The organism is Marivirga sericea (genome assembly GCF_900177665.1).
In the GTDB taxonomy this organism is placed as follows: domain Bacteria; phylum Bacteroidota; class Bacteroidia; order Cytophagales; family Cyclobacteriaceae; genus Marivirga; species Marivirga sericea.
On sequence record NZ_FXAW01000010.1, the window covers coordinates 57,672 to 173,014 of the forward strand.

The following is a 115,343-nucleotide window of genomic DNA, read 5'->3' on the forward strand; positions in this document are numbered from 1 at the left end:
ATCTGGCTATGGCTCATTTTAATGGAGTTAGTACTGGTCAGGGCGGATTTCCTTTTCAGATAATCATATAGGCGCTTATCCATTTTATCTAGTAGGAGATGGCTAATGGTTTCCAACAATTCTGTGTATCTAAGATTATATTGAGTATAAAAGAGTTCATTAAAGTCCGGGTATTCTTGCAGCCATAGGGGTAATAGCTGTACGGGAATTAAGATGATTTTCGAATCGGTTTCTGTAGTGGCAAAGACTTTACTTGGGCTATTTTTTAATGCCGCATTGAACGTCATCACACAACTTTGGGCAGGTTCTATATAGTAGAGTAGTAACTCCTTCTCTTCAAATTTTGAATATACTTTGACTAAGCCATCCAAAACAATGGGTAAGACCTTTACATATTGCTGCGCTCTTAAAATTTCGGTTCCTTTGGGAAATTCTTGGACAGTTGATTCTTGCAGTATCTTTTCAACCAAATCAGGTTTTAAGAAAGACAATATCTTCTTTTCAGATTCCATTAGTTGTGGTGTTTAAGAGGTTTTGCACGCTACTGTAAAGATATAGCTTTTCTGAATAATGACTATTCATGAGATATCGCGCGCTAGTCGAACTGGCTCAAATGTCCTTTTGGACTAATAGTAGATACTACTTGCAGGCCTTATGGAACAGGTATTTTTATAGTTTTAACCAAAGAGCTAATAGGGATTACCTCCACATGTTTGCCATCCATTAGAAAAATTACTTCTTTCGTTTTCCCAATCATTTTACCTTTTTTTACTTCTCCATCTGAAAATTGAATAGTAATAGGATCAAGCCTTTTAAGTTGCTTTTTTGAAATTGCTCCATACCAATCCGCAGATAGGTATAAGTAGCAAATGAGCAGTGCAGCAATTGACAAATAGCGAAAGTTGGCGTATCCGGTTTTTCGGTCGTATCCAAAATTTATTCGCGAATACCACTTGGGGTACCTCGTTTTCCACGCCTCATCTAGCTTGAAAACCAAATAAGTAAGTAGCAAAGAAATTATGGTAAAAAGCAATACATGAAGATCAGAGAAAGGAGTGATCAGAAAGTCAAACACATCGGCATAATCAAAAATATTAATTCCGAACTCATCATACCTCTGATAATTAAAAAGCATTCCTACTCCTACCGCAAAAATATAGGCCAGCGTAATGATGGTTTGAAGCTCTTTGATCATTGCTTCATAAGCGTTTTTGATGATTCCATCGTTCATAACATTAAAAGCAGAATTAATTAGAAGATTGAGCTGGATTTTATTTTTCTATTTGAGACTTGATGACAATTTCTGCGGTCAGTTCTCCTTAAGGCTGAAGCTTTTTCAATTAAGCCTGCTAAAGGACTTTCCGAAACTGTTCCGTTATTGGTCTTTCTATTGGATAAGCACAAGCGGACTCTTGTGCTATGCTATTTCGGTTAGTTCCAGGAGGGTATTTTTTAAATTAATACTCATGTAGAAAAAATCCATTCTGAGCCAATTCTACAATCTTATGTACAATTAAATAGGTGGCATACATCGCCACTAGCCCAATAAAAAACTGGAGCCTTAAGAATGATTTATGGTTTATCTTATGCTCACTTACTAGCTCCCCTTCGGAATTGATTTGGATAGTGGGTTCTCCAGTCAATTTTTTCCAAGCATTTTTCACGATGTATTTCAGTTCATAGATTTGTCCAGCAATCTCGATTTTGTGGCTTGTGCCAATTATATTCCGCTTCTGACTTACGATATGTTCATCTAAAAGCACTGTTTCTTTGCCCCAAAAGGTCCTGTTAATTTCTAGTTGTTTTCCTCCAATATTTAATTCAAGTAGTCTCATCTTGTTTTTTAGTTTTTAAGTTAAAATTGATTGCCATAGCGAAAGCATTGGCTAAACTTCAAATTCTTGAAGGGTTTCTTCTAATTTATCGATGTGTATGCCGTATAACCCGTTAGCCCATTTTACTGTAATATAATAAATGCCGGCTGCCATGAGAAGGTAAATAAGGGTGCAGATCATAATGTTAATAGGACTCATATTTAGTGAAAATAACTTGAAGAATAATTCTTCACCGCCCAATTGAATCTCACCGAGACTAAAATGCAATTTTCCACTGCCAGAGAATAAAGCGGCAACAGAGAGTGGTAGGATAAGACTACCAGCAATAATAGCTGTTTTATATACTTCTAGTGTAAGCTTTAGATCGTGGATAAAGCCCATAACCGTATCTCTACTGCTTCCACTTATAGTACTTGTTTTATTTAGAAACCAAGTCATTTTAGCGATGTACAATAAAGTGATTAAAGCAGTGATAAATTGTAGTATAAAATATAAGCCCTTAGCCATTTGATTCATTTCTAGCATCAAGGGCACCGTAAAGAATGCAATGATGATGAGCAGTTGCGAAATGATCTCACTTCTCATACTCTTCCGAACCTTCTGGATAGGTAGTTTACTTTCTTCTAGTTGCTTTATATTTTTCGGTACTGAAAGGTCTCTCATTCCTTCCGCCTCCATTTTCTTTTTTATTTCGTCAAGATTCATATCCTTGTGTTTTTATAATGTTTTGTAATTTTTCTTTCGTTCTTTTAGTCTTCACTCTGATGTTACCCTCTGACATGCCCAAGTTCTGGGCGATCTCTTTACCGGAGAAACCATCAACAAGCTGTAAAATGATAGCTTTCTCAATTTTATTGAGTTTTTTGACAGCCTCATAGAAATGTACTAGTTGCTGGTCTTTATGGTCATCATATTGTTCTTCGGGAATCCCCTCACCACCCAAAAGGCTTTCCTGTCCGGGCTTTCTTTTCTCCTTTTTAAAGAAGACAATGGCGGTGTTGAGCGATACTCTATACATCCAAGAAGACAATTCGCTTGTTCCTTTAAAGCTGCCTATGGATTTCCATAATTGAAGGATAATCTCCTGAAATAGGTCTTGCTGATCTTCAAGATTGTCAAAGTACATCCTCGATACTTTATAGAGGATGCCTTTGTGTTTATTGATAGCCTCTAAGAATGCTTCTTCTGTGATTTGCATTAATTGCTACTAGTTTAATACTGGGCTGACAGTATATCCTTTTTCTCTCAATAAATGGATGAGGCCGAATTCATCCGTTAAATGAGCGGCACCTACAGCAAATAAATTACTGCCTTTTTCCATCATTTTGGGCATCTGTTCCACCCAATTTTGGTTTCGTTTTACTTGCATAAGTAAGGTGGCATTTTCATCCATATATTCCGGTTTGCTAAGATAGCTAACAGCCTCAGTAAGCTTTTCATTGTTATAGGCAGTAATTGCCTTGTTGAAATCTCTTTCGTAAGAATCGTGTAGCATTAATTGTTCATAAGATGATTCAAGAGGATAGGCTTCTTTTACGATGGCCATTTGTTCTTCTATGGTTTCAAAGGCGTGAATAGGAATAGTATTTGTTTTGGCTATTTGCATTAATTCAGCTTCAAAAAGTTTTATGTCTGTACAAGGTAACATTTTTGAAATCATTATCGAACTGAGCACCTGTAGGCCGTAAGCATCAAGATTTGCTAAGGGCGTTCCTACAATGCGTTGTACCAAAGTGTCTAGCTGTTCAAATTGACTTGGGCTTAGCTCCTCTGATATCTTTTTAGTAGCTGCCATAGAGGCTTGCATTTTTTGAATTTCAGCACTGTCAGATAAATTAATTTCAACAACCAAGGCATCAACTGCAGTCATCGCAATGTTTACTTTTTCTGGTATTTGAAAGTCGCTGGCACACATCATATGGAGAGTGCCCAGCAGGTAAGAGGGCTTTTCCAAGGTAGAATGTTCTACCTTCCATAGGGTGGAGTTTTCCAGCGCCATGTCTTGTTGCGCTTTTGGCGCTTGCAGTGTTGCAATAAAAAGTACAAGGGTAAAGATGTTTTTTATAGTTTTCATTTCTCTCTTTTTTTAGGATTCAAAGAGTAAGTATTCGATAGAGAGAAAATGTTACAGAAGTGTAAATAATATTTAAAATTTATCACATAACCAGTAAAGTAATTTTAGCACGAGACAAATGATCATTTCATCTGCATTCCTAATGATTGAGTAAATAAATCGTACTTGCAGAAGAAGCCGAGAAAGGTTTATCTGGACACTAATAATTTCTCATTCTTCGATTCACCTCATTTCTAAGTTCATCGTTTTCAATATCAATATCATAGCCATATTTATTTAACCACTCTTTTTTTGCTCGTTGATATTCCATCATAACCTCAGGTAAAGTTGATAAATATATACGTATTAAATTTCTTAATCTCGGTAAGGATGTTAAGCTTTCGGAATCAGTTATTACATATTCAATGAATGAATTATCAAGACGTTCTGTAATGGACTGTGCATAATAAACTCTTGTTAATGACTTCGCCCACTCGAATTCTACATTGTCAATTAAATTGGAGTTGAGATATGTCTGATAAGCTGCTGAACGTAACAGTGGTGTTTGTAAACCTTTCCAATTAGTTAAGTCACTACCCTCTAGTTCCATCCAATTGGAATCGCTTTGTTGTCTTAAGCTATCAATTTCCCTGAGCAAATCACTGTGATATTTAAAAATGGATTCAATTCTATGATGATTATAAGTCATCTCAGAGGCTATATATTGTATGGAAATATCTAATGTCTCTGAATCCTTTTTTGATTCTCGATATTCACTTAACCAAAATGCAAAAAAAACACTTAGAAAAATCAAGCAGCCTTGAATTAAATGATCGCTAATCCTTTGACTTATGTTTAATTTAATCTTTTTATTTTTTGTCATAAATCAAATTATTTTTTTCTAACATTGAATATTTAGAAAGTGGGTAACACCTAAGTATCAGTCTAAATACTTTGGTTTATAGTCGCTTGTTTATTGAATTCTAAATATAGTGGATTTATTCAATAGCTCTACTTTCGAGGGCTTGATTTGCAGAGCAAAAGAAGACGTTTTGCCACAAATCTAGTTTTGGAAAGAGGGTTCTGCAAACATCGGGTCTTGCAAATTGGGTTTGCTTTAAATGATCATTTCATCCGCATTCCTAATGCTTGAATAAATAAATCCCGCATATAAAAGAAGACCCGATATGGCTGTTGACCAGACTAGCTCCTCCATTATTCATTTTCTATCAATCCCGAAGACGGTGCCTTACAAGAGCTAAATGATCTTGCTTATAAAGACTGCCATTTTAAAAAGTTACCAATGTTAAAATCGGAATTCGGTTTTGAAAAGTATAAAGCGAGGCAATAATCGGTATTCGGAAGTGGTGCTTCCGATATCAGATACCGATAACCCTCTGAAACCAGCGGTATTTAACATGTTTCTACCGTCTAATTCAAAAGATAATTTATTCTCCAGCAATCGATACCTCACTTTTACATCAATGAAATAATAAGTTGATTGCGCTCCTACATTTCCAAAGTAATATCTTTCCGATTGCAATTGTATATCAAGCTTGTCAGTTAGCATTAAAAAAATATCTAAAAAACTCATATTATTACGGAAGGTATTCGCCTCATTAAGTTTGATTTCTGTCTGGGTCCAATCTGAACCTGCATTAAAATTGAATTTGCTGCTAAAGACTGAGCGATATTCAAAACCATAACTGTAATTGATAGAAGTTATCTCTCTCAGTTCGGAAAAATTGACTCTGTTTTGAAAATTTGATTCCGCATAACTTAATTTTGCTTTAACATTTGAGGCTAACTTTTCTACATAATAATCTGCTGTTAAGGAAGAGCTCAAAGTAGCTTGATCTTTTACTAAGATTTTTTCGCTTAATGAGAAAGTCGGAGATAGTAAAGTATTAGTAGAGAAGAAATCATGATTATTGGTATAAACTACCATAGCATTGGTGAAAAACTGATTGCTCCAGTTTCCAAACTGGTAATTTAAAAAATAGCCGCTTGCTGTCAGTTGGTTAAAGGCTCCAGTGCCGGCATTAAAATTCCGAAAACCTGTATAAACAAAGCCATCGTAAACATCTACTATGCTGGAATTGGTGGTGTTATTCGTAACTGAAGCTTTAAGCTTGTTTTTCTTATCAATTTTCCAATCTAAGGCCAAACTTGGGTTAAAATACATTGGCCTTTGCTCTTCTAATTCGCTTTCATCTGCAATACTATTCACTAGCCTATGAACACCCACTTCGCCAATTAATGAAAGCTTATTTAATTCGTATCGGTACTTACTATTAAAATAAGTGTCATGTACTTGATAAGTTAAAGAGTTCTGAAAGCCTGCGGGTCGTGTAGCAATTGAGTCTCCCCTTTTTATTGTAAAATCACTTGCCATTTTATCTGTCCTCATTTTAGTTCCAACCCTTAACTCTAAGAGATGATCTTTCTTGGATCTGTTGAGGAAATGAGTTTCAAGAGCAGCGAATTCCGAAAATTCGTCAATTCTTTGAGACACGCTATTGGCCGTATCAACAGTTGGAAATAGCGACCTGAATAGAAATCGATCAACATTATAAACTTGAGGTCCTCGCGTATTGATGTATCTACCCGTCACCAATAAGCTCGTTTTTTCACCTAGTTTATTTGAATAGGTTAATTTCTGATCAACGAAATGTTTCGAACTATTAAAATCTTCATTTGTAGGCAAACCATTAAAAATAAGATCGCCTGAATCATTCACTTCAGTGTAATCATATTTCAGGGCTAGGGCTATAGTCTGATTGTTATTAATGTCATAGATCACATCCATATTTCCGAAGGCGACTTGATTTTCTTTGTTTAATTGATAAATCTCTGTGTTAGAAAAAGAAGTATCGCTTAATTGTACTCTTTGGGTCCTTGTTCTGGAAAATTCTTCATTGTCCACATTAAAAAAGCCTATTGTTTTAATTTTTAGCTTGTCAATGGGGTTAAAAATGGCATTTAAGGAGGCAATTCTTGAGTCATTAAAATTAATTCTACTTCTTTTGAAGTTAGGAGCTTCGGCTGACAATTGAATTAAGGACGAAAAATCTTGCGCATCGCCTACACTTGCCTGCCCATTCTGAATTTTGGGTTTTAGCAAATTATTAATATTTCCAGTGGCATCATAACCGATTGAATTGAGATTGGTAAAGAAGAAATATTTATTCTTTTTTCCAAAATTCATTACATTGGCTTTTCCTTCATAACGTTTGTTCAACGTTACATCATAGCCAAGCTTAGCAGTACCAAACCAAACGGATTTTGCTTCCTCATTTAATATTAAATTGAGCGCTACCTTATCAGACTTCTCAATTCCTTTTAGCAGCTTATTATTGGAATAATTTTGTAATAACTCAACTTTTTCAATGGGGTGAGAAGGCATATTCTTAGTTAACATTTGATATCCTTTTTCAAAGAAATCATCTCCCTCCACCATCACTTTTTCAACCTCTTGATTCCCAACCGTTATCGTACCATTGCCATCGATTGTTAAACCAGGGATCTTTTTTAATAGGTCTTCCACCACCTCTTCGTTCCCTTCGGAAAAAGAAGCGGCATCAAAAACTATAGTATCCTTTTTCTCCAACACAGGTCGAGAGGCCTTCACCACCACTTCATTTAATTCCTGATAGTCGGGCAGTAAAAAGAATAAAAAATTAAAGGTCCTATCATTCTCTTCAGCCAGAATTGCTTCACTTTTCCTTAAATAACCCAGTGAAGACACCTGCAAATTCAATTTACCTATGGTTTCTACTGTCAGTTTAAAACTACCATCGTTGGCTGTATTGGTATAGGCTAGAATATGATCGGCCGAATCTTTAACAGCCACTGTCGCAAAGACTGATGAAGAATCAACCTTTGCTTTTACTTTCCCCTCAATTATAACTTGACCATTCGAATGAAAAGCAAGCAGTAAGATAGGGACTAGTAAGAGTATAAGTTTCAATTTGCAGTCTCCGTATCTTTTTCCCATTCAAATACCTTCTCATCCCTATATTTTCTACCATCATTTGGCTGTGGTTTTTTTTGAAAGTTGTTAGCCGCATTCCGAGGTAATCGCGCCTTAATTCTATTGTACATATGATCATAAAAATTATCTCGGAATTCCACGTACTCCGTTAATGTTTTTGATTCTGGTGCCGTAGGCTTTTCAATCGTTTCATCACAGTCAGCGCAGGGATATTCAATACCCAAAAATTCTACAGCAAACATATTTTCATCGTCTTGGGCTTCTAATATCATTCCCGGTAAACCGAACAATTTCCAAGGACCATACGGCAAAGGAATTTCCTCTGAAAACCATGCTTCATATGTTCTTCCCCTATAGGTTCCTACCGCTTTTTGGCACTCATAACTTCCAATTTCTTTTCTTTCATTCAGTATTTCCCACTTTATTGGGATCCAAGTATCTTCATAAGTAAAAGCTTGAAATAAATCACCAATGGCTGAAGTTCTCACTGAAATATCTTTCTTCATATAGTCTCTGTAGACTATTGATCCCTGCTCATCCTTCAGGTTTGCCTTTACCGAAACTCCTGTTGCAGACGAACTAGCTGCATTTTCTGGTGCCCCATTTTTTGCTGATTCTTTATTGAAAACAAAGGCGGAAGTAGTAGCATTGAATATTAACACTGCTTCTTTTATAACCACTTTATCAGCGGGAATCTTATAATTAAATGATATTCTGCCAACCTTCTGATTTTCTTCCCCCTGTGAAAAGGCCGGATTTACTGCCAGCATAAATAATCCAAATATCAGGACTACTACTAAAAATCTATTTTTCATTTTATCTGAATTAAAATCATTTTATAATTATACTATATAAAAAGGGGGCACTAGATGCCCCCCTTTCTTAATTACTACCAGAACATAGCAAGAAGAATATCAAGGATATCTCCTGTTGTGGTACTGTCATCACAGCTCATCCAAAAACTACCAGAGCCAAATTCAGCAGTATCAAAAGAAACATCGAATCCGCAAACTTCTTCCGCACCTATTGGCTGAGAAAGTTCAACATTTTCAATTTTGACATCTGTTGCATTTTTAGTTGCATCATTTGATTCGCTCTCTGCGAATCCGAAGGTACCGGCTAGCATAAGTGCTAGCATCACAATTAACTTTTTCATTTGTACTTGTTTTAAAGTTTAATAAAAATTATCTCCAACCGGATAATTATTAATGATGAAAAAGGAATTCAGAATCACTTTGAGGCCTCTGGAAAGGAATTCAAGTCATTTTTCACTTTGTACGGTTTTGTCGAAAACATCTTTAGCATGCGGGTGGACGTCTTCAAAAAGCATTACTTTTTATTAGTAATACCCAGTTGTTGAAACAAGATAATTAGTTGAATTTTAATAAACTAATTTTTTTTGATTTTTTATAAAGACCTTACATCAATATTTTGCAAAAAACGTCTTGTAAATACATAAAATCAAGACGGATTACGCTATATACTAATCTTTTATCCATGCTAAGATTGTAAAAAATTAAGAGGGTTTAACACTATTAGTTTCTCCATTAGAAATTCTAGCTGTATTTGATGAGCAACGGTTTGGCATGTTATGAGGCAAAACGCTCTAAATACTAGCGTTATTCTCTTTCTGCTATCAACACATCAATAGTATTCTTCAGTGCTTTGGATTCCCTCACTATCCCTTCATATGATTGCACCTTTTGATCAATTAGCGTTTCATAGATAATAAGTTTGTTTCTTAAAACGACTAATTCTGATCCATTAAGGACTTGCATACTTACAAAATCCAGATTATTCATATACCATGGGAGTAATTCATCTGAAAAAAAATCTACTTGTGATTTCCCTTTATCAATACTCTCCAATACAAATCCTTCATAAAAATTGGCCAACTCATTCTGTAGGGGTAAGTCATTCAGTAAACTTAATTTACCGGATGATTTCATGGAGCTGTAGGTTGCACTTGAGGGTTCATAATTCTGTACAGCAAAGATGGTAGATAATTGATCTTCATTTCCACTTAAGCTATCTTTCAGTAGGATGTTCAGAAGGTCTGAAACATTTATTTGATGTCTTTTATTTTCAGGGATTTGATAGGATTCATAGGATTCAATATCGCTTTGAAGATCGGTTCGCAAAGAATTCATTAGAACTAAACTCTCCTGTCTATTTTGATTTGCTTTGGTTCTTTCGTTCATATAAAAACCTAGGTACACACCTATTATGATTGCTACGAAGTTAACAGAGTGGTTGAGCCAGTCGAATTTTACTTTCCTTGTTTTTTTAATTTTTTTAGTCATGTTTTAAATTTAATAAATAGTTCTAATTATCGCTTTTGAATACAAAACATTTCATCCTTGCATTTAATCCTTAAAATCCGGACTGCGTTTTTCCATACTCGCTTTAAAAGCTTCACTCAAATCATCAGAAAGTAACATGGCAGCATTCCAAGTAGCCATATAATTAAGAGAATCCTCCACTGAATGATCTCGACTGTATTTCAGTACTTCTTTAGTGCCTCGAATTGATAAAGGAGATTTTGAAGCGATTGTGGTAGCCAGTTTTGTAACGCTCTCCATGAGTTCATCCCTAGAAGGATAAGATTGATTGACTAACCCAATTTCCTTTGCTTCTTTGCCGTGCACTTTTCTACCCGTATAGGCCATTTCGGAAACCATACCTGGAGAGATTAATTTTGGTAATCTTTGCAAGGTCCCCAAATCTGCTACCATCCCTAAATCAATTTCCTTTATCGTGAAATAGGCATCATCACTGCAATAGCGCATATCACAAGCCGCAATGATATCGACTCCTCCTCCTATGCATCCGCCATGCACCGCAGCCAAAACGGGTTTTTTACATTTTTCAATGGCATTCACGGCTTCTTGAAGAGTTAAGACAAGCCCTCTAATTTCCTCACTTCTTCTTCCGCCACATTCAATTTTTTGATATTGACTCACCGACATCAGCAGTTCTAAGTCTATCCCTGCACAAAAGTTTTTGCCTTCTCCAGCCAACATAATGGCTCTTACTTCTGCCGTTTCAGATAAAGAATTAAAGATTTCCTTCAACTCTGACCATGCTGGCTTATGAAGGGCGTTTGATTTTTCTGGACGGTTAAAGCTTACAGTTGCTATTTGATTATTAATTTCAACTTTAAAAAAATCGTATTTCATTTCCTATTGTTTTTATTCAACTATAATGTCATCTAACTCTAGCTCCTTTACAGTGCCTAAGGTTCTCAATCTATCAAGATCGAACTTTGACGCATCTCCATAAATTGTAACCGTTACAGGCTTATTTTTAATATTTTTCTCATAAAAAGAGACAATGTCGTCAAAATTCAGATTTGAGTATTGTTCGAAATTAATTTCATTAGGATCTTGCACATAACCCGTTTTTATAAATGATTCTGCGGTTCGTGATAGCTGCCGGAAGTCTGGTCTGCTGGAACCCGATGTCAATATTAAACCATCTTTTATAGAGGCAAGCCTGCTTTCATAAGTTGGCATATCATTAATAAGCCCCAAAACGACACTAACTGCATCAGTTGTTTTGTCGGATTGAGAACCAGTAAATAAAACTAATCTACCCTTTTTCTCGGGCTCGTAGATAGGATCTATATAATTCCCTCCTGTCGAATATGCCAATGATCTGAATTCACGTACTTCTTGAAATAACAGGCCTGACAGGCTATTGGTGTAGTAGGAATTGAACGCCTCCTTCTTAAAATCATCATCATAATTCAACGGTTCACCATTTACAATATAATAAACATAGCTTTGGATTGACTTTTTGTCGTTTACCACATAAAAGGTGGTTTCCTCTACCTCCTCCGCTTCCAAAAATGTGTATTGATCAATAGCGTTTTTTCTGAATAATGTAGATGCTGAGATCTTTTCTATTAACTCATTTTCTTCCTTTTGTCCTACGTAATGGATGGAACTCATTCCATTACTTATTAGTGTCTGCATTTTATTCCTGAGCACAGCAGGTTCTAGTTTTTTTAATTTTCCTGCTGGCATTCGGCATTTATAACTGGACTGTTCACCAAAAAGTCCATAGCTGTAAAGGATGTTACCGCCAGTTGCAGGATTATTGCTGTTGAGATTATTCTCCGTTTTTCGCTGATTATAAAGAAGTTTGATGGTTTTGTTGGTCGGATTGAAATCTGCTATTAAAGTTTCAATCAAGTCTACCGTCTCATCGAACTTATTGTCTAAACCCGTTATTGAAATATCGAATGAATTATAGTCTGCATTAAAAAAATAGGTGGCCCCTACATCCGCGAATTTTCTTTTCAAATCAGCGGCCGAAAAATTACTGGTGCCAGTGCTGTTAAGCGCTTCCGCCAAGAGGGCATAATCAGGATCTTTCGTAATTCCTCCAGCAATACTTAAGCGAAGGGTGAAAATATCATTAAATGTATTTTTAGTGTAATAAATATAATCATCGGTAATCCCAAAATCACGTTTTAGATCTATAAAATTTGGTTCTGCTTGGTTCTCTGGAAGTGCTTGGAATCTTTTAGCATAAGCTGAGGATTCCTCCGTGCGTTCAGAAATAGGCTTGTAAGCGGGCTTCTCTAGTTTCGCTTTTTTAGGAAATCCTGTTCTTGATTGTAAAGTGAAATAGTCATTCCCATAGTATTTTTCAGCTGCTTTTTGTACGTCTTCTCTCGAAATGTTTCTAATTTTTTCAGGAAATGATAAGTAGTCTTTATAATCAATATCGTAGATGAAACTTAGACCCAATGTGCGACCTCTTGTACTTAAGTTTTCCATTGAAAGCTCATAATTCCTGTAAATGCCGAACTTTACTGATTCAAAATACTCATCAGTAAAATTGCCATTTGCAATTTCCTGAAAACCGTCTCTGATCTTGCCCTCAAATTTCTTAAGGCTCCCCCCAAAAACTTTTGGCACAAAGAAAATGAAGGCTGATCCATCTTCTTCCAGAAAATCCTGCTCCCCTCCTGCAAATAGAAGCTCGTTGTTGAGATTCATTTTATCAATAAAGCCTGTTTGATTACTGTTAGACATCATTCCACCCACTATTTCCAAAGCAGGACGATCAGGGTGTCCTGCGGGCACCAATTTATATCCCAAAAAGCCCACTTTTATAGGTGTTATTCTGACCTTTTCAACTTCTCTTCCATCAAAGCTGCTTCTTGTATACTGAGGAAATTCAGGTTCTTTTCCTCTTTTTAATTTTCCGAATGATTCGGCAATCAAAGGCTTAACCTCTGCGGCATCGAAATTTCCCGTGAGCACTAATGCCATATTATTAGCTACATAATAATCTTGGAAATACTGATACATTTTGGTTAAAGATGGATTCTTTAAGTGCTCAATGCTTCCCAGCACTGTTTGCGTGCTATAGGGATGGTCCCCATAAATATATTCATTGAATTTGGTAAATACTCTTCGTTGCAAATCATCTCCCGCCCTATTTTTTTCTTCGTAAACTGCTTCGAGCTCACTTTGAAAAAGTCGAAAAACCGGATTCTGAAACCTATGGGAATAAATATCAAGCCATTTGGTCATCTGATTGGCTGGAAAAAAATTATAGTAATACGTATAGTCGTAATTCGTTCCGGCATTTACTCCACTGCCTCCAATTGATTTAACTAGGCGGTCAAATTCATTCGGTATTGCAAATTGCGAGGCTTTCAATTCTTGTGCATTAATCATCTTTTGAATCTGAAGCTTCGCCTCAGGACTTTTGGAGATTGCTAGTTCATCATACAAAATCTTTATGGAGTCAAGGTGTTTCTTTTCAGTTTCGTAGTTTTGAGTTCCTAGTTCGTCCGTTCCCTTGAACAGCATATGTTCAAGATAGTGGGCAATTCCTGTTGCCTCTGCCGGATCATCTTTACCTCCTGCATTTACCCAAACAGCGCCATATACATTACTAGCATTTTTGTCTTCATTTAAATAAACTTTCAGTCCATTGGGAAGCTCGTACTGTTCGACATTTATTATTGGGTCTTGAGCGCATAAAATACTTGAGGTCAAAAGTAGCAGTGGAAATAATAGATTTCTCATTTTAATTAGTTCGTTGATAGATAATGCTGTAATATAATAATAAATACTATGCATTTATCAAGAACAATTAAAGAAAATCAGGCCTGTAGAATGTGTAGCATCCAAAGTAAAAAAGATCTTCTGCGGGGGTTTTGTTAGAACCCCTTTGTAGGTCTTCAAACCGCTAGGTGTTTTCGTTCAAGAAAAAGATTATTCTGATCTGTTGGACTTAAGTTTTTTCAAAATGGCAGTTGCTAAATTCACTATCGGCAACATAAGTAGACCCACGATAAGCCCAATAATGAATTCGGTAATAAAGGATGGAACACTTGGCAGTAAATCATGCAAAAAGTGAATATTATGAGCAAAAATTCCACCGGAAACTAGAAGCAGCGCGATAGTGCCGATTACGGTTAAGCTTTTAATCACTTTAGGCAAAGCCTGTACTAAAAATTTCCCTACTTTATCTGAAAAACTATCCTCCTCCTCATTAATGTTGATCAATTTTACCCCAAACTCATCCATTCTTACAATTAGAGCAACTATTCCATAAACACCGACTGTAGCTAATAAGGCAATTATAGAAACGACCATAATTTGATTGAGCAAGCTTTCCTTTTCTACCGTGCCTAAAGCAATTATGATAATTTCCACTGATAAAATAAAATCGGTGACAATAGCGGATTTCACTTTTTCCTTTTCTTTGCTAAGTGCCTCTTCCTTGGTCAGTTTTTCAACTTTTTCTATTTTCTTTTTGGGCGTTCGATGGAAGAAATATGCATAGATTTTTTCCGCTCCTTCATAGGCTAGATATAATCCTCCTAGCAACAGAATGATGTGAATGGCCTCAGGGACAAATGCACTTAGTAAAAATGCCAGCGGTAAAATGATCAATTTATTTAAAAATGAACCTTTTGTGATGGCCCAAAGCACTGGAATTTCTCGTGAAGCCATAAAACCAGAAGCCTTTTCTGCATTTACTGCCAAATCATCACCGAGTATCCCAGCTGTTTTCTTACCTGCCACTTTACTCAGCGTGGCCACGTCATCCATCAACATTGAAATATCATCCAGTAAAGCAAAAAATCCGGAAGCCATAGTCTATAAAATTAAAGTTAAGCGCAAGATAATAGGTAGTCTAATTTGACTCCCTCTTGCAAAAGAAAAATTTAAGCTACTTAAAGATGGCAAGGTGGAGTTGATTATGCAAATAAGGTGAAAAGCTTCGGCCTAAAATTTATGGCAGATCGGCTCAGTACTGTAGGGCTTTTTGAGTGGAATCAATGAAAATCTCTTATTAAAAAAGCCTGCTCCCTACATTTATCTGTAAAGAGCAGACTTCCAATTTATTGTTGTAATTTCTTTAATAAAAGCTCAGCTGCCTTTTTCGAAGAAGCTGGATTTTGTCCTGTGATTAAATTACCATCTTCCACTACATGCACACTCCAGTTTTCCCCCTTCGTGAACGTACCTCCTTTTTCGGCTAACATATCTTCCAATAAGAATGGAACTACTTCCGTTAATTGAACTGCTTCTTCTTCTGAATTGGTGAAGCCGGTGACTTTCCTACCTTTTACTAAAGGCTCTCCATCTTTTCCTTTCACTTCTTTTAAAGCGGCTGGAGCATGGCAAACAAATGCCATTGGCTTGTTTTGCGCATTGAAAGTTTCAATCAACTCAATGGAAGTCTTATCTTCTGCTAAATCCCAAAGTGGGCCATGGCCACCCGGATAAAAAACCGCATCATAATCTGCTGCATTTACCTCTGATAATTTCATGGTGTTGGCAATTCGATTCTGAGCTGTTTTATCATTATTGAAACGCTTTGTTGCTTCCGTTTGGCTTGCTTCCGTCTGACTCCTTGGGTCAATCGGTGCTTTACCCCCTTCCGGAGTCGCTATGGTTATTTCTACATTCTCATCTTTCAAGCTATAGTAAGGAGCAGCAAATTCTTCTACCCAAAAGCCTGTTTTTTCTCCTGTGTCGCCTAATTCATCATGAGAAGTTAAGACAAAAAGGACTTTTAGCTTTGCTGCTTTCTCTGTCTTTTCTTCGGTATTTTCGGTTTGCTTGCTATTGTTAGAATTGCATGCTGCTAATCCCATAACCGTCACTGCTAGTATTAATAATTTGATATTCTTCATGTCTAATTTTACTTAAGTCTGTAATTATAATTTAACAATCATTTTTCCCTTATTCTTTCCTTCGAAAAGATCTAAAAAGGCTTGTGGTATTTGGTCAAATCCTTCTTTGATCGTTTCAGTATAGTGTAGTTTTTCTTGTTTCAGCCATGCTGATAGTTGCTGAATGGCTTCTTTGTTTTTATTAGCATAATCTGTGACGATAAACCCTTGCATCAGAGAACTTTTCTTCACTAAAAAAGGCTGCACGCTGATACTCTTGGGCGCTTCGGTATTATTATAAACCGAGATAGCTCCACAGTTAATCGTTCTTGAAAATTTATTGATGTTAAAGAGTACTGCATCTGAAATCTCTCCTCCCACATTGTCAAAATAGATATCAACGCCATTAGGACATGCCTTTGCAATGGCTTCAGTCATATTTTTGGTAGTTTTATAATTGATGCCCTCATCAAAACCGAATTCAGATTTTAGCATCTCTAGCTTTTCATCCGTTCCGGCAATACCCACAACATGTAATCCTAGAATTTTACCGATTTGGCCTACTACGCTTCCTACTGCCCCAGCTGCTCCTGAAACCACTAAAGTTTCCTCTGCTTTTGGTTTCCCTATCTCCATCATTCCATGATAGGCAGTGAGTCCCGTCATACCTAGAATGCCCAAGTAAGCTGATAATGCCGCTTGATTAGGATCTACCTTCATCAGACCGGCTCCTTTTACTACTTGCTTTTCTTTCCAGTCCAATTCCCCTACTACAAAATCTCCTGTTGAAAATGCATCATTCTTAGATTCTAGAACTTCTGCCACTATACCCGATTTATTCGGTTTATTAAGCTCGAATGGTGGCACATAAGAAGGAGCATCGCTCATTCTTCCTCTTAAATAAGGATCGACCGACACATATTTTGTCCCTAGCAAAAGCTCTCCTTGTCCTAATTCCGGGACTTCCGAGGTACTAAAGTCAAAGTCTGCTAACTTCGGCTGACCTGATGGTCTACTCTGTAAATTGATTGTTTTCGTGCTATTCATGAATTATTTCTACTATTTACTACTGTTATATATCTTTTCGTGTGCATGAATGATAGGTGCAAGAGCTTTCAAAGCGGTTACATCTGCACCTTTGTTAAATTATCTAGCTTGCTATCGGGCAACTCGCATTTAAGCCTGGCGCACTGCCTTTGCCACAGCTTCCTCACCGGCTACTATTTCAAAAACTTGATTCTCCATGATACCGTCTTCCAAGACTTCCACCAACGTTTTGGCAACATCTGCTCTTGTAATTTCTCCAAAGCTTTCTAACTTTTGCTTAAGCTTAATTTTGCCTGTTCCTTCTTCATCCGTTAATGCACCTGGCCGCACTATGCTATAAGTCAATCCACTGTCTTTCAGATATTCATCGGCATTCTGTTTTGCCTTCAGGTACTCTTCCATCTCTTCACTTATAGAAGGGTTATCTGCACCCATAGTACTTAGCATCACAAATTTCTTTACTCCAGCATCATTTGCTACCTTGGTCAATTTTTTGGCTCCTTCCTGATCAACTCCTATGACATTCTTGCCTTTTGATCCAGCCGCAAAAATCACCTTATGTACATTTTTTACAACATGGCTTATCTCCTCTTCCAAATCACCAAGCACTGCTGTGACCTGCTCCTGTTCAAATTGCTCCTTTTGAGCCTGCTTTCTCACCATAGCTATAGGTGTGTAGCTTTCAGACGCTTTTAGTAAATCCACAACAATTCGTCCAGTAGTGCCATTGGCACCTGCTATCAATACATTTTGTTTTTCTTTAGTCATATTATTATTAGTTATGAAAATTAAGATTTAATCCAACTGCTGATTTAAGCAGCTGCTTTGATAGTACCGTTTTGAAATATGAAGCGTAGGTGCTATTGAGCTTTTTGTAAAATTTTATTAACTACGCTTTTTAGTTCCTGCAAATCCTCAATTCGAGCATCTAAAGCTTTTACCAACTGTTCGGGTGTAGAGCGCGCTTTCTCCTCCAAAGATTTCCCTAAATCCGTCAAAGAAATTAAAACCACTCGCTCATCTTCAGTACTGCGAACTCTATTAATCAGCTTTTTTTGTTCCATCCTTTTTAAGAGCGGTGTTAGTGTTCCATTATCCAAATGAAGTTTTTGTCCTAATTGATTTACGGACTGTTGCTCCCATTCCCATAAGACTAACAATACCAAGTATTGCGGGTAAGTTATACCTAACTTATTGAGAAGTGGTCGGTACAAACTGGTAATCTCTCTTGAAAGCGCATATACGGGAAAACAGATTTGTGTTTCTAACTTTAATGGGTCGTCCATTCTTAACTTCTTGCTTAATTCTAATTTATATTTTGCACAATATACTTTTACACGATGTATTTGAGTATAAGGTTGTAAAAGATTCACGTTTTCCGGAAGATCAAGGTCAGCAAAGCCTAAGATGTTATCTTTCACTAAAAACTATATTGCTTTTTAATTTCTTCTGCTTTAACTTGGGAAGTTAATTACGGCAAGACATGGCAGACTTAGAACTGCCACTCATTACCTACAAATTCTTATCACTATGTTCCAATCTATCCGAAATACACACTTAGCATTTACAAGTGGCCTGCTATTCTTCACCATTGTGCTATTTAGCTGTAGTTCTGACGAAAATAATCTTGACCCAGATATTGATAGTTCAATTGAAGTGAATCTAGACATTAACGCTATCATGAAAATGATTAATGACGAGAGAGCAAATGGAACTGATTGCGGATCTAAAGAAAACAGTCCTGTAGAAAAACTTCTTTGGAGTGATGATTTAGCCGAGGCCGCCTTAGCTCATAGTAATGATATGCAAATCAACGATTATTTTAGCCATACATCTGAAGATGGCCGTAAATTCCAGGACAGAGTGCGCGAGACAAACTTTAGTGGTACCGCAATTGGTGAAAATATTGCTATCGGATATTCTACGGAATCAGCAGTAATTCAAGGATGGATGGAAAGTGATGGCCACTGTAACAATATTATGAAAAGTAATGCTAACGTAATTGGAGTAGCTCGTTCTGATGAGGGAGCCTACTGGACCATGATACTTGGTAGTGAATAGATGAATTGATAAAGCATCAGGAGTTAGACCTAACAGACCATTCGATTATTTTATAGCCCCCATCATAAGCTCTTGGGTGAATTCATTTGACTTTGGTAAGGAAGATGTCAATATTAACAATTGAACTTAAAAAATGAGCGCAAGCTTTTGCTGCGCTCAATTCCAGCAACTGATAATAAATATTAGCCTACCAAACCGCTACTCTATCTTGTTCTGTCAAGTACATGCTGTCACTTGGGGTTATATCAAAAGCAGCATAAAAAGCAGGGATATTCATTAATGGTCCATTTACTCGCCACATCGGAGGTGAATGCGAATTAGTTTTAATCCATAAACGAAGATATTCCTCTTTCATTTTTACTCTCCAAATTCTAGCTAATGACATGAAAAAGCGCTGATCTGGAGTAAAACCATCAATTTTGGTCGTGTCTTGTCCCTGCTTGGTCATTTTAAAGGCATCATATGCTACTGCCAACCCGCTTAAATCTGCAGTATTTTCACCTACTGTCATGGCGCCATTAATATGCAAAGTGTCCAAAACTGTAAAGCTACTGTAAAGGTCTACTACTGCTTGAGTCCTTGCATTAAACTCCTCATAATCGGCTTTGGTCCACCAATTATTTACATTACCGTCTTTATCAAATTGTGCTCCTTGATCATCAAAGGAGTGTGTCAATTCATGGCCGATCACCATACCGATTCCACCATAATTTAAAGCATCATCGGCTTCATAATCGAAATACGGGGGCTGTAAAATTCCTGCAGGAAACACAATTTCATTGGCAGAAGGATTATAATAGGCTGTTACTGTTGAAGGTGTGGTATACCATTCCTTTCTATTGACTGGCTGCCCCAATTTTGCAACATTATATTCATATTCAGCTTTTGTGGCAGAAAGTATATTGGCAAAATAATCAGTAGGCACTATGTTTAGATTGCTATAATCTCTCCATTCATCAGGATAACCAATTTTCTTGGTGATGGCGAATAATTTTTCCTTCGCTTTCACTTTTGTACTATCGGTCATCCATTCCAGCTCATCTATGCGATTGGCGTAAGCCTTTTGTGCATTTTCTACTAGTTCAAACATGCGTTTTTTAGCCGACTCAGGAAAATACTTCTTCACATACAGTTGCCCTAAAGCTTCACCCAACATATTGTCTACCTCACTCGCCATTTTTTCACCTCTTGTTCTTTGAATTGCTTGTCCAGAGATCACTTTGGTGTAGGCAAACTGTGCATCTACAAAATCATCGCTCAGATGTTCTGCATAATTTCGCAGACTTGTCGCTTTCAAATATAGTTTCCACTCTTCAACAGGAATACTGACCAACAGCTCATTTAACTTTTCGTAATAGGCGGGTTGCCCTACATCAACTGAATCCGTTTTAGCTCCCATCTTTTTCAGCAATTCATTCCACCCAATATTGGGTTGCATTTCATCTAAATCTAATACAGAGAATTTATTGTAATTAGCTTTCACATCCCGTAACTCTACTCTTGTTTTATGTGATGCTGCAATTTCTTTCTCAATTTCGTAAACTGTATTTGCTTTTTTTGTTGCCTGATCCGATGGAGTACCGCTTAATTCAAAAAGAGTAGCCAGATACTTTTTATAAGCCTTTTGAATCCCGGCAGTTGAGCTATTGTCTTCGAAGTAATAATCTCGGTTGGGCAAGCCTAGTCCAGTTTGGTAGGCATGAGCAATATTGATTTTACTATTTTTGTCATCAGGTCCAACATAAAAACCAATAATAGAATTGTTTTGCTGCTTTGCTTGCCCTGCTACATAATTCATTAAAGAGGGAACATCGGTCACAGCTTCAACTTCTGTAAGAATAGGTTGAAGGGGTTGATAGCCTTTTTTATTGATAGCAGCTGTATTCATTCCAGCTGCATAAAAGGCCCCAACTTTTTGTTCGATACTCCCTTTAGCATTGTCAAACTTTGATACGCTATCCAATAGATGTTGAAGGCGCAGTCGTTGAGGATAATTCATAAAACGGTAAGCACCCACTCCGGCTTGTGTTTCGGGAATGGAAACAGAATCGTACCAAATCCCATTAACATATTGGAAAAAATTATCACCAGGATTTCTAGTGGAATCTATTCCTTCTATAGTAATAATTTTTGTGGCGGTTTCCTGTTTTTGATCCGCACAGCCCAGTAGTACTAGGGCAGCAGTGATTAATGTTAAAAATGATTTCATAGTGAAGAGTATCGTTTCAATTGAGCTTTAAAAGCTATCAAGATACGGATTTTTCATGACATGATTAACTATTATTGATGGAAACGGCAATCACAAATGCTTAGTAATAATCAAAGTTTTATTACCACCTTGCCTGTATGCTTAGCTTCTCCAAAATATTGAATCAATCGGGGGATTTCTTCCAAACCATAGGGCCCGTCAATGGAAGGTTTGATTATCCCATCAGCATATAATTTATTAATGACATCCAACCCTTGATTGGGTTTTAGGGCCAAGAGCTGAAACTTCTTTTGAGTTAACAAAGAAACTAAACCACTGCTTAAACCAAAGAGTATTAAATTACCAGCTGTACCGCCAACCGTAATGTATTTCCCTTTTGGCTTCAAGGCTTTTGCATAGGACCAAGTTGCCTGAGAAGTTTTGGCGTCTAGAATCAAATCATAGCGTTCGTCTCTTTTCGTGAAATTCTCTTTTTTATAATCAATGACCTCGTCATAACCTATGGTCTTCATATTTTGCAACTTTTCGCCAGTATCAACACCCATTACTTCTGCATCATACATTTTCGCTATTTGCAAGGCAAATGTACCTACTCCTCCACCAGCACCATTTATTAGAATTTTCTGGCCTTTCTGAATTTTTCCCTTCTCTACTAATCCTTGATAAGCTAGCAATGCGGCATGAGGTATGGCCGTTGCTTCTTCAAAAGGCATCACATCTGGTTTTAGCACCAATGCTTTTTCATTGATTGCAACGTACTCAGCAAAGCTGCCGAAACCATATTCAGAAATATCTCCATAAACTTTATCACCTTTTTTAAATTGTGTAACAGCCTCTCCAATATCATCAATTACACCCGATAATTCCATTCCAGCAATAGCGTGCTTAGGTTTCCATATGCCGTATAGTAATCGATATAAAAAAGGTTTACCTCTCACCATACTCCAGTCATAATCATTGATAGCTGTTGCATGAATTTTCACTAAGACTTCATCCTTGGTTGGAATTGGGGTGGGTACCTCTTTGATTTCCAAATTTTCTGGTGAAGTATAATGTGGAGAATAAATAGCTTTCATAGAATATGGAAATTATTGGTTTTGAAACGAAACAAAAAACACTAATGAAGATAGCCATTTAATTTCATGATTGTAAAAGTCATGCATTTTCAAAGCAAATTAGGCGCCCATTCATGATAAAAATATCATTGGCTGTCGTATTTAAATTATGTTCCAATGAGTTCAAAAAATTTTTCAATTGCCTCAAAATATTGCCGCGGCTGATCTAACCACCCATAATGGCCACAATTTGGTAAAAGAACTATTTTTGCATGAGGAAGTACTTCCTTTGCTGCCTCGGCAGTGGATAGATTGATGATGTCATCTTTTCCTTGTATAATTAATACTGGTACTTTTATATTTTTTAATCCTTCCGAGCAGTCAAAATTAATTCTGTATAGATCTTGAAAAACAAGTCTATTTAAGGATAAATTTCCTTGTGTTAGGCGTTCCGCTACTACTGGAACATGAGCTTGGTTATAAAGATAGGCTGGCGCTAAATATTTCCCTCTTTGGTACAGCGCATGGTAGCTTGTATCTCCGGCCGCAATTTGATTACTCCAATAATTTAAAGAGTCCCGCTGTTTTGAACTGAGCTTTCCTGTAATATTGATGGAAGAAAATGCATCCATATTGATCCCTCCTGAAGAAGATAAGATCATTCCTTTAACCCTCTGCGAATGATTGGCCGCATAGTAAGAGGCCAACATACCACCAAAAGAGTGACCCATGACAATCCAGCGATCAAATTTAAAATGTTCCCGGATGAACTCAATGTCTTCTATCATAGCATCCATTGTAATGGTGTTAGTGTTTACATCGGGAATGGTAGATTCTCCTGTTGCTCGTTGGTCATAAATAATGGCTAGATGGTTGTTGCTTAGTTTGTCGGCTAAAGTTCGGAAGCCTTCACTACTCATTCCTGGTCCACCATTGATGATCAGAAGTGGATCTCCTGCTCCAAAAGTAGTGAGATGAATGGTGTTTTCTCCTTGCGATAGGTAGTATTCCTTTTGAGCAGAAAGTGTTGAGCTAAGAAAACAAGCTATAATAGAAATTACTATTGATTTCATAAAGTAACCTTTTACCCTATGAAGATAAGCAAAATTTTCTTCGGTCGACAGATTAGAATATATGAACGGTAATAGCCTTTCAGACTCTTTGACTTCTATATGCTCTCTTTTGATACAGAAATCCGTTAACTTGCGCGAATTATCAATGCTAATAATCAGTTTATGCCTGACGGAAGAAATAGAAATGAAATAAAGATCGGCTCAGAGGTAGAAGTAGTCCAAAAACAAGACCAAAGAACTGGAGATTTAACCAACGGATTTGTTAAGAAGATTTTAACCAAATCATCCTTTCATCCACATGGAATAAAAGTGATGCTAGAAACTGGAGAAGTCGGCAGAGTAAAAGAGATTTTGCAGGAGGATTAGGCAGAAAAAATGCTCGTTTATTTCTATTTAATTAATAGAATGGGCACACGAAAAATGTTTGCGCCCTCCAAATTAAAAATATAGGTGCTCTTACCTTCTTAGATTAAGGTAACCTGTCATTCCTGCCCTTCCACTTTTAAACTGGATTTCGTAATAGTAAATACCCGAAGGCAACGGATTTCCATTATTATTTAATCCTTTAAAGACATTGACCTGATTATCATAGTTTGAAACACTAAAAACTTTACTCCCCCAACGATTATAAATGATCACTTGATTTTCTTGAGTGTCCTCTATTAAATTGATAAACTCCAAAAAGAAAATGTCATTCTTACCATCGCCATTGGGCGAGACGGCATTATATACTTTCACCTCGCCTAGTACCTCAATTTCTATTTGTTGCTCAGCGCAACTGCCCGCAAAGTCGCAAACTGATATTGTGATGATATCTGTACCTGAAAAAGTATTTCCAGTATAGTCTACATTCAGAATAGATGCATTTTGAATAGTAGCTACAGCACCACTAATCGGTTGTTCAACAATAAGAAGAGTACTTAAATCGAGATTGCCGTCAACATCTGAAATTAAGTCTGCTAAATTAAAAGAAATTTGACTTCCTATTGAGGTGACCTGCACCGATTCTGAAATTACTGGAGGGCTATTATCACCACAAATATCTACTTCGACACTCACTGTATCAGCTGAATTGCTGACACATCCTTCAGCATTTTCAATGGAAACAGTATAGGACCCCGGCTCGCTAACTGTGATAGATTGGGATGTTTCCCCAGTTGACCAGTAATAGGAAGCAGCCTGAGTTGCTGTAAGGATTACAGACTCCCCTTGGCAAATTCTAAAATCTCCCTCTGCCAAATTAGAACTAATAACAGGTTTAACAGGAGTTTCTATCACACTCACTTCCACAGCATCCGAAATTTCACTATTGCAATTCGATGCGTTTGCACTTCTAACTGTGAAAGTTCCTGCCTCAGAAACTGTAATTGATTGTGTTGTCTCCCCTGTTGACCATAGATAGGAATCATTCTCAGAAGCCGTAAGCGTTAATGACTCTCCTTCACAAAGGATAAAATCTTCACTGTTGGATGTGATGGTAGGCTTAGTTGGGCTTGAACTCACAATCACTGTTACGGATTCAGATGAATCGCTTACACAAGTTGAACTATTGGTTACCACCACAGAAAATGTCCCTTGCTCGCTGACTGTTATCGACTGTGTGGTGGCTGCATTAGACCAATTGTAAGAATCTGCCTCAGTGGCTGTAAGGGTTATGGATTCTCCTTGGCATATGGTAAAGTTTCCATTGATTTGATCAGATGTTATCACAGGAATGGGCGGTGAGGGAATGACCGTCACCTCTATTGCCGATGATACTTCGCTAGTACACCCAGCATCCGTAGTGACTTCTAAAGTATAAGTACCAGATGCTGTAACGCTAATACTTGGAGTAGTCGACCCATCAGACCATAAGTAAGAATTAAAACCATTTGGACCTTGAATTAATACACTTTCTCCTTCGCAAAATTCCAGTGCACTATTAACCGCAATAACTGGTGATGGCTCTTTAATCACTTCAGCTATTACTTCTATGCGCTCACTTTCACAGCCATCTGGCGAAACTGCACTCACGAAATAGCTCGTAGTTTCAGTAAGCTCAGGCAATGTAAAAACTGCCGTTGTTTGAGCTGGGTCTGGAATTCCACTTGTTGGAACAGTATACCAATTATATGTATAATCTCCTGATGCATCCGTAACTTGTAACTCATCGCCCTCTAAATCACAGCTGACTACACCTTGAACTGTAGGGTTATTAGGTCCTTCTTGAACCCTAACTATTACATTTTCTTCAAAAATACAGCCTAGTCCATTGTCGATAGTATAAGTAAGAATGTGCTGACCGACTCCTGCTATAGAAGCATCAAAAAGATTACTACTTATACCAGGGCCACTAAAAGCACCTCCTATTGGTTCAGTATCTATAGTTAAGTCTAACTCCTCATTTTCACATAAAAACTTATCAAAAGTGAAAGCAAATTCGGGCCTCTGGGTAATTTCAAGTGTTGTAACATCAGAAAAAAGCTGACACCCACCAGATGCTCCAGAGATTCTAACTTCATAATCACCGGTTTCCGTTGCTGTATAAGTATCTCCTGTTGCTAATGGAATCGGACTGCCATCCTTAAACCATTGAAGAAGGTAACCCGGCTGTGAAGTTTGAAGTTCGATAGGTGTTTCACAAGTTGATAACTGTCCACCTGTAACAGTGACTATGGGCTGCACTGAAGTAGCAATTTGTATGTCTCCCCCATTATCGTTACTAATGTTGGCTGGTGATGTTGAGCGGACTCGCAAACGATAACCCGTTCCTTCTGGAAGACTTGCAGGAAGGGTTGAGGTAATAAAGCCTGAATTGTTTGTAGTACTTTGCGTCCCTAAAATAGTCGGGCTAGCAAAACTTCCAGTTATATCTGACAATTCTATAGATAGTTCATTACCTGTATTGAGCACTCCAGTGAAAAAGTATGGTACATTGACCACCTGACTTGGACAAAAAGTGAGAACATCAAAGCCTCCAATGGCTAGCCCAGTACTTGGCAAGGTTGTAAAAAAACCGCCAAGAGCCGTTTCATTATAAACTGGTTGAGCGCTGCCATTATATTCAAATACGGCAACGTAGTAGGTCGTGCCCGCGTCCAAATTTGTAATATCAACATCGGTTTGATTCCCTCTTCTGATGTGCTTATGTCCCTCTCCTAAATCAGTAGAAGTAGCTGAAAAATTAGTTGAATTAGAGCCATGGCTGTTAAGATTCTCAGGCACAAAAGATACTGGCAGATTAGGTCTTACAACTAGCATCCTACCTTCTCCATTGCCACTGGTCCAGCTAAGATTGACAGTACTGCTTCCAAGAGAATTCACAAGCAAAGATTGCGGAGATATAACAGGGGCTGATGCAGTACTAAATATGCGATTTGGATAATTATTGATTAAAAAACGCTCATTACCGTCCTCACCATCAAATTCAAAAACAGCCACGCCATATTCAGTATCCGGCTCAAGTCCGGTGATAAAGAATGACTGATTGCTACTAATACCGGTAACAAAGTTACCTTCCCCCAAATTAGCCCCCATTTCAAAGCTACCTGTTACGTATGTATTAAGGTCTTCAGGAGTAGTCGTTACTAACCCGCCTTTTTTTACCACTATTAGTCTTCTGCTTCCATTGCCGCGGGTTAATAGTAGTCTGAAGCGATCTCCGTTCACAAGATCAATTGATAAATTTGAGCTGGGCTCCGAAGGTCGGGGCTCCGTTGTAAAAGAGGCTCTGCCTACAAGTTCAGTCAAATAAACTTTACCACTGTTTCCATTATATTCATAAGAAGCAAAATGATAGGTAGTATTAGGCTTTAAATTATTCAAATTAAAATTATCACTAGACCCTGCATAAACAGCATAATTATCAATATTTAAACTAGTCCCTGATCCGAAATTAGAGGAAGTACTATAATTTGTAAGGTCTGTCGGCACCGCATTTACTGGTGCCGCTTCTTTTGCGAGGATTAATCTCGCACTACCGTCTCCACGTGTCCAAGTCAGCTCTAGGCTGTTTCCAGTCACATTATTTGCAAAAAATTCTGAGGTAGGCACCTCTGGTGCGCTAAGGGTGGAATTACTAGATGTTGCCACGATCGAAGCCTCCTGATAAAAAGAATTAGTTCCACTTCCATTCACTTCTACAATAGCAAAATGGTACTCTGTTTCAGGTTCTAGATTAGAAATAACAGCATTAGTGCCTGTAGTCGAAGCCACAACAAAATTTCCGGTTCCTAATTCAGAACCATCTCCAAAATTCGGGTCGTCAGTATATCCTATAAAGTCTACTGGGAATGCATCTACAGGAGCTCCTTTTTTAGCAATTATAAGACGTGATATTCCGTCTCCTCTGTCATATCTAATTCGCATTCGATTGCCGTCTACAAAGTCAAAAAGAACATTAGAAGCAGGCACTAGCGGTTTACTACCTACATTCACAATTCCTGTTAGTGGATCTACGTTTCTATAAACGGGCCTACTACTGCCATTATATTCAATTATCGCAATGTGATATTCCCCTGGTGGAATATTGGTGATATTAACAGAATTACCTGTATTGGTATATACTCTTTTTCCACTCCCTAAAGAAGGACTGGAAGGATAATTAGGACTACTAAAGTAACTAGTGAGGTCTACCGGCAGATCTGCCACGGGATTACCTTCTCTTAATAAAACGATTCGTCTTTCACCATTGCCATTATCCCAATTTATAGTTACAGAATTAGCTGTTATATCGGTAAAGTTAATGTTTGCTGCTTGAATAGTTGGTGATGAAAGGGTAGCATTGCTAGCAGTAAGTGCATCAGATGGAGACATATAAACTCGGTTTACTCCTGTTCCATTGTATTCTATTACAGCAAAATGATAAGTAGTTCCAATCTGCAATCCCAACACATTTTCAGAACTATTATTTCCTACTGAAGGATTATTATCTATAACAAAATTACCATTGCCTAAATCAGCTGATGCAGTCCCAAAGGTTGTGCTGGATTCGTAGCTAGTACCATCCACAGGAAACTCATCTACTGGAGCGCCCTCTTTTGCAATGATAATCCGTCCAAAACCGTTTCCTGCAGAAAAATTAAATCTAAACCGATCGCCTTCTAGGAAGCTGAACGAAAACGTATCAGGTGCAAGTGTGGGTTTACCTGCTGTTGTAAATGAGCCTGTTAAAGGATCGGCTTGCTTATAGACAGGCCCATTGCTCCCATTAAACTCAAAAACTGCAAAATGGTAGGTAGTTGAAGGCTCTAATCTATTAAGTGTAAAACTTGATCCGGTTCCTCTATACACGCTCTTTGAATCCCCTAAACTTGGTGCAGAACTAAACGAATTACTGGAAGAATAACTAACCAAATTCACTGGTACATCAGTTACAGGTGCCCCATCTCTGACTAAAACCAACCTTTGATCACCACTTCCAGCAGTAAATGAAACCTCAGCCTGATGCCCTAGAATATTTGAAAATGTTAAATTTGAAGTGGAAATCGTTGGCGGCTCAATGGTACTAAATTGACCAGTGAGTACCTCTGTTGAATTAGTCAGGTAAAAGGTATTAGTTGCAGATCCATTAAATTCAAAGACGGCAATATGGTAGGTAGTGGCTGGAGTCAAACCAGTTAATGTAACGGAACTACTAGTCGACTTGCCAACTACGAAAGTATTATCGCCTAAAGCATCCCCATCACCAAAGGTTGCATCTGCATTATACTCTACACCATCCGCTGGTATCCAACTAACCGGTTCATCCTGCCGGGCCACAATCAGTCTTCTTGAACCATCCCCTACAGCAAAATTTACTCGACCCCGATTTCCCTCTATGAAATTAAAAGAGAGATTAGTACTTCCAACTGAAGGCGCTCCAGAAGTTGTAAAAGAACCCACGACAACATCAACGTAATTGTAAACCGGTCCAGCATTTCCGTTTGCCTCTAATATCCTATAAAAATACTCTGTGTTAGGTTCGAGGTTTGTGACATTTGTGGCAACTCCAGTTCCAAAATACACTGCCTCGCCAGAACCAATAGAAGTTCCGCTTCCAAAATTGGAGCTAGCGAAATAATTAGAATACAATATAGGCTCTGGTGCCTCTGATCCAGCTTGTAGAATTACTAACGTTCTACTTCCATTACCTCTCGCCCACCCTAAGGATGCTGTATTACCAGTAGTGGTACTTGTGAAATTGCTTGGGCCGAGTGAAGGTTCCGACAGAGTAGACGCTGAACCATTTAGAACATCGGAAACGTTATATTCGGTGCCAAAATCAACTCCATTAAATTCATAAAATCTAAAATAATAAGTAGTGCTTTTCTCTAAATCCGTCAAATTAAATGAGGACGAGGATCCTCTATAGACTACAAAGTTACCAGACCCTATTTGATCACCTGTTCCTAAAGCAAAACCTGCGTTATAATCAGTGCCGTCTGATGGTACACCTGAACCATTAAAAGTAGCACTTTCACTGGCTATCACTAAAATGGAAGATCCATCACCTCGGCTCCAATTAAGCCTAATCCGATTACCTTCTATATTGCTAACCGAAAAATTCGAAGCTCCAGTAGTAGGTGCTTGTGCAATAATGCTCTCCGGGACAATTAATAAGACTACTATAACAAGAAGACAAATATTATATAATGCTTTCATTATCTCAATTTTAAAAACTACCCAGACTATTTACATGGTAGCTAAATACTGACAGCCTAATCCCTAGACTAATTTCATGTGTTAGAAAATTTGTTCCTACCGATTCATTAGTAGGTAGTTCAAAAACATATCCTAAATTAACCTTGTTGGCTAAGACCGTACTAAGCAGAATTCCGTATGTGTTGAAATTTCGCGTAAAAATTCCAACTGAATGTTTTCGATCTATTCGACCGCTAAGTGAGAAGTCTAAAGAAGCAGGGGCTCCTAATACTCCTCTAAATAGAATCGATGGTTTGAATTGTATTTTTTCAGTACTAAAAAACACATATGCTGCAGATAAATAGAAATGCTGGTTGTATAAATCAAATTGCTGATTTGCATTTTCAAAAGTAGAAGGGACTAGTCTTGGAACGGAAAATCCGATAAAGTATGAATCATTCATCAGAATAGCTCCAACGCCCACGTTGACTCGAGTTCCCCGTTCACCTGCTAAAAAGGCATTATCATCTGAATCATAAATGCTAAGTTCTGAAAAGTCTGTCCTATAACTTTGAGTGCCAAATTGCATTCCGTAACTAAAAGTGCTCCTGCCAAAATCTATTTTATAGGCTGCTGTTACATTTATTTCGGTTGTACTTAGATTTCCTATTACATCATTCGAAATTAACACACCACCCCCAATTTTATTTTTAAATAAAGAACTATGAGCACTAACATTTACGGTGTTAGGCTGTCCTTCTATTCCATTCCATTGAGAGCGATAATTAATATTGGCATTCAAGGCGTTATTTATTCCAGTATAAGCAGGATTGATAACTAAGGGGTTTACTAAATACTGTGCATAGAGTGGGTCTTGCTGTGCAAAACCAATACTATTGAATACTAGTAAAATTAGACTTAATACTATTGCTTGACTTGTCCGCATATCAATTGCTTTCAGCTTCAATTTCTTGTTAATTCTTATGCTTATAAAAAAAAACTACACGCTAAACTAATAAAATATTATTAAAATATTTCAACTTTTCCTTTAAATTATATAGTAATAGGCGGCATTATCCTCTATTACAGGTAGAAGTATCTATAAACATTACATTTACTGAGTAGAGAGCTTTTAGATTATTGGAGTAGTCAAATGCAGTTTTTCTAAATGATCAATATTTTTTATGATGAAATTTGCGAGTTTGATCTTCAAAGCCTTGCGTTTTAGGAAGAAGAGTGCGTTCCGTATCTTATGGCAACCTATTATAATAGGTATATGCAAACTTTCTTTTTTGGCTGAATTGGCAATTTTTTTCTCTTATCAGATTTTCCTCTATTAAAATTAGACTCTCAACTCATTTAACTTATTGTTTTCGAGCCATTAAGAATTGATACCTGATTGTTTAGTAGGTTCTTTTGATAGAAAATTGTAACTCTTTAAAAACATATCTTCTTTTATCGCACGAACAATTTAAAGAATTTACTGTTCTTTGTAGTGGAATTCAATTCGTAGTAATCATACCTAAAGAGTCCCCTTTTTATTCAATTATTAATTAAATCACACCCATTCAAAAATGGCTATTATTATTTTTATTCTAGTATTGTGGTATGGAGGACTTTTCTTTCAGACTTTCTTTCTTCATCGTTACGCAGCGCATCAAACTTTCAGTATGTCTAAGTATATGGAGAAGCTCACCTACATCTTAACATGGATCTTTCAAGGCAGTAGTTATTTGAGCGCTTATGGCTACGGCATTATGCATAGAATTCATCATGCCTATACTGATACTGAAAAAGACCCGCATTCACCTAAGTATGATAAAACCCTTTTTGCCATGATGTGGAAAACCAAAAAGATCTATCAAGATATAAATAAAGGAAAGATTAAAGTGGAGGAAAAATTTACTACTAATGTTCCTCAATGGAAAAGCTTTGATCTTTTTGCAAGCTCCATCTTTTCCAGAGTCTTATGGGGTGCAGTTTATGTAGCTTTCTTCTACTTCTTTGCCACAGCATTATGGCAATGGCTATTGCTGCCCTTAGTATTTTTAATGGCTCCAATTCATGGTGCTATTATTAATTGGTTCGCTCATATTTATGGCTATATAAATTTCAAAATGAAGGATACTTCCAAGAACTTTCTCCCTTTTGATTTTTTGATGATGGGAGAAGCCTACCATAACAACCATCACAAAAGAAGTGGTAACCCCAATTTCGGTGGCGTAAGATGGCATGAGATTGACCCAACCTATCTCATTATGAAAGTCCTGAATAAATTTGGAATCATTCAATTGAAGAAAATAAATAGTTAATCTCTTTAGATAATGTACGCTTTCACCCTGCTCTGTTTCATTTAGATTTACCCCTATCCAAATTGTTAAAATAAAAATTAGAAAACTGGCGATTGCATTTAGGGATTTGTTAAGACGATTATGAATAGGCCCTCATTTCGCCTGCATAGCAGAAAAATTATGCTGGAGACAGTTGCAAGGAACAGATTTAGGATGGTTTTGGAGACGTTTCAGAACATCTTAAAGTTTAAATAACGCTATTTTAATGCAAAACTGATCCCAAATCCTAGGATCAGTCCTCCTGGCGATATCAACTGCAATACTTGCTCAGAGATTGGTGACAATTGAGAGCCATCCTTGATAGCCCAAGGCTGTTCTCTAAAAGCGAATGAGTAGCCAAGATTAATAGTGAAGGTATTGTATTCTCCAAACCACCAGTTGTAGCCCATTTTCAAATTTACAGTACTTAAGCTTTCAAATCGCATAGTTACTTCTTGAGCTGACCCTGAGCTTGTTTGAAATTCTACTTCGATATCCTCGATCCCTGACGAACGTACTAGGTTAATTCCCCAAGTAAAACCATGTCGATAAGATTGATCGTACCGAAGACCGAATGAAGTTCTAATCCCCCAAGCACTTATTCCAACTCCTGCTTGGGCAAAGAGTGTTTTATCAATAATATAATTTCCAGAAATACCTGCTATTCCTGTATAAGTATTAATCCCTGTCCCAAGCCCAAGATAAAACCTTGGCCGATCTTCGGGGTCATAATAATTTCCATCCTGAGCGCTTAAGTCCAAAGACATGCTAATCAGTATAAGAAAAAGTAAGGCTCTTTTCATCGAAATTTTGTGCTGAGTTTGTTAATAATCTGACCACTATAGCACCGAATTACAAAAATATAGATTTTATATTAATAACCTATTAGGCTACATATTCCTGTTTCATCTATAAAAGAAAGCACTATTCTTTCCTTTTGATTTAAACTGTGGAAAGGATGAACCCAAAAAGGAGTGTTCATAACATTGAAAGACCTTCTCCAAAAAATTAAAATGTGCACATAAAAAATAATACCTTGCGGCCTCGTTCCAAGATGGAAACCTAAATACAATCACATTTACATGAATATTTATCAACAAATAACCGCTGAAATTAAGGCAGCTGATCACATTGTCATTACCTCTCACAAGTCTCCTGATGGAGATTCAATCGGGAGCTCATTGGGTCTTTTGCGCTTTATCGAAAAACTAGGCTGCACTGCTAGGGTTTGTCAACCAGATCCGGCTCCAGCCTTTTTAGATTGGTTGGATACTTCTTCTTTTTTGGTGATGACGGAAAAACCAGAAGCTGTGACAGAAGCTTTCAAAACTGCAGATTTAATTTTTTGCCTGGACTACAATGCCACTAACCGTGTTGGATCTGCCATGCAAGAATTGCTGGAAGTGAGCGATTGTAAAAAGATCATGATTGATCACCATTTAGATCCTGAAGACTTTGCCACTTTGAGTGTGTCTAAAACTAGTGCTTCCTCTACCTCAGAGTTGATCGTAGAACTTATCGAGCAGTCAGAAAATGCAGCGCTACTTGACTCAGAAATTGGAACACCACTATATCTTGGAATATTGACCGATACGGGTAGTTTCCGATTTCCTTCCACTAGTCCACGCACTCATCAAGTTTTAGCCAGAATATTGACTGCAGGAGTAGAGCATCACTTGATTCATGAAGCATTAAGTGATAATAACACAGCAAGCAAGTTACGTTTGCAGGGCTACGCTATGTCTGAAAAGCTGGAGATTATGGATGATTACCAAGTGGCCATTATTTCCTTATCGAAAGAAGAATTGGCGAAGTATGATTACCAAAAAGGAGATACTGATAACCTGGCCAATCAAGCTTTATCGATTACAGGAATGAAAGCTGCTGTTGTCTTCACAGAACGAGACGGCATCATCAAAATGTCATTCCGTTCGAAAGGAGAAAACCCTGTAAATATATTAGCTTCCGAAAACTTTAATGGAGGTGGTCATGCTAATGCTGCAGGCGGCATGAGCGAATTATCAGTCAACGAAACTTTAGATAAGATTAAAAGCTTGGTACCGAAATATTTTTCGTGAAAAGGCAAGGCTTGATCAACAGCAAAACCTCGGCCATTGCAGATTGATCAAGCTTTCTCTCCATGGAAAATATGCGAAGTAATTTAAAGAAATTTTGCGCATTATTCTTCTGCCAATTCTTTTAACTTTTCGTTCATAGATTGAAACCCTTTTTTGGTATTCTCTAGATTTAAAAAGCCAACTAATATCCCTTTGAATTTTTCACTATGCTTAAAGGTTGTTGTATCATTTCTATTATCAATGAGCTCAAATTTGTGCTCTCCGTCAAACAGTCCTTGAAAAAGCAAATGCCCAATCCACTTTAATTCCTTATTTGCTTGAAAAGTTAGAATTGTCGGTTCAAAGGTCATCAGTTTTGATTCTGGCGGTTCAATTTTAACCGTGATTTTATTTCCTGCTTTCACTTCTCCGCTGACTGATTTAATGAAGGGGTTCCAGTTCGGATACTCAGAAAAATTTGTTAGAATCGACCAAATTTTTTCTGGTGTAGCCTTTATCAGTATTTCTGTTTTGATTTCTTTTGCCATTGTCTTTGTATTAAAAAAGTATTGTAAAATAATTTCCGTTTGGATTACCTTACAAAGGTCATACATAACAATTGCTTTACTCTTGACAAATATCAAGGAATCATAAAAGTTGTTTTTTCCTTACCCTACTAAATGTCTCTGGTGTCATTCCGAGCATTGATGCAATGTATTGCAAGGGCACTTGATTAAATAACTCTTTATTGTTCTCAAAAAAGTGTTCGTACCTCTCTTCTGCAGTCATAGATAAATGACTAAAAATTCTGTCTTCTAAAATGGCAAAACATTTCCCAATAAACAACTTTTCAAGTTCATGCCATTGCGGAACGAGGCTTCCGATTTTTTCATAATCCGTTCTGTTAATAGTATAAAGAACGGTATCAGTTAAAGCTTGAATTGTCCAGCGGGCAGGTTCATTGAATAACAAACTGGAAAGATCTGTTACAAAATATGATGGTGTTGAAATCCATTGGGTTACTTCCTTATCTTCTGTTGTTTTATAGATTCTCAAATAACCCGATTTAATAAAACTGAGCTTATTGCATTGGTTTCCAGTTTTCAAAAAATAGTCTCCCTTTTTAATGGTTTCTAATTGGAATAAAGAACTTACCGTTTTTAGATCTTCTTTTTGAAAGACTCCGAAATAAGATTTTATATTTTGTTCAAGCTCTGTCATTTTTTTTCTAATTAAGTATGATGAAGATCCATTTTTAAACAATGAAAAAAAAGCTCTGTAAAAGATAATGTTGAAAAACCCTCGATCTTGAGGCTAGGTGAAAAAGCAAGACTGATCACCTTGTCCCCAAGTAAAAAGTAAAGCACGGGAGCTTTTCCTCCCGTGGTTTTAAAGTGAATTGCTATTCCTTAATAATTCTTTTTATCGTTTTTTTACCATTGAGATTGATATTGCAAATGTAAATACCCTTTTTCCAATCGGTAATATCGATCCTCAATTTTTGTTCTTTTAAGCTAGCTTTATATACTTCTTTCCCTGAAAAATTGCTGATGCTTACGGAGGCTTCGTTCAGCATCTCTTCTTTTGAAAAGTCAATGGTCACGTAGTCTTTCGCAGGGTTAGGGAATATATCCACTACAAGATCCTCTGGCTCTGTTGGGTCACCTTCTCCATTACCATCAATAATACCATGAGCAAGTTCAACCTCATCATTTGGCAATCCTATAATTTCCCGCTTACAGCAAGCAACTTTGAAAAATATATCCACAGCATCCCATTGTGGACCTACTGCTAGTCTAAATTTATACACTTTATCAGGTCTCAACTGATAGCCTTGTGGCAGAAAATCAGTAATATCAATATCGTTTGGAGCTTGTCCGGAATTGACCCAATCTGAGTGTAATACATTAATATCTGTCCAGCTCATAAGATCAAATTCTGAGAGACCAACAAAATATCGATCTTCATTGCAACTGGCAGAGCCGTCTACCAACAAAGCATCAACCAGACAAATTTCTGCTACTTCTATTGGTCCATACATTGAATTTAACTCCAACATTTGGTTTGGGTATCTGAATTCTGCCGCAGCTGTAGAGCTACTTCCTATTTCACATTCAGAACAGTTGAAGACCTGATAATAAGGTTTTCGGATAGTGCTCATGTCGGTGCCTTGATTGCTTTTGTCCCCCGCAATAATAAATTGACAATTGTTAAAAGCAGGAGCCCAAGAACCATTAATGTTTCCATCCTCCTGATAATTACGAACCAAACTATTGTTGGCAGCATACAATCTTGCAAAGGCTCTTGAACTACTCGTCCAAGAAAGAAGTAATTTATCATTAGCATCAACATTCACTTTTGCTATTTTCTTTGGACTTAGTGTAGTAGTGCTATTTCCGGAGATCTTTTTGACCCCTGAAAGTCCATTTACATAGAAAACATCACCGTTTTTCCTCAAAGCTACCTGATGTGAATTGTTAATCGCTAAACTTATCCTTTTGAATCCGCCATAAAAGGAGTAGCTATTAGTGACAGTTGAATTAGCAGGTGAAGCAGCATTGTAAGCATACTTTTTTATATCTGCCAGATTGCTAGAAGATACACCTCTTGAATAGCCAATTAAAATATGACCGTCATTGTAATCCATAGAATGTGCTCTAAGCTTATAGCTGGGAAGATCAAGGTGTGTCACATGATCCACCGCAATTTCACCTTTGTAAGAAAGCCCAGCACTGTAGCTTTCGATCTTTAGTTTATCATTATTAAAGCGAGACACCAACACATCCATCTCGTCCGTTAAAGCTAAATCTATAGCCGGATCACTATCGAAGTGATCTACAATCTTCTGACCTGTCTGAATTCCAGAAGTATTATATCTATTTAGGACAAGTTTTGTATGAGCATCATAATCATTGAAACCCAGAACATAAATATTGTTATCTGAAGAAATCTTAACTATACTTGCACTGGATCCAAGATTAAAAACAGGGATATCCTGAACTAATGGTGAACCAAGGTTATCGAAAATAGTCATAAAAGTACCTGGAGAGCCAGAGCTCACAGACATAGGGGCATTCTCATTTCCGTAGGTTACCACTATATAGTGATCATTTAAATCACTATCCACATTCCAGTGTGATTGTGTATAGTTTGATGCAGGTGATGAAGGGGTAACCACCAATTGCGCTGTGCCCGTTGTGGCAAATAATAAAGCAATGAAAAGTAAAATGTAAGTTTTCATAATTGTTGAATTTATTGGGTGAAAAAATTATTTAGAGGAGGGAATCCCCTCCGGTTTTGATTGCAATCACCCTTATATCAACAGTTTTGAAATTTGTTACCCTTGTCGCTAATATTGCATTCTATATCCCTATGTTCTGAACATTAAACTGATTCCTTTTGATTCATAATTTAATTAAAGCATCTCTTCTTTCTGCTGAATCAAAAAAAAGCACGCATTTACATGCATGCTTATGTTTCGAATAAAAAGCCAGAGATAGATTCATGAGACCAAACTATCACCTGACCATTATGGAAACGGCTACTTTTTAATGATTTGAAAGATGAAGTTTTTTCATAAGCTTGATGTGGATCAATCGTGCCTGCCTCATTGACCATTGGAATTCTTATCATTAGAAGGATATCCATGAAGTCTGAATGCTCAAGAAATTGGCAGCCCTAGCCTCGCGACTAGGCCATTGCCTGACTACTATAGAAATGACTTTATTTCTTTATAAAATTGAAAGCGATTTTTACGGCTTTAGCCAAAAGAAAAATTATGAATCCGTAAATAGTGACGTAGGAAGATACCTTTAAACCTCCGGCCAATATGGCCTGCGAAACTTCGCCCATCATTTCTATTCCTTTAAAGGCCTCAAAAAGACCGATAACCTGACCAAATATGCCAAACACAAAAGCAAACAATGCCAGCTCCTGATTAATTTTTAGCCATCTCTCGGACTTATTTTTTAAAGCTAAAATGGAGGTTATTATAACTCCTATAAAAAGGACCGTTAAGCTTCCCATAAATTCGATTCCACCCTCAATAAGTATTTCAATAATATTCATAGTATTCATAGTATTCTATTTTTTGATGATGCACAATTATAAATGATGTACTTGAATTCATTTTTTATTATCGATGGTTTTCCACTGAATGAAGGTAAACAACATCTTTTATACTGTAACAGGTCATTCTTGCTTTCCACCTACTCAAAGTGGTATTTTATCGATTAAAGGTGTTTCTTGTCAAATCTTGTATAATTTTACAGCTCGTGATTCGCATAATCTATCATATCGCCTTTTGGCTGCTTTCTTTTTTGCTCTGTGCTTTTTTATTGAGCTATGATAATAATTGGACTGAAGCTTTGCTGCTATCTTTTGTTTATTTACCAGTTACCGTTTCAGTTGCTTATGTCATTTCTTACTTTCTCATTCCAAAATTTCTTTTAAGAGGAAAACAACTAAAATTTGTACTCTATACTTTATACCTGCTCGTAGGGGCAATATACACTACGCTTATCCTTAATACTTTCGTTTTTATTTCAGTGGCTGATTACCAATATAATTTGATGCCGCCTGCAACTCGGGATTTTGCTATTTTGAATGCCGTTTTGTTTTTAATTGTGCTGCTTTTTGTGGCGATAAGCAGTATTGAAAAGCTAGTAACCACAGAGAAGGAAAAGAACGAGGCCATTGAAAGTATGGCACAGGCGGAGCTCCGTTTCTTAAAAAGCCAATTGAACCCACATTTTTTATTCAACACCATGAATAATCTCTATGCCTTAAGCCTAAAAAAATCTGATAAAGCTCCAGAATTAATTCTGCGCTTAAGCGCCTTGCTGGAATATATTTTGGAACACAGCAAAAATGATCTAATCTCTCTTAAAGATGAAATTGACATATTGGAAGACTATATTTATGTAGAAAGCTTTCGCTTCGGAGATCGATTAACTATAAAAAAAGAAAATTCAATTGTTGAAAAGAGTGCTATCCAAATACCTCCATTGTTACTGATTACGCTGATGGAGAATTGCTTTAAGCATGGAGGGAAAAATAATACAGGGAAGATAAATATAGAATATTCATTTCACAAAATTGACGATATACTGCGCATCACATTTTGCAATAACTTTATTGAGCAAGGAGAAAATTCAAAAGCCATCGGGCTTCAAAATATCGAGAGTCAATTGTCATATATTTATAGAAATGACTATGAAATGAAAAAGACTATGGTAGATAATTGGTTTAAAATCGAAATAGAAATTCCTACAAAATGAAAGTTTGGAAATGTATTATAGCAGATGACGAACCTTTAGCTCGCGAACTGATCAGTGATTATGTTGCTAAGGTCCCATTTCTGGATTTGAAAGGTGCCTTCACTAATGCATGGGAAGTAAGAGATTATCTGCGAACGAACACTGTTGACTTGCTTTTCATCGATATCGAAATGCCGGGTCTTGATGGGCTCACTTTTATAAAAAGCTATCCTATTCAACCGAAAGTGATTTTCATCACAGCCCATAGAAAATATGCGGTAGAGGCTTTCGAAGTCAGAGCTTTAGATTATTTGCTGAAACCTATTTCATTCGAACGATTTTTGAAAGCAGTGAATGAACTAGATACTAAAAGCTCGGAAGCTAGTATTCCGTCCAAACATATTTTTATTTCTATTGACCGCCAACAGTTTAAAGTTGCCCTTGACAGCATTTTGTATATCGAATCTAAAGGAGATTATCTCAAATTCATTATGCAAGAAGGCAAGCCCCTTATCACTAAGATGACTTTAAAGTCTCTTGATTTACCTGATAACTTTACCCAAATACACCGATCCTTTATTGTAAACGAAGATAAAATTGAAGCTTTTCAAAAAGACAAAGTGAAGGTTGGGGAGGATTGGTTGACTATTTCAAGGTCATTTAGGAGGAATATTTCTTTTGGGGGTTAAATAATTGTAGAGAGGCGATACATCGCCTCTCCACCATCCATCATTTCCCCCTTTGGGGGTTAGGGGGCTAAAACAATCCCGTAATCTTACCCTCCTCATTCACGTCAATTTGCTCAGCTGCTGGATGAGCCGGTAAGCCTGGCATCCGCATGATATTACCTGTAATCGGAATAATGAAGCCTGCTCCAGCTGCAATCTCTATTTCACGAACGGCCAGAGAGAAATCTGCCGGTCTTCCCATAAGCTTCGGATTATCAGAAAGCGACTTTTCTGTCTTTGCCATACAAATTGGCATGGCATCTAATCCTAGATTGTAAATCCGCTTCAAGTCTGATTGTGCTTTAGCTGAATATTCTACTCTAGTGGCACCATATATTTCTTTTGCAATTTTGTTTATTTTCTCCTCTACTGGGCTTTTCCAATCGTATAGCGCTTTAAAAGCTGCCGTCTCAGCCTCTACAGAATCAACTACCGCTTGTGCTAATTCCAATGCTCCTTTACCGCCATTTGCCCAAACATCTGCTACGGCTGCCTTAATATTTTTAGATCGCGCAAAAGCTAATAATGCCTCTATTTCTTCTTCTGAATCAGTGCTGAATTTATTAATGGCAATAATGGGAGTGATTCCGAATTTCTCAACATTTTCAATATGCTTTTCCAGATTTGGAATTCCATTTTCAAGTGCCTTCACGTTGGGTTCCTTTAAGGTTGATAAATCTGCTCCACCATGATATTTTAAGGCTCGGATAGTTGTAGTCAACACTACAGCCTTAGGTTTTAGACCAGCACTTTGACATTTTATATCTAAGAATTTTTCGCCTCCTAAATCAAACCCAAAGCCCGCTTCAGTTACAGTGTAGTCCGATAAAGACATCGCCATTTTGGTGGCAATTACCGTATTGGTTCCTTGTGCTATATTCGCAAATGGTCCCCCATGAATAATCGCTGGGTTTCCTTCAATAGTTTGAACCAGATTGGGTTTGATGGCATCTTTAAGTAAGGCCGTCATCGCCCCTTCGGCTTTTAGGTCTCTTGCATAAATTGGCGTCTTATCAAAAGTGTAGCCAATAAAAATATTTCCAAGTCGCTTTTTCAAATCAATCAGATCAGAAGATAAGCAGAGAATCGCCATTATTTCTGAAGCAGCAGTAATGTCAAAACCTGTTTCCCTTGGAATGCCAGAAGTTGTTCCACCTAAACCTACTACAATATTCCTCAGAGCGCGATCATTCAAATCCATTACGCGTTTCCATGCGATAGTTCGAGGATCAATTCCTAATGAGTTGCTTTTACTTTGAAGATTGTTGTCTATGATTGCGGACAATAAATTATTGGCTTTTTCAATGGCTGAAAAATCTCCCGTAAAATGAAGATTAATATCCTCCATGGGCAAGACTTGTGCCCTTCCTCCACCAGTAGCGCCCCCTTTCATTCCAAATACTGGTCCAAGAGAAGGTTCACGTAGAACTACGGTTGTCTTTTTACCTATTTGATTTAATGCTTCTGAAAGCCCGATTGACATGGTGGTTTTGCCTTCTCCACCGGGAGTCGGAGAAATAGCCGAAACAAGGATCAAATTGCTTCTCTCCACTAACTTTTCATCAAGCGCTTCAAGTGGCAATTTGGCTTTATACTTACCATACATTTCAATCGATTCAGGATCAACCCCTAAGTTTTCAGCAATTTGCTGAATGGGTTGTAATTGGCATTTATTTGCTATTTCTAAGTCTGTCATCACCTTAATTTATGGACATGAATTTACGAATCAGTATCTATAGTTTTCATGACTGTTATCAATTATTTTGCTGATTTGAATCTTTTTCAAAGGTTTTGAGGATTTGTGTGAAGGCATTTTCACCAGCAGCCACCGCACCATCCATATAACCGGGGAAATTTGCAGCACTTTCGGAACCTGAGATAATTAATCGATTATCGTAGAGGGACTCTCTAAAAATTTGGTTCCCATTGTTTTGGTGAGGCTGCATAAAAATATTTTTAGGCCACTTTACAAATTCATCGTCTGACCAAATATATTCATGATAACCAATTGCTTGTTGCACTTCCTCTCCTAAGATGGTGGATAATTGTTTAAAAACTTCTTGTTCTCTTTTCTTTATATTTAGGTGCTTGAATTCTGGATTCAAAAATCCGCATAGGGCAAATTTATTTTCTTGCTGGTTAGTATGATCATAGCATTCAACGAAAGGGCCAAAATTGCTCATGATCGTTGCCGGTTGCTCATGATCTCTCCAGAAAGCTTTTTTGAATTCTAGTGCTGCTTTAATGGAATCCTCCATCCAAGTCTGTGTATTTTTTGCACTCTCTTCCATTTGTTTCGGCAAAGATGGAGAAAACCGTATTTGATGCGCCCAGATTTTCGGAGGTACTGATAATACCACCTGATCAGCTTTAAATACATTGTCGTTTTCCGTGCTGACAACTAATTTATTTTCAGATTCTTTTATATCCGTAACTTTGGTATTGAGCATAATATCCTGCGTCCCCAAGCTATTGCCTAATGCCTCGATAATGCTTTTACTCCCACCTGCAATTCTATAATTTGCTTCCTGCTGCGGCAGTTTATGTTTGCCGTGATGAGGTGATTTGGGATCATCAAAAAAGAAGAAGTTTCCAGTGTATTGAGGAAAAGCATTTAATTCTAATTCCGCTAACAATTTAATAAGGCTTTGGTGTTGTTTACCAAACCAGGTGGCCCCCATTTCTAGTGGTGTTTCCTTAGTGGTCATTTTTGTGAAAATGCGGCCTCCAATTCTGTCTTTGGCTTCCAGTATTTTGAAAGGTATTTTGGCTTCTTTTAATCTGTATCCAGTAAGTAAACCCGACAACCCTGCACCTATTATTACGATCATTTTGAGTACTGCTTATATTGAGCGTATATCAACTTTTCCTTATTTAAAATGTTTGCATTAGAAGCTCAACAGCAATTTGAAAAAGGGAATTTAAAACAGTTTATGTGCTTATTAAGAATCATTGGTGCGTTCTACTTTTTTATCCAATCGATGATTTTCAAACACTTCAAAGCCCGTTTTCAAAAAACCAATAAACCCAATTCCTAAAACGATAGACCCTATAGATAACTCTTGAAAGGCCTCATTAGGCATAAAAAAGTAAGCAGAGCACCCGAATGTTATTAGTAAAAGAACCATGAACAGCATTACATACAATACTATCTTACCCTTTTTTGGATCTTCCCATATTTTTTGTGAAAATTTGTTTTGTGTTTTTGTGGTGTCTTGCAAAGTAGAAAAGCTGATGCCCAAGCCCATGAAAATTAACATCTTGTTAAAATCTTCTAGCATTAGCATATAATGTTCTACCATATAATCAAAACCATGAAAATAAGGTTTTAGAGCAAAAAATAAGGCTGTCAGCATTAAGGGGTACTGTAAATAGCTCAAAATTTGGAAAGTTTTCCGTAGGTTCATCGAGGCGTAATTTTAAAACTTTAACTAGAAACCAAATATTGCTAAAATAATTTTTCAATTATCTCTTTACGAGCATTTTTTCTTTGCTCGGCCAAAATTGAAACGTAAGGCAGTTTGCATTGTAGTAGGCAGTTTGTTTTAGTCAGTGTATTAATGTTCCAGTATAGTTAGAAATCATTTTTATCTAAGATGCTTTGATACCAGCTGTATGAAATTTCTCCACTCTCGTAATATTCTTTTACCTCTACTATACTTCCCTTTTCACCATAATCTTTGGTTTCCATGAGCTTGCCTTCCGAATCGTAAAAATTCCAAATTCCAATCCTGATTCTCCAATCTTTGTAGGTGCCTTCAGCGGCCAATTTCCCATTATCATGGAATTTTTTTATTGGGCCCGTTACCTTATTTTGCTCATAGCTTCCAATTTCTTTGTAATTACCATTTTCGTAGTAATTTATCCATTGACCTTGACCAACGCCATCCACAAACTGCTGATAGGAATCATATTGGCCATTAGGGAATCTTGAGAATAGAATTCCTGTAAATGGTTCAGTTGCTCCTTTAGCATAGTAGCGATAGGTTCCATCAGAGCTGTTCGCTGTCACTTCACTCATAGAAAGCGATTCTCTGCTCTCTACATCCTTCATAGAAAGTAGCTTTTGTGCTCTTAAATTGAGAGAGAAAAATAGCAGGATTAACACAGATAAGGTCTTCATACTTTTTATTTTGAATAACTACTTTTATCTTGTAGTTGTTTGACTATCTGCATATTGCATCTACTTTTTTTTTCTATCGAATACAACTATTGACAAGGAATTTGGGTCTATTAAATATGAAACGCTACCTATACTTTATATTCATCCCCTTCTTGATTTGCTCATGTAATAAAGAAGAATTTGAGCCACCATTCAATAATCAAGAATTTTACCAGAATCATGAAGCGGCAAACTGGACAAGAGACACCGCAAAAGAACACTTACAAGGTAAATGGGAATTAGTTTATATTTACTGCTGCGGCTTTGGAGAAAGTAATAATTGGTCAGCCATAGATGATGGCTACTTTGAGCTCCAATTTGAAGGTGATAGTGTTAAAGTTTTTAGGAATAATGCTCTTGATCAAACCCAATATTGGAAGTTTGATGAAAGTTTTGAAACTAGCTTTGATTTAGAAACTGAAGACCCAATTTCGAATACATTTGGTACTATGTATTTTTCTGAAGATTATATGCTTTTTAACGGTTCCCCTTCAGACGGCTCAGATAACTACTTTCAAAAAGTAGAATAAGAAAACACAAAAAATTCCCTAACCATTTCTTTATAAATAAGTTGAGTATTGCTATGAGTAATACAAAAACCATCGCCATAACAGGAGCAACATCAGGAATTGGATTGTCCACTTCAGAAGAATTATTAAAAAAAGGACATCAGTTAATTTTCTTAGTCCGCAATACTAAAAAGGCCGAAGAAGTAATTGCCAATTGGGCCAACAAAGGAAATGTCATTATCATTAAATGCGATCTTGCTGACCTAAAATCTGTAAGAAAAGCGGGGGAAGAACTGTTGCAAAAAACAGATAAACTGGATGTTTTAATTAATAATGCGGGAGGAACATTCACTGAAAGATTAGAAAGTAAAGACGGCTTTGAATTGCATTTGGCGGTCAATCATTTAGGACATTTTTTACTTACCAAAATATTGATGTCCTTATTGGAAAAAAACAATACCAAAGTAATTAATGTAAGTTCAGAAGCGCACAGAGCAGGAAAACCAGATTGGTCTGATTTAAATTTAAGAAAAAAATATTCGACCATATCGGGATATGGCAATGCCAAACTTTATAATGTGCTCTTTACCAAATCATTAGCTGACAAAGGACTAACTTCTTATGCGCTGCACCCTGGAGTGATTGATTCTGGTTTTGGCGACCAATTGCCCGGCTTTTTCAAATTAATGTGGAAATTAGGAAAGCCTTTTATGAAAACTACTCGAGAAGGCGCCTCTACTTCCATTTATTTGGCCACTAATGAGCTGTCAACAGATAAAAACGGGGGCTATTTTAAAGATAAGAAAGTGAGTAAAGCATCCTCCCTTGCCAACAGTCAAGCTGCAAGAGATAGGCTGTGGGAAGAAAGCGAGGAAATGATTAAGAGTCTTTAATGATAAACTCTATATTTATCAATGTATTCCTTTAATTTGTATCTTTAAGTATAAAAATTGCAAACCTATGGAAGCTTACAGGTATTTAAAAAAGATTTCAGATAAGGGAACAATAACAATTTTTGACAAGCCATCATTATTTGGACAAGAAGTAGAATTAATTATTATCCCAAAAGAAAAGCAAGCTAAATCTAAAAAGAAAAATGCCGAACAATTTTTAGAAAAATGGTCTGGTTTTCTTTCAGTAGAAGATTCAGAGAAAGAAAAAGCTGCTTTTTTAGAGCAAAAATACAAATAATGAAAATAGTATTAGATACAAACATTATTTTAGATATTGCATTAAAAAGAACTCCTTTTTACGAAGATTCAGCTAAGTTAATTTCAAAAATCGGTGTAGGGAAACTGAATGGTTTTATAACAGCTACTACCATTACAGATATTTACTACATCGCAAAAAAATCTCAAGGACATGATACCACTATAAGTTTTATTACTAGTCTGCTTACCGTTATAAACGTTTTAGGTGTCGATTCAAAAATTATTTTAAAATCGTTAAAGTCGGAAATTAGAGATTTTGAATATGCTATTCAAGCTAATACTGCCTACATTAATCAAATAGATTATTTAATCACAAGAAATAAAAAAGACTTCATTAAATCTGATACCAAGGTTTTAAGTCCAACAGAATTTCTAGTTGAGCACGGATAAATCTGTCTACAATGTCAAATTACAATACTCCCACCCGAATACTTCCTATTATCGTTTTTTCTCAGTTTTGCTGTACTTCCTTATGGTTTGCAGGAAATGCTGTAATGCCAGATTTGCTTGAAAGTTTCGATTTGGCACCTACAGCTTTGGGCAGCTTGACCTCTGCGGTGCAATTTGGATTTATCCTCGGCACGCTAATTTTTGCTATTCTATCTATAGCCGATAGGTTTTCTCCTTCCAAAGTGTTTTTCTTTTGTGCACTCATTGGAGCTGTAGCGAATTTAGGTGCTGTTTGGGAAGGAAATACGTTATGGAGCTTATTAAGTTCTCGCTTTGCAACCGGCTTTTTCCTTGCAGGAATCTACCCAGTAGGCATGAAAATAGCGGCTGATTACTATGAGAAAGGATTAGGCAAATCTTTAGGGTTTTTGGTGGGAGCATTAGTGTTAGGAACCGCTTTTCCACATCTTTTGAAACAATTTACTCAAAACATACAATGGCAATTAGTTATTTATATCACTTCTGTCTTAGCTAGTTTGGGTGGAGTGCTGCTTTTGGTATTGGTGCCAGACGGCCCCTTTGGTAGCAGAAGCCAAAAGCCGGATTTTTCAGCTTTCTTTCAAGTTTTTAATAAAAAGGAATTTAGAGCCTCGGCTCTTGGCTACTTTGGCCATATGTGGGAGTTATATGCTTTTTGGGCATTCATCCCTGTAATCTTAATTGCTTATAAAGAGCTTCATTTCAATATTGATTTCAATATTCCACTTTTATCATTCAGCATAATCGGAATCGGTAGTTTGTCATGCATAGCAGGAGGCTACATTTCAGAAAAGTATGGAGCGAAAAAGACTGCCGGCACTTTTCTCTTGCTATCGGGTTTATGTTGTTTAATCTCCCCTATGATCATCCTCTACGCTCCAGCAGAGGTTTTTATTTTCTTCCTGCTTTTTTGGGGAATGGTAGTTATCGCTGATTCGCCTCTATTTTCTACTTTGGTGGCCAAAAATGCACCATCAGCAATAAAGGGAACCGCTTTAACAATCGTCAATTCCGTAGGCTTTGCCATTACCATTATCAGCATTCAGCTCTTGAATATCCTCTGGTTAGAGCTTAACCCAGTCTTTATCTACATCATTCTGGCGATTGGGCCATTTTTTGGACTATTAGGCTTATTTACAGTCAATCGCCTCTCTGTTTCGGGAAGGAATGAGATTGAGGCACGAAATTCAAAATTTTGAAGATTGTTTTCAATGAAAATTTTATAAGCACAAACAAAGTTTATTTGGAATCCTAAGAAATCAGGTGTATCCTTATACTCAGAAAAAAAAGACCAACCTTAAAAGATGGAAGAAAAGTCAAATAAAAATAGCACTCCAAATAGTACTGATAAAAAGCCTTCCAAAAAGCCCTATTACAAAAAAAGATACAATCCGAAACCAGCCAAAAAGAAGTTTTGGAACGCTGATAAGATAGTGAGTTTGTCTGCAATGGCAATTGCACTTTTTACCTTAATAGTTCTGCTATATCAAAGTCACTTATTAGACAAGCAATATGAGCTTACAGTTAAACAGCAGAAAGCTTCTGTACTTCCTTATATTCAATTATTTAATGGCGCTGGCGAGAGTTGGTATTCCATAAAAATCCAAAATAAAGGCCTTGGCCCTGCCTTTATTAAGAACTTATATATTAAAGAAGGAGATTCAACTTTTTTCCATTATAATCTGTACGATTTTTATCAACAACAAAATACTGACACAGTGTATAACTATAATTCTGCTTCTGTATTTGACGGGCTTGTATTAAGTCCAGGAGAAGAATGGGAGCTTTTTTCAGCAAGAGATGGCAGCTCTGGATTAGCTAAGATTTCTAACTTTTTTGATATGTACTTTGGGAGAGGCTCAAAGATACTTTTCATTGAATACGAATCTGTATTTGGAGATACATGGATCTCAACATCTGGGCTTGAAAACAAGACCAAGGAAGAATATGGAGACTTTGAAGTCTTCTATGATCTAGTTGAATGAATATATTGCAGCATAGCAATAGTGTTAGATAAATTGCTCTTTCACCAACTAATTTTCATTTAAGCAGTACAAGGATAGTAGCACTTAAATTTAAAAGATGGATATCAATTTAGCAGTATTAATAGATGGTGATAATATTCCTTCCGCCAACGTAAAAGAGATGATGGAGGAAATTGCTAAATATGGTAACCCTACCATCAAAAGAATTTACGGGGATTGGACTAAGCCCAATTTAAGTAAATGGAAAAATCTTCTCTTAGAAAATGCCATCACTCCAATTCAGCAGTACGGCTATACAACGGGTAAAAATGCTACCGATTCTGCCATGATCATTGATGCCATGGATATCTTATATTCTGAAAAGGTTGATGGCTTTTGTCTCGTATCAAGCGACAGTGATTTCACTAGACTTGCGACTAGACTTCGAGAGGCTGGTATGAAAGTATACGGGATAGGAGAAAAGAAAACGCCTAACCCATTCATCGTGGCTTGCGATAAATTTATTTATATCGAAATTCTAAATACACAGCCAGAGGAAAAGGAAAGTACTGCATCTAAAACAAAGCCGGATGTGGATAAGGTTACTCCAAAAGAAATTAAGCTTATATCGAGCACTATAGCTGATTTAGCAGATGATGATGGCTGGGCTTTCCTTGGTGATGTTGGAAACTTACTTCAGAAAAAACAACCCAATTTCGACTCGAGAAATTATGGTTTCCCAAAACTAACTCCACTCATTAAATCCATTAATAATTTTGAAATTGAAGAACGATTTGGCAACCGTAATAATTTGAAATTGGTCTATGTGAGAATGAAGAAGAAAAAATAATCCTATTTTATTTCTTCCATTCTAGTTCTATAAGTCTCTACAATAGATTTTACTTTTTCAAGCTCCATGTATAGAGAGTCTATTGATACTTTTAGGCCTTGAAGGTTTTGTGAATATGCTGTTGAATCACTTCTCAATTCTCTTAGTTTTTCCTCATAAGAGCTAATTCTTTCATTTGTTTTCTCCAAATTATTCTGATTTTTGCGCTCATCTTTTTTCAGGCTTTCAAATTCCTTACTTAGGTAAGTAGCGGCTTGCTCTGATTCATCAATTTTCTTCTGAGCCAGATCCGTTCTCATTTTGATATTAAAATTATAGATGAATTCTTCTAGTGCTTTTTGCAATTCAGGATATACATCCTTCGGAATACCTTGAGGGTCAATTCCTGCCCAAATAGCACTTTGCTCTTTATTACCCTTTATCTGACTAAATATTAAAATCTGATCGGAATGAATATCCGTTCTGAAATTGGTTTGATAGGATTTATGAGATTGTGTTTCCTCACTTTTGCCAAAACTTTTAGCATAGCTCTTCCAACTTTCATCTGCTTTTTCTTTTGAAAAAGGCAAATCAATTTCATATCCTGCCACATCTACACCCAAAAGGTAATGTTTTGTGGCTATCGTTTGAAATTGAGCTAGCGACAAATTGATATTAAAAATCAAAAAAGCGAATATTAAAATATATCGTAACATATAGAGTCAGTTCTTTAAGTCTGCAAATGCAAATATAAGTAATCTGGTGCTGTTAATTAATTCACATAATACTTCAATCAATGAAATTACAAAAATCAAGCCCATTTTTTGGGCTTATTTAAAAAAGCCAACATATTTGACTCGCTTGAGTTAAAACAGGTATAACAAATGACTATGCAAAAAGTATTAATAACAGGTGGTTCGGGTTTGGTAGGAACAGAGCTCTCGGCTCTTTTAAAAGAAAAAGGATATGAAGTAGCACATCTAACAAGAAGTAAAAAAGACAACTATCCGTATCAACAATTTGAATGGGATATCAAAAAGCAAGAAATGGATGAGGGCGCCATTCGCTTTGCCGATGTTATTATTCACCTCGCAGGTGCAGGTGTTGCGGATAAAAAATGGACGGACGACAGAAAAAAATTAATATTGGAAAGCAGAACACATTCTGCTGCTCTTTTATTTAACACCATCAACAAAATGCCCAAAGAGGCACCTCATCACTTTATAAGTGCAAGTGCAATCGGCTATTATGGCATGGATACAGGAGATAAATTAGTCGATGAAATGTCTGACGCAGGAAATGATTTTTTAGCCGAAGCCACTAAGAAATGGGAAGCATCAGCCGACCAGCTTGAATCATTAAAAATCCCTACCGCCAAAATTAGAATTGGAATTGTTTTAACCGATAAAGGTGGCGCGCTTCCGCAACTAGCTCAACCCATTAAATTATTCGCAGGAGCACCGCTAGGCTCCGGAAAACAGTGGATGAGCTGGATTCACATAAATGATTTAACTCGCTTATTTTTGCATGTGTTAGAAAATAATTTGACTGGAGTTTACAATGGAGTAGGAACTAATCCTGCAACGAATAAAGAAGTGACAAAAGCTGTGGCAAAAGCATTAAGTAAGCCCTTGATTTTGCCGAATGTGCCTGCTTTCGCCATGAAATTACTTTTGGGAGAAATGGCTCAAATGGTATTAGGCGGAAATAAAGTCAGCGCTAAAAAAACCTTAAATTCAGGATTTACATTTAAGTTTGAACAGTTAGATAATGCATTAGATGATATTTACAGCCAAAGACCTTAACTTCTAAAGGGTGTACCAAGCACTAAAATGCCATGATTTTTTAATTTGATTCAAAAGCAGGTATTATTGCTTTTTGCCTTTGATCATTAATGGAAATAAAGGGCTTTACTTACTGCTGAATTAAGGCTTTAATAAAGTTTTCTCTTAAGGGGTCAGAGGAGTGTCTACAGAAATACCCAAAAGCTAACTATCAAAACAGCCCACAAAATACCTAAAAAGTGCCACCCTTTAGTAATCAATTCATACTTCAAATGCCAAAATGGATTGGTTTCTGCAATCAAATATTTGACAGGGTCTTTAGATATATTTTGTGTTTGTAAGATTAAAAATCCTAAGTACGTATGTGCAGCCAGAAAGTGAAGAGCATGTAGCCCTGTCAATACATATAGAAACGAAGAGGAAACATCCGAAGAAAACAACACTTGTGAATCACTAAGGGCTTTCCAGCCTAAGATTTGACAAAGGGCAAATCCAAGACCCAAGAAAAAAGTAAATCGCAAAGCAGTCAGTAAGGATGGGATTTCTTCTGACTTAAATAGATTGTGAATGGGATGAATCATGAAACTAGAAGCACCTATAAGGATAGTACTTAAGACGAAAACAGCAGGCATTTCAATGTCTTTGTTGCCCTCATTTCCCAAACTCATAAAAAAGGAGAACAACAGAAAGAGAAAAATGAGGGTGCTTCCTAGTAAGCTTAAAATAAAAATCATTTTATACGGGTGCATTTTTTCCACCCTTTCAAAAAATGATAAATTCTCTTCTTTCGTTTTCTTATTCATATTCCAAAGCTCAAAAGCTCATTTTACGCTATTCTTAAACCATTTTTTACTGTTTCATCTACGCCAAGCAAACTAATTTGTGCTTCATCTACTGCTCCTAAAACCAAACATTCACTCATGAAGTTCGCAATCTGCTTAGGTGGAAAATTTATAACCGCTACTATTTTTCTACCTACTAAATCCTCCAAATTATAAAGCTCTGTTATCTGAGCTGAGCTCTTTTTAATTCCAAATTCGCCAAAATCAATCTCTAATTTGTATGCTGGTCTCTTTGCCTCAGGAAAATCTTTCGCCTTAACAATAGTGCCGACCCGCATTTCAATTTTGGAAAAATCCTCCAAACTAATTTGACTGCTTACTTTATTCATAACTGTTTATCATGCGTTTAGTTATAAGGATCTTTATTTTTGCTACAAGCTGTCACGTATCATGAAAATAAAGCTTGATGTAGTCGCTTTTTCATCATCCCTACAAAAGCCGATCTTGAAGGGTTTAACTTGACAAAGCATTCAAAATACTTAATTTTTTGACAGATTACTGAACCTTGCGCCATTCCCGCTAGTTTGTTTTACCTTTGCAGAGTGTTTACGGATCTAAACTGAAAAAGTAAGCACAAAATTTAAATAGCATTTACATTGAAAATAAAAGACTTTCTAAAATTATATAAAGATGATGCCATCCTACAAACGATGGTAGCTTCCCTCAAGCCCAATGAAGACCAGACAATTCATTTCAAAGGATTAGTCGGCAGTTTGGATGCTATAGTTGTTGCGATTACACATCTTTTAAATCACCAAAATCAGCTCATCATTTTGCATGATAAGGAGGAAGCCGCCTACTTCCAAAATGATCTGCAAAACCTTTTAGATTTTAAGGAGCCTTTGCTCTTCCCAACTTCGTACAAAAGGCCTTATCAATTTGATGATATTGAGAACGCCAATGTATTGATGAGAGCGGAAATCCTCAACCGAATCAATAATAAAACCTCCGCAGGGGAAATTATTATAACATATCCTGAAGCGCTTTCTGAAAAGGTAATCAATAAAAAGTCTTTAAAATCTAACACATTTACCGCTAAAGTGGGTGAAAGTCTGGATGTGGAATTCATAGCTGAATTACTGCAAACTTATGATTTTGAGCCTACTGATTTTGTTTATGAGCCAGGGCAGTACGCCATCCGTGGTGGAATAATCGATATTTTCTCTTACGCCAGCGACCAACCTTATAGAATAGAATTATTCGGTAATGAAATAGACAGCATCAGAACTTTTGATGTGGCATCCCAGCTGTCCATTGATACGGTTAAGCAAATCAACATCATTCCGAATGTGCAAACCAAATTGCTGGAGGAAAGCAGAGAGTCTCTACTGGATTATATCCCCAACAACACCAAAATCTGGTTTAAAGATTACAAACAAACCTTGGATGTGCTTCAGCAGTATTTTGATAAGGCTTCGCATTCATTTCAAGAAATTTTAGAAAGTACTCAGCAAACAAAAGTGGTTTTAGAGCCTGAAATGCTGTTCGAAACACCAGAAAGTTTTGAAAAAAGGTTAGAGAAATATTTGAAAATAGAATTTGGCAATCGCTTCTACCTCAAAGCCCATCAAGAATTCGAATATCAAGCAAAGCCACAACCTTCCTTCAATAAGAATTTTGATTTAATAGCTGAAAATCTATCCAGCAATCAGGAAGCAGGCCTGGTCAATATCATTTCTTCAGAATCCCTGACGCAAACTGAACGATTGAAAAACATATTTGAGGAGATAGACCCTTTCATCAAATTTCAGTCGCTGCCTCATACTCTAAGGGCAGGCTTTATGGATGAGCAATTAAAATTAGCCTGCTATACCGATCATCAGATTTTCGAGCGTTTCCACCGCTACAAAACCAAAGACAAACAAAGCAAATCAAAAGCCATTACGATCCGGGAGCTAAAAAACCTTCAGCCCGGAGATTTTGTCACTCATATTGATTATGGAGTGGGTCGTTTTGCGGGTATGGATAAGGTAGATAATAACGGTAAAAAACAAGAGGTAATCCGCTTGATCTATCGGGATAATGATTTGCTTTATGTCAGCATTCATGCCCTCCATAAAATTTCCAAATATAGCGGAAAGGAAGGGAGCACCCCTAACATCAGTAAATTAGGTTCTCCTGAATGGGAAAATAAAAAGAAGAAAGCCAAAAAGCAGGTAAAAGATATAGCTAAGGATTTAATTGAGCTTTACGCCAAAAGAAAATCAGCTCCTGGTTTCGCCTGTGATAGGGATAGCTTCCTACAAGCAGAATTAGAATCCTCTTTTATATATGAAGATACACCCGATCAAGCCAAATCCACAGCGGACGTAAAAGCAGATATGGAATTAGCACATCCTATGGATCGATTGGTTTGTGGTGATGTAGGATTCGGGAAAACAGAAGTTGCAATAAGAGCGGCCTTCAAAGCTGTGGATAATAATAAACAAGTAGCTATTTTGGTACCCACCACTATTTTAGCCATGCAACATTTCAGGACTTTTTCTGAGAGATTGGATAAAATGCCGGTTACAGTGGAATACATTAATCGATTCAAATCCACGAAACAGATTAAGGAAATCCTAAAGCGCACCGAAGAAGGAAAGGTGGACATTCTTATCGGAACGCACCGAATTGTAAACAAAGATGTCAAATTTAAGGATTTGGGCTTATTGGTGATTGATGAAGAGCAAAAATTCGGAGTATCCGTCAAGGACAAATTGAAGCAATTCCGGGTGAATGTAGATGTTTTGACCCTCACCGCCACACCAATCCCAAGAACGTTGCATTTTAGTTTGATGGGCGCAAGGGATTTAAGCGTGATTCAGACTCCTCCACCCAATAGACAGCCTGTAACCACTCAACTGCATACATTCGATGAGGAAGTTTTGCGTGATGCAATTGCATTTGAATTACAAAGAGGCGGTCAAGTGTTTTTTGTACATAACCGAATTGGAGATATTGAGCAAGTGGGCAATATCATTCTCAAATTAGTTCCTGATGCCAGAATTGGCGTTGCTCACGGACAAATGGATGGAGCCAAATTGGAGAAAGTGATGATGCGATTTATTGAGGGCGAGTTTGATGTGTTGGTTTCGACCAATATCATCGAATCCGGTTTGGATATTCCGAATGCGAATACCATCATCATCAATCATGCGCATATGTTTGGCATGTCAGATTTGCACCAAATGCGCGGTCGGGTTGGTCGTTCTAATAAAAAAGCTTTTTGTTATTTATTAACTCCACCTACCATCGGCTTAAGTTCCGACTCCCGTAAAAGGCTGACCACCTTGGAAGAATTTTCCGATTTGGGAGATGGCTTTAAAGTAGCTATGCGAGATTTGGATATTCGTGGAGCTGGTAATATGCTGGGTGCAGAGCAAAGTGGTTTTATCACTGATTTGGGTTTCGATATGTATCACAAAATTTTGGATGATGCAGTGGCAGAATTGAAAGAAAGCCATTTTGCCGATTTATTTAAAGATGAATTAGCCAAGAAAGCCAAAATCATTGCACAGGATTGCACTATCGAAACTGACTTGGAAATCCTGATTCCAGAGGATTATGTAGGTAATATCACAGAAAGATTAAGCCTGTATTCTCAATTGGATAACATCAAAAATGAAGAAGAATTAGGCATTTTTGAAAAATCCTTGCAAGACCGTTTTGGACCAGTTCCTGAGCCTGTTTACGATTTAATAGAAACTGTGAGGATACGCTGGAAAGCTGAAAGCCTTGGATTTGAGAAATTGTTGATTAAAAATGGTAACCTGAAAGCCTATTTTGTCTCCGCAGATAATGAAAAATACTTTAAATCGGACATTTTTGGCAGGATTTTAACTTTCGTACAAATGCATTCTAAAAAATGTAAGATGAAAGACTATAAAGGCAGACCAATACTTAAGATTGAAAATATAGAAAATATAGAACAAGCAAAAGCTATCATATTTGATATGGCTGGGCAAGAAGTGGAAACGGCTTAGTGAGTTTTTCAACAATTGCTATCTTTACATCGTAATTAAAGAGCAAAGACATTTTTCTTAAGAAAAAACCTACATCATGAACAAAAAAGTAATTTTAATGATATTGGACGGCTGGGGTTTAGCCACCAACAAAGACGTTTCAGCAATTGACAAAGCCAGCACCCCTTTTGTGGATAGCTTATATAGAGATTTCAAACATAGCAAACTGGATGCTTCCGGTTTGGCAGTGGGTCTGCCCGAAGGTCAAATGGGAAATTCTGAAGTAGGTCACATGAACATCGGTGCTGGCAGAATTGTCTATCAGGATTTAGTGAAAATCAATAAGGCCATTGAAGAAAAATCCATCAAAGAAAATCAGGTTTGGGCAGATGCTATGGCTTATGCCAAAAAGAATAATAAGAAAGTCCATTTCATTGGTTTAGTTTCTGATGGTGGGGTTCATTCTCACATAGGTCACTTGAAAGGCTTAATGACTTTAGCTCATGAAGAAGGCGTGAAAGATTTATTTGTACATGCTTTTTCTGATGGGCGAGATACTGACCCAAATGGTGGTAAAGCCTATCTGGAAGATGTAGAGAAGCATGCAAAAGAAACTGGGGCTAAAATAGCTTCTGTTACAGGTCGTTATTACGCAATGGATCGTGATAATAGATGGGAAAGAGTAAAATTAGCTTATGATGCGATGGTTCATGGCGAAGGAAAGCAAACAGAGTCCATTTCAGATGCTATTCAAGCTTCCTATGATGAAGACGTAACTGATGAATTCATCAAACCTATTATCCATACTGAAAACGGAAAGCCAATTGCAAAAATTGAAGAGGGTGATGTAGTCATCTCTTTTAATTTCAGAACTGATAGAGGTAGAGAGATAACCCAAGCTTTAACTCAAAAAGCATTCCATGAGCAAAACATGCATCCTTTAGATCTGCACTATATTACCATGACCAAATATGATGATACATTTAAAGGGGTGAAAGTGCTTTTTGAAAAAGATAATTTGACCAACACTTTAGGTGAGGTGCTGGAAAAAAATGGTAAAAAGCAGATTAGAATTGCCGAAACGGAAAAGTATCCTCACGTAACATTTTTCTTTTCGGGTGGTCGAGAAACTGAATTTGATGGTGAAAAACGCCTAATGTGCCCATCTCCTAAAGTTGCTACTTATGATCTACAACCAGAAATGAGTGCTGGAGATATTCGAGATAAAATCATTCCTGAATTGAAAAAAGGAGAAACGGATTTTGTCTGTTTAAATTTTGCCAACCCTGATATGGTTGGGCATACAGGCGTATTCGAAGCGGCCGTAAAAGCCTGCGAAACTGTGGACAGTTGTGCCAAATCAGTTATTGATGTAGCCCAAAAGAACGGCTATGCCACTATCGTTATTGCCGACCATGGAAACTCTGACTTCATGATCAATGAGGACGGAACTCCTAACACTGCGCATACTACTAATTTAGTGCCTTGTATTTTAGTAGATGCAGGATTTAATGGCGCTATTAAAGATGGTAAATTAGGTGACTTGGCTCCTACTATTTTGAAAATTATGGGTGTTAAGATTCCAGAAGAAATGACGGGTAATATCCTTATAAGTTAATAAGTTTAAAAAGGATTTGCTACAAACAAATTCCTTTCAATTGTCTTTTATAAAATATGAGAAAGCTCAACAGTATTCTTTTTGCAACTATAGTAATTTCTTTTTTGGCTTGCGAAACAGCCGTACGTGAAAAACCCATCAATGAGTATTATGATGTGGAAACTTTAATTGACAGACAATCCAAATTATTGACAGAGCTTCAGCCAAAAGTTGAGAAATCCATAGAAGTAGATGGTAAAAAGGAAAAGGACACCTTAGAATTTGATTCTCTAGGCTGGAAAAATGAATTGGAAGTTTTCAAACTGGCCGATATCAATAAGCCGACTTTATTTGATGCGTATAAGGCAACAGAAGAAAAAACCAGCAATGGAAAAATCTGGAGGTATACAACCGAAAAGCCATCACTGGGGGTTGAATTTTTGTATGTTTATTTTGATAATGACAGTACGGTAACCAAGCTAGAAGCTCGCTATCATGAAAACAATGCACTTTATGTTTCCGAAAGAAATTTCGAAATCAACTTCAAAAAATCGCAGGACTATAGTGTTTTAGACTCTTACAAAATTTATGGCCGCCAAAAAATGGCGATGAAAGATGAGGTCACTTTTTCTATTGAGAGTGAGGTGGTGGATTGAAAGACATCTGTGAAATGGCTTAATTGCGCTAGTAATAACTCTCATTATGAGAAGCAGTTAGCTTCTTTCCATCATAAGATTGCTTCCTTGCACTCGCAATGACGGTAATTACTAACATAACCAGCTAACAACCTACATACTATCGGGACACACCTTTATTGTTAGTTATCATGCTACCCTTTCAGCTCGTAGCGTCATTGCGAGGGAGGCACGACTGAAGCAATCTACTGTTAGCTAGCAAGAATGACAGACTGCAACGTTGCACCTGCATAGCCGGCTAATAATATCCATACTAATTAGCCTCATTGTCCACATTTTTGTCGATAAGCAGTACAGATATTAAACAACGTTCTGTTGCCTTCTTGCCATCATAAGATTGCTTCACTGCGCTCGTAATGACTGTAATTACCAAATGTACCACTTAACAAGCAAACCAACCGGCTCAATGCGTCATTGTGAGGAAGGTGGAACCGAAGCAATCTTCATCGCCTAAAGACCTGTGCTTCCAATGACGCTAACTGTGATGATCAAAACCCCACAGCCACCCGCTCCTTAATCACCCTCTTATTCCCTTCTGCTGTAAAAAGTTCAAAATAAATAATATAGTAACCAGTTCTAACTTTTCTGCCGCTAAAATCAACTCCATCCCAGCGGAAAAAGCCACTATTGCTTAGCGTTTCATTATTAGCCAAAGTAGTAATTACAGTGCCCTTCATATCAAATATTTTCACTGTGGCTATTGTGCCGACATCATCTAACCTGTAGTTTATCAGCGTAAAATTTCTACCCGGCTGATTATGTGCAAAGGTTTTCGGATTAGCTTCTATGTTTCCAAAGCTAATATTTTCATTGGTGAATTGAGAGTTTGCTTTTCCTGGGGTCGCATAACCCACTGCTGAAGCAGCGGAACTCCAGGAATCTGCTTCATTTATAGGCGCTTCAGGATGGATTCTTTCCAAAGATACGCCATCGACAGTGCGAAGAAATGGCAAGTGCATATCATCCGAGTACTCGAGATGCTCCTTCAATTCTTTATTAGCTGAAGTTATTCTCACTATTCCTTCTCCATTAGTCAATGTAGGCAAGTTGGCTTCTACTATGTTTTCCGCATTATGGGACGTGGGATAGTCTTTTATAGTACTTTCTTTATCAGTCGTTAAGGTTAGGTGTTGACCTGGTGCTATAATAACATTTTCATTCTCCAAGATCACACTTGAATCGCTGCTCCCTTCTACCGTCCATTCACGGAGATTAATAAATTTATCAGAAATATTAAGCAACTCTATAAAATCTGCTCCTCCTGATTTTTGGTCATAAAGCAACTCGTTCAATACCACATCGCCTTGCTCAGGAAGTTCTGCCAAAGCAAAGCTGACTTTATTACCTTCTGTAATAATGATATTTCCAACACAATCGGTGAGATTATTGGCAGTTAATCCATAACGAACTTTTGGCTTTAATTCATCTGCTAAAGAAAGTTTGACTGAACTCAAGTCCAACATTTCCACACTTTCAATTCTTATTTCTGGACTTATATTGAATTGATTCCTTCGGATTTGGGTAATGTCAATTACCTCATTAAAATAGGCAATTACTTCTGTTGCATTGAGAGCGAATGCTTTTTCCAATTCAGGACCAGTTTGGTCTATGTTTTTTTCCCTCACAGAATTTTCTGCTCCAGGTGTTCCTTGTGCATCAGCTCTTGAAGCACTCCAATTCGAAAACCCTAGGCACGGGTTTTGAACATCAATCATTTCCAATGACCAACCTCCTTCATCAAATTTGAAATCTTCTTTGTACCAATTATCTCTATAAAAAGCTTGATTGACAATGGTCTCATCAGTGATTAACTGTAAATCATCTCCTCTATTGTTGAGATTAGGCCATGGACTTAAACCAATCACTCGGGCATAAGTACCTAAATCTTCTACTCCTGCACTAGGGGCTAAAAGTAAATATTCCCCGGCTTCGATATAATTCAAGCCTAAACTGACAGTATCTCGCTCATCCATATATTTCATATCTGTTAGCGAAAACAATTTGTCTGAGGGATTATAAATTTCCACATATTGTCGGTAAGGCAGTTCTTGGTCTTCGTTGGGGTTTGCCATTACCTCCATAATAATAACATCATTGAAACCTGGCTTCGCAGGACTTCTCAGTATGATTTCTTGCTTGAAATTTAAAATTGGATTTCCTGATAAATCTGAAATACTATCCAGAGTTAAAGTATAGGGGAAACCTGCTATCCAGTCATTTTCCCAAATCAATATCACTTGATTTTCACTCCAAAGTCGTGCTTCTTGAAGAAGGATTTCAGGTGACAAATCATAGTTTTCAAGATTCTCAGCACTTAGTGTATCCAAATGTTTATCAAAAGTCAGAAGCAGAATAGAATCTGACATGAATAATAAAGAATCCAATTCCGGCGGAATGGTATCATATAATAAACTTGATTTTAGATTTTCTGCAATATTGCCATTGCAATCCTTTACAGTGTCAATGCTTATTTCATAGTTAATCCCGTTTAAAAGCTCATTAGCAAGATTTAAATTGACCGTTTTATCTAATCCTTCCTCAACTAAAACTTCTACGATTCCAATTTCAGGTGTGATAATATATTCCGCATTTAACAAAGAATTTAGATTCATCCTTTTGTCAAACTCGATTTCCAATTGCGTTTTGGAAGTTGCTTTAAAGAAGATGATTTCAGGTGGGTTTCCTGTAAGATCAAAATCCGCTATACTGTTTTCACTTCCCGGAGTTCCACCTGCGGTGGCTTCTGATGCTCGCCAATTATTTAGGTCAAAACATGCTAGCTTGGGATTAATGATTTCAATGGAAAAGCCTCCTTCTGCTTTTTCCTCATCCTGATACCAATTTAAGTCATAACCCAATCCATCAATTTGAATACCTTTGGCATTCTTGATTGTCACACTATCACTACCATTATTAAGTGCTCGCCAGGAAGAAGGAACAAGAACATTTCCAAATTCTGCATAACCCTGCTCTGCCGAGGAAGATGCCAAAATCAAATATTCTCCTGGTCGTAAAATGTAAGACGGTAATGTACCCGCAGAAGAAGTATTGTCGGAAAAAGCCCAATCTTCTAGATCTAGAAATTTATCAGACCTATTATAGATTTCAACGAATTCTTCATCTGGCAAACCCAAAACAGGAGTTGGGTCAGGAAAAAACTCACTGATAATCACATCTCCTATTTCAGCTTGCTCCACTTCAAAGTAGAAAAACTCAATGCTATCGCTTTCGGATAAGTTGCCTTCACTATCGCTAATGTTTTCAACCGCTAACATATAATCCAAGCCACTTTCAAAGCTATTGTCAAAGCTCAACCATACGCTATCTTCATTATGCTGAATTGTGTTTGGTTGAATATCTCCCGGTGTCAATAAATAATTATTAACATTACTAGCAGAAGCAGAGGACACCTCTTCAGTGAATACAATTTGCATTTCATTTGAATTCAAAATTTCGTATTCCAAAATCTCGGGTGGAATAGTATCAAATGCATAATCGCCCAAATAGACATTGTCAAAATAAAAGCTATTGCTTCGGCTTGATGTGAAATAACAAATGAAACCTATATATCCTGTTTCATTAAAACGAGGCTCATTAGCTGTTGCTATAGTAGTGAAATCTTCTCCTTTTTTAGGGTCAACCGCAATTTCCCAATTGGCAGTAGCGTCCCTTCTTACTCTAATCCGAACATCAAAAGCAGAGGCAAAATCGCCATCTCCTCCTCGCACAATTAATTCCGTATCATTCCCATTTCTATAGAAAAGACTGATGCCATCCTCACTTCCGTTTTCCCCAATCTCCAAATAATAGCCCTCTTGTACGCTTCCCGTATTTTCATAATCTCTCAAGTCCGATGAAGTACTCACCAAGTAAATCACTACCTTATTCGAATTAGAGGGACTAAAATCTAAGCTGACATCAAATCGCCATTCCTTTTCATCGAGACTTGTTGTTTCAGCTAAAGTAGAAATATAGGAAGGCACCAAAGTTTCATCTTCAAAATTCAGCTGTAATTGAAAAATTTCATTTATAATAAAATCATCATTATCTCCTGTCCATTCAGCATCAATGGTTAAATCCCCATCCGAAAAATCATCTTCAATTAATTGAGCCTTTAGGTTGAAAAAAGAAATGCATAATAAAATACTGAGGGGCAGTATGTTTTTTATCATCAGGTTTTGGCTTGGTTCTATCCCAAATATAGTATTTTTGCGTCTAAATCATAAAACGAAACAATTTTCTGAGCTAATTAGTAAATAGGTTTAAAAAGAAAGACGAAATCAACATTAGAAATTTAAATGTTAACAGAACCAAATTTAGATTTTTAATCAAAGGTTCCATCCCGATTCATACGGGACAAGTTCTGACCATTAAAATTAAAAAATATACACATGAAAATAGCTGTTGTAGGTGCCACTGGCTTAGTGGGTGGTGAAATGTTAAAGGTTTTGGATGAAAGAAACGTCCAATTTGATGAATTACTTTTAGTGGCTTCTGCCCGTTCTGCAGGTAAGAAGATGAGCTTTAAGGGTAATGAATATACCGTTATCACTTTAGAAGAAGCCGTGGAAGCCAAACCTGATTTAGCGTTATTTTCAGCAGGCGGAAGCACATCTTTGGAGTGGGCTCCAAAATTTGAAGAAATAGGAACTGTAGTCATTGATAACAGCTCGGCCTGGAGAATGAATGACAGGATAAAATTGATAGTGCCAGAAATCAATGGTCATGAATTGAAAATTGACCATAGAATTATCGCCAATCCAAATTGCTCTACCATACAAATGGTGATGGCCTTGGCACCATTGCATAAAAAATATAAAATGCAACGCATTGTGGTTTCTACCTATCAATCGGTTACTGGCACTGGCAAAGCCGCAGTAGATCAATTGATGGATGAAAGAGCTGGAAAAGAAGGAGATAAAGTTTATCCTCACCCTATTGATATGAATGCATTGCCACATATAGATGTATTTATGGAAAATGATTATACTAAAGAGGAAATGAAAATGGTGAACGAAACCAAGAAAATCTTTAGTGATAATTCCATTGGACTTTCAGCAACTTGTGTCCGTTTACCGGTAATGGGTGGACATTCCGAATCAGTGAATGTTACTTTTGAGAAAGATTTTGAAGTGGCAGAAGTAAAAGAAATCCTAGCAAATACCCCGGGAGTAGTATTACAAGATGATCCAAAAAACAATGTTTATCCATTACCATTAAATGCGCATGGAAAGGACGAGGTTTTTGTTGGCAGAATTAGAAGAGACGAATCTGCAGAAAACACATTGAATATGTGGATAGTAGCCGATAACCTGAGAAAAGGTGCAGCTACTAATGCCGTACAAATTGCAGAATATATGATAGAACATAGTTTAGTTCATCCTTATGGAATTGAACGTTAATAAAGAAGAAAATTGGAAATTCATTAAAGACCATGAGCAGGATGACCCTGCTCATTTGGTTTTAAAGCAAAAGCAATTTCCTGATTTACCATTAAAAGAGCTTGTCGCCCAGATTGCCTCTCGACAAAAAGCTAAGACCAAATTACCAGAATGGTTTTCTGAAAAAGTCTGGTTCCCACCCAAACTGTCATTAGAGCAATCCAGTTCTGAAGCAACTGCAAAATTCAAGGCCAGTCTAATTTCAGGAAATTGTTTTGCGGACTTAACAGGCGGATTCGGAATTGATTCCTATTATCTCTCTCAAAATTTCAAACAATCCCATTATATAGAACAACAAGCTGAGCTGTGTCAATTGGCAAGGCATAATTTTGGTGAATTAAAAGCAGCTATTGTAGTTCACCACACTGAATCAGAAGCATATTTAAATACTATTCGACAGCCTTTAGATTGGATTTATCTTGACCCTGCAAGAAGAGGAGACCGAAATCAAAAAGTTTTTTTATGGGAAGACTGTAATCCTAATTTAGTAGCACTTTTGCCGGAACTTTTCGAAAAAGCAAATAATGTTATGGTGAAAGCGGCTCCTATGCAGGATATAAGCAGAGCCATTGCAGAATTGGAATACAAAGTAAAAGAGGTTTTTATCATTGAATGGCAAAATGAGGTAAAGGAGCTACTTTATCTTTTAAGTAAGGAAGCAGTTGCAAACTCCGAGATTCATGCAGTTCAGCTATCTGAAAATGGAATGCCCATTTTTTCCTTCACTGGAAATAAATTGACAGAAGCCGAAAGCTTAATCAGTTTTGAAATGCCGCAACAATACTTATACGAGCCTTGTCCAGCTATGATGAAAGCCGGACTTTTCAAACAGCTTGCAGCCAAGTATGGAATATCGAAATTACACCCGAATACACAGCTTTTTACATCTGATATTCTGATTGCAGATTTTCCCGGCAGAGCCTTTAAAATTCTACATTCAATTCCGGTACAAAAAAAGGAATTGAAAAAAGTGCAAGCTGATTTGAAAGCCAATTTAAGCACACGGAATTTTCCAATGCCCATTGCTCAGCTCAAGAAAAAGCTTGGTTTAAAAGATGGAGGGGATAGGTATTTATTTGCTACCACTTTGAAGGATGGGGGGAAGGGGTTATTGGTTTGTGATAAGTTATGAATTATGAATAATAAAAAAGAGAATATCCTTCTTGTCAAATCCTTCTCCTTTGCCGTCAGGATTGTAAAGCTTTTTCAATATTTGGCTAAAAAAAAATAAGAGTATGTATTAAGTAAGCAAATATTAAGAAGTGGAACCGCTGTAGGAGAATTAATTCGTGAAGCTCAAAATGCTGAAAGTAAAAAAGACTTCATTCATAAATTATCAATAGTACAACAAGAATGTGATGAAACGGTTTATTGGCTTGAATTACTAAAAGAGACCGAATATATTAATGAAGAAGAATTTCAAAGCATTTTTGAAAATGCCAATGAACTTTTGAAAATAATTAAAAGCTCAATTTTAACCATAAAACAGAAAACTCTCCATCCATAATTCATCTCTCATCATTCATAACTGGCATGTTTAACTAAAAATAAACTTCAAAATTAAGAAAATTAGTATGGGGGCACCGTAGTACTTAAGCACCTTCAATCGGTTTGGTGCGTCATTCCACCACAATACCCACCAAGGCTTGATATAGCCGAATAAAAAGAGTGTCCCAAAGCAAATCAAAAAGAAGTCAATATAATGCAATTACTTATCTGGTTAAAAGTACGGATTATCGAAAAAGTCTAAAGTGACAAAACAAAATAAAGCATTTCCCGCATATTTACTTGAAACAAAACTTTTTATATGATCACAATTGCAGAAAACGAGCAATATTCTTTAAAAGTAGATATCACTAAAAACAGAGCTTTCTTAAAAATCTATGGTTTTTGGAGGAATAAAGAAGATATTCCAGGCTATTTAGAAGATTGGGACGAGGCATTAAAAAAATTAGATGGAGGGTTTACGCTGTTAACTGATGCTTCGGAAATGGTAATACACCCTGGAGATGTGCGAGACGTACATTCTAAGGCACAGGATAAAATTATTAAAGCCGGTGTAAAAAAAGTAGCGGAATTACACAAGGAAAGTATTTCAGAAATGCAATTAGATGGCGTGTCCAATGAAAGTGGCATGCCAAAGATGAACTTTAAAGACAAGGAAGAGGCACTGAAGTGGTTGGATGCTTAATCAGAATTTAACAAATGGTGCTCGGGGACATGCTCGAGCATTCTATTTCTCTGCCAAATCAAATCCAAATCGCTGATTAAAGCCTGCAACTCCCTGCAATCCTCCTGAATGAATTGCTAATATCTTTTGGTCAGATTTAATGTTACCCTTTTCCAATTCCATCATTAGACCGTACATCATTTTGCCTGTATAAATAGGGTCTAATGCTATTGATGTTTTCTTATAAAAATCTTGAATGAAGTCAATCAGTTCTGGTTGCCATTTTGCATAGCCACCAAAATGATATTGCGTTTTTATCTCCCAGTTTTCCTCTTTGCTACCCTCAAGCAATTTTTCAATTTCTTGCTCTGGCCATTCTCCTTTTAAAACTGAAAAGCCTAGAAGCTTTTGCTTAGCTGACTTACCTTTTATCAATCCGGCTATTGTACCACCTGTTCCAAAACATGTGGATATTAGTCCATAATCATCTGGTATATATTGATGGATTTCTTTCGTTCCGCTAATCGCCAATTCGTTTGTTCCTCCCTCTGGTATGATATAAGGATGATCAAATTTAGCTCCTAATTCCTTTAATCCTCTTTCCTCCTCTTTAGCCCGATATTCTTCTCTACTGATGAAGTGCAATAGCATGCCATTTTCTTTAGCTAATTCTAAAGTGGGGTTACTGACCTCCTCTCCCCTTATTATTCCGATAGATTCAAATCCGCAAGCTTTTGCTGAAATGGCTGTAGCTGCTATATGGTTTGAAAAGGCTCCACCAAAAGTCAGGATTTTTTTTAACCCCTTCTTTTCTGCTTCCATAAAATTGTACTTGAGTTTAAAAAACTTATTTCCTGATGCTCCAAGATGTATCTTGTCTAATCTTAGAATATCAAAAGCTAGTTCATGATAGAGAACGCTTTGAATGGGTACAAACTCGGGGGAAAAGAATTTCTTCACAGACATGAAGCTAATTTATGGGGATTTGGCTAAATTGTATGAAATTCAACAAGGTTTTGTTAAAAATTAATCACTACTATATGAAGAGGTATTATAGTTTCTTTATCCTTATAGCTATTCTTTTTTCATCTTGCATGAAGTCTGTCTCTATTAATACTTTACGCCCTGCTGACATCAGCATTCCAAACGATATACAATCAATCGTTTTAGTGGATAGAACTGCCTACGATAGAGATGCGATTGGTGTAATTGAAGGGATTATTACTGGAGAAGGAATAAATGAAGACCGCGATGGTGTAATGACCATGTTTTCAAGTTTACAGAATAGCCTGAGAATTTCGCCTCGTTTTGATGTGGTGTTGGCATCTGAAAAACTACGTGGTCAAAATATACTCGGCTCTTTTCCGGATGCTTTGGATTGGAGGCAAGTAGACCAACTTACAAGAAAATACGACACTGATGCTTTGTTGGCCATCGAAATATTTGACAGCAACTTCATTGTAACGAATGGGAAAAGAAAAAACACAAGAACGATAGAGGATAAAGATGGAAACAAAATTGAACAAGAATACACTGAGTTTTTTGCAGAAGGTGTCGGAAATACGCGAATTGGTATCCGGTTGTACGATGCTAAAAACAGGACGGTCATCGACCAGGATATTTACACTGAAAACAAAACCTGGGAAGCGGCTGCTACCAGCTTAAAGGAAGCTTTAGCTCAATTGGTCAACAAATCACAGGCTACTAAGTATTTGGCACAAGCTGTTGGAACTACTTATGCAAGCAAAATAGCTCCTATGCCTGTACGAATATCCAGAAGCTATTATGCCAAGCCTAAAAAGAATGCGTACTTGAGCAAGGGAGCTAGAGAAGCAAGCGTAAATCAATGGGAGTCTGCTATTTCCACTTGGAAAATGGGATTGCGAAATACTTCCGATACTAAAGCCAGCGGAAGACTGGCCTATAATATTGCGGTCGGTTATGAGATAATCGGAGACTTATTTTTAGCTCATGAATGGGCAGGAAAGTCATATGTAAATTATGGAAATAAAAAAGGAAGGGGCTATGCCAGTCAATTGAATAGTCGAATGATCACTGAGGAAATTTTAGATGAACAGTTGGGACTTCCTGATGCAGATTCTAAAGATGCTCAAACTGAAGAAAACAGAGAAAAGCCTACCATTAAAATCAAAATGAAAGATAACTAAACTATAATTAATAATTATTAATTGGTGAGGGCATCTGAATTTCACTAAGATCAATTAATAGTTTATTTAGGGAACCTAATACAATTATTCGGCTACCTGTTCATTATCAATTTTTAATTATACTTCGTTGGCGGACTGCTTCGAATATAGCTATGGCCCCTGAAACTGAAACATTTAATGAGGCAATTTTCCCGGTTGTAGGAATCTTAGCTAAAAAATCTGCAATTCTAATTAAGTCGTTGCTGATGCCATCTTCTTCGGAGCCTAAAATAATAGCCAATGGCTGTGACATAGGCACATCATAAATTAGATCTGTCCCTTTTTCTGTACAAGCAACTGCTTGTAACCCGCTTTTTTGCAAATATTCTACTGTGTTTTTTAAACTATTCTCTCTACAAACCGGAATGTAATGCAAAGCTCCTGCTGATGTTTTTACTGCATCGGAATTAATTTGTGCACTTCCCTTAAAAGGAATCACAATGGCGTCAACTCCAGCACATTCTGCAGAACGTGCAATCGCTCCAAAATTCCGTACGTCAGTCACTCTATCCAAAATCAAAATCAACGGATCTTTACCTTTTGCAAAAGCTTCATTTATCACATTATCCAGAGACGCATAACTTACAGCTGAGACCATTGCTATAACGCCTTGATGGTTTTTCATAGTTATCCGATTTAATTTCTCAATCGGAACTTTAGTGTAAGGCACTTTTTGTTCCTTGCACAACTCCATCAATTCACTTACCAATTCGTTGCGGACGTCTTTATCAATATAAATGTTATCCATTTCCTTACCCGCATGAATAGCTTCAATTACGGCTCGGGTGCCAAATATATAGTCTTTATCGTTTATTTTTGGTCTTTTATTAAATGCTGCCATAGTCTTCAGTAGTAAAACACAAAATTCTAAATCTAAAGTGGGAAAAACTAATATTATGCATCATATAAAAACATTTGGGTAAAAAAATAGCCCACATTGCGTTGTGAGCTATTTCTTTATATGCTTTACTAACCGTTACATTCTTTCGTACAGCACCCTTAATTGATCTTGATACTCTACCGCTTGTTCATTCATGCCGTACTGTCTCATGACCTGAACAATCTGGCTAAGAATTGCAAAACTAATTTGTCTTTCCCTACCCATATAAATTAATTCATTGTTTACTAAGTATTGAAATTGCTCTAAGTTTTGTTCCCATAACGTATTGATTACTTCATTCGCTTTTTCTTCGTTTCCTGTTGCCAAATAAACTTGAATATAGTCCAGCGCAGTCATGTCATAAGGAACAACTTCATTCGGCACTTTTTCTCTAATAAATTCAATTACTTCCAAGGCTCTCTTCTCATCACCTTCACTTACTAATGATTTTGCTAAAGCTGTGTAAACAGAACGATGATTCAAGAAGAAGTTTCTATAGTTTTCATTATAATAAACATCCGGATCAGCTGTATTTGTGAAATGGAAACTGTTTATCAAATTATCGTACATCACTTCTGTATTGACAAATTCTTCTTGGACATTATCCCTTTCAATTGGTAGTAATCGGTAGGTCAAGCCTTCTTGAATAACATACTTTCGCAAATCCATCTTTATTCCATTCAGTGATGTAGTATTGAAATAGATCGGGCGCTTCCAATTATTCTCATTCATGATATCTAGTATCATTAAATCCTTTTTTTCCAATCCATTCCCTTTCACTGTCCAAATCATTCTGTCAACCAGCATATTCTCTTTATCCTTAGGAATAATTCCCAAACTTTTAACATGACTGGTGTCTACCTTCAAGCTCAATTGCTTCGAAGGCAACATATTATAACTACCAACTGAAGTCGGAACTTCAAGGCTTTTATTATTACTTCTAATCAAACTCAAATAACGGTCAATTGGAATAGCTCCTGATATGCCGGTATTTGCCATATAAGGTAAATAGTCATTTTTACCGCCTTGCGCTACCTGCTCTTCACTTAAGGTTAAAGGCAATGGCTCAGAATCATAAGCGTTTTGACGCATTTGATTAATATACCAATCTGTATTGAAGTAACTCAAAACTATGACTCTAACATCCGTTCTAAATCCTTCAACCTCCTGCACAAACCATAGTGGGAACGTATCATTATCGCCTCCAGTAAATAAAATGGCATTTGGTTCGCAAGACGCTAAATAATTTCTAGCTGCGTCAACCGAGAAATAGCGGTCTGATCGGTCATGATCATCCCATCCTTCAGAAGCCATTATGCCCGGCACTATCAAACAAATTACTCCTGCAACAACACCCGCAACTTTTGGATTCTTTATTGCTTTTTCTAGCAAAGAAGCTACAGCCAACACACCAAACCCTATCCAAAATGCAAAGGCGTAGTAAGAACCTGCATAGATATAATCTCTTTCGCGCGGCTCAGTTGCAGGTGAATTCAGGTATAGAATTAAAGCAATACCCGTTAAGAAAAAGAATAAACCCACTACGCTGAAGCCTTTCAAATCCTTTTTATAATGGAAGAAAATTCCAATTAGGCCGAGAATAAAAGGCAACATATAAAAATTATTTCTGGCCTTATTATCTTTCATGATTTCAGGCATTTCACTAGTGTCCTGGAACATAGTTTTCCATCCCGCCCCTTCAATATCACTTTCTCTACCCGCAAAGTTCCACATGAGGTATCGGAAATACATATGCCCTAATTGGTATCGGAACATAAACTTGATATTGTCAGCGAAATTTGGTTTTTCATTATTACGAAGACCTGTCCACCTTCTGTATTCCTCTGGATGACCTGGAGCACCGCTATACATTCTTGGAAGAATAGTAGTCCTATTCGGATCATGCTGGGTAGTAATTTTATAATCCGTAACTTCATATTCCTTCTTACCCTTGCTATAAACTGCATCTCCCCTGTCTTGAGAAATCACCTCTGCATCGAAGTATTGCCCATGTAAAAGTGGTCTTGATCCGTACTGATCTCTATTCAAATAGGATAGTAAAGTCATCACATTCTCTGGGTTGTTTTGGTCAATTGGAGGATTATAATTTGACCTGATCATTACTATAAAGTAAGACGAATAGCCTATCAGTATGAAAGTAAGTGCTAGAAGAAAGGTATGTAAAGTAACTTTCTCCTTTTTAATGGCATAGTATATTCCATAAGAAAGACCACCAACTAATAATAGGCCAAAAATTAATGCTCCAAAGCCAAATGGCAATCCAATGGAGTTTATAAAGAAGATTTCAAATTTACCGATCAAATTAGGCACCCCTAAAATGATAAATTGCCAGATAAAAATAAGTATTGCACTACTGATTAAAAGTGCAAAAAAGATTCCTTTAAATGTTACATTTTTGTACTTCTTGAAATAATAAATCAATCCTAGAGCTGGTAATGCTACTATGTTCAATAAGTGAACTCCAATTGATATCCCTATGATATAGGCAATCAAAATCAACCATCGGTTTTCTGTTGACTCGTCTTCTATCACTTCCCATTTCAACATGGCCCAAAAAACTAATGCAATTAAGAAAGAAGACATGGCGTAAACCTCTGCCTCCACTGCCGACCACCAGAAGGAATCTGAAAAAGTAAAGGCCAAACTACCAATAGCACCAGCTGCGATAATTTTTATGGTCTGTGCCGTATTTGCTTCACCCACTTTAATTTTCATGATCTTGTGAGAAAGCAAATTGATAGACCAAAACATAAACAAGATGGTAAACCCACTACTCAATGCAGAAACCAAGTTGACCGCAAAACCAACAGATTCTACATCGCTGCTGGCGAACATGGAAAACATTCTACCAATTAATAAGAACATTGGAGCCCCAGCAGGGTGAGGAACTTGTAGTTTATAGGCACTAGCAATAAACTCTGCACAGTCCCAAAAACTAGCCACTGGCTCAAGAGTGAAGATATAAACGGCAGAAGCGATTATGAATATGATCCAGCCACTAAGGTTGTTAATCTTTTGATAAGACGTCATAGATAGTTGTATTTTTTATAACAGAGGCGAAAATAAGAAATTTCATCCTTTCGGGCATTAGAACGAAGCGATTAATTCAGGATTATAGTATTTGATGCATTTTTACTTGAAATAATTGTAGCAAAATTACTTCTTGCTTTTCAATTATGTATGTTTATAAAGCAGGCCAGCTTTAAGTAAGAGAGTAAGAGAAATAGTTTTATTCAGTATGACAGGAGGTATAGGTTTTAGTAGACAAGGGAGTGATTCATTCAAACAAAATCGTTCGTTAAGAAATAAGCGAAAGTCAATGGGTGCTAACCCTTATTCCGCAAAAAAAATGAAGAATAGGACGGCTCGTGGAAATTACAATTATAAAGAATTACAAAACTTCCGATCCAAAAGAAAACGGAAATCAAGACTCATAAGCATTATAGTTATGATAGTTTTCTCAACAATTGCCTGCGTCTTATTGGCTCTATTAATGCGCTAAAGCAAGCACCATATTTCTGTTGAGACTAGTTCGTGCCCTAAAGCAAAGACTCTAAATGAGTCCAAACCGTTTCGGCCACAATTTTATGGCCCTTCGGAGTAGGGTGAATTCCATCCGGTTGATTTAATTCTGCTTCTCCGCCCACATCTTTCAATAAAAAAGGAATAAGGTTAACATTCTTATCCTTTGCAATTTCAGGAAATACTTTGCGAAACTCTTCCGCATATGCCTGTCCCATATTTGGTGGAACCATCATTCCAGCTAATAAAATTTTAACCACTGGATGAATCTCCTTTACTTTATCAATAATAGCTCTTAAGTTTTTATTGGTTTCTTCAGGCTTAATTCCTCGCAGTCCATCATTACCTCCTAACTCCAAAATAAATATTTCAACCGGCTGCCGTTTTACTACCCATTCCACACGGGATAATCCGCTGGCCGTGGTTTCTCCGCTCACACCAGCATTAATTACATTATAATCATATCCCAAAGAATCCAAGTTTTTCTGAATTAAACCCGGAAAGGCTTCATCAGCCTCTACACCATATCCTGCTGTAAGGCTGTTACCAAAGAATATGATGTTGTTTTTCTCTTCTTCTTTTTCGGTAACTTCTTGATCTATTTTCTTTCCAGACGTTTCTTCTTCTTGCTTAGTGTTTGAGTTACAAGCAGAGATTAAAATAAAAAATATAGCAAATAGCTGATTCCAATTAATTTTCATAGCCTTAGTCTTTTAAGCAGTTTATGCTTTGCGTTAAAAAGCTTAAATTACGGAAAATGTTATAAAATGATTCCTATTAGAACAATTCATCTCCTTTTCCTTACCGCTTTTTTAGTTTACGGATGTAATCAGCAACACAAATTGCCTATTTCAGAAAATGAAGAAATTGTTAAAGTGGCGAAAGGCTTTGCTTTTACAGAAGGCCCAACGGCAGACCACTTGGGAAATATCTACTTCACCGACCAGCCCAACAACCTCATTTACAAATATGGTGTTGATGGCGAGCTCCTCATTTTCACCGATAGTGCTGGTAGAGCTAATGGACTATATATCGACCAGAATCAAAAGCTGTGGGCATGTGCTGATGGTGAAAATCAGTTATGGAAATTTTCTCTGGATGGTCAAAGAGAAGTTGTTTTAAATCCATCCGGTGAAGTAAAGTTCAATGGTCCTAATGATGTTTGGGTCCACCAAAATGGCAACCTCTATTTCACAGACCCCATTTATCAACGGCCATATTGGGAAAATAAACATGATACCGTTGGCCACCAATCCATCTATTTATTAAAAGATGGTAAGCCTATTTTATTGGATTCCACTCTGGTTCAAGCAAATGGAGTAGTCGGACATTCTGAAAAAAAATTGTTGTTTGTGGCAGATATAGGCGCTGATAAAACCTATCGTTACGCAATTGATGAGGAAGGAATGCTGCAAGACAAAACCCTTTTCGTTGCACAAGGTTCAGATGGAATGACGATAGATTCGAATGGAAATTTATATTTAACCGGAAAAGGTGTTGATGTCTTTGATGAGAATGGAAATTTTCTCCAACACCTGGATATTCCTGAAAACTGGACAGCTAATGTTTCTTTTGGCGGTAGCAACTTTGACCAATTGTATATTACGGCATCAAAATCTTTATACCGGGTGAAAACCAAAGTGAAAGCGGTAAGATAGCCGTCCTTTTAAAAAAAGCTGCTATCCGTAAATCTGCGTAAGTGCTTTTTGCACGGCTAAGTCAATAATAGTTACGTATTCGTAGGATATAGTATCTGCGTAAGCTTTTCACTTATAGCGAATCAAAACTTACCGTCTATCTACTTTAATTTGTTTTGATGTAATTCTGGCATCCTATTCATTAAAAATATGTTAAAATTGGAAGCTAGGTCAATAATTCTTTAAAGAGTCTGTTCAGAATGTTCAAAAATCTATCTTTTACGCTAATTCTAATTGTTTTTTCCATTGTAACTATTTCGGCCAAAGAGGATGAAAAAAACGCCTTGAGGGAAATGGACGCCCAATTAGTTGAAGAAGTTACACCTACTATTGATGGTGCTTTAGATGATGCCTTTTGGCATGACGTGAAAGAAGTAGAAGCTAATTTCATCACATTTTTGCCGGAAAACGGAACTGTGTCCAACCACAAAACATATATCAAAACGGCTTATACAGATTTCGGGCTTTATATTTCTGCCAGAATGGTAGATGCAAGTGGTAGAGCAATCCCCCAAGAACTAGGGATAAGAGATGATGACAGCAGAAATGCTGATCAGTTTGGACTGATATTAGATACTTACCAAAATGGCCAAAATGCTTTTTACCTAAAAGTGAGTTCTGCAGGTGTTCAAACCGATATATTTATAAATAGAGGTAGAAATGATTACAATTGGGATGCGGTGTGGAAAAGTGAGGCAAAAATAACCGAAGAAGGTTGGCAAGTTGAAATGGAAATTCCCTATTCTGCTATTCGCTTTCCTAAAAATGCAAATCAAGATTGGAATATTAATTTCATGCGGAAAATCCAAAGCAAAAATGAAACTTCCTATTGGAACTATGTGGACAATTCCATTGATGGATTAGTGAATCAGTCTGGAGTTTTAAAAGGCTTGAAAGGAATTAAACCTCCATTGCGATTATCGGTTTCACCATACATCACCACCTATTATAATAAAAATGGAAGTCAAAGTGGTGTGGACATAACCGGTGGGATGGATTTAAAATACGGCTTAACTGAAAGCTTTACTTTGGACATGACTTTGATTCCAGATTTCGGACAGACCGTTTCTGATAACTTGGTTTATAACTTAGGGCCTTTTGAGGTTCAATATGCCGAAAACAGAGGTTTTTTTACAGAAGGCACAGAACTTTTCAACAAAGGCGGATTGTTTTATTCTCGTAGAGTTGGCCAATCATTTGGTTCTTTAAATTTACAAGATTCTGATTCACTTGTAAATAGACCTAACGAAGCACCATTATTAAACGCATCTAAAATTACAGGGAGAACAAAGAGCGGACTAGGAGTTGGTTTTTTTAATGCCGTAACCAACAGAACTTTTGCTGAAGTTTACGATAAGGAAAGCAAAGAGAAAAGATTGGAACAAGTTGACGATCTAACCAATTTTAATGTGATGGTGATTGATCAAAGCCTGAAAAACAATAGCAATATCAGTTTGATCAACACAAACGTTCAGCGTTTTGATGGAGGAAACAATGCCAATGTAGTTGGTTCAGATTTTCGTTTAAGAGATAAAAGCAACACTTATCAAATTGAAGGTTTTGGAGCTTATAATAATATCCAAAACCCATCTGGGTTTGTGGATGATGGCTACAAGTACAACGCGAGCTTTGCAAAAATTAGTGGTAAATATCAATTCGATATTGGAAGAAATGTCGAAAGTGACACTTACAACCCAAATGATATGGGTTTTTTAAGAAACCCAAATGAAATTTCTCACTTTGCATCTATAGGCTACAATCAATTCCAGCCTACCGCTATTTTTAATCAATATAACATTTGGGCAGGTGCTAATTACAGTACATTATACGAACCCAATTTATATCAGAATTTTTCTATCTGGAACCAATGGTGGGCACAGACAAAAGATTTTCAGTCATTTTCTGTGAATCTCAATTACAGACCTTCTAAAACCTTCGATTACTTTGAGCCAAGAGTAGAAGGAGCCAAATATTTTAGAACATGGAATTACAGCAGCAATCTTCGTTATTCTTCAGATAGCAGAAAAGCATTTATGAGCAATGTATCCGTTGGTATTTGGAATGCTCCAGATAGAGAACAATTTGACTATTGGATTAATATCTCTCCTCGATATAGGTTGAATGATCAGTTTTCAATAAATTATGAAATCAACTACAATAAGCAATTTAGCTCTATAGGTTTTGCTGAACATGCTACAAATGAAAGCGGAGATATTGAAGCAGTGATATTTGGTGAACGGGATATTGATGTGATGTCGAATGTGCTCGGAGTAAACTATACCATTAATAACAAAATGGGCTTTAATTTTCGATTAAGACATTATTGGAATAAAGTAGATTATTTCAATTATTTTAATTTAACGAATGTAGGTGACATTGAACCCATAGCCTATAGTGGAAAAGATTTAGTAAGTGATGCTTATGAAAAGCATGATACCAATTTTAATGTATTTAATATTGACGCAGTTTATTCATGGCAGATTGCTCCAGGAAGTTTTGTCAATGTTGTATGGAAAGATGCTGTGCAGGAAGTAAATCAAATGGTTGACATGAATTTTTCAGATAATTTACGTAATGTATTATCCACTGAGCATCAGCAAAATTTGAGTATTCGATTAATCTATTTTTTAGATTATACTCAAATCAAAAGAGATATTGCTATAAATAGAAGTTAGTGAGGGTTGATTTTCAGAACTATTTATGAAGGTAAATGCTAAATTTTGTTCCTTTTCCAATTTGGCTTTCAACTTTTATTTTGCCACCTAGCGCCTCAACTTGTGATTTTACAAGGTAAAGCCCTAGACCTTTACCTTCTACGTGGAGATGAAATCTTTTGTATAAACCAAACAATTTTTCTCCATATTTTTCTAAATCAATGCCCATCCCATTATCCTTGACTTCAATTATTATTTTATCTTCAACTGAATAGGAATTGATACGAATAGTAGGCCTTTTATTGTTGCGGTGATATTTAATTGCATTTGAAATCAGATTATATAAGATGCTTTCAACATATAATGGAAGAGAATGTATTACGCTCTCTTTCCCCCATTCTTCTGTTATTTCAGCTTCGGTCATATCAATTTCATGTTTTAAGATTCTTTGCACTTTTTGAGATGATTCTCTTAAATCAACTCTCTCCAAAGTCTTGCTTCCTGGTCTTTGAACCAGTAAAATACTGCCCACATCGTCAATCACCTCATGAAGCTCTTTTGAAGACTGAATCATTAATCCCACAATTTTTTCTCTTTCATCGCCACTGGTCTGAACAATCAGATTCCCTAAGCCCAGCAGTCTGGCGGTAGGCGCTCTCAAATTATGTGAGACTATATATCCAAACTGCTCCAGCTTATTGATTTGGTCAACTAGTTCAATATTTGTTTGCTGTAGGTCTTCATTCTGTCGGGCCACCTCTTCTGATAATTCTTCATTTCTTAGCTCTAACAGCTTTTGCTGCTTTTCGATTGTCGCTTTAGCGTTGTTTAGTATTTCGTTTTGAGTGGTCAGTTCTTTGTTCTTCTCTTCGATTAAGAGCTGTTGATTTCCCATTTCCTCATTATGTTGCATAATGATATCGTTTTGGGAGGATATCTCTTCGTTTTGAGCTCTGATCTCTTCGTTTTGAGCTAAAATTTCGTCCGTCCTTTTTCTCACTAAGCGATCTAGTGTTTCATTCTGATTTTCTAAAATTTTAGCTTTGTCGTACTCTGATTTCCTGAGTTTGTTGGAGAGAGATATACTTTTAACACTATACACGGCAGCATAGATAAGAGTAGGTAAGGTCAAAATGAATAGTATTATTTGCAACCAGTAGGAAGTATCAATGGCTTTCTCAAATTCTTCATAAGCCTTCTGCTCAATTTGCTGTTCAAATACGGTTACTGAGTTGGAAAAATCCTTAGCCATTAACCAGACGGGATAGCCCCTGTCTTCCGCAATCATAGATTCCGCTTTTCGTAAATTATTTTCATGTAGCTGCAGTGCAATTTTGCTTACGAAATTGAAATATGAGTCAACAGTATCTCGTAAACTAGAAAAAGTCGCCAATGGATAGTTTTGTCTGCTAAGCGTAGTTTTTAAATATTCTAAAGCTTGGTTCTTTCGAAAAGTTGCGCTATCAAAAGGACTCTGATACATGACAATTTTATCAGAAATAACATACCCTCTTATACCAACATCTAACAAATGAAGCGTCTGAACTAACTCTTCAGCATTGATTACTACTCTTTGAGTGGTATTAATAATTCTCTGATTTTCTTCAATTTTTCTTCCATATTGTTTAATCAAGAAAATATTGAGCAGCATCAAAATGCCAATTATTCCTACAATTAAATAGATTCTTTTACCTTTTCTTGACTTCATGGTAGCTTTAACAACTACTAAAAATAACTATCTTAAAACAATTAACAAATAAGTTGTACAGTTAATATGTGCGGCTTTATCAAGGAATATCTTTTGATTTCTATAGCCGTATTATTTATAGGAACAGTTATAATCATGAAAGACAAAATCTATACGTATTTCGATGTTCTCAATCAGCATAGCATTATATCTGCTACCAACCTTAAAGGTGAGATTAAATATGTGAATGATCAGTTTTGCGATATCTCAAAATACAAAGAACGTGAATTAATTGGCGCTCCACACAGCATAGTCAATTCGGGCTTTCACGATAGAAAGTACTTCAAAGATTTATGGAAGACAATAGGAAAGGGTGATGTTTGGCAGGGCAATATATTAAATGAAGCTAAAGACGGTTCTACCTACTGGGTTGCAACTACTATTGTACCTATCATAGAACAAAGAAAAGTAAAGGAGTATTTTTCTATACGCATTGAGAAAACAGAGCAAATGGCGCTCCAACAAGAAAATGAATTTCAAGAAAGACGATTCACCCAGCTATTTAATCATATAAGCGAAGGGGTGATCGTCATGAAAAAAATCCAAAATACTTTTATCATCACTGACTTCAATCAGGGTGCCGAAAAACTAGATCACAAAAAGAAGGAGGAAGTTTTAGGAAAGGAATTGTTAGAAATATTTCCAGGAACAGAAGCTGGTGGCTTTTCCGATTATATTGAAAAAGCATATGAATGCGGATATGCAAATTATCCTCTTTTGCGCTATCAAGATAAAAATAAGGCTCGCTGGAGAAGAGGGTCCCTTTATAAACTGCCGAATGATGAAGTGGTCTGCGTCTATCATGACGTTTCGGAGGAAATAAAACAATTAGAACAGCTCAAAAAGTATAACCAAAAGTTAGAGGAAATAGCTTTTAAGGCTTCCCATGAAGTTCGGGCACCTGTTGCGAGCATATTAGGTTTACTTCAATTAATAGATTTTAATGATCTATCGGACAATAATAGAACTGTATTAGAATACATGAAAGAATCTGTAGAAAGGCTTGATCACACCATTCGAGAAATTGTTGAAGTTAGTTATGATACAGATGAAGGAAAAGAGCTTTTTGCTAAGTTATCTGATTTAAAAAAGCATTATAATACGACCTAGTTTTTTTCCGAAATTCAAAACTGTAAAGGATTTAAAAAATTAAAACAAGTTGAACCGCAAATATCACTGCAGCTATCAAAAACATAGTTAACCTATAGTCATTGTTTTTGACGAAATAAAAATATCCTACTATCAATATAATTGCAACTGGAATTAAGAACCCGAAAATGTTGAATATGCCATATTCACTATAAAAAATCACTTTATCCTCTTTGCTGCTTAAGCTTTGAGCTTGTTGAAAAATAATGCTTCGTTCTAAAAGGAATTCGTCACTACGGTGGATTTTCGCTATTCCCTGCTTTTCAAACCTGAAACTCATTCCATTGCTCAGTATCGCTTTGTAGCTGTAAGCTAAATTTGCTTTTCCGGAGCTATGACTAGAATATCTATTTACGGTTTCTATTCCGGAAACTTTCACTTCCTCTGTTTCAGACGGTAAAAGGTAATCTATCAAAAGAAGAAAATTGAAAATTACAATTACAAGAGCAAATAGACGTAATCTGGCGAATAACCATTTATACATTTCTGCCTTCCGTGTCGCTTCTTCAGCTTCTTTCTTCTGTTTCCTTTGGTGATATGCCTGCCGTCTTCTTTCATACTCATTCTCTCTAGTACGTTGACGAGCTTGGTTTTGAACTGGTGGATCAGGATTCTTTCTTAAAAAACTAAATGCAGCACTAATTTCCTTAAATCGTTCACCATCATCCAATTTATAAACATCTGGATGATACTGCTTTGCTAATTTTCTGTAGGCTTCTTTGATTTCTTCTGAAGAAGCTCCTAGCCTTAGGCCCAAGACAGAAATATATTCTGCATACGTTTTTTTTATCCTAGCCATTTGAGCGTGCGATATAGAAGTAGCCTAAACCTAAGGCAAATCCAACTCCCGTAAATAGCGAAATATTGCCAAAAAAGTAGCCAACCAACATTCCAGCTAAAGTGCTTAAAGATATTTTAAAAAAGGGATTTTGCCAGACTTTTTTCATTCTGCCATTAGCCTGTAAACAGGGTATCTGTTATGAGATTTTTCATAATGCCCCGACCGTTTAAAAATCCAATCTAGTTGAGCATAATTGTTTGAAGCAAAAACAGAGTCGGATTTCTGCTTTTCATAAAATTCCAATTGCTCTTCCTCTGCCATATTCGCTAAAATTTCTTTGGCTTTTGGTTCAAAAACATAGGCTGAAAAACTTTCTTTCTGCTGCAATATGCTATCGAAAAAATTCCAATTAAAGAATGAATCTTGCCCTTCGGGCTCCAAGGTTTCTACCAAATATCTTCTCCCTTTCTGATGGGTATCGATTAAATAGTCACCTTTTCTGAACGTGATGTTGTGATTTGAGTTCTTCACTTGGGTGTTGTAGTGCAAATAATGCCCTTCATATGGATTGGAAGCTGTCTTGAAATCTTCGATATGATAAACTTCAACATTGATGACAGTATCTTTTTTAAATGCTTCCATTTTGACTCCGTTTGCCTTAAGTCTGTTGATTACCTCATACCAAGCTTGCGAGATAACATAAAAATCAGGCACTGAAACTGATTTTTCGACTTTATACTCATTATAAAAAGGAACCTCCTTTTCAAAAGTATCAACTCTATGATATTTTAATAAGGGGTTTCCGGTGAGCTCGCTTTTTGGATCACTAGTTTCATAACCTTCCAGAGTAATCATATCAAATTCGTTTTTATCATTGCTCCAAAGGATAGGTAATGAGTCGGCTTCTATAATTTTCTTTCGATCAGCTGTTTTTAATTTTTGAATTTTGCTTCCCTCCTGTGCTGTAACCTCGGATGCAATATTCAAGAAATCGTAAATATTTTCCACTCGCGTTTTGTAGTCCTTCCACATATGATCTTCTGTCATGAAACCAAATGTTTGAAATAGTGTGGTATAACCTGTAGAATATCGCGGTGCATCCCAAAATTGAGTCCAGCCATTTTCGGGAGTAATCCCATGTACATTTACATAGACAATCGGATTTCGGCCTTTTGCTTCCATCTTATCAAAAATCATGGGCTCGAACTCCTCATCAAGATATTTTCCCAATTCGCCACCCAGTTTGTTTTTTTGCGTAGTCAAAACTGTTACTACATGCTGATGGTCCGAACCATTGGTCACGTGAGTATCTATAAAAACATCCGGATCCAATCGATGGAAAATCTCTGCGAAAGCAAAAGCATTTTTTGAATCCATTTTGATAAAATCTCTGTTTAAATCATAATTCTGAGCATTCCCCCTGAAACCATAAGATTTCGGTCCATTTTGATTGGTTCTAGTAGTGCTATTTCGGTTTAGTGCACCTCCAATATTATAAAACGGAATTACAGCTACAATCACACTATCTAAATGCGGGTATTGAGTAATATTTTGCGCCCAGTTCCTAAGCATCATCATCGAGGCATCTATCCCGTCCGATTCGCCAGGATGAATGCCATTATTGATAAATAAGATAGGTTTCTCTGAATTGTCTATCTCATTAAAACTAAAATTCTCGTCTTTATTAAAAACTACTAAGTGCAATGGCTCCCCACTATCTGTTTTACCCATTTCCCTTATATCAACTTGTGGGAATTTCTGTGCAAGTTTTTTATAAAATTCTATGCCTTCGTGGTAGGTAGCCGTTTCCGTACCATTCGATTGTTCAAAGGCTGTAATTAAACCTTGAGCATTTGAAAAAAATGAACTAAAAATAAATAGGATGAAAAATATAAAACGCATCATTTTAAATATTTTGAGTTGAATTTTAAAATTGCAAAATCAGAATTGATTATCGATAATGAATCGTAAAACGGAACCTATCTTCTACCACCTTTAATACCCTTCTTCTTTCTGTTGGCAAAAAATTCTTGTTTTCTTCTCTGCTTTTCTTTTTCAAACTCCTTCTTCTCTGCCGTAGTCATAGGCTTATCTGTTTGTGGAAATGGATTATCTTTTACCGTAGGAATCTTCAAATTAATCAACTTTTCAATATCCCTTATGTAATCATTTTCTTGCGGTTCGCATAGCGAAATTGAAACACCTGCTTCACCAGCTCTGCCTGATCGTCCAATTCTGTGAACGTAGGTCTCTGCTACATTCGGAATATCATAATTGATAACATACTGCAGCTTATCAATATCTATACCCCTTGCCGCAATATCAGTTGCTACCAAAACTCGCACTTCCTTTTCTTTGAATTGAGTTAAGGCCTTTTGCCGTTGGTTTTGTGCTTTATCTCCGTGAATGGCTGCAGCTTTAATATTTTGTTTTTTAAGATCTCTCACGATTCGATCTGCACCATGCTTGGTTCTATCAAAAAGCAAAACCTGGTCCATCTTGGAATCTTTTAAAATATGTAATAATAAATCTTTTTTGCTGGATTTATTCGTGTAGTAGAGATATTGCTGAATCGTTTGCGCAGTAGAAGAAACAGGGGTTACTGCTATTTTCTTAGGGTTTCTTAAGATTTTTCTGGAAAGCTCAACAATGGTATCTGGCATAGTTGCTGAGAAAAATAATGAATGCCTTTTTTCAGGCAGCACTGCTATCACTTTTCTGATATCGTGAATAAAACCCATATCTAGCATTCTATCCGCTTCGTCCAAAACAAAAAATTGAATATCTTTTAAATTTATGAATCCCTGATTCATCAAATCTAATAAACGGCCTGGAGTAGCTATTAAAACATCAACTCCATTTCTAATGGCAGCAGTCTGCTTGTTTTGATTTACTCCACCAAAAATTACTGTGTTTTTGATGGAAGTATACTTCCCGTAAGTAGAAAAACTTTCACCAATTTGGATGGCAAGTTCACGAGTTGGTGTTAAAACAAGAGCCTTTATTTTTTTCGTAGTTGAATTACTGTTTTCAAGATGCTGCAAAATAGGAATTGCGAAAGCCGCTGTCTTCCCTGTTCCAGTTTGAGCACTTGCCATTATATCATTCTTTTCCAAAAGCAAAGGAATAGCTTGCTCTTGTATAGATGTTGGCTCTGAATAATTTTCTTCTTTTAATGCTCTTAAAATAGGAGCAATTATATTTAGTTGTTCAAATCGCATAGTTAGGATTTATTTGTTCCTATCAACGACTGAACGAAAAGGAACTCTAGATGTGAAATAATGAAAATCAAAGGTAGTCAAATAGCATTGATTACTAGTGCACGTGCCTGTATAAATTTCAAATTTCAAAATACGTGATGCGAAAGTGTTTCCTTTTATTTCGTTTAGGCCATCATAGCTAACTATTCTATGTGCAAATTTATGATGGTTGTGATCGGTTTTCTAATTTACAAAATCGCCTCTAAGAGTACGAAATCTTTTTCTCGCCTCTGCAACGAAAATACTGCCTGGATACTCTGAAAGCAATTGCTGATAATATTCTTTAGCTTTTCCAGTATCTTTAATGAGCTCTTCGTAGATGTTGGCCATCTCAAAGAGAGCATCATCCGTTAAAATGTCATAAGGCATGTCAAATACTATTCTGTGCAATAATTCAATTGCATCAAAATAAGCTCCGGTTTCTTTTTCTCTTCTTGCTTTTAACCAGATGAGCTCATCTAGAATTGGATGTTCACTATATTCAATTATTAAACTATCCAGCGTTTTTTGAGCTTTACTGTATTTATTTTGGTATAACATCAAGTCTACTTCAGCATAGGCGCGAAGCGCCTTTTGCGTACTATCCAGAATGGTGTTATTTTTAATTAATAAACTTAAATCCATGGCATCATTTGCAATTTCTCGTCTAGTGGCATTTTTTAGTATATCGAGATGCTCTTGTGCTAGTTCAAACTCTCCTTTGTAAAATGAAAGCTTTGCATTCTTCAGTTTTGCAATTTCTCCTATGTTTTCGTTTTTATGACTTTTTTCTACCTGATAATACAATAGAACTGATTCCCAAGGTTGCTCGGTTATAACATATATATCTCCCAAATTTAATTTTGCCTCGGCCACTATCATTTCATCTGCATTGGGAAAGTCAATTACCTCTTTGAGCATATCAATTGCTTTCTGTTGCTCGTCCAAGTATAATGCATGAAGTAGTGCTTGCTGGCGATAAGCGGCTAAAGTATAATGGGAGAGTCCTATCTCCTCGATCAAATTTTCATATGAGGATACTAAATTCCTTATAGCTACCGTATCGATAGGAAAATCATTCTTAACACGTATTTCTTGTGTTTTTATCATTAGTTGTTTTGCTTTTATGTAGTTTCTTGAATTTGAAAAGTTATCTACTACATAGGCAAAGATCATTTCTGCTGTCTCATAATTCTCATTTTCAAAAGCTAACTCTCCTATTTCTAAACTATTTTGTCCTTCGAGCTTATTTCTCTTGTCAATTGCTCGCGCCTGAATAAAAGCACCATAAAAATTTTCCAATTGTATATTAGCCCATATCAAAAGATCAGCATACATATCTTGATCGCTATTTTTCTGCAGATTTTCCATAAGCATTTCTACAAAAGCTTGCAGTTCTTGGTCCTCAGTTAAAGACATCTGTAGCATATTTTTGACATATCGCAAATTTCCAGGTCTTTCTATGGCATATTTTAAGTACTCATCAACCATTTTATCCTTCTGATTGGTGTATCTGTACAAAGTAGCAAGTTGAATAGCAAATGCATTCGGATCCCTCATAATATCTCTAGCAGATAAATATAGCCTTTCAGCATATGCTCGATGCTGTTTATTTATAAAATATTGAGCCGCTGAGCGCAGATTACCGAGATTTTGTAAGACTTGATTTTCGATTTGATTGTACGCCCTCTCAGCCTTTGTACTATCATTAATGGTAATATAGAAATCTACAAAATCTACTTGATAACTAATATTGCTAGGGAATATCCGATTAATACTTTTTAGATATTTCTCTGCTTCTTTATTGTATTGTTTTGTATAAAGAATTTCAAGGTAGTTATTGTGAATAAATGAAATATTTTGTGGTGCTTCTGCTAATTCACGATAAATAGATATTGCCTTTTCATATTCACCTTCCTGGTAATAAGCACCAGCCAGCCCTATTTTCTGATTAGCCTGGCTATAAGAAAAAAAAGAGGTTAATATTAAAAAGGTAAATAAGAAATATCTCATTTGTAAATTCTTTAAGTCAGTGTGTTTTTCCACACACATAATATTATATTATTTAAGTATATATAAATTATTATCTATTGTTAAGGCTGTTGATATGTTGATAAATGTACAATTTATGGAAATAGTTTCCTATCTGATGATATATTGTCTATAACTATTATACTTATTAACTTCTATTGTGTTGATTGATAATTAATTAACATTTTGCATATTGTTTGTGCATAAGCCTTAGGCTTTACTAGTGGATTAAATTGGTGTGGATTAAATTGTAGACAGTTTCAACTTTTGTCAAGTTATGCTCACATTCTGTGTTCTTCATATTGTTTTCTGTCTGACACTGTTAATGGATGTTTATAAATCCTCTGTTTCTTCACCACTATCCACTTCGTTATCCACACTAAAATCAAAGTTTTTGTCTATAACCTCCCAATTCGATTTTACTGTTATCACTTCTTGGAAGTATATATATTCTTCGGCTTTTTTCAATGCTATTGGATTGCCAGCATCCCAAACTGTATTGCTATTGGTATCTTTTAGAAGCCGTAGGCGGTAATCGCCAGGGTCTACATAGTTGAAGGTGAATTCTGCTTGATTAATTAATGTGTCAATTACTTTATAGTTTTTATCAAGTAATTCAACCACAAATGGGAAATCTGCTGCGATAACTTCGCCTTTAATGATTCCATAATCTTCAGCGTTTTTGAAGTTAAACTCAACAGTTGTTGCATGGGTGGAATCTTGTTCCACTCCTACAAAAGCCCCTTCGCCAATAAATAGTTTTAATTTGGTACTGCCTGTTGATCCGGTATTGGTCGATCTTGCTGCTCGCCCATCCGAGGGAATATCAGTTGGGTTATCTGTCTTGTTCAATGTTTCGGTTGAATCTGTGGGTGATTGCTCTTTTGAGTCCGCTGAGGGCGGAATAGAGTCGATATTCAAGGTTTTGCGAAGTTCTTTCAAACTATCGATTTCCTGTTCGATCTGTTGTTGTTCTAATCTTGTCTTGAGTGTTATGGTTTTTCGGTTGGCTGTAATTGCGATTTGTTCTTTTGTGAATTGAAATATAGGGATTGTATCTATTCGAAGTTGGATTGAATCGTAGTTGATATGGGCTACTGGTTTAGAAAATGTCAGCTTGAAAAGCTGAGGTCCTGATATAATCTTGTTTGATGGTTTGCTTACGATTTTGATGCTGTCATTAGTAATTCTACTTTCTCTCAGTTTCACAAATACTGAATCTGTTCTAGTCGTGCCTATGGAATCGGAGACGGTTACCATTAGTAGGAGCGAATCTGTTTGATAACCGAGGTTAGGAAAATTGTCTTTGTATACCTTTATGTTTTTGGATTGTTCGATGTCGTTTGCGTATATATATTGATTGGAGTCATTAGGGTTAAGTATATTGTAGGATTTTAATCCCTTATTGTATTGTATAGTAAAGTCCTTTCCAACAGGACTAAATTTCTTTAACTTTAATGTGTCTTCATTTCTGTTGTAAGTGTTAAGATCTATTGTGCCTATGCTGTCATATAACTGAACTGTTTCTGAATGAAAGCCAAATGCTTCTGAAGAGGGATCGTTTATTAAATTGTTATTGGCATCTTGGAATGTGTAAATTTTATATGTTCCGGCCTTTATATTTTGCATTTTGTAATGCCCATTTTCATCTGTAGTAGTGAAGTAGGTGGGCTTACCTTGTCTTAGATTGGCGGTATCATAGTTATTTGAATAAAGACCCACGAGAAAGCCTTTTTGTGGGGCGGTATTTTTTAGGTCGGTTACATTACCTTCTACATAAAGTGAGTCGAGGAATGGGCCAGTGCTAAAAGCAATGGTAGGATTTTCCCAGAGGTTTCCTTCCGTAATATCTTTGAGCGCACTGCGAAAATTGAAAGTATAAGTAGTAGAGTCTTTCAGTGGTTCCTCCAGCGTAATAATTAATTCTTGTTTTTTTAATTCGGATTCGAACTTAATGTCTTCTCTTGGAGTGATGATTAGTTCGTTTTGTAGCTGATCAAGTTTCATCCATTCATTGAAAAACAAGGTGATTTCTTTTCCATTGAAATTTATGGATTGATCTTTCGGATTAGATTCGTAGAGTACAGGCGCCTTCTGATCTTTTTCACCTCCTGTTGGGCTCTGGACAGTGGCACAGGCATAAATAATTATGATAATTGATAAGGACGTTAGCTTTTTAATCATTTTTTGATAATGTAGATTAGGCTCGAGTAATTATTTTCGTTAGAATCTGCGTAACTATTTGATTTATAACCAGTTATAAGTGATTTGAGGTACTGATTTTTACCAGTTTGGTATTTGTTGCTAAGCAGGCTGATATAGTATGCATCTAGTTTCATGGGGTATACGCGCTTGATCTTCAGGCCATGTTTGAGCATTAATGTGTTCATAGTATCTTTGCTGAAATGATAGAGGTGTCGAGGTACATCGTAAGCAGCCCAGTTCTCCTGGAACACGTCTTGTTCATAACTCTCTATATTGGGCACTGCTATAATGATCTTTCCCTTTTCTTTAAGAAGTGTTTTCAGGATTTTGATGGTATCATTTATATGGTGAACATGTTCTAGTACATGCCATAAGGTGATGATGTCAAACTTTTTATTTTTTAAATTTAGTTGATCGAGATGTGCTTCGACCGTTGTTTTGGTTTGTGCTATTGATCGTGCTTTGTCATTTGGTTCGAGGCCATAGGTTTTCCACCCATTTTCCTTCATGGTATTTAGAAAGTATCCGGTTCCGCAGCCATAGTCTAGTAATCGTCCTTTTTTATCTTTAGCTATTGTATTGATCAGTTTCCTTTTTGAAGCTAAAGCGTAAGTTCGTGCTAATTTATATAGATAGCCTATGGGTGAATTTGCTTGATCCGAATGTGATATATAATCATCAGATTGGTAGTATTTTGCAATTTCTGTCTCACTTGGTCTGGGATTCGTAAATTGAAAATTGCAATTGTCACAGATCATGATATTAAAGCTTTCGTGACTGACGGAATGATCTTTGACAACTTTGTGGTTTGTAAGATTCGAAGCACTACAAACGGGGCACTCGCTAAGTTTTTCGTACATATTTATCTACCTAAATAAACCATTAAAATTGAAATGTCCGCTGGCGTTACGCCACTAATTCTTGATGCCTGTCCTAAAGTTTGAGGTCTAACCTTTCTAAACTTTTCTTTAGCTTCGGAGGATAGAGCTGGGATTTGATTAAAATCCAAGGTGTCTTTGATTTTCAGATCTTCAAGATTTTTCATTTTTTGTATTAACTGATTTTCTTTTTCTATATAGCTTTCGTATTTAATGTGAATCTGTGATGCTTCTATTACTTCCTTGCTGTAGCCATTAATCATTGTATTGAGTTCATCTTCTATTTGGCTGAGTTCAGTGAAACTTATCTCCGGTCTTTTTAAGATGTTATATGCATTAGTTTTTTCTTTAATGGGAGAGGAATTTACCTTAGAAAGATTAGTATTAACATGTTTGGGCGTAACTTTGTGAGATTTTAAGTTGGCCATAAAAGCATTCATATGTGATTGCTTTTCTTCAACGTATTCCATTCTCTCATCTGACGCTAACCCTAGCTTGTGACCTAAGGGTGTTAATCTAACATCCGCATTATCTTGCCTTAGGAGAATTCTATGTTCTGCTCTAGAGGTAAACATACGATATGGTTCGTCAGTGCCTTTATTGATTAGATCATCTATGAGAACACCTATGTAAGCTTCAGATCTAGTTAGAACAAATGGGTCTTGGTTATTGATTTTCAGGTGGGCATTAATTCCGGCCATTAGTCCTTGGCAAGCAGCTTCTTCATATCCTGTAGTTCCATTAATTTGTCCAGCAAAGTATAGATTCTGTACCAATTTGGTCTCAAGTGTTGTTTTCAACTGAGTCGGAGGAAAGAAATCATATTCAATTGCATATCCTGGACGGAACATTTTAACATTTTTGAAACCCTCTATTTCTCGAATCGCTTTGTATTGAATGTCCTCTGGTAAGGAAGTGGAGAATCCATTAACGTAAACTTCTACAGTATCCCATCCTTCAGGTTCTACAAATATCTGGTGCCTGTTTCTTTCAGCAAATCGATTGATTTTGTCTTCTATTGAAGGGCAGTATCTTGGACCAAGGCCTTGTATGCGGCCGTTGAACATAGGTGATCTTTCAAATCCTTCCTCAAGAATTTCGTGTACAAGAGGATTTGTGTAGGTGATATGGCAGCTTCTTTGCTGTTCTAGGACTTTTGTTTCTTTAGAAAAGGAGAATTTCTCGGGCTGTGCGTCTCCTTTCTGCTCTTCTATTTTGCTATAATCTATAGATCTGCCATCGACTCTGGGAGGAGTACCGGTTTTCATCCTACCTGATTCAAAGCCTAATTCTTCAAGTTGTTCAGTAATCCCTTTGGAAGCTCTTTCTGCCGATCGGCCGCCACCAAATTGTTTTTCACCAATGTGTATTAAGCCATTGAGGAAGGTCCCATTGGTTAGAACAACAGCCTTAGCTTTTATCTTGAGCCCCATACTAGTTTCAATGCCGACAACTCTTTGGTCTTCTACAATGATTCCAGCAACCATTTCTTGCCAAAAATCAAGGTTAGGGATTCTTTCGAGTTGTAGCCTCCATTCTTCCGCAAAGCGCATTCTATCGTTTTGGGTTCTAGGGCTCCACATTGCAGGGCCTTTAGATTTGTTCAGCATTCTGAATTGAATCATGGATTTGTCTGCTATTATCCCGGAGTAGCCCCCTAAGGCATCGATCTCTCGCACGATCTGCCCTTTTGCTACACCGCCAACAGCAGGATTGCATGACATTTGAGCAATGGTATTCATATTCATAGTGGCTAAGAGAACTTTGGATCCCATGTTCGCTGCAGCTGCAGCTGCTTCGCATCCTGCATGACCCCCTCCTACTACTATTAAATCGTAATCTTGAAACATATTAATATCATATTGATAGTGTTCCACGTGGAACACTGGATTTCTACTTTTGGTTTTATAGTAACTGTTCCACGTGGAACAGTTTAATATTTATAATAATGTTAAGGCTTTATTTTCCGCCAATCTCATTTCCTTCTTTTCACTCTCTGTTTTATCTTTGAATCCGAGGAGATGTAGCAATCCGTGTGCCATAACTCTATTAAGTTCTTCTACCATTTCGATTTTTAAGTTCTTTGCATTTTCTCTTACTCGATCCACACTAATAAATATATCAGATGCTAAGGCATTATCGTTTTCTTCTTTCATATCGAATGTGATGATATCTGTATAGGTATCATGATTTAGGTATTCTAGATTGATTTTATGCAAGTAATCATCAGAACAGAAGACATAGTTAAGCTCTTTAATCTGGTGATTATATTGAAAGGCTAGCTCTTCCAGCCAAGCTTTTTGTTTTTTTAGCTTTCTTAAATCAATTTGACAGTCCTCTTTAAAAAAGTAAATTTCACTCATTAGCTGATGTAAAAACTGAGTTTGACCTGTTTGCCGTCTTGTTCAAAGCTTAATTCATCGCTCAGCGCTTTCATGAGAAAAATTCCTCTCCCGCCTGGTTTGTCGATATTTTCTGGTGCTGTAGGGTCAGGGAGTGAATTGTAATCAAATCCTGCTCCTTCGTCCGAAACTCTGAAGACAATAGTGTTGTCTTCCATATTTAAACTAAGAAAAACATTTTTGTCTTTTTGGCTTTCGTTACCGTGTAGGATAGCATTGTTGACAGACTCGGTTACTGCTATCATGATATTGCCGTAAATGTCATCATTCAAATCAAACTTTTCTTTTGCATTGTCAATAAAGCTCTCAACTATTCTGATATTCTCGCTGAGAGATGGAATGCTTATACTGATTTCACTCATCGTATTAGGTTTTCTTTAGATTTTAATCGATTGTAATATTTGTTAATTTCATTTTTATAGTAAGGTGTAAAATTGGGCGGGACATTTCGAAGTTGCTCAATTTCCTTTTCCTTTTCTTTTATATACTCTTCAAATGCATTTGGGATTCGCTTTCGTTCATATTCTGTAGCGGTTTCTGCTTTTCTTTCATCTTTTTCTTCTTGTTCCTCTCTTGCTTTTTCTGATTCGAGTAGATGAGTAACAATTTTTTGTTGGCGCTCTATTAATTGCTGATTTATTCTTTTGTTGACAAGCTCTTCTTCTATTTTCTCCATTTCTTTGGTGATGTCTCCTGCGGATCCTCCGTTTTCTTGACCTTGTTCTTGACCGTCCTTACCCATTTGCTTTTGAAGTTCTTCCATCATTTTACGGATTTTGGCTTGTTCCGCAGCTAATTCTCCAAGCTTTTCAGAAAACTGCCTTCCTTGCTTTTGTCCTTCGCTAAGTTGTTGTGTTTTTTGATTGAGCGACTTTTGCATTTCTGACATGCTCGGGGTTTGCTGGTTCCCTTGTGATTGCTGTCCCATGCCCATGGATGATTGCATTTGCATTTGCATTTGTTCTAGAACATCATCCAACATGAGTGCTAGATTGTTCATGGCAGTCATTGCAAACTGTTGCTCTCCTATTGCTTTGCCAGTTTCTCTTTCTGTCAATGCTTTAATACTAGCCTTCATGGATCCGTTCATTTGATCAAGTTCCTTATTGATGAAGTTTTTCAATTGGAAGACACGTTCAGCTAATGCAGATAGGCTATCTTCTATGATTTTTGCGTCATCTTGCATAGCTAATTGCTTTTCTGATAAAGAGATGAAGCGAGGATCACTAGGATTTACTTCCCTAAAGTTTGTCATAAGCTGTTCTTGTCTGAAGGATAGCTTCAATAGATTGTCAACAATATTTCGTAAGTCGTCAATGTTTTCCTGAAGAGCCTCCATTTCCATACTCATTTCCATAGAAGATAGCATCTCTGACATTTTCTTCATTTCTTCTGCAGACTTTTGTTGCTTCTGGCTTGCACCACTTTTATTGTTTTCTTGAATTTCTTGTAGGCTGTTTTGCTGACTTAAATCAATTTCACTTTCCTGTTCTTTGGTGTCTTGAAGTTGATTTGGTTGCTTTAGTGATTGATTGCGTTCTTCAATTTCTCTTAGATCTTCTTGCAAATCTTTGAAATCTTCCGTCACCTCTTTTTGCTTTTGTAAGGCTTCCTGCTGTTCCTTTTCCGAATCGAACTTGTTGTTGATCGATTCTTTTTCAGGGTCCTCGTTGTTTTGTTCGGGAGGAGAAGAGTTTTGCTCAGCTTTGTTTTCTTCAGCTAAGGCTTTTTGTTCCTTTTCGAGTTCCTTGAACTTCTCTCCCACCTGCTTCATGTCGTACTGGATTTCCATTCTTTTGAAAAGCTCCATTAAACGTTCCATTTCTTTTAGCTTATTTTTTTCTTGCTTCTTTAGATCTTCAACAGATTCTCGAAATTGATCTGATTCGTTTTGTTCTTCTAATAGAGATTTGATCTTGTCCATTAACTCTTCATTTTCATCCTGAAGCATTTCTTCCATTAAGCTTTCGAGTTGTTTTGATTTTTCTTCCAATTGAGAATCTTGCTTATTGAATCGATCTCTCTTTGCTCTATTTTTTGCTAGTTCGTTTTTAATTCGTTCTAGGTCTTGCCTTCGGTTTTCTCTCTTCTGAAAGATTTCTTCTATCAACTTTTTGTCCTCCCAATCTAAATTCCTTTTCGTCTTCAGAATTTCTTCTAATTCTTCAAGTTGTCTATTTGCTTTTAACGTAGATTCAATGCTCTTATCTAACTGATTTTCAGCGGATTGACTTGTATTTTTAATTTCTTCTTCTATTGCTTTTTCGTCTGGTAATTTAAAGCTGTAAACATTACTGTTTGAATATTTAGCTCCATTTACACCATCATTGTCGGCAACCTGAACATAATATTCTAGCGTTGCATCGCTGTCCTGCAAAAGAGAATCAACTTGCCATAGTTTAAAATATTTCTGATTGGGTACTTTTTTATCAAGCGGGAGAGGGATGGATCCCTTCTCTATTGATTGCCCATTCTTAATTGTATTGTAAACTATCCTTAACTGTGAAAATCCGTAGTCATCACTAATTTCACCAGCAAGGGCTACCTGTCTATAATAAGTACTATCGTTGATAGGATTAAGTGTTATTTCAGGGTACTTGTCTTTGATAACTTCAATTGAGTAGTTTATATTTTGATTGTAATTTGCTTCAATATTGTTTAAGCGTAGTTGGTAGTTGGAGCTTTTGCTAATTGTTTTAGATAGGTTAAATGTGTTTGAGTTAATTTTTTCAAATAAAGATGAATTTTCTAAGATAGTAAAAGAAATTTGGTCGCTTGAGTTGCTTTTTATTAGCCAGGTCGCTTGTGTGCCTTCCGGAACGATAAGGTTCCCGGAATTACTAATTCTTTCGGTTTTGGTGCCTATGTAATCAGGATAATCTAGTGTGATATTCATATCCTGAACTTTTGGCTTTTCATAGACCATGATCTGGTAATTTTCGGAATAGAATCCTGCTGCCTCTAAGCGGAAATTTAATTTGTTCTGGATATTCTTTATTACAAATTGATATTCGTTGGCAGAGATTTTCTCTAATTTCTGTTTTATACCCTCTTTATTAATAAAGAGCTCATTCGGTAATTCATTGCCTTCGAGTTTTGCTTTGAGACTGAAATTTTCACCTTTAAATCCTTTCAAATCTTCATTTTCAATGGAAAATGTAAAAGGCGCTGTTGGGATGAATTCTTCATTAAACTTAATGATTCTATAGCTACCCTCTGTAATCATATTAGGGGCAAACATGAGAATTAGGGCAATAATTAGGGAGGGAACTACAACATAAGGCACATAGCCTGCATTGGCATTTTTAATGCTGATACTGTCTCTAAAGTCTAATACAGAAATCTTTTCATATTTTTGATTAATACTTGCTGAAATCAAACTGTTTTCACGTGTAGTTAATTCATTTAACTGTATGATATTGAGGAGCTTATCACTTATTTCAGGAAAAAAATTACCGATCTGCTTGGCAGCCTCTTTATCGCTCAAGTGTTGCCCATTTTGCAAAAGATGGAATACAGGAAAAGCAATGTATTTAATTAGGAAATAGAAAATACTAATCGAGGCTACAGTAAAAATGACAGTTCTGGCTGAACTATTCATTTGGAACTGATACTCTAGCCAGCTGGAGATCAGCAAAACAAATAAGAAAAAAGCGACATTATATATTAAGCCCTTTACTATTTTATTTAAATAGTATTTGCGCTTATAAGCTTGAAGCTTTTTAAGAATTTCCGCTATGTTGCTGTTTTGCTTCACTTCAGTAGTAACGGGAATTTTAAAACAATGATTTCCAATCTTTTATCATCTCTATGAAACATTCAATTCAATTTTTACCGGGCAATGATCAGAATGTTTGACTTCTTGTAAAATATCAGCAGATTTAAGTTTATTAACCAGATTTTCTGAAAGCATATGATAATCAATTCTCCAACCCTTATTTCGTTCTCTGGCTGCAGAGCGATAACTCCACCAGCTATATTGGTCGGGCTTTTTGTTTAAATATCTGAAAGAATCAATAAAGCCATCACTTAAGAAGTCTGTCATCCATTCGCGTTCTTCTGGTAAAAATCCGGAGCTATTTTTATTTCTTACAGGATCATGAATGTCTATGGCTTGGTGGCATATATTGTAATCTCCACATATCAACAGATTAGGGATAGTTTTCTTTAGTTCTTGAATGTAGCTCCGAAAATCTGTTAACCATTGCATTTTGAAGTTTTGACGAGGATCACCACTGGAACCACTAGGCATATAAGTGCAGAGTACAGAAAAATCATTAAAATCAGCTCTTATCACTCTTCCTTCTCTATCATACTGTTCCATACCACAACCAATTTCCACATTATTAGGTTTTAATTTAGTGAAAATGCCTACACCACTATAGCCTTTCTTTTCCGCAGAATGCCAATAGATTTGATATCCTAGATCTTCAAAAATAGATGTATCAATTTGGTCTATATTGGCTTTAAGTTCTTGAACACAAAAGATATCCGGCTGTTCTGTTTTAAGCCAATCGCTTAATCCTTTGCGTTCAGCTGCGCGGATTCCATTTACATTATAAGAAATGATCTTCATATTATAATAATGCCTAATTAAAATTCTAAACCAATTTCTTGCTCAAAATACTCAATAACATGCATCTTAAGCAATTTTTCTTGTTCTAATAAATCAAAATGCGGAAGATTTTTAATGGCCTTCCAATGTGGCCATCCATTTTCATCCATTCCTTCCAGCTCGTAAAAGCCTGAAAGACTTAATACTTTGCAAATGGCAATATGCATTAAATCTTGCTTTTCTTCTTTACTAAAAGTATGCGGACCTTTCCCAAGCTCTTGAACTCCTATTAAAAAAAGAATGGCATTTAAATCCTTTGGTTTTCGGCCGACAGAATCTTTTAAGGTTAACCTTAATGCTTGCCATCTTCTTTCAAGATCAAGATCTTTTTTAATCATTCCCGTTTTCTTTCAAATATTCCCAATATTCAACTGCTCTTCTTAAATGAGGAATTACAATTGTTCCGCCAATTAGGTTTGCTATAGAAAACACTTCAAAAACCTGCTCCTCTGTTACACCTAATTCGAAGCATTTACCTAGGTGATAGCGAACACAGTCATCACAACGTAACACCATGGATGACGAGAGACCAATCATTTCCTTAGTCTTTTTGTCTACACTGCCTTCTGCGAAAGCATTCGTGTCCAAATTAAATATGCGCTTGAGGATCTTATTGTTGCTCCCCACGATCTTATCGTTCATTTTTGCGCGATATTCATTGAATTCTTCTACTTTATTCATAAATTAAACCACTATCAATTGTGAAATCTAAATCAACCCGCAAAGTTAGCCGTTGTGAACTTACGAAACCAAAACTTTCCCCTAATTGTATCAGATTTTCTATCATTATTTTTTCCTAATTACTGCACTGTCTGCAATTTAACACTGTCTAAGTCCGAAACCTTAGTATGCAGTCATTGTTTTTCGCATCTCACTATTAGTAATCTGCACTTGGATCAACCTAATCAACTCCACAGACGCTTTTTTGATATCCCTAATTTGCAATATGCTATGACTTACACTTGGTTTCAAAAAGGCTCAGTAATCCAGCATTTTTTACATCAACTGAAGTATGAGGGAAACGAAGCCATTGGTGTTTTGTTGGGCGAAAAATATGGAGAAGAATTATCTTCTTATTTTCATAATGAGTGGGACCTCATAACGGCTGTACCTATTCATTTCAAAAAGGAAAGAAAGAGAGGTTACAACCAAAGTCATTGTATCGCTAGAGGAATGAGCAAAAGCATGCATATCCCATTTGTTCCTCTATTAGTGAAGTCAGTAAACCGAAAAAGTCAAACTAAAAAACATAGAATTGAAAGATTTGATAATGTAGAATCCACTTTTCATCTAAAACGACCCCTTCATAAGCTAGAAGGAAAAAAAATATTGCTAGTAGACGATGTAGTAACAACAGGAGCTACTTTGCAGGCGAGCAGTATTCCACTACAAAAAGCAGGTGCTATAGTATCTATTGCCACTATTTCTGCCACGCGTAATTAAAGTGAAATGACTACTTTTTATGATTTAATCTTGCTTAATAGCAAATCTTGGTGCTCTAGATATATAATTAGGTTTTCCAAAAGTATATCTGATCCTTCTTTATCATCTACTTGAGCTAGCACTTTTTCACACACTCGGTACAGGACCTGTCTTGAAGAGAGGTCTTGGCTCTTCGCAACTTTAATAATGAAGTCTGCTATTTCATTTTCATTTAAAGCACCTTCAGGCAGTTGGTCTAAGCGTTTAATTTCTGATTTTATAGCTTCAACCTCAGCTAATCTAGTAGGTTTTTTAGATAAATAATCTTTGTCAGCTTCTCCACTTTCGGCTGGTTGATTCTTCATAAATTCATTTAAATCTTTTAAAGTATCTTTTTTCTTGGCCATAGTTCCTCAAAGGGTTAAAGATGTGATAGAATAGCTTTAGTGATAGGTAAAAATTCCTTTTCTGCTAAGATGGTACTGAAATTAGCAAAAATATTCTTAGCAGGAACTTTTACTTCTAAAATATTAGCATCCAATTCGGAAAGGGCATCCTTTACAGTTTCAATTTTAGTGGCTGAGTGCACCCTGTTTGGTAAAACCAATATTTTCAGATTTTCATTTTCCGTTAAGGCGTGTTTTATATCTTCTACTGTTTGGTAGGTGACCAACAAATCATTGGGAGTGAGGCTTGTAGGTACAATCACTAAATGACTGTTCAAGCTAAGTTTTTTGATGTGTTCGTCTGTCGTTTTACCAGCGCTGTCTACTACTATAAAATCTAGATTCCTACTTTTTAATTCTTCAATGTCTTCTAATGCTTTATGATCCTCTGAGCCAATAATTGGAAAAACGGCCGATTCTTTTGCGCCTGTTTTATATAGCTCCATTTTTCTTAAAGTATTAAGAGTATAATTAGTGTCGGTTTCCAACATCGCAAGCGAGTACCCTAAACTGTGCAGCATGGTAGCAAAATGAATGGCACTTGTAGTTTTTCCCGTCCCGCCTTTTCGTGAAATAAATGAAATGATTTTTGTCATATTAGAAAATGAATATCAATAAAAATACATAGCTGTAACCCTTTTTCCAAATCTAGGTTAAAAATGAAATAAAGATGCTGAAATTAGCAGAAATATTCCTGCTTAAATAAGCAGCAAAAATATGGAGAACATTCATCTCGATTTCCGTATAAGCATTGCGAAGTAAAAACTACATACATGAACAAAAAATTTGATATTGAAGAAATTAACGAACTGATAAGAACAAGGAGGTCTATTTATCCGGCTCAATATTCTGGCGAAAAAGTTGATGATAGAATAATCGAACAAATGCTCGAAAATGCCAATTGGGCACCTAACCATAAGCACACTGAGCCCTGGAGGTTTATCGTTTTTACAGAGAAAGGACTAGATCAGTTAGGAATGTTTCAATCTGATATCTACAAAGAAGTTTCTACAGCAAAAGGAAATTTTGATGAAGAAAAGATGGAAAAGCTCCGAAATAAACCATTAATGGCTTCTCATGTGATAGCAATAGGGATGAAAAGAGACGAAAAGCAAAGTGTTCCTGTGGAAGAAGAAATTGCCGCAGTTGCTTCCGCAGTTCAGAATATGCAATTAACAGCAAGTGCTTATGGAGTTGGATGCTATTGGGGTTCAGGAGGTATAACTTATATGTCAGAAGCTAAAAAAGCATTAGGCCTTGAAAAAGAAGATAAATTATTGGGTTTTTTGTATGTGGGAATGCCAAAGGAGGGTTTCTGGCCACAAGCTAAAAGAAAACCAATTAATGATAAAGTAAATTGGGTTAAGGGATGAATCAATATCTCCAATATCTACCAATAGTAGTAGCCTGGCTAATTTTTGGGGTTGTTCATTCTGTTTTAGCGTCAAGCTTAATAAAGGAAAAAAGCAATTTGAAGCCTTTAAGTTTCCGTAGGGTCTATAATATTATTTCAATATTTGCGATGCTGTTCATTTTCTTATTAGGAAGTACAATACCGCCAGAATACGTATTTCCAAAAGATCAAACTAGCAAAGCAATTGGACTGATAGTAGCAACATTTGGTTTTTTATTAGCTAAATTAGCTTTTAGGCCCATAAGCTTTTCTGAATTTATGGGTATTAAACCCGAGCAAGAAAGAAAATTGATTAGGAGTGGAATTTATGCTCGCATGCGACATCCACTATACACGGCATTAATTTTGGGACTGATCGGTTTTTTGATATTTAGCCCTACTTATACTAATTTAGTACACGCCATTTGTATCATCATTTATCTTTTCATAGGGATTCATTATGAGGAAAGAAGATTAATAGACCATTTCGGTAAAGAATATGAAGAATATAAAAAGTTGACGCCTATGCTTTTCCCTACCTTCAGGAGATAAGTATTTGAAACTATTGTGAGAACTTTTAGCACTTTTTACATCAAAAAAGGGTTTATCAGAATATTTGCACCTGTTATTTAGCACGTTTGTCGAAAGACGAATAGAAAAATCGAAAAATAGCAGGGAAATATTTTAGTTTTTATGTTAGCAAACTACATTTGAAGTGTATATTTGCGCCACGAAATTTTAAATTCCTTTATGGAACTTATTCAAAGTAAGCACTTTAGTCAAGAACAAATCGATCAATACAAGGAAGAGTTTGAATCTTCCAAACCTTTTCACCACCTTATCCTGGATGACTTTTTGTCAACAGAGGTTGCAGAGAAACTTCATCATTTTTTTCCTGAAGATGAGCTTTTCAATAAACCAAAAAAGGATAAACACGAAAATAAGCTGGAGGGCGATAAATTTGAGGAATATCCTCGCTTATTCAATTTGCTCAAAGAGGAAATTGCCCAACCGAAATTTCTGGAATTCATTGAAAGAGTGACGGGTATAAAAAATGCCTTCATCACCAACGATGGATTTGGTGTAGGCATTCAGAAAGGCAAAAAAGGATCTTTCGAAGATGTGCATGTGGATTTTAATATTCACCCAGAGAAAGATGTGCAAAGAAGGCTCAATTTGCAACTTTACTTGACCCCTAGGTGGAAACCTGAATGGAATGGGGCATTGGAAATGTGGAATGATTGTGTTTCAAAATGTAAAAAGGCCGTTTCTTGTAGATTTAATAGAGCGGTTATTTTTGAAGTGAAGGATACTTCATATTATGGATATACTAAGCCTTTGGAGTGTCCTGATAAAGAAGATAGAAAAATGTTTTCTGCTACTTTCTATACTAAAAAAGAAAAAGAAGACATTACATTTCATGATACCATTTTCCCTGAGCATCAAGAAGAAAAACCGCAGGTTTCCTTCTTTGATAGTATTAAAAAAGCATTAAAAGTCAGCTAAGCTAAAGATCATGGCCAACGTTTCTACTACGGAAATCACTTCCGATTCTATTGCATCTGATAATCCAATACATCAGCGACTTTTGTCAGCCTATGTTTATGCTCAGCCTCAAATTGAAGGTAATTTACTTGAAATTGGATGTGGAACAGGAAGAGGCTTGGCAATTCTGATTAACGCAGCAGATCATTATACAGGAATTGATAAATATAAAAGCTTGACTGATGAACTACAGCTTGAATATCCTCAAGCGGATTTTAAAGCCATGCATATTCCTCCTTTAAAGGAAATAGCAGATAATAGCTTTGATACGGTCGTTTCTTTTCAAGTGATTGAGCATATAAAGGATGATAAGACTTTTCTTAAGGAAATTCATCGAGTTTTAAAGCCAGGAGGAAAGGCAATAATTTCCACACCAAATAAGAAAATGACCCTTACTAGAAATCCGTGGCATGTGAGGGAATATTACGTAAAGGAACTGGAAGCGCTTTGCAAAAGTATTTTTTCTAAGGTGGAAGCGAATGGCATAGCAGGAAATGACAAAGTGATGGACTATCATGAAAGAAATAGGCAGTCCGTTAAAAAAATCACAAGATTTGATATCTTAAACTTACAGTATCGATTACCTGCACCCCTATTAAGAATACCTTACGAATTTCTGAACCGACTTAATAGAAATAAACTTGATCAGGCGGATAATGCCTTGGTGAAATCTATTACCGTTGCAGATTATTTTGTAAATGATAATGCAGAAGATTGCTTAGATCTATTTTATACTCTGGAGAAGTAAGAATAAATCTCACTTCATCCCTGGCAAACTAATACCCTTTAGTTTTCTATAAAGGTTAATTGCGTATCGATCAGTCATTCCACTAATGTAATCTATGCAAATCAAACTGATTTCATAAAGACTTGCCGTATCGGTAATTAATTCCTGATAGGTTTCCGGGAGCAGGCGAAAAACGGTTAGATCCTTTTTGCTCGATTCTTCTACCCCTTTTTGTGCTATAGAAGCTCCTAGAAATTCATCTAGTAGTCCCTCTAAAACACGGTGACCTACTACTTCAGTTTCCAAAACTAAATGTGATCGGTAGATTTTTTGAACAGAAACATCGATAATATCTCTAAGTACTCGTTTGGAAGGAATTTGGCTTAATAATGACGAATCGAATTTTCCTGTTAGAATATCTTCTTCATTGTTATTGAAGACATCAGCACATTCGTTGATAAGCTTATTAATACAAAGGGCTCGCAAATAAGCAATTTTTTCGTTTTTGCCTTTTGTTTTTTCAAGCTTTTCAGGTAAGTATGATTCTCCCAACACATTGGCTAGCAAATCTCTAGCTTGTTCAAACGTAACCCAACCTAATCTACACCCATCTTCCAAATCGATTACATGATAACAGATATCATCTGCAGCTTCCACCAAAAAGGTAAGAGGGTGACGAACCCAGCTCATTTCATTTGAAAGTCGAATTAAACCTAATTCGTTGGCTAATTCCTCGAAATAGTGCTTTTCTGTTTGGAAAAAACCATATTTCTTTTGACTTTTTCGACTGCTGTCTTTTTCGAAAAGATGGGCGGTTCTAGGATATTTACTAAAAGCCGCTAAAGTGCTATAGGTTAGTTTTATACCACGGTTATCAGGTCTATGGAATAAACGAAACCCTTGCGCATTCCCTTCAAAATGGGTCAAATCTTCCCATTCTTCAACAGAAACTTGCGATTGAATCCATTTGCCTAATTGGCTACTTTTGAAAAAGGCGGAAATTGCATCTTCTCCTGAGTGGCCAAAAGGGGGGTTTCCTATATCATGGGCTAGAGAAGCCGCGGCTACTATAGCACCAAAATCAAAAGAGGAAAAGCCTGAGTTTTCTAGCTCAGGATATTTTGCCACTATGGATTCGCCCACCTTTTTCCCCAATGATCTTCCTACAACACTCACTTCTAAGCTATGGGTCAATCTCGTATGGACAAAGTCTTCTTCCGGCAAAGGAACTACCTGGGTTTTGTCTTGTAATCTTCGGAATGGGTGAGAGAAAATGATTCTATCATAATCTTGCTCGAAGAAGGATCGAGCAGTAGATTGATTGGTATTTGTGCTTTGCCCTAAACGATTGGGGTTTAATAGTTTTAGCCAGTTCATTTTTTCCATAGCTTAAAATTAATGGAAAGAATTGAAAGAAGTATTGTTTTGGATAAAAGACTAAAAATATGCTTGCGATTAATTGAAATGCCTTGAGTTGCAAATAGTCAATGGCCTTAGCAAATCAGGTCATTGCCACTTCCCATATCCACAACCATATTCAAAAATAATAAGTTTACTTTACGCCTAGACTATCTGTGCTTGTACTGCCAGAAACTGCCAGTCTTGGAGCCAATACACTTAGTGTAATAAAGAATATCAGTAAAGTTTTTTTCATTTTTTTGTTTTAAAGCCCAAAATATATTTCCAACCTTCAACAGAATCTTCCAACCTGTTTGGATAAGAAAAGTCCTTTATTCCTCCATTTTTTTTATAATGAATAATTAAAATTGTAATTATTCGTGCCATAAGGTAAAACATAAACATAGCACCCAGAAAAAAGAAAAATGCCAAAAAGTCAATAAACGTTATACTTGGTTTTTTCTCAGGAACACCTGTAATGTATTTATTATCTATTCTTAACCTATCAATGCGATTACCGCTATTCTTAATAAAGACTTCGCCCTTAAAGGCTTTCAATTGCCTTTCAGTTAAAACGAGTGGTAAATTTTCTTTCCAATCAAAATCACCTGAGACCATCCCTTGCTCCTGAAACATGCTTAGCAGGCGGTTAATCGGATTTCCATCTTCCATAGTGAAACTTCTGGTATACTCTTTTTCCTCTCGTGTTTTAATTTGTAAAGAAACGCTTTCCATATTCATTCCTTGACTTAACTCTATTCTGGTAATTATAACAGGTTGGTCTTGCTCAGAACCGATATTATAAAAGACATAGCCCAACGTAAAGCATACGCCCTGAATTAAAATCAGACGAAATATAACATAGCCATAACTCATCATTCAAGTGGTTTTACTCGTTTGCCATCAATAATATTGCTATACTCCATATTCTCTTCTGGATCGAAAATGCAAGTAAAATCCCCATTGGGATGATTAGGTAGTGTGCTCAATACGAGTTTACCGTTTCCCAATAGGAGCCAATCAGTCAATTTTCGCTTAGCTCCCTGCTCATCTAATAAATCAAATTCCCATAATACATTGCCGCTTGTTTTACTAATTTTACCAAAAGAGCCTCTATGATGGATATAATAAAACCCCTCTTCATCGCTGAAACGGAGACGATATCCATATAGGTCTTCGGGAATTATAGTCACATCCCTTGTTAATTTACCAGTCGCCATATCAACACTTTTAGCCGTATGACCTCCTGAAAGCACTAAGCCATTTTCGTAATCAATAGTATTATATCTAAAATTATGTCGCCATGCTTCATCACCAGTTTCAGCATTGATGGCAATGGTATATTTAATCGGGTTTTCCCAATTCATTTGATCTTCATAGCCCTTATCTGTACGCAACTCATAGTGGTTGTAATCAAGAATAAGAAGATGTTGGTAAGCTTCGCACCTCACGATCTGCCATTCAAAATCCAGCCGCCATTTTTCATTGCCCGTGGAGGGTTCGATGCATTTTAGCCAGTTGTTTTGTTTTTTATGAAACATCTCAGCCTCAATGATGAAATTTTTATAAAAAAATAATTCATTTAATTTTGGTTTTTGATATCGAAAAATTTCTGAACCGGAAATTTCACTAACATATACCTTTTCACTAGGAGAATACCTGAGAACATTTTCTTTCATTTTGCTTATAAGATAAAACTCTCCTTCCTCTCTATAGATTTTTTTTTCATCAAATAGAACATATATATGTTTTTGTTTTAAGTCGGTTAAGACCAGCTTAAATGGAAAATAGTGATATGCGAATTTACCGTTGAGTAGATAATCATTTAACACGGAGCAATCATTGAGAGATCTAAATTGAAATATCCTTTCACTGTCATATGTCCCTTTAGTTGTCAAGACACTGGGGTATTTAGCAATTATGGACGTTATATCTAATTTCTTAAACTTCATTTATCTTCAAGGATTAATAATTTTAGAATAATGAGATTCAGTAATTATTTTGATTAAACCATCAATATCACCTTCAACTATTTCATCGACTTGTGACCCAAATAGTAGTCTATATTTCGACCATTCAGACACCTCAAAACAAATCTTTATTTGCCTTTAGAGCATTGTTCAGTTGCGTTTTATTTGGTGTCCATTTATCCGGATCAAAATAGAAGCCAAAATCATCCAAATTTTCAATTTCATCATTATGCAAATAATTGGTCAACTGTTTGGTGAAATTACTTCTTTCGAGTAAATCTTTCTTAAAAACGAACTCAAAATATCATTAACTTAATAAACACTTTTTGGTGGTTGTAAGCCTTGTATAGATTATAAAACTACCTATTCTCACTATTCACGATAGTATTGTCCAGATATAGATTTCTTCCTGATAGACTGGTGAAATATTCCCTTAACTTTCTGGGAGATGGACTATTGGTTGGATATCCGCTTAAATTATAAAAAGAATTACCGCATTCGCATTCTAAGTACTGTTGACCTGCATTCATGGATACAATGGAGCATTCCTTCTCAGGTTCGAAGGGGCAAGTACGTTCAAAAGCAGCGTAATCGTTTTCTGCTCTTTTGACTACAATTACCCCATTCACACCAACATCTGGCAAAATCACATTCTTTTCAAACTGTAAGTTTTGATAGCTGACTAAATCTAAATTAAGGGATAATTGAAAAGGATCAGGTAAAGGCAATTCATCTACAAACACCTCAGGGTTTTCTTCCCCGCAGCTTAAAAGTAGAAAAAAAGCTAAGAATAGAAAAAGTGAAAATTTCTTAATTGTAGTCATAAAATCCTTTGCCGCTTTTTCTTCCATGGTGGCCGGCATCCACTTTTTGTTGTTGAATTCTGCTTGGTCTAAATTTGCTATCGTGATAAAAAGATTCAAACATTGATTTAGTTACTGAAAAATTCGTGTCAACACCTATCAGATCCATTAACCGAAAAGGACCCATTTTAAATCCGGAACTTTCCACTAATCTGTCAATTTGTTCAAAATTGGCTACGTTTTCTTCTGCAATCTTCAGCGACTCTACATAAAAATGACGCGCTACTCTATTAACGATGAAGCCTGGAGAATCTTTCGCCATCACCGCTTTTTTACCCATTTTCTCAGCTAATGATTTGGTTGTAGCTGCAATTTCTGGATTTGTAGCTGCCCCAGATATCACTTCTACCAATTTCATGATGTGAGCAGGATTGAAAAAATGCATGCCCACTAATCTTTCAGGCTTTTGAAGCCCGGCTCCGATTTGTGTAATAGGAATAGAAGAAGTGTTCGTAGCTAAGATAGTTTTATCGCTATTAATTTTTTCTAATTGACTAAAGATGTCAATTTTTACTTGCAACTTTTCAACTACCGCCTCTATGATAACGTCAGCTTTTAATTCTTCTAAATCTGATATGAAACTGATATTGGCTAAACACGCTTCTTTTTGTACTGAATTTACTTTGCCTTTGTCAATCCCTTTGTCAAGGTTTTTAGTAACAGCAGTTTTGGCCTTATCTAGAGCAGCTTCTTGAATATCAAATATTGTGGTTTTATAGCCAGCCATTGCACTCATTTGTGCAATACCAGAACCCATGGTTCCTGCTCCTACTATTCCAATTGATTTGATTTCATTTAATTTCATAATGTCTTGATATTTAAATACTAGAAACGACCATTGCAGCAGATGTTGTTCATAATCTAACTCAAGTGCTTAAATTGATTCAAGAATCGAACGTCATTTTCGGAGTATAGCCGTAAATCATTTACCTGAAATTTAAGCATAGCTATTCTTTCAATTCCCATTCCGAAAGCAAAACCTGTGTATTCTTCAGAATCAATGCCGCAGTTTTCCAAAACATTGGGATCTATCATTCCAGAACCTAAAATTTCTACCCAACCGGAATATTTACAAATATTACAGCCCTTTCCTTTACAGATATTGCAGGAAATGTCCATTTCTGCACTTGGCTCCGTAAATGGAAAATAAGAAGGACGGAATCTCACTTTAGTGTCTTGCCCGAACAGCTCTTTAGCGAAATAATAAAGAGTTTGTTTTAGATCAACTAAGCCCACATTTTTATCCACAAAGAAGCCTTCTACCTGATGGAAAAAGCAATGTGCCCGAGCTGAAATTGCTTCATTTCGGAATACACGTCCAGGAGCTAATGTCCTAAACGGAGGTTTTTGATTTTCCATTACCCTAATCTGAACAGAAGAAGTATGTGTTCTCAAGGCAATGTCAGGATTGCTTTCAATAAAGAAGGTATCCTGCATTTCACGAGCGGGATGGTTTTCTGGGAAATTCAAGGCTGTAAAATTGTGGAAGTCATCTTCGATTTCAGGCCCATCTGCCACATTAAAGCCAATTTTCTGGAAAATTTCTACGATCCTATTATGAATGTAGGTTAAAGGATGAACGGTACCTAAGTTGACATTGGGGGGCAATGTTAAGTCAATTGGAGCAGACGATTTGCTTCCTGCATCACTGCTTTCTAAACCGGCAATCAGCTCTTTGAATTTTTCTTCCGCTTGCTGCTTTACCTCATTAACTGCTTGCCCATAGGCTTTTCGATCTTCAGGGGCAACATTTTTCATGTCAGCAAAAAGCTCTCCCAACACGCTTTTTCGACTAATAAATTTTAATCTATACCCCTCTAACTCTTCTTGAGTTTTGGCCGTGGCGGCTGAAATTTCAGCTTTTAATGCATTTATCTTTTCAGACATTGAATTTCTAATCAGTTTTACTAAAAAACAAAGTTAAACGAAAATGGGAGAATATTAAAGAAGTAAGATTGCTAGTTCTATAGTTGTTCAAAAAATGACGGAGGTAAAAGTAATCATCACTAGCAGGAAGCTAGCGCTAGGTCAAGCTTGTTCCATGTAACCTTCCCACCACTCCTGAAAAACGATTAAGCCCCAAATATGTGCATGACTATCTTCTGGGTTGCTCGAAAACAGCTTTTTCTTTAAAGATTTAATACCTTCCCAATCAAAGACATCTTGTGAATCAATTAATTCTTTGCTCAGCCATTTGTCATTGATTTCAGTTTTTAAATCTGTTCTGAGCCAATCCAAAAGAGGAACTTCAAATCCGTGTTTAGGTCGGTTATAGATTTTTTCGGGTAAGATATCCCTAAAGGTATCTTGCAAAATCATCTTTTTTCTTTTGTTATTCACTTTGAAATTCTCCGGCAAACTATTAGCAAAAGCGACTACGTCATGATCTAAGAAGGGAACCCGCACTTCTAATGCATTTTGCATACTCATGAGATCTACTTTTGCCAACATATCGCCTTGCAATACCATTTCTTGATCCAGCTGTAAAGATTGGTTGATGGACTTTGAATTTAGAGTTGAAAGTAAATTATCCTTCCATAAATCAAAAGCTTCGAAATCGACATCTTCTAGAACCGTATTAGATAATAAGTCGGTAGTTTGTCTTGCGGATTGTAAACTCGCCAATACCCAATATTGAGACTGTATATCTAATTTAGAAGCATCTGCAAACTTCTTTAATTGGCGAGTTAAATTTCCTAGTGGGTTATTTCTTGACTTCGGTAATAAATTCCATAATGGGCCAAGCGCACTCACCAAATTTTCTTTTGCTCCTGGATGCCAAAGTCTGTAGAGCGCAGCATGTTTGTTATATCCAGCAAAGAGTTCGTCTGCCCCATCTCCGGAAAGGGCAACCGTAACATTTTCTTTAGTCAGTTGACTTAAGGCATAAACAGGAAGAGCAGAGCTGTCGGCAAAAGGTTCGGAAAAGCTTTTGAGCATTTTAGGCAAATAGCTATATAGATCCTCAAGGCTCAGGGAGAAAACTTGATGTTTGGAACCTATATGTTGAGCCACTGCATTGGCATATTCAGTTTCATCAAAAAAAGAATGATCTTTATAGCCAATTGAAAAAGTATGCAACCCGTCTACTTTTTTTGAAGCAAGGGTTGAAATGATAGAAGAATCTACTCCCCCACTTAAAAAAGTGCCCAAAGGAACATCCGCCACCAATCTTCTTTCCACAGCCTTTTCCATCAATCCTTGAAGTTGGAATTTTGCATCTTTGTAAGTGCCTTGAAATGGATTATCAAAAGTGGCTTTTAATTCATAATATGAATTGATTTCCACGGACTTCTTTTTGATCACTGCATATTGACCAGGCATTAATTTTTTTACCGCTTTCACCATAGTCATCGGGGCCGGTAAATAATTTAATTGGAGATAAGTATAAAGTGAGTTTGTATCTAAATTTCTGTTGATTCCGAATTTGAGAATAGCTTTCAGTTCGCTAGCAAAGATAAAGCGGTCTTCATCTTCGAAATAGTAGAGTGGTTTAATTCCGTAACGGTCTCTGGCGACCAACATTTCTTCTTTTTGTTGATGATAAAATGCAAAAGCAAAAAAACCATTCAGTTTATTTAGAGCATCTTTTCCTTCATGTATTAACAATTGTAATAATACCTCCGTGTCTGATTCAGTTTCAAATTGAACTCCTTTTGAAGTTAAATCCTGTTTAAGACTTTTGTAATTATAGATCTCACCATTAAAAACCAATTGGTAGCGGCCATTTTCTGCAGACATTGGCTGATTGGCCTGGGGATTAAGATCAATAATTGACAATCGCCTGTGACCTAATGCTACAAAATCACCCACAAAGACTTTCTGAAAATCAGGACCTCGGTGCTCTAAAGTTTCCGTAGCCAAAGAAATATTAGGAAGGTTGAACCTGCCGATTTCATTAAATGCAAATACTCCGGTTATGCCACACATGTTGCGAAGATAAACAATAATTTGATGTGCTTATGGATTAACCCACAATTCAGGTTTTGCCCCCAAACTGTGCAACCACTGTCGGTAGTACAATCGATATTTGGCTTGCAAATCGATATACTTCATTCTTGCATTTACTAAGCTCATTTGTCGGTAGTTGATCAAGAAAATACTGCTTTCACCTATCTCAAATTTCCTAAGCTCTGCTTGTAGTAGACTTTCATATTGCAATACAATATTGCGGTAGGTCTCCAGCTGTGCAGAAATATTTTCAAAAGTATTTTCATATTGCCTGGCTTTATTTCGTATAGTCAGCCTTTTTTGCTGTAGCTCGAAATTGGTGTTCTCCAGTTTTATTTCATTCATTCTTAACTCTCCCCTTGGCTGGCGCAATAAAAGAGGCATACTAAAACTCAATCCCCAATTATAATTGTCTAGCCCACGAATTTCATTGATATTTCCTGCTGGGTCTTGCAATAGGTTATATTCTAAATCGAGTTTGGGTTTTAGTTTTTCCCGTTTTAAGCGGTTGTCAATCTGCAGGCTCTGGATTTTAAGCTCTTTATCCCTGATCGCTGGGTGTTCTTGAATAAAAATTGGCAAACTTGCCCTGAGGCTGTCGATTTTGTTCTGAGATATATTGTTTATGGCAGTTGCTTGTAATTCAGACTCCTGCAGCGGTTGCTCTTGACCCCATAAAAAAGTGAACAGATTTAGCTTTGCGTTAGCTAAATCAACTTCTAGTTGTTGGTTTTGGATGGATAAATTTTGCAATTGAATAGATGCTTCTAAGGTATCTACTGCAGGTTTATCACCCTGTTCGTAAGAAGTTTTGTAGTTTTGAAAATTATCTTCCGCAAGCTCTATTGCCTCTTCAATCACTACTTTCTGATATTGGAACTTTGCAAACTGCCAATAGTAATGGCTTCCTTCCAAAAGAATGTCAATCAACATTAATTGAGCTTCATTTTCAAACGCTCTTCTGTCTACGAATGCTTTTTGTAATGCTGCCCGTCTATCATCTATAAACAAACCTTGCAAAACGGGAACACTCACACCGGCATACCATAAACCAGCATTGGGTAAAGTAGATTCTCGACTAAGAAATTGCCCTTCCGTCCAGTCATATCCACCCTGAATGGTGATTCCTGTTCGGGTCGGCAAGCTAATACCAGATTCGCTGTATTGGTAGTAATTTTTCTGGTCGTAATATTTCTGTTTGTTTTTTGAGAATAACTGTGGGTCAAAATTTCCTTTGGCTGCCATCACAGCAAAGTCCCCCATTTCTCGTAGGTTTTGCGCTTGCTGAATTAAAGGATGGTTTTCCATAACCAGCGATAGGAAATTCTGCTCACTTAGTTTATCAGTGTTCAAGATTTCTTGAGCGTGCACCTGAACCGGCAAACAAAAAATCACGAAATAGGCAATATGTTTCAATCTACGGATCATTTCTTTGCCTTTCCTTCTAGTTTTACACCGTCATTTGCCTGTCCTGTATTTTCAGGGGTGTAGAAGTTAGGTGGAAAACCGTTGATTTGTCGCCATATTTCATACCAAACGGGTACAATGTCTAACAAAGCCAATCCATTTGTTCCACCACCTACTCTTAACGCATTAGGCCACTCTGGTTCATCAGGATCTTGTGCAATCAAGATTCTGTATTTTCCATTTGGACTAATGAAGCGATCAATGGCTACTACTTCTCCCCCAAATGTACCATAGGTAATAATTGGCCACCCTGAGAAAACAATTGAAGGCCATCCGTCAAATATGAGTCTTACTTCGTTGCCTACATTAAACAATGGTAAGTCTCTAGGCATAATATACATTTCAACAGCAAAATCAATATCTGCAGGCATGATCGACACCAAGGACTCCCCCGCCTTGATATTTTCACCTATTCCAGTACTTACTGCTCTAGTGATATATCCTTTTTGGGGTGCTGTTACATAATAAAGACCGAATCGAACCTGATAATTAGTAAGTTGATTTTCCATTTTAACTACTTCCGCCTGAGCATTTTGTAACATGGAGCGTGTAGTAAACTGTTCGGAACGAGCTTTTTGCAGCTTGTCAGTGTATTCGTTATAGATGGAATTCAATTCAATTTTTGCATTAAGATATTGATTTCTACTGCTCAATAATTTACTTTCGATGCTTATTTTTTTGGCGAGAGATTCTTGATATTTATTGGTTTTCATCTCTAGGTCTGTTAATGATTTTAGACCTTCTTCGTAAAGCTCTTTTTGCCGGTTGACCTGCTTTTCGGCAATGATTAAGTTCACCTGTGCCGCTTCATAATCAATGCTGTCTGCTTGAATTTTTAATTCTGCTTGTCTAAGATAATTTTGGGCCTGTTCTAATTTTAGTTCTCTATTTTCTCTTATGGCACCAATTTGATTGCTAAGGGCATTTATTTTGTCTTGGTAAAATTCCAAAGATTGTCTCTTAGCATTGATTTGCTCTTGAGTTCTCTCCAGTAATTGTGGATCAAAATATTCGTCTTTTATCTCTCGTATAAATAAAATAGTATCTCCCTTCTCTACCATGTCACCTTCTTGCACATGCCATTCTTCAATTCGACCATCAATGATAGAGTTTAACTCTTGAGGACGATGCGAAGGAGAAAGAGCGGTCACTTGGCCGTTGCCACGGATATTTTGGGTCCAAGGAAGAAAAGCTACACCTATCACTAGCAAAAGAAATGTCAAAAGCAGTCTTTTCAGAACTTTGTCTGCTCGGATTTCTTCAAAGATCTCAAAAGATTTATATTTTGAGGTATCTATTTTATCCTTTATTGATTGAGGGCTAATATTAAGCATTTCTATCTAAACAAATTTTTTCAAACCATTCATTATCTCGAGCTTCGGAAGCAGGTAGGTCGTGTACAATTACCCCGTTTTCCATACCGATCACTCTGTCGCATTTTTCTAAAATTCTCATGTCATTGCTCACCATCAAAATGGTTTTGTCATTGCTTCTATCTAGCAGGTGATCTACAAACTTCATTTTTTCATCTCTGGAAGTAGTGCCGAACACATCTTCCCAAAGAACGAGTGCTTTGTTCCCAAGTATCCCTCTTGTCCATAAAATCTGTTGTTGCACCTTTTTAGGAAAGGCTTTATCTCCTGGATACAATATCATCTGATATCCTTCTTTTGTAGCTTCTAGATATTCGGCAAGGCCTGTGATTTCAGCTGCCTTTTTTAGCTCCTCAAAGCTGCTCATGGGTGAGCCAATAGAAATATTCTCCTCAATAGTTCCTTGAAAAATGCTTCCAGTGGTCATACAATCTCCAATTTGTCGCCTTATGTCGGACAATTTCATTTCTTGCAGCGATGTGTTATTATATAAAATATTGCCTTCGTAATCGCTATACCAACCACAGATGAATTGTAGCAGAATTGCTTTACCCGCATTTGCACTGCCGGCAATGGCAATTTTTTCGCCACTCTTGATGTCCAAATTTATATCATTGAGAAATATGTGTCCGGAATCTTTATCAGAGTATTGCACATTTTTCAGCTTTATACCCATCCCGTCTTGCTGTGTAAAAGGTTTGTTGCCTGATAGGTATTCCTCCAAAGGCAAATCTGTTACGGCCGCTATTTTTTCAACCGAAGTCAAGACATCGTATACAGCCTCAATTGTGAAAATAATTTTTTCAACCGAATTTATTATTAGAATAACGATGATTTCGGCAGCTACAAATTGCCCAATGTTCATTTGCTGCTCGATTACCAGTATTCCTCCTATGAGTAAGAGACCAGCGGCCACTACTGCCTTAAAGCCGATCATTAAAGAGAATTGGTTGATTATGACCTTGAAGTGGTTTTTCCTAGCATTAATATAATCGTTGGTATGCTCGTCATTTTTTTCCAATGGCAATGTAGAGTCGCCAGCCATTTTAAAACTTTCAACGTTTCGGGCGAGCTCCTCTAGCCAATGTGCTGTTTTGTATTTATGCTTTGATTCTACCAAACTTGTTTTTAGTCCACGAGGACCAGTTAGCCTCACAATTAAGAAGATCAGCACGATCAGGAAAAAAGAAAAGATAATGAAGAAAGGATGGTAGAACGAAATAAGAATTAAACCGAAAACAATCTGGAAAAAGGCGGTGGAGAAGTCTATCAAAATTTTAGAAAGCCCTTTTTGCACAGACATAGTATCGAAAAAACGATTGATTAATTCAGGCAAATATTGTTGCTTAATTTGATCGATTTTCAGACGTGGGATTCTATAGGCAAATTCAAAGGATGCGCGGCTGAAGATTTTTTGTTGCAGCACTTCATTTACTGTTAACTGCCGTACCTGCAGATAGCCATTTGCAACGATTCCGAAAATTACCAATACCACAAGGATGATCCAAGAGGTACTTACTTGCCCTCCCATGATAAGGTTAATGATTGCTTGAATACCCAAAGGCAATGAAAGACTTATTAGTCCTGCGAAGACAGCATAAATATATATGGTAAACACCAGACTTTTTTCAGGCTTTAAGAGCTGGATAAATCTTTGGAAGGGGTGAGTTTTAAAAGTATCTGCCATTTTAGTGCTTCAGGTTTTTTAATATAATCTGATAAAAAACATTTGATAATTCATCTTTATCAGACTTAATATCAGATAATGAAGGCATATGCATTGCAAAATATTGCTGGTGCAATATACCAACTATACTTGTTGATGCTAGAGTATTAGCATAACTAAATGTCGGGTTTATTTCTTTCATTATATCAGCTAAGCGCTGGGATACTTTCTTAAAAGTTAAGAAAAGCCCGAATTGATTTTCAGTATCGACCTCTTTAGTCAAATATGCCTTAGAAGATTCTGAAATCACTATACTGATTAATTGTTCGAAATTTAGGGCGCTGATGCTTTTGTCTTCTGCATCAGGCTTACAAAGTACCTCCACAGCTCGCTTTAGTTTTGCATCTGGATTTGACAAGTTGTGGGTGTGAAAGGCTAATTGAATTTCAATCCAGCTCCAGTACCAATTATAAAAATAAAGTAATAATTTATGTTTACTTTCAAAATAACGATAAATAGAACTTTCGGTGGTGCAGAGCGCTTTTGCCAGCTTTCCAAAAGTGAAACTCTCTAACCCCATTTCATCAATCATTAACAAAGATTGTGACAGAATTTTTCTCCCTAGGTCTGAAGATTCTGGATCCTTTTGAAAGAGACGAGGGTTTAGCTCAATTTTTATAGAAGAAAGTAAATTGTCCACCGATAGTTTTTTACACGCACTATTAAAAGTATTACTACCGGGAAACGGATAATCTCTATTGTGGTTTAAAAATTCTTAAAATATTTTTTCAGGATTTAAAATATTGTTGGGGTCGAATACATTTTTGATACCTCTCATCAGGTCTAATTTTACCTTTCCCATCGCCATTTGCATGTAAGGTCTTTTGGCAATGCCGATTCCATGCTCGCCTGAAAGCGTGCCGCCTAGGCGAACTACTTCTTCGAAAATTTCACCTATGCCTTCATTCACTTCTTTATTCCAGTAGTCATCACTTAGGGTTTCTTTCATAATGTTGATATGGAGATTACCATCACCTGCATGACCATAACAAACGGAATTAAACC

99 protein-coding genes and 1 pseudogene (2 of these 100 cut by a window edge) are annotated in these 115,343 nt (G+C 36.6%); 30 read left to right on the top strand and 70 right to left on the bottom strand.

Annotated elements, in window-relative coordinates:
- The 18 genes from B9Y84_RS18780 to B9Y84_RS18865 form a co-directional block, all read right to left on the bottom strand.
- Nucleotides 1–512 carry the 5' portion of a Crp/Fnr family transcriptional regulator gene (locus B9Y84_RS18780; RefSeq protein WP_085518943.1) on the bottom strand. Its footprint begins 115 nt before the window's first position, so the window shows 512 of its 627 coding nt (coding positions 1–512); it begins with the start codon at nucleotides 510–512; its stop codon lies off the left edge, out of view.
- Nucleotides 513–652: 140 nt separating this feature from the next.
- Entirely contained in the window at nucleotides 653–1,231 is a 579-nt protein-coding gene (locus B9Y84_RS20665; protein ID WP_176223841.1) for a hypothetical protein, read from the bottom strand.
- 226 nt (nucleotides 1,232–1,457) lie between these two features.
- Nucleotides 1,458–1,835, bottom strand: coding sequence for a hypothetical protein (locus B9Y84_RS18790; RefSeq protein WP_085518944.1), 378 nt, complete (start codon nucleotides 1,833–1,835; stop codon nucleotides 1,458–1,460).
- A 51-nt stretch (nucleotides 1,836–1,886) separates the two neighbouring features.
- Nucleotides 1,887–2,540: a hypothetical protein gene (locus B9Y84_RS18795; protein ID WP_085518945.1), complete on the bottom strand. Its 654-nt coding sequence runs from the start codon at nucleotides 2,538–2,540 to the stop codon at nucleotides 1,887–1,889.
- On the bottom strand, nucleotides 2,530–3,033 hold the full coding sequence (locus B9Y84_RS18800) for an RNA polymerase sigma factor (protein ID WP_085518946.1): 504 nt from the start codon (nucleotides 3,031–3,033) through the stop codon (nucleotides 2,530–2,532). The genes B9Y84_RS18795 and B9Y84_RS18800 overlap by 11 nt, the downstream gene beginning before the upstream one ends.
- A gap of 9 nt (nucleotides 3,034–3,042) precedes the next feature.
- Nucleotides 3,043–3,909 (bottom strand): TraB/GumN family protein, encoded by an 867-nt coding sequence (locus B9Y84_RS18805; RefSeq protein WP_085518947.1) that lies wholly within the window; start codon nucleotides 3,907–3,909, stop codon nucleotides 3,043–3,045.
- A gap of 199 nt (nucleotides 3,910–4,108) precedes the next feature.
- On the bottom strand, nucleotides 4,109–4,702 hold the full coding sequence (locus B9Y84_RS18810) for a hypothetical protein (protein WP_139828100.1): 594 nt from the start codon (nucleotides 4,700–4,702) through the stop codon (nucleotides 4,109–4,111).
- 492 nt (nucleotides 4,703–5,194) lie between these two features.
- Nucleotides 5,195–7,885, bottom strand: coding sequence for a peptidase associated/transthyretin-like domain-containing protein (locus B9Y84_RS18815; protein WP_139828101.1), 2,691 nt, complete (start codon nucleotides 7,883–7,885; stop codon nucleotides 5,195–5,197).
- Complete coding sequence (locus B9Y84_RS18820) at nucleotides 7,855–8,697, bottom strand: GLPGLI family protein (protein ID WP_085518950.1); 843 nt, start codon at nucleotides 8,695–8,697, stop codon at nucleotides 7,855–7,857. The genes B9Y84_RS18815 and B9Y84_RS18820 overlap by 31 nt, the downstream gene beginning before the upstream one ends.
- 74 nt (nucleotides 8,698–8,771) lie before the next feature.
- Nucleotides 8,772–9,038 (bottom strand): hypothetical protein, encoded by a 267-nt coding sequence (locus B9Y84_RS18825; protein ID WP_085518951.1) that lies wholly within the window; start codon nucleotides 9,036–9,038, stop codon nucleotides 8,772–8,774.
- A 463-nt stretch (nucleotides 9,039–9,501) separates the two neighbouring features.
- Nucleotides 9,502–10,185, bottom strand: a complete 684-nt coding sequence (locus tag B9Y84_RS18830; RefSeq protein WP_085518952.1) for a DUF6090 family protein — start codon at nucleotides 10,183–10,185, stop codon at nucleotides 9,502–9,504.
- A 63-nt stretch (nucleotides 10,186–10,248) separates the two neighbouring features.
- Nucleotides 10,249–11,061, bottom strand: a complete 813-nt coding sequence (locus tag B9Y84_RS18835) for a crotonase/enoyl-CoA hydratase family protein (RefSeq protein ID WP_085518953.1) — start codon at nucleotides 11,059–11,061, stop codon at nucleotides 10,249–10,251.
- A 12-nt stretch (nucleotides 11,062–11,073) separates the two neighbouring features.
- Nucleotides 11,074–13,932 carry a M16 family metallopeptidase gene (locus B9Y84_RS18840; protein ID WP_176223842.1) on the bottom strand — a complete coding sequence of 953 codons (2,859 nt, stop codon included), beginning with the start codon at nucleotides 13,930–13,932 and terminating at the stop codon, nucleotides 11,074–11,076.
- A gap of 189 nt (nucleotides 13,933–14,121) precedes the next feature.
- On the bottom strand, nucleotides 14,122–15,009 hold the full coding sequence (locus B9Y84_RS18845; protein WP_085518955.1) for a DUF808 domain-containing protein: 888 nt from the start codon (nucleotides 15,007–15,009) through the stop codon (nucleotides 14,122–14,124).
- Between the two features lie 248 nt (nucleotides 15,010–15,257).
- Nucleotides 15,258–16,055, bottom strand: coding sequence for a type 1 glutamine amidotransferase domain-containing protein (locus tag B9Y84_RS18850; protein ID WP_085518956.1), 798 nt, complete (start codon nucleotides 16,053–16,055; stop codon nucleotides 15,258–15,260).
- Between the two features lie 24 nt (nucleotides 16,056–16,079).
- On the bottom strand, nucleotides 16,080–17,081 hold the full coding sequence (locus tag B9Y84_RS18855) for an NADP-dependent oxidoreductase (RefSeq protein ID WP_085518957.1): 1,002 nt from the start codon (nucleotides 17,079–17,081) through the stop codon (nucleotides 16,080–16,082).
- A 129-nt stretch (nucleotides 17,082–17,210) separates the two neighbouring features.
- Entirely contained in the window at nucleotides 17,211–17,849 is a 639-nt protein-coding gene (locus tag B9Y84_RS18860) for an SDR family oxidoreductase (RefSeq protein ID WP_085518958.1), read from the bottom strand.
- A 92-nt stretch (nucleotides 17,850–17,941) separates the two neighbouring features.
- Nucleotides 17,942–18,502, bottom strand: a complete 561-nt coding sequence (locus tag B9Y84_RS18865; protein WP_245830891.1) for a MarR family winged helix-turn-helix transcriptional regulator — start codon at nucleotides 18,500–18,502, stop codon at nucleotides 17,942–17,944.
- Between the two features lie 109 nt (nucleotides 18,503–18,611).
- Here B9Y84_RS18865 and B9Y84_RS18870 point away from each other — a divergent pair, with 109 nt between their 5' ends.
- Complete coding sequence (locus tag B9Y84_RS18870; protein ID WP_085518959.1) at nucleotides 18,612–19,142, top strand: CAP domain-containing protein; 531 nt, start codon at nucleotides 18,612–18,614, stop codon at nucleotides 19,140–19,142.
- Nucleotides 19,143–19,329: 187 nt separating this feature from the next.
- Here B9Y84_RS18870 and B9Y84_RS18875 read toward each other — a convergent pair whose 3' ends face one another.
- The 3 genes from B9Y84_RS18875 to B9Y84_RS18885 all read right to left on the bottom strand — a co-directional run bounded on the left by B9Y84_RS18875 (nucleotide 19,330) and on the right by B9Y84_RS18885 (nucleotide 23,479).
- Nucleotides 19,330–21,351, bottom strand: coding sequence for a M13 family metallopeptidase (locus B9Y84_RS18875; protein WP_085518960.1), 2,022 nt, complete (start codon nucleotides 21,349–21,351; stop codon nucleotides 19,330–19,332).
- A 110-nt stretch (nucleotides 21,352–21,461) separates the two neighbouring features.
- Nucleotides 21,462–22,427, bottom strand: coding sequence for an NAD(P)-dependent alcohol dehydrogenase (locus tag B9Y84_RS18880; protein WP_085518961.1), 966 nt, complete (start codon nucleotides 22,425–22,427; stop codon nucleotides 21,462–21,464).
- Between the two features lie 146 nt (nucleotides 22,428–22,573).
- Nucleotides 22,574–23,479 carry an alpha/beta fold hydrolase gene (locus tag B9Y84_RS18885; RefSeq protein ID WP_085518962.1) on the bottom strand — a complete coding sequence of 302 codons (906 nt, stop codon included), beginning with the start codon at nucleotides 23,477–23,479 and terminating at the stop codon, nucleotides 22,574–22,576.
- Nucleotides 23,480–23,641: 162 nt separating this feature from the next.
- Between B9Y84_RS18885 and B9Y84_RS18890 the strand changes: the two genes are divergently transcribed.
- Nucleotides 23,642–23,845, top strand: a complete 204-nt coding sequence (locus tag B9Y84_RS18890; protein WP_085518963.1) for a YwbE family protein — start codon at nucleotides 23,642–23,644, stop codon at nucleotides 23,843–23,845.
- Between the two features lie 90 nt (nucleotides 23,846–23,935).
- Here B9Y84_RS18890 and B9Y84_RS18895 read toward each other — a convergent pair whose 3' ends face one another.
- Together B9Y84_RS18895 and B9Y84_RS18900 are read right to left on the bottom strand one after the other, a co-directional pair.
- Nucleotides 23,936–30,100 carry a T9SS type B sorting domain-containing protein gene (locus B9Y84_RS18895; protein WP_085518964.1) on the bottom strand — a complete coding sequence of 2,055 codons (6,165 nt, stop codon included), beginning with the start codon at nucleotides 30,098–30,100 and terminating at the stop codon, nucleotides 23,936–23,938.
- A 10-nt stretch (nucleotides 30,101–30,110) separates the two neighbouring features.
- A complete protein-coding gene (locus tag B9Y84_RS18900) occupies nucleotides 30,111–31,046 on the bottom strand; it encodes a PorP/SprF family type IX secretion system membrane protein (RefSeq protein WP_085518965.1) in 936 nt (311 codons plus the stop codon).
- Between the two features lie 607 nt (nucleotides 31,047–31,653).
- Between B9Y84_RS18900 and B9Y84_RS18905 the strand changes: the two genes are divergently transcribed.
- Nucleotides 31,654–32,391 (top strand): acyl-CoA desaturase, encoded by a 738-nt coding sequence (locus B9Y84_RS18905; RefSeq protein ID WP_085518966.1) that lies wholly within the window; start codon nucleotides 31,654–31,656, stop codon nucleotides 32,389–32,391.
- A 236-nt stretch (nucleotides 32,392–32,627) separates the two neighbouring features.
- Here the strand turns inward: B9Y84_RS18905 and B9Y84_RS18910 are convergent, their stop codons facing one another.
- Nucleotides 32,628–33,212 (bottom strand): hypothetical protein, encoded by a 585-nt coding sequence (locus B9Y84_RS18910; RefSeq protein ID WP_139828102.1) that lies wholly within the window; start codon nucleotides 33,210–33,212, stop codon nucleotides 32,628–32,630.
- 279 nt (nucleotides 33,213–33,491) lie between these two features.
- On the opposite strand from B9Y84_RS18910, the gene B9Y84_RS18915 reads away from it, so the two are divergent.
- Entirely contained in the window at nucleotides 33,492–34,487 is a 996-nt protein-coding gene (locus tag B9Y84_RS18915) for a DHH family phosphoesterase (protein WP_085518968.1), read from the top strand.
- 101 nt (nucleotides 34,488–34,588) lie between these two features.
- On the opposite strand, the gene B9Y84_RS18920 is transcribed toward B9Y84_RS18915, so the two are convergent.
- The 5 genes from B9Y84_RS18920 to B9Y84_RS18935 all read right to left on the bottom strand — a co-directional run bounded on the left by B9Y84_RS18920 (nucleotide 34,589) and on the right by B9Y84_RS18935 (nucleotide 38,543).
- On the bottom strand, nucleotides 34,589–35,014 hold the full coding sequence (locus B9Y84_RS18920; RefSeq protein WP_085518969.1) for an SRPBCC domain-containing protein: 426 nt from the start codon (nucleotides 35,012–35,014) through the stop codon (nucleotides 34,589–34,591).
- Between the two features lie 100 nt (nucleotides 35,015–35,114).
- The gene (locus B9Y84_RS18925) at nucleotides 35,115–35,687 is read right to left on the bottom strand and encodes a Crp/Fnr family transcriptional regulator (RefSeq protein WP_085519040.1); all 573 of its coding nucleotides are present in this window, start codon (nucleotides 35,685–35,687) and stop codon (nucleotides 35,115–35,117) included.
- 181 nt (nucleotides 35,688–35,868) lie between these two features.
- Nucleotides 35,869–37,707, bottom strand: a complete 1,839-nt coding sequence (locus B9Y84_RS18930; protein WP_085518970.1) for a T9SS type A sorting domain-containing protein — start codon at nucleotides 37,705–37,707, stop codon at nucleotides 35,869–35,871.
- A 230-nt stretch (nucleotides 37,708–37,937) separates the two neighbouring features.
- Complete coding sequence (locus B9Y84_RS20670; RefSeq protein ID WP_176223843.1) at nucleotides 37,938–38,114, bottom strand: hypothetical protein; 177 nt, start codon at nucleotides 38,112–38,114, stop codon at nucleotides 37,938–37,940.
- A 75-nt stretch (nucleotides 38,115–38,189) separates the two neighbouring features.
- Nucleotides 38,190–38,543, bottom strand: a complete 354-nt coding sequence (locus B9Y84_RS18935; protein WP_085518971.1) for a MotA/TolQ/ExbB proton channel family protein — start codon at nucleotides 38,541–38,543, stop codon at nucleotides 38,190–38,192.
- Between the two features lie 197 nt (nucleotides 38,544–38,740).
- Here B9Y84_RS18935 and B9Y84_RS18940 point away from each other — a divergent pair, with 197 nt between their 5' ends.
- Both B9Y84_RS18940 and B9Y84_RS18945 read left to right on the top strand, forming a co-directional pair.
- On the top strand, nucleotides 38,741–39,745 hold the full coding sequence (locus B9Y84_RS18940; RefSeq protein ID WP_139828103.1) for a sensor histidine kinase: 1,005 nt from the start codon (nucleotides 38,741–38,743) through the stop codon (nucleotides 39,743–39,745).
- The gene (locus tag B9Y84_RS18945; protein WP_085518973.1) at nucleotides 39,742–40,413 is read left to right on the top strand and encodes a LytR/AlgR family response regulator transcription factor; all 672 of its coding nucleotides are present in this window, start codon (nucleotides 39,742–39,744) and stop codon (nucleotides 40,411–40,413) included. Before B9Y84_RS18940 ends, B9Y84_RS18945 begins: the two co-directional genes overlap by 4 nt.
- A gap of 67 nt (nucleotides 40,414–40,480) precedes the next feature.
- On the opposite strand, the gene B9Y84_RS18950 is transcribed toward B9Y84_RS18945, so the two are convergent.
- The 4 genes from B9Y84_RS18950 to B9Y84_RS18965 all read right to left on the bottom strand — a co-directional run bounded on the left by B9Y84_RS18950 (nucleotide 40,481) and on the right by B9Y84_RS18965 (nucleotide 44,575).
- Nucleotides 40,481–42,148, bottom strand: a complete 1,668-nt coding sequence (locus B9Y84_RS18950; protein WP_176223844.1) for a formate--tetrahydrofolate ligase — start codon at nucleotides 42,146–42,148, stop codon at nucleotides 40,481–40,483.
- Between the two features lie 58 nt (nucleotides 42,149–42,206).
- On the bottom strand, nucleotides 42,207–43,283 hold the full coding sequence (locus tag B9Y84_RS18955) for a flavin monoamine oxidase family protein (protein WP_085518975.1): 1,077 nt from the start codon (nucleotides 43,281–43,283) through the stop codon (nucleotides 42,207–42,209).
- Between the two features lie 111 nt (nucleotides 43,284–43,394).
- Complete coding sequence (locus B9Y84_RS18960) at nucleotides 43,395–43,859, bottom strand: hypothetical protein (protein ID WP_085518976.1); 465 nt, start codon at nucleotides 43,857–43,859, stop codon at nucleotides 43,395–43,397.
- A gap of 167 nt (nucleotides 43,860–44,026) precedes the next feature.
- Complete coding sequence (locus B9Y84_RS18965; protein WP_085518977.1) at nucleotides 44,027–44,575, bottom strand: toxin-antitoxin system YwqK family antitoxin; 549 nt, start codon at nucleotides 44,573–44,575, stop codon at nucleotides 44,027–44,029.
- Nucleotides 44,576–44,691: 116 nt separating this feature from the next.
- Between B9Y84_RS18965 and B9Y84_RS18970 the strand changes: the two genes are divergently transcribed.
- The 7 genes from B9Y84_RS18970 (at nucleotide 44,692) to B9Y84_RS19000 (ending at nucleotide 49,577) form a co-directional block, all read left to right on the top strand.
- A complete protein-coding gene (locus B9Y84_RS18970) occupies nucleotides 44,692–45,144 on the top strand; it encodes a hypothetical protein (RefSeq protein WP_085518978.1) in 453 nt (150 codons plus the stop codon).
- Nucleotides 45,145–45,197: 53 nt separating this feature from the next.
- Nucleotides 45,198–46,016 carry an SDR family oxidoreductase gene (locus B9Y84_RS18975; RefSeq protein ID WP_085518979.1) on the top strand — a complete coding sequence of 273 codons (819 nt, stop codon included), beginning with the start codon at nucleotides 45,198–45,200 and terminating at the stop codon, nucleotides 46,014–46,016.
- A gap of 67 nt (nucleotides 46,017–46,083) precedes the next feature.
- The gene (locus B9Y84_RS18980) at nucleotides 46,084–46,314 is read left to right on the top strand and encodes a hypothetical protein (RefSeq protein WP_085518980.1); all 231 of its coding nucleotides are present in this window, start codon (nucleotides 46,084–46,086) and stop codon (nucleotides 46,312–46,314) included.
- Nucleotides 46,314–46,724 carry a PIN domain-containing protein gene (locus B9Y84_RS18985; RefSeq protein WP_176223845.1) on the top strand — a complete coding sequence of 137 codons (411 nt, stop codon included), beginning with the start codon at nucleotides 46,314–46,316 and terminating at the stop codon, nucleotides 46,722–46,724. The genes B9Y84_RS18980 and B9Y84_RS18985 overlap by 1 nt, the downstream gene beginning before the upstream one ends.
- An 11-nt stretch (nucleotides 46,725–46,735) precedes the next feature.
- Nucleotides 46,736–47,962 (top strand): MFS transporter, encoded by a 1,227-nt coding sequence (locus B9Y84_RS18990; RefSeq protein WP_085518982.1) that lies wholly within the window; start codon nucleotides 46,736–46,738, stop codon nucleotides 47,960–47,962.
- Between the two features lie 105 nt (nucleotides 47,963–48,067).
- Nucleotides 48,068–48,748 (top strand): hypothetical protein, encoded by a 681-nt coding sequence (locus tag B9Y84_RS18995; RefSeq protein ID WP_085518983.1) that lies wholly within the window; start codon nucleotides 48,068–48,070, stop codon nucleotides 48,746–48,748.
- Between the two features lie 97 nt (nucleotides 48,749–48,845).
- Nucleotides 48,846–49,577: an NYN domain-containing protein gene (locus tag B9Y84_RS19000; protein ID WP_085518984.1), complete on the top strand. Its 732-nt coding sequence runs from the start codon at nucleotides 48,846–48,848 to the stop codon at nucleotides 49,575–49,577.
- A 2-nt stretch (nucleotides 49,578–49,579) separates the two neighbouring features.
- On the opposite strand, the gene B9Y84_RS19005 is transcribed toward B9Y84_RS19000, so the two are convergent.
- On the bottom strand, nucleotides 49,580–50,272 hold the full coding sequence (locus tag B9Y84_RS19005; protein ID WP_085518985.1) for a synaptonemal complex protein 1: 693 nt from the start codon (nucleotides 50,270–50,272) through the stop codon (nucleotides 49,580–49,582).
- Between the two features lie 174 nt (nucleotides 50,273–50,446).
- Between B9Y84_RS19005 and B9Y84_RS19010 the strand changes: the two genes are divergently transcribed.
- Nucleotides 50,447–51,361 carry a TIGR01777 family oxidoreductase gene (locus B9Y84_RS19010; RefSeq protein WP_317043254.1) on the top strand — a complete coding sequence of 305 codons (915 nt, stop codon included), beginning with the start codon at nucleotides 50,447–50,449 and terminating at the stop codon, nucleotides 51,359–51,361.
- Nucleotides 51,362–51,525: 164 nt separating this feature from the next.
- On the opposite strand, the gene B9Y84_RS19015 is transcribed toward B9Y84_RS19010, so the two are convergent.
- Nucleotides 51,526–52,143 (bottom strand): cytochrome c oxidase subunit 3, encoded by a 618-nt coding sequence (locus B9Y84_RS19015; protein ID WP_085518987.1) that lies wholly within the window; start codon nucleotides 52,141–52,143, stop codon nucleotides 51,526–51,528.
- A 23-nt stretch (nucleotides 52,144–52,166) separates the two neighbouring features.
- Nucleotides 52,167–52,511 (bottom strand): tRNA-binding protein, encoded by a 345-nt coding sequence (locus tag B9Y84_RS19020; protein WP_085518988.1) that lies wholly within the window; start codon nucleotides 52,509–52,511, stop codon nucleotides 52,167–52,169.
- 267 nt (nucleotides 52,512–52,778) lie between these two features.
- On the opposite strand from B9Y84_RS19020, the gene mfd reads away from it, so the two are divergent.
- From mfd to B9Y84_RS19035, 3 genes are all read left to right on the top strand, one after another.
- Nucleotides 52,779–56,147 (top strand): transcription-repair coupling factor, encoded by a 3,369-nt coding sequence (mfd, locus tag B9Y84_RS19025; RefSeq protein WP_085518989.1) that lies wholly within the window; start codon nucleotides 52,779–52,781, stop codon nucleotides 56,145–56,147.
- A 76-nt stretch (nucleotides 56,148–56,223) separates the two neighbouring features.
- A complete protein-coding gene (gene gpmI, locus B9Y84_RS19030) occupies nucleotides 56,224–57,744 on the top strand; it encodes a 2,3-bisphosphoglycerate-independent phosphoglycerate mutase (protein WP_085518990.1) in 1,521 nt (506 codons plus the stop codon).
- Nucleotides 57,745–57,800: 56 nt separating this feature from the next.
- Nucleotides 57,801–58,379 carry a hypothetical protein gene (locus B9Y84_RS19035; RefSeq protein WP_085518991.1) on the top strand — a complete coding sequence of 193 codons (579 nt, stop codon included), beginning with the start codon at nucleotides 57,801–57,803 and terminating at the stop codon, nucleotides 58,377–58,379.
- Between the two features lie 527 nt (nucleotides 58,380–58,906).
- Here B9Y84_RS19035 and B9Y84_RS19040 read toward each other — a convergent pair.
- The gene (locus B9Y84_RS19040; RefSeq protein WP_085518992.1) at nucleotides 58,907–62,590 is read right to left on the bottom strand and encodes a lamin tail domain-containing protein; all 3,684 of its coding nucleotides are present in this window, start codon (nucleotides 62,588–62,590) and stop codon (nucleotides 58,907–58,909) included.
- Between the two features lie 219 nt (nucleotides 62,591–62,809).
- On the opposite strand from B9Y84_RS19040, the gene B9Y84_RS19045 reads away from it, so the two are divergent.
- The 4 genes and pseudogenes from B9Y84_RS19045 to B9Y84_RS19060 all read left to right on the top strand — a co-directional run bounded on the left by B9Y84_RS19045 (nucleotide 62,810) and on the right by B9Y84_RS19060 (nucleotide 66,050).
- Nucleotides 62,810–63,820 (top strand): aspartate-semialdehyde dehydrogenase, encoded by a 1,011-nt coding sequence (locus B9Y84_RS19045; protein ID WP_085518993.1) that lies wholly within the window; start codon nucleotides 62,810–62,812, stop codon nucleotides 63,818–63,820.
- Nucleotides 63,804–64,991 carry a THUMP-like domain-containing protein gene (locus B9Y84_RS19050; protein WP_085518994.1) on the top strand — a complete coding sequence of 396 codons (1,188 nt, stop codon included), beginning with the start codon at nucleotides 63,804–63,806 and terminating at the stop codon, nucleotides 64,989–64,991. Before B9Y84_RS19045 ends, B9Y84_RS19050 begins: the two co-directional genes overlap by 17 nt.
- 111 nt (nucleotides 64,992–65,102) lie before the next feature.
- Nucleotides 65,103–65,366: pseudogene (locus tag B9Y84_RS20955) on the top strand (four helix bundle protein); the annotation flags it as partial.
- A 300-nt stretch (nucleotides 65,367–65,666) separates the two neighbouring features.
- Nucleotides 65,667–66,050 (top strand): cupin domain-containing protein, encoded by a 384-nt coding sequence (locus B9Y84_RS19060; RefSeq protein WP_085518995.1) that lies wholly within the window; start codon nucleotides 65,667–65,669, stop codon nucleotides 66,048–66,050.
- 42 nt (nucleotides 66,051–66,092) lie between these two features.
- Here the strand turns inward: B9Y84_RS19060 and B9Y84_RS19065 are convergent, their stop codons facing one another.
- Nucleotides 66,093–66,995 (bottom strand): 1-aminocyclopropane-1-carboxylate deaminase/D-cysteine desulfhydrase, encoded by a 903-nt coding sequence (locus B9Y84_RS19065; RefSeq protein ID WP_085518996.1) that lies wholly within the window; start codon nucleotides 66,993–66,995, stop codon nucleotides 66,093–66,095.
- 74 nt (nucleotides 66,996–67,069) lie between these two features.
- Between B9Y84_RS19065 and B9Y84_RS19070 the strand changes: the two genes are divergently transcribed.
- On the top strand, nucleotides 67,070–68,197 hold the full coding sequence (locus tag B9Y84_RS19070; protein WP_139828104.1) for a DUF6340 family protein: 1,128 nt from the start codon (nucleotides 67,070–67,072) through the stop codon (nucleotides 68,195–68,197).
- Between the two features lie 106 nt (nucleotides 68,198–68,303).
- Here B9Y84_RS19070 and rlmB read toward each other — a convergent pair whose 3' ends face one another.
- The 3 genes from rlmB to B9Y84_RS19085 form a co-directional block, all read right to left on the bottom strand.
- A complete protein-coding gene (rlmB, locus tag B9Y84_RS19075; protein WP_085518998.1) occupies nucleotides 68,304–69,077 on the bottom strand; it encodes a 23S rRNA (guanosine(2251)-2'-O)-methyltransferase RlmB in 774 nt (257 codons plus the stop codon).
- Nucleotides 69,078–69,212: 135 nt separating this feature from the next.
- Complete coding sequence (locus tag B9Y84_RS19080; protein ID WP_085518999.1) at nucleotides 69,213–72,167, bottom strand: glycosyltransferase family 117 protein; 2,955 nt, start codon at nucleotides 72,165–72,167, stop codon at nucleotides 69,213–69,215.
- Nucleotides 72,168–72,676: 509 nt separating this feature from the next.
- Nucleotides 72,677–73,360 (bottom strand): arylesterase, encoded by a 684-nt coding sequence (locus tag B9Y84_RS19085; protein WP_085519000.1) that lies wholly within the window; start codon nucleotides 73,358–73,360, stop codon nucleotides 72,677–72,679.
- Between the two features lie 66 nt (nucleotides 73,361–73,426).
- Between B9Y84_RS19085 and B9Y84_RS19090 the strand changes: the two genes are divergently transcribed.
- Both B9Y84_RS19090 and B9Y84_RS19095 read left to right on the top strand, forming a co-directional pair.
- On the top strand, nucleotides 73,427–74,317 hold the full coding sequence (locus B9Y84_RS19090) for an SMP-30/gluconolactonase/LRE family protein (protein ID WP_085519001.1): 891 nt from the start codon (nucleotides 73,427–73,429) through the stop codon (nucleotides 74,315–74,317).
- Nucleotides 74,318–74,556: 239 nt separating this feature from the next.
- On the top strand, nucleotides 74,557–77,031 hold the full coding sequence (locus B9Y84_RS19095; RefSeq protein ID WP_085519002.1) for a DUF5916 domain-containing protein: 2,475 nt from the start codon (nucleotides 74,557–74,559) through the stop codon (nucleotides 77,029–77,031).
- Nucleotides 77,032–77,050: 19 nt separating this feature from the next.
- Here B9Y84_RS19095 and B9Y84_RS19100 read toward each other — a convergent pair whose 3' ends face one another.
- Entirely contained in the window at nucleotides 77,051–78,718 is a 1,668-nt protein-coding gene (locus B9Y84_RS19100; protein WP_085519003.1) for an ATP-binding protein, read from the bottom strand.
- A 135-nt stretch (nucleotides 78,719–78,853) separates the two neighbouring features.
- Here B9Y84_RS19100 and B9Y84_RS19105 point away from each other — a divergent pair, with 135 nt between their 5' ends.
- On the top strand, nucleotides 78,854–79,867 hold the full coding sequence (locus B9Y84_RS19105) for a PAS domain-containing protein (RefSeq protein WP_176223846.1): 1,014 nt from the start codon (nucleotides 78,854–78,856) through the stop codon (nucleotides 79,865–79,867).
- A gap of 31 nt (nucleotides 79,868–79,898) precedes the next feature.
- On the opposite strand, the gene B9Y84_RS19110 is transcribed toward B9Y84_RS19105, so the two are convergent.
- From B9Y84_RS19110 to B9Y84_RS19170, 14 genes are all read right to left on the bottom strand, one after another.
- Nucleotides 79,899–80,705 carry a J domain-containing protein gene (locus B9Y84_RS19110; protein ID WP_085519005.1) on the bottom strand — a complete coding sequence of 269 codons (807 nt, stop codon included), beginning with the start codon at nucleotides 80,703–80,705 and terminating at the stop codon, nucleotides 79,899–79,901.
- Complete coding sequence (locus B9Y84_RS20675; protein WP_176223847.1) at nucleotides 80,698–80,853, bottom strand: hypothetical protein; 156 nt, start codon at nucleotides 80,851–80,853, stop codon at nucleotides 80,698–80,700. Before B9Y84_RS20675 ends, B9Y84_RS19110 begins: the two co-directional genes overlap by 8 nt.
- Nucleotides 80,850–82,592, bottom strand: coding sequence for a M14 family metallopeptidase (locus B9Y84_RS19115; RefSeq protein WP_085519006.1), 1,743 nt, complete (start codon nucleotides 82,590–82,592; stop codon nucleotides 80,850–80,852). The genes B9Y84_RS20675 and B9Y84_RS19115 overlap by 4 nt, the downstream gene beginning before the upstream one ends.
- Before the next feature lie 74 nt (nucleotides 82,593–82,666).
- A complete protein-coding gene (locus tag B9Y84_RS19120; protein ID WP_085519007.1) occupies nucleotides 82,667–83,908 on the bottom strand; it encodes a DEAD/DEAH box helicase in 1,242 nt (413 codons plus the stop codon).
- A gap of 222 nt (nucleotides 83,909–84,130) precedes the next feature.
- On the bottom strand, nucleotides 84,131–85,939 hold the full coding sequence (locus tag B9Y84_RS19125) for a tetratricopeptide repeat protein (protein ID WP_176223848.1): 1,809 nt from the start codon (nucleotides 85,937–85,939) through the stop codon (nucleotides 84,131–84,133).
- A gap of 351 nt (nucleotides 85,940–86,290) precedes the next feature.
- A complete protein-coding gene (locus B9Y84_RS19130) occupies nucleotides 86,291–88,141 on the bottom strand; it encodes an Ig-like domain-containing domain (protein ID WP_085519009.1) in 1,851 nt (616 codons plus the stop codon).
- Complete coding sequence (locus tag B9Y84_RS19135) at nucleotides 88,138–89,022, bottom strand: class I SAM-dependent methyltransferase (RefSeq protein ID WP_085519010.1); 885 nt, start codon at nucleotides 89,020–89,022, stop codon at nucleotides 88,138–88,140. Before B9Y84_RS19135 ends, B9Y84_RS19130 begins: the two co-directional genes overlap by 4 nt.
- 2 nt (nucleotides 89,023–89,024) lie before the next feature.
- Nucleotides 89,025–90,890 carry a tRNA uridine-5-carboxymethylaminomethyl(34) synthesis enzyme MnmG gene (gene mnmG / locus B9Y84_RS19140; RefSeq protein ID WP_085519011.1) on the bottom strand — a complete coding sequence of 622 codons (1,866 nt, stop codon included), beginning with the start codon at nucleotides 90,888–90,890 and terminating at the stop codon, nucleotides 89,025–89,027.
- 90 nt (nucleotides 90,891–90,980) lie between these two features.
- Nucleotides 90,981–91,403, bottom strand: a complete 423-nt coding sequence (gene ybeY, locus B9Y84_RS19145; RefSeq protein WP_085519012.1) for an rRNA maturation RNase YbeY — start codon at nucleotides 91,401–91,403, stop codon at nucleotides 90,981–90,983.
- Nucleotides 91,403–91,804 (bottom strand): ATP-binding protein, encoded by a 402-nt coding sequence (locus B9Y84_RS19150; protein ID WP_085519013.1) that lies wholly within the window; start codon nucleotides 91,802–91,804, stop codon nucleotides 91,403–91,405. Before B9Y84_RS19150 ends, ybeY begins: the two co-directional genes overlap by 1 nt.
- Nucleotides 91,801–95,043: a coiled-coil domain-containing protein gene (locus tag B9Y84_RS19155; protein ID WP_139828105.1), complete on the bottom strand. Its 3,243-nt coding sequence runs from the start codon at nucleotides 95,041–95,043 to the stop codon at nucleotides 91,801–91,803. Before B9Y84_RS19155 ends, B9Y84_RS19150 begins: the two co-directional genes overlap by 4 nt.
- Before the next feature lie 207 nt (nucleotides 95,044–95,250).
- Nucleotides 95,251–96,018 carry an exodeoxyribonuclease III gene (gene xth, locus B9Y84_RS19160; protein ID WP_085519015.1) on the bottom strand — a complete coding sequence of 256 codons (768 nt, stop codon included), beginning with the start codon at nucleotides 96,016–96,018 and terminating at the stop codon, nucleotides 95,251–95,253.
- Between the two features lie 17 nt (nucleotides 96,019–96,035).
- Nucleotides 96,036–96,395 (bottom strand): hypothetical protein, encoded by a 360-nt coding sequence (locus B9Y84_RS19165; protein WP_085519016.1) that lies wholly within the window; start codon nucleotides 96,393–96,395, stop codon nucleotides 96,036–96,038.
- Complete coding sequence (locus B9Y84_RS19170) at nucleotides 96,388–96,738, bottom strand: carboxymuconolactone decarboxylase family protein (RefSeq protein WP_085519017.1); 351 nt, start codon at nucleotides 96,736–96,738, stop codon at nucleotides 96,388–96,390. Before B9Y84_RS19170 ends, B9Y84_RS19165 begins: the two co-directional genes overlap by 8 nt.
- Nucleotides 96,739–97,008: 270 nt before the next feature.
- Between B9Y84_RS19170 and B9Y84_RS19175 the strand changes: the two genes are divergently transcribed.
- The gene (locus tag B9Y84_RS19175; protein ID WP_085519018.1) at nucleotides 97,009–97,500 is read left to right on the top strand and encodes a ComF family protein; all 492 of its coding nucleotides are present in this window, start codon (nucleotides 97,009–97,011) and stop codon (nucleotides 97,498–97,500) included.
- Nucleotides 97,501–97,517: 17 nt separating this feature from the next.
- On the opposite strand, the gene B9Y84_RS19180 is transcribed toward B9Y84_RS19175, so the two are convergent.
- Nucleotides 97,518–97,886, bottom strand: a complete 369-nt coding sequence (locus B9Y84_RS19180; RefSeq protein WP_085519019.1) for a hypothetical protein — start codon at nucleotides 97,884–97,886, stop codon at nucleotides 97,518–97,520.
- A 14-nt stretch (nucleotides 97,887–97,900) separates the two neighbouring features.
- On the bottom strand, nucleotides 97,901–98,521 hold the full coding sequence (locus tag B9Y84_RS19185) for a ParA family protein (protein WP_085519020.1): 621 nt from the start codon (nucleotides 98,519–98,521) through the stop codon (nucleotides 97,901–97,903).
- A gap of 177 nt (nucleotides 98,522–98,698) precedes the next feature.
- Between B9Y84_RS19185 and B9Y84_RS19190 the strand changes: the two genes are divergently transcribed.
- From B9Y84_RS19190 to B9Y84_RS19205, 4 genes are all read left to right on the top strand, one after another.
- Entirely contained in the window at nucleotides 98,699–99,298 is a 600-nt protein-coding gene (locus tag B9Y84_RS19190) for a nitroreductase family protein (RefSeq protein WP_085519021.1), read from the top strand.
- Nucleotides 99,295–99,870 carry a methyltransferase family protein gene (locus tag B9Y84_RS19195; RefSeq protein WP_085519022.1) on the top strand — a complete coding sequence of 192 codons (576 nt, stop codon included), beginning with the start codon at nucleotides 99,295–99,297 and terminating at the stop codon, nucleotides 99,868–99,870. Before B9Y84_RS19190 ends, B9Y84_RS19195 begins: the two co-directional genes overlap by 4 nt.
- Before the next feature lie 198 nt (nucleotides 99,871–100,068).
- On the top strand, nucleotides 100,069–100,824 hold the full coding sequence (locus B9Y84_RS19200) for a 2OG-Fe(II) oxygenase (protein WP_085519023.1): 756 nt from the start codon (nucleotides 100,069–100,071) through the stop codon (nucleotides 100,822–100,824).
- 10 nt (nucleotides 100,825–100,834) lie between these two features.
- A complete protein-coding gene (locus tag B9Y84_RS19205; RefSeq protein WP_085519024.1) occupies nucleotides 100,835–101,611 on the top strand; it encodes a class I SAM-dependent methyltransferase in 777 nt (258 codons plus the stop codon).
- 9 nt (nucleotides 101,612–101,620) lie between these two features.
- Here the strand turns inward: B9Y84_RS19205 and B9Y84_RS19210 are convergent, their stop codons facing one another.
- From B9Y84_RS19210 to B9Y84_RS19265, 12 genes are all read right to left on the bottom strand, one after another.
- Nucleotides 101,621–102,976: a deoxyguanosinetriphosphate triphosphohydrolase gene (locus B9Y84_RS19210; protein ID WP_317043255.1), complete on the bottom strand. Its 1,356-nt coding sequence runs from the start codon at nucleotides 102,974–102,976 to the stop codon at nucleotides 101,621–101,623.
- Between the two features lie 264 nt (nucleotides 102,977–103,240).
- On the bottom strand, nucleotides 103,241–103,867 hold the full coding sequence (locus tag B9Y84_RS19215) for a hypothetical protein (protein WP_139828107.1): 627 nt from the start codon (nucleotides 103,865–103,867) through the stop codon (nucleotides 103,241–103,243).
- Nucleotides 103,864–104,940: a hypothetical protein gene (locus B9Y84_RS19220; RefSeq protein ID WP_085519026.1), complete on the bottom strand. Its 1,077-nt coding sequence runs from the start codon at nucleotides 104,938–104,940 to the stop codon at nucleotides 103,864–103,866. The genes B9Y84_RS19215 and B9Y84_RS19220 overlap by 4 nt, the downstream gene beginning before the upstream one ends.
- A gap of 377 nt (nucleotides 104,941–105,317) precedes the next feature.
- Nucleotides 105,318–105,782, bottom strand: coding sequence for a hypothetical protein (locus tag B9Y84_RS19225; RefSeq protein WP_176223849.1), 465 nt, complete (start codon nucleotides 105,780–105,782; stop codon nucleotides 105,318–105,320).
- The gene (locus B9Y84_RS19230; RefSeq protein WP_085519028.1) at nucleotides 105,769–106,626 is read right to left on the bottom strand and encodes a 3-hydroxyacyl-CoA dehydrogenase NAD-binding domain-containing protein; all 858 of its coding nucleotides are present in this window, start codon (nucleotides 106,624–106,626) and stop codon (nucleotides 105,769–105,771) included. Before B9Y84_RS19230 ends, B9Y84_RS19225 begins: the two co-directional genes overlap by 14 nt.
- Nucleotides 106,627–106,682: 56 nt before the next feature.
- The gene (gene pheS, locus B9Y84_RS19235) at nucleotides 106,683–107,708 is read right to left on the bottom strand and encodes a phenylalanine--tRNA ligase subunit alpha (protein WP_085519029.1); all 1,026 of its coding nucleotides are present in this window, start codon (nucleotides 107,706–107,708) and stop codon (nucleotides 106,683–106,685) included.
- Between the two features lie 141 nt (nucleotides 107,709–107,849).
- Nucleotides 107,850–109,751 (bottom strand): asparagine synthase (glutamine-hydrolyzing), encoded by a 1,902-nt coding sequence (asnB, locus tag B9Y84_RS19240; RefSeq protein ID WP_085519030.1) that lies wholly within the window; start codon nucleotides 109,749–109,751, stop codon nucleotides 107,850–107,852.
- 30 nt (nucleotides 109,752–109,781) lie between these two features.
- Entirely contained in the window at nucleotides 109,782–111,200 is a 1,419-nt protein-coding gene (locus B9Y84_RS19245) for a TolC family protein (protein ID WP_085519031.1), read from the bottom strand.
- The gene (locus tag B9Y84_RS19250) at nucleotides 111,197–112,573 is read right to left on the bottom strand and encodes an HlyD family secretion protein (protein ID WP_085519032.1); all 1,377 of its coding nucleotides are present in this window, start codon (nucleotides 112,571–112,573) and stop codon (nucleotides 111,197–111,199) included. The genes B9Y84_RS19245 and B9Y84_RS19250 overlap by 4 nt, the downstream gene beginning before the upstream one ends.
- Nucleotides 112,566–114,299 carry a peptidase domain-containing ABC transporter gene (locus B9Y84_RS19255; RefSeq protein WP_085519033.1) on the bottom strand — a complete coding sequence of 578 codons (1,734 nt, stop codon included), beginning with the start codon at nucleotides 114,297–114,299 and terminating at the stop codon, nucleotides 112,566–112,568. The genes B9Y84_RS19250 and B9Y84_RS19255 overlap by 8 nt, the downstream gene beginning before the upstream one ends.
- 1 nt (nucleotide 114,300) lies before the next feature.
- Nucleotides 114,301–114,978, bottom strand: coding sequence for a TetR/AcrR family transcriptional regulator (locus B9Y84_RS19260; protein ID WP_085519034.1), 678 nt, complete (start codon nucleotides 114,976–114,978; stop codon nucleotides 114,301–114,303).
- Between the two features lie 75 nt (nucleotides 114,979–115,053).
- Nucleotides 115,054–115,343: the final stretch of an FAD-binding oxidoreductase gene (locus B9Y84_RS19265; RefSeq protein ID WP_085519035.1), read on the bottom strand. The gene runs 1,126 nt beyond the window's last position; 290 of the gene's 1,416 nt are visible here — the last part of the coding sequence; its start codon lies off the right edge, out of view; it ends in the stop codon at nucleotides 115,054–115,056.

Coding starts and splice junctions, on each gene's coding strand:
- B9Y84_RS19015 (WP_085518987.1), bottom strand. CDS start 52,143: ATGAATAAGAAAACGAAAGAAGAGAATTTATCATTTTTTGAAAGGGTG.
- B9Y84_RS19040 (WP_085518992.1), bottom strand. CDS start 62,590: ATGATAAAAAACATACTGCCCCTCAGTATTTTATTATGCATTTCTTTT.
- B9Y84_RS19065 (WP_085518996.1), bottom strand. CDS start 66,995: ATGTCTGTGAAGAAATTCTTTTCCCCCGAGTTTGTACCCATTCAAAGC.
- B9Y84_RS18960 (WP_085518976.1), bottom strand. CDS start 43,859: ATGAACCTACGGAAAACTTTCCAAATTTTGAGCTATTTACAGTACCCC.
- B9Y84_RS18975 (WP_085518979.1), top strand. CDS start 45,198: ATGAGTAATACAAAAACCATCGCCATAACAGGAGCAACATCAGGAATT.
- B9Y84_RS18945 (WP_085518973.1), top strand. CDS start 39,742: ATGAAAGTTTGGAAATGTATTATAGCAGATGACGAACCTTTAGCTCGC.
- B9Y84_RS18950 (WP_176223844.1), bottom strand. CDS start 42,148: ATGACAGACTTAGAAATAGCAAATAAATGCCAATTACAACCCATTCAG.
- B9Y84_RS19155 (WP_139828105.1), bottom strand. CDS start 95,043: ATGAATAGTTCAGCCAGAACTGTCATTTTTACTGTAGCCTCGATTAGT.
- B9Y84_RS19185 (WP_085519020.1), bottom strand. CDS start 98,521: ATGACAAAAATCATTTCATTTATTTCACGAAAAGGCGGGACGGGAAAA.
- B9Y84_RS19120 (WP_085519007.1), bottom strand. CDS start 83,908: ATGCGATTTGAACAACTAAATATAATTGCTCCTATTTTAAGAGCATTA.
- B9Y84_RS19080 (WP_085518999.1), bottom strand. CDS start 72,167: ATGACGTCTTATCAAAAGATTAACAACCTTAGTGGCTGGATCATATTC.
- B9Y84_RS19005 (WP_085518985.1), bottom strand. CDS start 50,272: ATGTTACGATATATTTTAATATTCGCTTTTTTGATTTTTAATATCAAT.
- B9Y84_RS18905 (WP_085518966.1), top strand. CDS start 31,654: ATGGCTATTATTATTTTTATTCTAGTATTGTGGTATGGAGGACTTTTC.
- B9Y84_RS19220 (WP_085519026.1), bottom strand. CDS start 104,940: ATGAAGTTTAAGAAATTAGATATAACGTCCATAATTGCTAAATACCCC.
- B9Y84_RS19035 (WP_085518991.1), top strand. CDS start 57,801: ATGAGAAAGCTCAACAGTATTCTTTTTGCAACTATAGTAATTTCTTTT.
- B9Y84_RS18970 (WP_085518978.1), top strand. CDS start 44,692: ATGAAACGCTACCTATACTTTATATTCATCCCCTTCTTGATTTGCTCA.
- B9Y84_RS18965 (WP_085518977.1), bottom strand. CDS start 44,575: ATGAAGACCTTATCTGTGTTAATCCTGCTATTTTTCTCTCTCAATTTA.
- B9Y84_RS20670 (WP_176223843.1), bottom strand. CDS start 38,114: ATGGATATCCTTCTAATGATAAGAATTCCAATGGTCAATGAGGCAGGC.
- B9Y84_RS18980 (WP_085518980.1), top strand. CDS start 46,084: ATGGAAGCTTACAGGTATTTAAAAAAGATTTCAGATAAGGGAACAATA.
- B9Y84_RS19110 (WP_085519005.1), bottom strand. CDS start 80,705: ATGGCTAGGATAAAAAAAACGTATGCAGAATATATTTCTGTCTTGGGC.
- B9Y84_RS18915 (WP_085518968.1), top strand. CDS start 33,492: ATGAATATTTATCAACAAATAACCGCTGAAATTAAGGCAGCTGATCAC.
- B9Y84_RS19090 (WP_085519001.1), top strand. CDS start 73,427: ATGATTCCTATTAGAACAATTCATCTCCTTTTCCTTACCGCTTTTTTA.
- B9Y84_RS18930 (WP_085518970.1), bottom strand. CDS start 37,707: ATGAAAACTTACATTTTACTTTTCATTGCTTTATTATTTGCCACAACG.
- B9Y84_RS19250 (WP_085519032.1), bottom strand. CDS start 112,573: ATGCTTAATATTAGCCCTCAATCAATAAAGGATAAAATAGATACCTCA.
- B9Y84_RS18845 (WP_085518955.1), bottom strand. CDS start 15,009: ATGGCTTCCGGATTTTTTGCTTTACTGGATGATATTTCAATGTTGATG.
- B9Y84_RS18955 (WP_085518975.1), bottom strand. CDS start 43,283: ATGATCGTAATAATAGGTGCAGGGTTGTCGGGTTTACTTACTGGATAC.
- B9Y84_RS18800 (WP_085518946.1), bottom strand. CDS start 3,033: ATGCAAATCACAGAAGAAGCATTCTTAGAGGCTATCAATAAACACAAA.
- B9Y84_RS20675 (WP_176223847.1), bottom strand. CDS start 80,853: ATGAAAAAAGTCTGGCAAAATCCCTTTTTTAAAATATCTTTAAGCACT.
- B9Y84_RS19000 (WP_085518984.1), top strand. CDS start 48,846: ATGGATATCAATTTAGCAGTATTAATAGATGGTGATAATATTCCTTCC.
- B9Y84_RS18825 (WP_085518951.1), bottom strand. CDS start 9,038: ATGAAAAAGTTAATTGTGATGCTAGCACTTATGCTAGCCGGTACCTTC.
- B9Y84_RS18790 (WP_085518944.1), bottom strand. CDS start 1,835: ATGAGACTACTTGAATTAAATATTGGAGGAAAACAACTAGAAATTAAC.
- B9Y84_RS19045 (WP_085518993.1), top strand. CDS start 62,810: ATGAAAATAGCTGTTGTAGGTGCCACTGGCTTAGTGGGTGGTGAAATG.
- B9Y84_RS19200 (WP_085519023.1), top strand. CDS start 100,069: ATGGAACTTATTCAAAGTAAGCACTTTAGTCAAGAACAAATCGATCAA.
- B9Y84_RS19210 (WP_317043255.1), bottom strand. CDS start 102,976: ATGGAAAAAATGAACTGGCTAAAACTATTAAACCCCAATCGTTTAGGG.
- B9Y84_RS19060 (WP_085518995.1), top strand. CDS start 65,667: ATGATCACAATTGCAGAAAACGAGCAATATTCTTTAAAAGTAGATATC.
- B9Y84_RS18920 (WP_085518969.1), bottom strand. CDS start 35,014: ATGGCAAAAGAAATCAAAACAGAAATACTGATAAAGGCTACACCAGAA.
- B9Y84_RS19215 (WP_139828107.1), bottom strand. CDS start 103,867: ATGATGAGTTATGGCTATGTTATATTTCGTCTGATTTTAATTCAGGGC.
- B9Y84_RS19085 (WP_085519000.1), bottom strand. CDS start 73,360: ATGAAAATTAATTGGAATCAGCTATTTGCTATATTTTTTATTTTAATC.
- B9Y84_RS18795 (WP_085518945.1), bottom strand. CDS start 2,540: ATGAATCTTGACGAAATAAAAAAGAAAATGGAGGCGGAAGGAATGAGA.
- B9Y84_RS18830 (WP_085518952.1), bottom strand. CDS start 10,185: ATGACTAAAAAAATTAAAAAAACAAGGAAAGTAAAATTCGACTGGCTC.
- B9Y84_RS18925 (WP_085519040.1), bottom strand. CDS start 35,687: ATGACAGAGCTTGAACAAAATATAAAATCTTATTTCGGAGTCTTTCAA.
- B9Y84_RS18815 (WP_139828101.1), bottom strand. CDS start 7,885: ATGGGAAAAAGATACGGAGACTGCAAATTGAAACTTATACTCTTACTA.
- pheS (WP_085519029.1), bottom strand. CDS start 107,708: ATGTCTGAAAAGATAAATGCATTAAAAGCTGAAATTTCAGCCGCCACG.
- B9Y84_RS18850 (WP_085518956.1), bottom strand. CDS start 16,055: ATGAAGAATATCAAATTATTAATACTAGCAGTGACGGTTATGGGATTA.
- B9Y84_RS19095 (WP_085519002.1), top strand. CDS start 74,557: ATGTTCAAAAATCTATCTTTTACGCTAATTCTAATTGTTTTTTCCATT.
- xth (WP_085519015.1), bottom strand. CDS start 96,018: ATGAAGATCATTTCTTATAATGTAAATGGAATCCGCGCAGCTGAACGC.
- B9Y84_RS19175 (WP_085519018.1), top strand. CDS start 97,009: ATGACTTACACTTGGTTTCAAAAAGGCTCAGTAATCCAGCATTTTTTA.
- B9Y84_RS18875 (WP_085518960.1), bottom strand. CDS start 21,351: ATGAAATCATTTTTAACATTAATCACTGCTGCCCTAGTACTACTGGGC.
- B9Y84_RS19135 (WP_085519010.1), bottom strand. CDS start 89,022: ATGTACGAAAAACTTAGCGAGTGCCCCGTTTGTAGTGCTTCGAATCTT.
- B9Y84_RS19180 (WP_085519019.1), bottom strand. CDS start 97,886: ATGGCCAAGAAAAAAGATACTTTAAAAGATTTAAATGAATTTATGAAG.
- B9Y84_RS19205 (WP_085519024.1), top strand. CDS start 100,835: ATGGCCAACGTTTCTACTACGGAAATCACTTCCGATTCTATTGCATCT.
- B9Y84_RS18855 (WP_085518957.1), bottom strand. CDS start 17,081: ATGAATAGCACGAAAACAATCAATTTACAGAGTAGACCATCAGGTCAG.
- ybeY (WP_085519012.1), bottom strand. CDS start 91,403: ATGAGTGAAATTTACTTTTTTAAAGAGGACTGTCAAATTGATTTAAGA.
- B9Y84_RS19020 (WP_085518988.1), bottom strand. CDS start 52,511: ATGAATAAAGTAAGCAGTCAAATTAGTTTGGAGGATTTTTCCAAAATT.
- B9Y84_RS18805 (WP_085518947.1), bottom strand. CDS start 3,909: ATGAAAACTATAAAAAACATCTTTACCCTTGTACTTTTTATTGCAACA.
- B9Y84_RS18835 (WP_085518953.1), bottom strand. CDS start 11,061: ATGAAATACGATTTTTTTAAAGTTGAAATTAATAATCAAATAGCAACT.
- B9Y84_RS18935 (WP_085518971.1), bottom strand. CDS start 38,543: ATGAATACTATGAATATTATTGAAATACTTATTGAGGGTGGAATCGAA.
- B9Y84_RS18840 (WP_176223842.1), bottom strand. CDS start 13,932: ATGAGAAATCTATTATTTCCACTGCTACTTTTGACCTCAAGTATTTTA.
- B9Y84_RS19105 (WP_176223846.1), top strand. CDS start 78,854: ATGAAAGACAAAATCTATACGTATTTCGATGTTCTCAATCAGCATAGC.
- B9Y84_RS19010 (WP_317043254.1), top strand. CDS start 50,447: ATGCAAAAAGTATTAATAACAGGTGGTTCGGGTTTGGTAGGAACAGAG.
- B9Y84_RS19050 (WP_085518994.1), top strand. CDS start 63,804: ATGGAATTGAACGTTAATAAAGAAGAAAATTGGAAATTCATTAAAGAC.
- mnmG (WP_085519011.1), bottom strand. CDS start 90,890: ATGTTTCAAGATTACGATTTAATAGTAGTAGGAGGGGGTCATGCAGGA.
- B9Y84_RS19150 (WP_085519013.1), bottom strand. CDS start 91,804: ATGAGTGAAATCAGTATAAGCATTCCATCTCTCAGCGAGAATATCAGA.
- B9Y84_RS18860 (WP_085518958.1), bottom strand. CDS start 17,849: ATGACTAAAGAAAAACAAAATGTATTGATAGCAGGTGCCAATGGCACT.
- B9Y84_RS18820 (WP_085518950.1), bottom strand. CDS start 8,697: ATGAAAAATAGATTTTTAGTAGTAGTCCTGATATTTGGATTATTTATG.
- B9Y84_RS19225 (WP_176223849.1), bottom strand. CDS start 105,782: ATGACTACAATTAAGAAATTTTCACTTTTTCTATTCTTAGCTTTTTTT.
- B9Y84_RS19195 (WP_085519022.1), top strand. CDS start 99,295: ATGAATCAATATCTCCAATATCTACCAATAGTAGTAGCCTGGCTAATT.
- rlmB (WP_085518998.1), bottom strand. CDS start 69,077: ATGGCAGCATTTAATAAAAGACCAAAAATAAACGATAAAGACTATATA.
- B9Y84_RS19190 (WP_085519021.1), top strand. CDS start 98,699: ATGAACAAAAAATTTGATATTGAAGAAATTAACGAACTGATAAGAACA.
- B9Y84_RS18985 (WP_176223845.1), top strand. CDS start 46,314: ATGAAAATAGTATTAGATACAAACATTATTTTAGATATTGCATTAAAA.
- B9Y84_RS18895 (WP_085518964.1), bottom strand. CDS start 30,100: ATGAAAGCATTATATAATATTTGTCTTCTTGTTATAGTAGTCTTATTA.
- B9Y84_RS19130 (WP_085519009.1), bottom strand. CDS start 88,141: ATGATTAAAAAGCTAACGTCCTTATCAATTATCATAATTATTTATGCC.
- B9Y84_RS18885 (WP_085518962.1), bottom strand. CDS start 23,479: ATGAAATCAATAGTAATTTCTATTATAGCTTGTTTTCTTAGCTCAACA.
- asnB (WP_085519030.1), bottom strand. CDS start 109,751: ATGTGTGGCATAACCGGAGTATTTGCATTTAATGAAATCGGCAGGTTC.
- B9Y84_RS18890 (WP_085518963.1), top strand. CDS start 23,642: ATGCCTGACGGAAGAAATAGAAATGAAATAAAGATCGGCTCAGAGGTA.
- B9Y84_RS19170 (WP_085519017.1), bottom strand. CDS start 96,738: ATGAATAAAGTAGAAGAATTCAATGAATATCGCGCAAAAATGAACGAT.
- B9Y84_RS18910 (WP_139828102.1), bottom strand. CDS start 33,212: ATGAAAAGAGCCTTACTTTTTCTTATACTGATTAGCATGTCTTTGGAC.
- B9Y84_RS18990 (WP_085518982.1), top strand. CDS start 46,736: ATGTCAAATTACAATACTCCCACCCGAATACTTCCTATTATCGTTTTT.
- B9Y84_RS20665 (WP_176223841.1), bottom strand. CDS start 1,231: ATGAACGATGGAATCATCAAAAACGCTTATGAAGCAATGATCAAAGAG.
- B9Y84_RS19070 (WP_139828104.1), top strand. CDS start 67,070: ATGAAGAGGTATTATAGTTTCTTTATCCTTATAGCTATTCTTTTTTCA.
- B9Y84_RS19165 (WP_085519016.1), bottom strand. CDS start 96,395: ATGATTAAAAAAGATCTTGATCTTGAAAGAAGATGGCAAGCATTAAGG.
- B9Y84_RS19245 (WP_085519031.1), bottom strand. CDS start 111,200: ATGATCCGTAGATTGAAACATATTGCCTATTTCGTGATTTTTTGTTTG.
- B9Y84_RS18870 (WP_085518959.1), top strand. CDS start 18,612: ATGTTCCAATCTATCCGAAATACACACTTAGCATTTACAAGTGGCCTG.
- B9Y84_RS19115 (WP_085519006.1), bottom strand. CDS start 82,592: ATGATGCGTTTTATATTTTTCATCCTATTTATTTTTAGTTCATTTTTT.
- B9Y84_RS18995 (WP_085518983.1), top strand. CDS start 48,068: ATGGAAGAAAAGTCAAATAAAAATAGCACTCCAAATAGTACTGATAAA.
- B9Y84_RS18880 (WP_085518961.1), bottom strand. CDS start 22,427: ATGAAAGCTATTTATTCTCCACATTATACTTCACCAGAAAATTTGGAA.
- B9Y84_RS19125 (WP_176223848.1), bottom strand. CDS start 85,939: ATGAGATATTTCTTATTTACCTTTTTAATATTAACCTCTTTTTTTTCT.
- B9Y84_RS19100 (WP_085519003.1), bottom strand. CDS start 78,718: ATGAAGTCAAGAAAAGGTAAAAGAATCTATTTAATTGTAGGAATAATT.
- gpmI (WP_085518990.1), top strand. CDS start 56,224: ATGAACAAAAAAGTAATTTTAATGATATTGGACGGCTGGGGTTTAGCC.
- B9Y84_RS19230 (WP_085519028.1), bottom strand. CDS start 106,626: ATGAAATTAAATGAAATCAAATCAATTGGAATAGTAGGAGCAGGAACC.
- B9Y84_RS19255 (WP_085519033.1), bottom strand. CDS start 114,299: ATGGCAGATACTTTTAAAACTCACCCCTTCCAAAGATTTATCCAGCTC.